The organism is Methanosarcina sp., assembly GCF_028693135.1.
Lineage (GTDB): Archaea > Halobacteriota > Methanosarcinia > Methanosarcinales > Methanosarcinaceae > Methanosarcina.
On record NZ_JAQUVZ010000007.1, the window covers coordinates 56,844 to 140,150 of the forward strand.

Consider the following 83,307-nt stretch of genomic DNA (forward strand, 5'->3'; position numbering starts at 1 on the left):
ATTTTGATAGGTTTTATTTTTATCCGGCTCTGGTAGGGCCAGCCCGGAAAATTAAACCGGGAATTGCCGTATACCACTTTTTAGCCATTTACACAACCAGCGTGAGATATAAGAGTTTTAAGATTTTTTTCAAACTCTGAATATCTGAGCATGTGGTACACCTTCGATCATGATTACAGAATCAGGATCGATAAGCCCGCACTTTATGGCGCATTTGATTGTTTTTTCCCCGAAGAGATTTGCAGTCATAGCTTCTTCCAGTACTTGCTGAAGTTCTTCCTCAGAGGCAAGCTCCCCTCCATAGAAAGCACTGCTAATCTCTACTACGGCGTTGCCATGTTTCAGGGTTTTTCCGAGCACTTCCTTATCACAGGCTGCAACAAGCCTGCGCCCTTCATTTTTATAAATCTTTAGATACATATTTTCCCTTTTTAAGTAATACTTCGCCCTTTTAGTATTTACAGGTTAACCATTTCGCTCTTTTAGTATTTACAGCTTAACCACCATTATTTTGTTTATGGGTAGTTTGCTCCTGCCTGAGGGACTTATGGTACGCAGCAACTTTTTCAGGCTATATGTCCTCTGTTTTTTAACTTAATTAATTAACCTGATATGGCTCTGGTCAGGAGAAAGAATATCCCCTCTTTGTTTCATTTTCTTTATATATTCCTCTGCGTGTCCTCTGTCTATCCCGTGTTCGTTTTCAGCTTCTGCATAAACTTCTTCGAGAGGGGCTTTGGCACCGGTATGTCTCTCTGAGACCTTTTTTATTATGTCTTTAAGGAGTTTTATTTTATTTCTCTGGCTCATGCTTGTGCCTGAAGCAAGTACGTCTGCATCAAGAGCTCCAGTTTCAGGGTCAACACCCACGTTTTTAAGGCAATTCATGGTGATTCTTATAGTCCGTTTTGCATCTCCCAGAGTGACTATATTGCTCAGGCGTACTCTTGCGCTGGCTTCAGAGAGGCGAACCAGCGCCTCAAGTTGTCTTGCTGTCACGGGTACAGGCGTATTCTTGCCTTCTCCACTCTTCCGGATGTCTGTATAGAAGTTGATAAGGTACTGTCGTGCGTCTACTTCCATTACAGGGTACACATTTTTTCGTGCATATGCAACGTACTTCCGCATAATTTCCGCGTCTATCACAGGCTCGATTATTTCCAGTTCTGCATCAACAAAACTTTCTGTGATCTTAGATCCGGGAAGTTTCTGCCTCTGTTCGGAGAGTTCTCCTGCATAATGCGCTTGAAGGATGTGGTTTGCAATCCTGCTGTCCAGGGCATGGTTTGGAGTGTCGAGCAAAACAAAGATGAGGTCAAAACGGGAAAGCAGTGCTGGAGGCATATTTATCTGTTCTGCGAGTCCCTCATATCGGTCAAAACGTCCGTATTTTGGGTTTGCAGCTCCGAGGAGAGCACAGCGAGACTTAAGAGTAGCAATAATCCCGGCTTTTGCAATACTTATAGTCTGCTGTTCCATTGCCTCGTGCAAGGCGCTCTTATCCTCTGTCTTCATTTTGTCCATTTCGTCAACCGCAGCAATCCCCATGTCAGCCATGACAAGGGCACCGCCTTCGATTGTCCATCTTCCGTCGTTCATATCGTCTTTAACGGCAGCAGCAGTCAAACCGCTAGCAGATGCACTTCTCCCTGATGTAAACACGCCTCTTGGCGAGAGTTTAACCACATAACGCAGCAGCTGGCTTTTTGCAATTCCAGGGTCGCCTACAAGCATCATATGGATATCGCCTCTTATCCTCGCCCCGTCAGGAAGGTTTTTCACAACTCCTGAAAAAAGCTGAAGGGCAAGGGCTTCTTTGATGTCTTCATATCCATAGATAGAGGGCGCAATGGACGCTATGATTTTTTCATAGATTGCAGGGTCACGGGAAAGTTCTAGGATCTGTTCCTCGTCTTCGGGAGTTATTTCAAGTTCGTCATAATCTTTGTCCAGGCGCTCGATAGAATTTGCTTCCAGCACCAGGTCATAGAATGTGGATTTCCCGTCTTTGAGGGTGCGCTGCCTTGATTTCAGGACTCCGTTAATGATAACGCGGTCTCCAGGGGTAACATTACCGGTAAGGTCGTCTTCGGCGTCCACTTCCAGGCTCTGCGGCTGCGACCCTCCTTTAAGGTTTTCCGGAGATTCCTGGATCTGAAGTTTCTGGGCATCTATAAAGGTGGAATCTTCAATCGCAACCTTAAAAGGCCCTTTTTTTCCGCAGGTCTCATTTTCACAGCCTGCAAAGGGCTCCTCGAACTTGAAACTGTTCTGTTCGACAATGGTAAGGTGCCCACATCTCATACACTGAAAGGCGGCTTGAGTAATCCTTGGCCTTACCTCTGTGGCTTTCCTTATCATGCCTTCGATTGCAATAAACCGTGAGAGGTGTTTGCTTCTCAGTTCCCTTATAGGGACCCTGTTCGGGATTTTTATAATCCTTACATGAGCCTGCTCAAGGCTCTTTTCTACAGGAAGGTCAATTTCTTTCAGGGCAGCTTCAGCTGCAAATACAAGTTCTCCGGGGTGCTCAAGAAACTCTTTCGAAAGCTCCCTGTCAAACTTCTCGATATCTGTAAAGTCCACTCCAAGACTTCGCTGGTCCGGATATTCGTTTGCAAGCTGAAGGATCTCATTCCAGTAGTAATCTTTAAAAAATCTTTTTAGTTTTTCGTCCCACTTGCTTTCTGTCTCGGTCATGGCGTTCTCAAAAATACCTGGCTTTTATGTAAAATTTTTCCATCTTTATCCGGTCTCTGCTTAAAAACGGGCCTAAAAAAAGTTAAAAAACGTACAATAGATTCTGATGTAAAACAGATTTATTATCATATGAACTTTTCTATGCTTTCCGAATCTTCTGCTTTCTGCAGGTTTTCAGCCTCTGCTGCAAATCCCATCATTCTCTCTGTTTTCCTCATTATACCCCTCAGAGTCTGGACCTCTCTTGGGGTCAGCCCGGCTCTTCCGAATATCCTCCTCAGCATCAGGGAAGTTTTGTCTTTTTTGTGAGCCGGATAGTCTATCTCCTCAAGCAGTTCATCTATATGCCCGTACATAAGCTGCAAGTCAAAGCCTTCAGCAAGCGGATTGCTTCCTCCCTCCAGTTCCGAAAGCTCGTAAAGCACAATTGCAATCGCATGAGAAAGATTCATTATTGGATAGATTTCTGAGGTCGGAACCGTAATGAGCATATCAAAGCCTTTGAGCTCGTCGTTTCTGAAGCCGCTATCTTCACGCCCGAAAAGGACCGCAATGGTGCCGCTATATTCTTTAATTTTTTCTTTGAATTCCCTTATAGTATAAAGAGGAAGGCGGATATGCTCTCCTCCCTTCAGGCTTGAGACTCCTGTGGTCCCTACGAGCAGGTCTGCACCTCTTACGGCTTCTTCAAGGGTCGAGGTGATTCTGGCTCCTTCGAGTACATCCCTTGCGTGAGAAGACATTGCTCTTGCCTGCCCCTCGAGCTCACAGGGGTTTACCAGAACCATATCAGAATATCCAAAGTTTTTCATTGCTCTAGCAACCGATCCCACATTTCCCTGGTAAATGGGTTCCACAAGCACTACGCGAATTTCAAGTGACAAATTTCTCAATCCTGACTGTGTTTTTTAAAATTAGTTTTCGAGGGTAATTGCATCTGCCATACAGACAGTCACACACATTCTGCACCCCAGACAGTAAGAAGGGTCTTTCAGAACACAAATCTTTTTACCATTTTTTTCTTCTATGGAATAAATCCTCGGACCTTTAGGGCAGGCAGCCTTACATGCCCCGCAACCTGTACATTTCTCTTCATCAATATATATTTTCATATTGAATGTTTTCCAATTTTTATTATTATCATTATTATTATCATTATTATTATCATTATTATTATTATCATTATTATTATTATTTTTATTGTTATATTTTTGTAATCACTCTTTACTTCTTATTTTTCTCTTTACATGTTGTAATCTTTTTTGTCTTTATGTATATGCAGAACTCTTATTTATTCCCCTTAATATATTAGTGTTGAAGCTTGTATTCACATAAAAAAGTCGAATGTAGGGATTTAATACAGCCAGAAATTTCTATTTTCCTGATCATAAGGAATCTTTAGTTTAAAATCCTATAATACGGTTAATTTATATGTATGATTATTTTAAAGGAGAAATGGTGATTTTATGGATCTTGAAAAGATTCTGAAAGATACTTTTGAAGGAGAGACCACGGAAGTTGGATGGTATCTGGCAATGTCTAAGGTTGCTGAACAGGAAGGGTTTGCAGATGTTGCAGTTTACCTTCGCCAGATAGCAATGGACGAAGCCTGGCATGCCACAGAAGTGGCTGAAATTATGGGACTGGTAAAAAGCTCGACGATTGAAAATCTTGAAATGATGCTTGAAGGGGAAAGCAAAGCCGAGGTCGAAAAAGCCAAAGCTGCAGAAATTGCCCGAAAGGAAGGCAATACCAGAGCTGCCCTTTTCTTTGAGAGGGCGTCCCTTGACGAAGCCAGGCATAAAGCAGGTCTCAGGGGCTTTCTGGAAAGGATAAAAAAGCAGCAGTAAAAACTATAAAACGGATCTCTTGATCCGTTCTTTTCCATTGTTTTGAAACCTTATTTGATTTCTGCTCTTATAGGTCCGGTACTGCTATTTACAATCTGCCAGATTCTTTTTGATAACTCTGAATACTGGGTTTTTGAGTCCCCCGTTTTCTGGAGGAAAGAATTTGCACCATTTTCTATTGCTCGGTACATAATTTCTTCTCCGAATCCCGTAAATAGAATGAAAGGAATGTTGATTCTCTTATCACGGATAGTTCTTAGGAACGTGATACCATTCATAAAAGGCATATCATAGTCCGAGACTATTACATCATAGGAATCTTTCTCTAACATCTTGAGAGCTTCTTTTGCAGAGTCCACAGTATCTGAAGGTATATCGTGGAAAACTTCTAAGAATGTCTTAGACAGCTCTAAACACGAGGGGTTGTCATCTACAATCAATACTTTCATTGGGGGATTCTCCATGCGGTTAAAACTCAATATTCTATGTACTGACCTCAATTCTGAGATAATGTTCAAAAGTTTGTGACCGATCCTTAAATTCAATACTTTTTCACACTTATATTAAATTACTTAACCGAAAAATTGTCTCAAAGCAAAAAAGATGTTCAGATTAAAAATTTCAAAATTAGTATAGGGTTCTATGTTTATCCATTTTGTCGGATCAACCTTTAAAACTCTATTTTAGTTATTCACTTAACAAATTAAATTCCAAACTGATAGAGTCTGTTCAATAGAGTCTGTTCAACATTGTTTAACATTATGTTTTGGATTCTACCAATGTCTGTTAATGTCCCCAGGCGATCCAGCCAAGACCTGCCAAACGCCTACTAAAAGCCCCTACAGAACGAGACTACAAAAATCTGATTACAGATACTTCAAAAATCTGATTACAGATACTTCAAAAATCTGATTATCGAGACTTCGAGCTTAAAGAAAACCCTGTCCCGGACTTCTAATCTGTCTTTTAGCTGTCAGCCATGTATATACTCTCCTGCCCTGTAAGCTCAAAAGAAGAACAGGTAATAGATAAAGCTGCAAGATTGAATTAAATCCATTAGCAGATACTAAATCTGTATTGCGGTTAGTGGAATGGTTGATTGCCCCTTATATGGGTTTTTTCAGTCTCTTCTATAGGCACAGTAACTCAGTAATCACGCCGAATGTGCTTGATTTTGTATTTCAAGTGCGTAAGTCCTACTTAAAAAAAGAGCTATAGTAAGTTTGAAATTATAGTAAGCTTGAAATATTTTACTTCAAACTATTTTTTGCTTGAAAACAATTTTTTGTATAATTAATTTAATATAATTTCTTCTATTAGTATGTGCTGGAGTTGGGAAATAAAATTGGGGATACAGTAGATTCAGCGCCTTTGGGCTTCTTCTTGCATTACATGCTCTGAAGATTCGTTATCAAGTTTAAAAATAAAAATTAAAGGGGTTTTATAAATGGAACATCTAAAAACATGTCCAAAATGCAATGCTAAACTTAAATTGAGTGCAGATGGTGAGACTCAGTACTGTGTCATTTGTAAATACTGGACAAAACTAGGTACTGCAAGACTCGATTCAATAATGATTTACGCATGAGGAATCTGCAAGAAGAAGAGCGGGATTTTTTTTAATTTCCTGCCCTGCAAGCTCAAATGAAATAAAAGTGGTTTTCAGTCGAATACCCCTAGCTTGCTGCGGGGTGCGCCAGCGCAACTTTGATTTATGAACCACACTTTTCGTCCCTCTTTAATGGGTTTAAAATTAGCTCGATATCTAATAACTTACTTATCTTAACTTACTTATCTTAACTTACTTATCTTAACTTACTTATCTTAACTTACTTATCTTATTTTTCAATATCAATAGGTTTGAAACGAAAAAAAATTGTATTGAGTTATGCAATGATACAATTTATCTCCCGAAGTGGGAAGACTCCTTCCTCGGACAATCCGGTAGAACCGGATCGGACAGGTGGGAGATGAGAGCGTCAACCTCTAATCTTATCGTTTTTTAATTCTGAAAATCTATTTCAACTTTGCGGATAATATAATATTAGATTTTGCTGTCACCACTAACCTACCGCTTTCTAAGGTTCCCTTCATAACTTATGCGAAAACCAAGCGAAGGGAACTTAAGCATCAGGCAGTTGGATACCAGAGGCAAGAATCATCCTGAAGGGATCGGGATTAAGCCGTGGAAAGACGGTAGTCACAGAACATCTCAAGTATATCACACTCATGTTTTCACCGTAGGGACAACGGGTAGAGCCTGTGGACTTGGAAAAAACGGCAACCACCAAGCATGAAGCAGGAAGCTCCGTCCTCAAAAACTTGAGCTATTAAGCGAAAGTTTTAGGGAGGGGTAGTTCACATTGTTTCGAGCAATATATAATCTGGTCTGGCACTCTCTTTTACGGGTCCAGACGTTTAATCCCTCTAATCCGGAAGGGTGCCGGGTTATCGAGGTTCTGTAGTTATGGAGGGGGTCTAATTTCATGGGGCTAAAACGGGTTTACATATCCGTTTCTTTACGGGTCAAAGATATTGCTGGAAAATTTCAGCCTGTTCATTAATCTCAGTTTTTGCTCCGATGTCTGGACATTAGCTCAGGCTAACTGATAATTAGGTCCTGAAACAAACCTGAAACTATTAAATTAGGAGAATGTGAAAATATGGTAAGCAAAGAATACGACAAGGGAGACCTTCCTGAGAAAGCTGCAATCCTGCAAAGAGATGGAGAAACCTATGCAATTGCTCCACACATTCCTGGAGGGATCGTCTATCCAAAAACCCTCAGAAAGATAGCAGATATTGCAGACAAATATGGAGCTGCGGCTCTGAAACTTACCTCGGCACAGAGAATTGCGATTGTAGGGCTTAAGGAGGAAGATCTGGATGCAGCATGGGCTGAACTGAATATGAAACCCGGGGCTGCCATCGGGCTCTGTGTCAGGAGTGTTAAAATCTGCCCCGGAACTACATTTTGCAAGAGGGGCAAGCAGGATGCCGTCGGGCTTGGCTTGAAACTTGATGAAAAATATCACGGTATGCAGCTTCCTTCTAAATTCAAAATGGCTGTTTCCGGCTGTCAGAACTCCTGTTCCGAACCGATAATAAAAGATCTGGGAATCATGGGCACGGCAAAAGGCTATACTTTGACTGTCGGAGGAAGCGCAGGTCCGAGTCCGAGGCTTGGGGATGTGGTGGCGAAGGACCTTTCCGAAGATCAGGTGCTGGACCTCGTTGAAAAGATAATTAATTTTTACAAAGGTTATGGGAAGCCGAAAAGGCTCGGAAAAGTACTGGATGAGATCGGGATTGAGAAATTCAAAGAAGAGGTAGGGCTGTAAGCAGATCTCTAATTGTGAGTTAATCTCAGTCGAGCTAGTTTCAAATGGACAAGTTTCAAATGGACAAGTTTCAAATGGACAAGTTTCAAATGGACAAGTTTCAAATGGGCAAGTTTCAAATGGGCAAGTTTCAGATGAACTTATTTCAAATAAACTGATCCAGATATGCTAGTTTCAAACGGGTTAAGCTAAGGAAGAATGCTGGGTAGTTTTACTTCAGAGTAAAAAGTACTTTCAAACGTCTTATAACTATTTTAATCTAGATGTCCCTCTTTCCCCAGCTTTTTCCATACTATTATTTTTCGCTTTTTCGGAGTCAGTCTTATCTTTTTTTAGTTGTTTATCATTCTATATAGATAAGACGATTCTCAATTCAAGACTGCGTTGGTTCTTATGAGGGTATACACACAAAACAACGAAGTGCCTCTTTTTTCAGCACCTTTTTCTTATTTCCTTAAACTCAGTTTTTTTTCATTTTCAGCTAGAATGAATTTTAGTTGGGTTCTTTATAATTCACATATTATAATTTTACCCTTATTTTCCCAGTTTCTCTTTTTTTTATCTGTTAGACCCCTTTAATGTTTCCCTATTTTCGCGCCTCTTGCGAGCTTTTCGATGTATTGTATGTTAAAGATAACGTTTAAATATAATAGATACAAAGACTAACAGACTATTCAAACCTTATACAGACAGTTGCTACGGTTCTTGCTCTGTCTTTACTGTTATTGATATCCTGTAACATCAATGATATTTATAAAGCAGTATCAGTTCTCAGTTTTTACCCATATATAGGAGGAATAAACTATTAGCATTGAGATGGAATACTTCTCTGGGCTCTCGGATGCACTCAGACTTACGTTTGTCCAGATAATGATATTCAGCACAATAGCCATTGTGATTTTCTTATACGGCATGATCCTTAACTTCCAGAAATGGGGTGCTGGCGTCACAGGCTATGCCCTTGAGCCTCAGGCAGGAAGCAAGGGAAGCGCGATCAGATTTTTAAAGACCTGGTGGAAACAGGTAGTAGAAGAGTCTCACCATGGACACGGAAAACCGATTCTTGAGGTTCTGATTCTCGACATTATGTTCCAGAGGAGAATTCTCAAGAGAAGCCCATTGCGCTGGTTCATGCACTTCACGATTTTTGCAGGCTGGATGTCCCTTTTTGCTCTCTCGGGGCTCATGTTCGCGGTGGAAATGACTGAAAAGTTCGGAATCGAGCTTCCATTCACCCCCGCCGAGTTCAGAGACTTCCTCTCGCTCCCGAACTACATCTTCGGATACGTCCTGCTTCTTGGAGTCATTATTGCAGTGGTCAGAAGACTCGTTGTCTCGAATGCAAGGGAAGCTACCATCATGTATGACTGGATTCTGCTCGGAGGAGTTTTCATAGTCACGATTTCCGGTTTCATTGCCGATGGTATCAGAACCGGATTTATCTGGAGCTTTGGGCTTGACCCCGCAACTGCACCCCCTGCAGCTCTCTTCCACTCCATAATTTCCCTGCTCTTCTGTATTGCATACATCCCGTACAGCAAGTACATACACGTAATCGCCACCCCTCTTGCAATCCTTGCAAATAAGGGAGGAGAATAAAAATGGCAAAAAAAACTCCATCAATAGACACCAAGAACCTTACAGCAGTCCAGCTCATGGAGCTTGACTCCTGCACCCGCTGCGGTGAATGTGTAAAATGGTGTCCAACTTACGCCGCTTCTGGCCAGAAGCCCGGGTTAGCTCCCAGGGACAAGATCCTGCGCTGGAAGCAGTACATGGACAAGTCCTACGGGCTTAAAGCAAAGCTTTTCGGCCCTAAGGAAATCCCCCAGTCCGAACTTGAAGAATTCAAGGATGATTTACACGGCTGTAGCACCTGCGGTATCTGTGCAACCGTCTGTGAATCCGGGATCAACACCGTTGAACTCTGGGAAGCTCTGAGGACAAACCTTGTTAAGAAAGGAATTGGTCCCTTCGGAAAGCAGAGCATGTTCCCAAAACTTATTGGGCAGTACCACAATCCCTACCTGCTTGACCAGAAAGACAGGCTTGCCTGGGTGCCCCCAGACGTGAAGATCGCAGACAAGGCAAACATTGTCTACTTCACCGGCTGTACTGCCGGGTACAAGCAGCTCGCTCTGGCTTTTGCAACTTCCCGTGTGCTGAACAAGCTGGGCATCGAGTTCACAATGCTCGGGGAAGAGGAATGGTGCTGCGGCTCCGCCCTTATCAGGACCGGACAGGTTCATGTCGATGATGTGGCCCGGAATCTTGCAAAGCACAATGTGGAAGCCATTAAGGCAAAGGGTGCCACAAAGGTTCTCTACGCCTGTGCAGGCTGCTTCCGTGCCTCCAAGGTTGACTGGCCGAGGCTTCTCGGAGAAGAGCTGCCCTTTGAGGTAGTCCACATCACCGAGTTCCTTGAAGACCTGATCAAGAAAGACAAGATTAAATGGGAAAAGACCATCGACAAGACCGTTACATACCACGACCCCTGCCACCTTGGCCGCCACGTAGGAGTCTACGATGCTCCCAGGTTTGTGCTTGAACACATCCCGGGTGTTAAGTTTGTAGAAATGGACAGGGTCAGGGAATTCCAGCGCTGCTGTGGAGCCGGTGGTGGTGTGAAGGCCGGTCTTCCGGATCTCGCCCTCGGCGTTGCCGAATCCCGTGTCAAGGATGCCCTCGATACCAATGCAGATATCCTCTCAAGTGCATGTCCTTTCTGTAAGAGGAACCTCATGGACGGCCGTGACTCCCTCAAAGCCGACATCGAGGTTGAGGATATAATTGTACTGGTTGCACAGGCACTCGGTCTTAGTGTAGAAGAACCCAAAAAGGCAGAACCCAAAAAGGCTTGAAGGCTGGTTTTTTCCAGCTTTCTTTATTTCTATTTTTCTTGATCCTGTATCTTATTGTTTCATAGTAAAACTTAAATACCGATACCTACCTCCCCTTGAATATGCAGATCCCTTACGAATTTCTAGGAAGAGTATTCATATCCCTGATGCTTCTTGCTCTTGTAGGTACCGGGCTTGCCCTGCTTATAGGGGCTTATTCGTTTAAAAAGCACAGGATTATTTTTCCGGGGTTCGTATTATTCATGCTCTATCTTTTCTATTCTCCCTCCAAGTGGATATGTAAGGTCTTTCGAATCCGGGAAACCCTTGTTGACGATATTCTTATCGATGTCCGGAATGCTATGATGCTGGATGATTTCGTACATACGAAGGAGAAGCGCATCGTTCTTCTGCCGCAGTGTATGCGCCATCCTAATTGTAAGGCAAGATGTGACCCCGTTCACGGGTATGAATGCAAGCGCTGCGGGCTCTGTGATATTTCAACGATTTGTGAGGCCGGCGACAAGTACGGGTTTCAGATATTCGTGATTCCGGGGGGCAGTTTTGTCAAAAAGATCTTCAAGGAATACGGGCCCCGGGCCTGCCTAGGTGTTGCCTGCTACAATGAGCTTGCAGAAGATATGCAGGAAGTATCTTTTGTTCCTGTGCAGGGGGTTCTTCTCCTTCGTGATGGCTGCTTCAATACCGAAGCTAACGTTGAAGAAATTATTAGAAAAATGGAGATGTGCAATGTATAATCTTATAGGAAAAGTCCTGTTCTTTACAGTAATCTTTTCGGTTTTTATCGCGTCGACTGCTCTTCTGGTAAGTCGGATAAGCCTGAACAGATATGTCTGGCTGGCCGGCTTTTTTGCAAATGTGCTTGACTTTTTCTATATGCCACTCAGGCATCTCTTTGTTAAGTTTTCGGATTCCAGAATATTGGACAAATGGATGGCTTCCCTAAAAAACATGGCTCATAAATCAGCTTTTGTAAAAACCAGGAAACGGATCATTCTTGCTCCCCACTGCATGCGGGCCCTTGACTGTCCTGCCCATTCCACGAGGGAAGGCATCCAGTGCAAGTCCTGTGGAAAATGTGTGTTTGCTCAGCTAAAAAAAGATTCGGAAAAATACGGGTACAAGCTTTTTATCCTGACCGGGTCTTCTTTTGTCAAGCGCATCCTGCAGATGGAAAAAGCTGATGGAGTGCTCCTTATCGCCTGTGATTACGAGCTCAATAAGGTTATGCGTGCCATCAAAAGTAAAAAAATCGTGACCTACGGTGTTCCGATGGAAAGGGACGGTTGCTTCGGAACTGAAGTGGATTATCAAAAGGTTCTGGATGCTTTCGAAACTTTCAAATACTGAACCTGATTTCCTTCTTCCGGGTAAAAAGCAACTTTTTTCCCTGCAAATCTATATTTTAAATACGTGCCTCTCCAAATTAATCTGTGATTTTGAATTTATTTCAGGATACTTTTGAAGGTGTTGCTTTCATGTATGACTTAATCATCGTAGGTGGTGGCCCTTCCGGAGCCTCGGCCGGAAGAAGGGCGGGAAAGCTCGGTTTGAATACTCTGCTGCTTGAAAAAGAAGAATTTCCCAGATACAAGCCCTGCGGAGGAGGGCTTTCGGACCATGCTCTCTCTTATCTTGATTTTGAACTTCCCGAGGAGTTTATTGAGTGGGAAGTCACAGGTGCAAAAGTCTTTTTCAAAAGCCAGTTGATTGAGGCACATAAAGATTACCGTTTGTCAGTGATTGTCTCCCGGTATATGTTTGATAATCTCCTGCTTGAAAAGGCAAAGGAAACCGAAATTGAAGTTCATACAGGGGAAAAGGCTCTTTGTTGCAGGGAAATGCCCGAATGTGTCGAAGTCGAGACTAATAGGGGCACATACAGAGCAAAATTTGCAATCGTTGCCGAGGGGGCACAGGGGCTCGTCAAAACCTGTGTGAGGCCTGCGGATACTAAAGAGGAGTACGGGATCTGCATGGTCACTGAAGTTCCTGCCGATGAAAAAGAAATTGAAGAACGACTGGGAAAAACCATCGAACTGCATTTCGGGATTGCAGGCGGGGGGTACGGCTGGATTTTTCCTCACAGGACTTATTATTCAGTTGGAATCGGAGGGGTTGTTAAAGACCTTCCCCACCCAAAAGAAACAATGCTTGAGTTCCTGAAAGACAACGGTTTTACAGGCGAATACAAACTGCATGGGCATAAGATCCCGTGGGGGGGGTTTAAGCGCAGAGTTGCAGGTTCAAGGGTCCTCTTGAGCGGGGATGCCGCAGGTTTTGTTGACTCCTTTTCTGGAGAAGGGCTGGCCTATGCCATCAGTTCCGGGCAATTTGCTGCAGAAGTAATTGCCGGAATTTGCATGTGCGGTGGAAAAATCAAAGACCTGAATAAATACGAGTCTCTCTGCCAGGCTGAGTTTGGGACTCACCTTAAGTATTCCCTTCTGTTTTCAAAGGTGATGCACCGTTTCCCGGACAGGACGTTTAAGATTTTCACTTCAAGTGAAAAAATGATTGATAAATATCTTGAAGTTGTGGATTTCAAGATCAATTATAAAGATTACCTGCGCTGGGCATTTTTGAATTTCAAGCTAAGGTAATGAAATGTCTCTTTGCTCAGGATGGAACGTTTTCCCGGGTAAATACCTAAAAAAAACCAGAGAAAAGGAATAAAGAACAGATTAGAGTAATTGTATGCGAGTGAGGCATGTAAGCTCCCTTCTGTTCATGCAAAAATTCCTGCCACTTCATCAGTGGAAGAAATAGTCCCTGAGGACTCTTGCATCGACGGCATTCGGCTAAGCGTTACCAAAACCAATCGGGCGATTCCAGACTGCTCGTTATTCCCGATTTCCAACTTGCACCCACGAGGATTCGCCGTTTCATCCACTCTCCCTGCGACCTCAGCTTATGGCATCATCGCATTTGCAGGGGATGGTTATCGTTTCTGTGCCAGGGCCCGGGCTCTCGCCCGACATCCTTTACAGATGTTCGTGTGTCTGGAGCGGTGGGGAGACTTTCCTCAGACCAGAAGGTCCGGCAGCCGTCCAGCCTCTCTCGCATGTTACTGATTAACTTGCTCTATATATTTTTTGATCGTATATATATTTATGGGATAATATTTCTGCAAAAGGAGATTGGCTAAAGAAGGAGCTTGAATCAAATTGTTTTCAGCTACCACTTGCTGATTTTTCGGGCTGATTTTAACTCTTTCCCTGTCCGGATAAACAGGTGCATTCCTTACGTGTAATCTATATAACTTTTGTGTGTTAGGGAAATGCCCAAATATTAATATATATGTATTGTAATCGATAAAATAAAATGGATTTTCCATTTCATAAATCTCTTAGTAATATTCTCTTAAGATTAAAAAAATTCGTTAGCTTAATATGTGACTATAACTATCATTTTTGTGTTTAGTTTCCAGTCTTATTTTTTAGAGGTAAAACATGAGTGATTATCTATTTGATTTGCATATTGGATATGTCCGTTTTAGAAATCCCATTGCATTGGCGCCGATGGCAGGAATTGTCGACAGCGCTTTTGCCAACCAGTATGCATGTGATGCCGGACTGGTAGTGCTTGGAGCCTTCAATCTTGATGAAGGATCTATTGCAGTTGCATCAAAGCTCGTAGCCAGGGGTAGAAAAGAGTTCATTTCCGATGAACCTATGGAGCTTATAAAAACGGAAATCCGGGCAGTAAACTCGGGCAGTGCTGTTGCCGTAAACGTAAGAAGCACCACCCTTGAGCCGTTAATTGAAGCTGCAAAAATTGTAAAGGAAGAAGGGGCAATCCTTGAGTTAAACGCTCACTGCAAGCAGCCTGAAATGCTTGAAGCAGGCATAGGAGTAGCCCTTCTGCACGACCTCCCCAGGCTTTCTGCCTGGATAAAGGCAATTAAGGAAACAGGAGTCGTGCTTTCTGTAAAGGTACGGGCAAATGTAGTGAATGATGTCGAACTTGCCAGGCTTATTGATAAGGCTGGGGCGGATATCATCCATGTAGATGCCATGCTGGAAGGTTTTGGAGCCGACCTTGATGCGATCATAAGTTACAGGGATGCTACAAGGCTCTTCCTTATAGGCAACAACTCGGTTACTGACTTTGCCACGGCAAAGGAGATGTTTTCCCGAGGAGCTGACATGGTTTCTGTTGCAAGGGGAGCTATGGAAAACCCCACACTGATAAATGAACTTGTAGAGAGTGTCAGTTCGTATCAGGAGTCTATAGGCTGGTATAATGCTCCCAAACACGTTTGCAGTGAAGGGGATTTCAGGGGTTTGGCTTTCTGCTGCCTCCCGGTAAAAGCCTGTCCCGTGCACGGGAAATCCCGAAAACTGGGATACACTGCCGAAGAGTTCGCCCGGACAAAAATGGATTTTGCCAAAGGCACAATGCTGGAATTCGGGGAGGATACCTGTTTCGGCAGCCTTGTCTGGTGCTGTAAAATTACAAAACCTTGCTGGATCAGGGACGGTGTCCTGAACACACTTGACCTCTCTGATGCAGAGTATATGAAGCTTAAGGAGCAGCTGGCAAAATACATTCTTGACCATGCCAGGATTCCGGTAAATGAATCTCAATAACCCTGCTTTCTCCTGTCATATTCCCGAATGGGCAGAGGAATCCCGAACCTCGAGTCTTATTGCACGCTGTGCACAGCTTGCCATGCTGCTCGAGGTCTCAGCCTCTCCAAAGCCGGGGAACGTTGATAGGGAACATAATTATCCTGATACCTGTTTTGAGCATTTTATAGCTTCTTCAGTTGCCGTCTATCCTGTCCTGGAGCTTGCTGCAAGGAGCAGAGACGGGATAGGAACACTTCTCAGGAGTGCGGTTTACGAAAGTTCTGCCTGGCAGCAGGGAGGAAATACCCACTTTGGCGCTTTTTTACTCCTGATTCCTCTGGCAATGGCTGCAGGCGAAATCTCCAGGGAACAGGGAGAACAAACTTGCTGTGGAAAAGCAGGTTTCCGGCTTGATGCCGGGGAATTTGAGAGTCTTGCTGCCCGAGCCCATGCTTTTGTCCGCGTAACTAACTGCGAAGACGCGGTTGAGTTCTACAGGGCTTTCGGGCACGCGGGAGTCAGGGTAAATAGCGTGGAAGAATTTGATCTTGAAGACCCTGAAGCAACTGCTGATCTCAGGACACAGAATATTACCCTTTACGGCCTTATGGACATTGCCAGAGGGTATGACCTGATCGCAAATGAGTGGACCTCTGGGTTCGGGCGTTGCCTTGAGGGAGCAAAAAGCATTCTTGAGTTTATGCAGGCACGAAACTGTAAAGCAGAAGCTTTCACCGGGGGCTCGGTTTCCAGCTGTTCGGGCACAGGAATCAACGAGGCTATAGTTTATACTTTCCTTAAACTGCTTTCCAGGCACAGAGATACCTTCATCCAGACCAAGTTCGATATTGAAACTGCAGATTATGTTTCTTTCAGAGCAGGCGAGATCCTCTCAAGCTGGGAAACTTCAGGGAAAACAGCAAGGGACTTTGCATCCATCCTTCCTGCAGTACAGGATTTTGACTCCGAGCTTCTGGATAAAAGGATCAATCCGGGTTCTACGGCAGATATCATTATTGCAGGGCTTTTTATTTCTCTTCTTGGAGGCTTACGCTTTTGACCGGGCTTTCTTCTGATTGCAGGGAATCTGAAAAATTCTCTCCGGAAATCTCCCTCTCTTCTTTAGGGATCCGGGAGGGAATCTCTGAAGTAATAGTGACCACAGGCTTTGAGAGCCCGAACGCTGCTCCTATAGGTATCATTACAAAGGGTGGGAAGCCTTTTGTCCGGCTCTTCAAAGGCAGCCATACCTGGGCAAATGTCTTTAAAGAAAGGTATCTTGCTTCAAATGTAGTTTATGACCCTCTCCTTTTTGTGCGTTCCACCTTTTTCGACCTTGAACCCTCCGAGTTTGAATATGTAACGGCTGGCGGGCTTAAGTTTCCGATCCTAAAAGAAGCCGCTGCCTGGATCGTTTTCGAATGCGTTAATGTTAAGAATACAGAGCAGGCTCTTGTTGCCGATCTTGTTCCTGTGGATGCGGGCTTTAATGAAGAAAACCTGAAAGACCTTCCCGTACCTAACAGGGGATTCAATGCTGTGCTTGAGGCTACAGTCCATGCAACCCGCTATCAGCTTTCGGGGGATGAAAAATATCTTGAATGGATCCGACACTATGAAGCCCTTGCTTTCAAATGCGGGGGAGATGGTGAAAAGAAAGCTATGAAACTGCTTTATGAAGTGCTGGGGATTTGAGTTTCTTTCTAACTCCAGATTCTTTTCTGAATTTCTTTCTAACTCCAAATACTTTTCTGATTCATTCAAATTCCCTATCCTTTTCTGATTCTTTCTGGTTTCATTTCCCTATCTAAGTTACTCTTTTTTTAGAAAATTATATTATCCTCTACGGCATGACTTCTGTCCATGAATTTTCAGAGAATTGCATGGGGAATTACCGGAGCCGGACATTTTCTGGATCGCAGTTACCAGGTCTTTAAGGAACTCAAAATCAGAGACCACGGGCTTTCCGTAAACACGTATATTTCCAGGGCAGCTGAAGAGGTGCTCCGGATGTACGGGCTTGAGCAGAAGCTTGTGAAAATCTCGGGAGGAGACTACCTTGAAGAAATCTTCCGGGAAAGTGAGCAGGGTTCAAGTTCTCCCAAAGTCGGGCGCTTTCTCCTTGACAGGTACGATGCCCTCTTCGTTACGCCTGCAACCTCAAACACAGTTTCGAAAATCGCTTATGGAATTGCCGATTCCCTTGTAACCAATGCCGTTGCCCAGGCTGTTAAGGGAAGGGTCCCGGTCTATATCGTGCCCGTAGACATTGAAGGTTCGATAGTGTCGGAAATGCCCTACAACATTGACAGGAAACAGTGCCAGCACTGCGAGGACTGCCCCCCGAGGGATAACTGCCCCCACGAAGCAATAACTGTGAAAAATGGTGTTACAGACCAGATAGACCTCCTGAAATGCAAAGGCTGCGGGATTTGCAAGGAATTGTGCCCGTATAATGCCATCAAAGGCGGGCCTGTTGAAGTCCTGGTCAGGGATGTGGACATGCGCAATGTTGAGATTGTAAAAGAGCTACAGGGAATCACTGTACTTGAAAGCCCGGAAGCCATTCTGGATCTGTTCTAAGTTTGTCCACTTTTCCGGTCAAAAAACGTCCAGGCAATGAAAAATTTGAAAAAATAAAAAAGGAAATGGATTATCTGGATAATCCATTTTTCCGTGGAAATTGTGGAGATTTCCATTGGCAAAAGATTCTAATATCAACTTAAATTGTTTTGTTAATTTTTATATTCTTTACATATATATAAATATTCTGTTAACACTGTTATTCTATGTAGTCTTCCGATCTTCTTTTCTTTCTTCCTCTTCAGTGGTCACCCGGGCTCTTATTTCCAACTCAAATCTCCTTTCTGTTTGCCAATTTTTTTTGTCAGTTTTTCTCCCTTTCTCTTTGTAAGCTTACATCGGGGTGCAAATTCAAATAGGCCTTTAATTTTCCTTATTTAGTTTTTTTATTCCGTTTTTATTCAGTTTTTCCTTATAATCTGCCTGTTTCGGGACCTGCCCCCGTATCACACTTCAATCAAGTCCATCTGCCCGTTTTCAAGCTCCCCGCAGCTATCGGACATAAAACGGATCACAGCCTCATCATGGGAGATAAGGAGGTAACTTATTCCCTGCTCAGCCTGCACATTTTTCAGCAGGTGGAGGATCTGGGCCTGGACCGAAACATCAAGAGCAGAGGTCGGTTCGTCAAGGACAATGTATTCTGGGTCTAGCAGGAGAATCCGGCCCAGGGCAAGGCGCTGTAACTGGCCGCCTGAGAGCTGGGAAGGGTAGCGTAAAAGAACTTCTTCCGGGAGGCCTGTGGTCTTTAGTATTTCTTTTGTACATCGGATACGCTCGGTTCCGGAGATCTCGAGCAGGTTCAGGACTTCAAAAATCGAATGCTTGATCCGCTTTCTGGGGTTAAAGGCATCTGTCGGGTCCTGGAACATCATCTGGACCTTTCGGCGGAAAGTTGTATATTCGGCTTTTTTCATCCTGGAAAGTGGATTCCCGTTAAAAAAGACTGCACCATCTGTGGGACTCTCAAGTCCTGAAATTATTCTTCCAAGTGTGCTTTTCCCTTCTCCTGAGGGGCCCATCAGCCCGAAGGTTTTCCCGGGTTCAAGTTCAAAAGATACGTCCCGGAAAATGCATTTTCCCCTTCCCAGCAGGCCGGACCCGTACTTCCTGGAGAGGTTTTCGGCTTTCAGAGACACAAAAAACACCTCACAGCCCTTCCATTGCTTTCTTTGAGTTCGGGATGTTCCTGCATGCAGAGTTTTTCCTTAAAAGGGCATCTCGGATGGAACCTGCAGCCTTCAGGCGGGCTGCTGAGAGGTGGGGATGAACCGGGTATGGGCACAAACCCCCTTTCAGGCAGGCTGTTCAGGAGTCCCTGGGTGTAGGGGTGTAGTGGTCTTTCAAAAAGGCTTGAAGGGTCAGCAATCTCAACGATTTCTCCGGCATACATTACGGCAACCCTATCTGCAAGCCGCCGCACAAATCCGAGGTCGTGACTTATGAGAAGAATGGCAGTTTCACTTTTTTCTTTCAGTCGTTTCAGTTCTATTTCCAGTTCGGCTACGCGGTTCCTGTCGAGCCCTTTGCTGGGTTCGTCTGCTATAATAAGGACTGGGTCAAGCATTGTTGAAGCCGCAATCAAAAAGCGCTGGTTCATCCCTCCGGAACACCAGGAGGGGTAGTATCCCATATATTCATGGGGATTTGAAAAACCCATACGTTTAAGGACTCTTGCGACGTTTGAGAAATTGTTCTTCCTCATCTTCAACCCTTTCTCATTTTTCTCCTCCTTTTCTCTCCATACCTTTTCCTTTCTCTCCTCTTTTTCCTTCCATTCCTTCCCTTTTCTTTTTTCCTGTCCGTGAATTCGGAGGGGTTCTGCAAGCTGGTGCCCTATGGAATATACAGGATTTAAAGCAAGAGAAGGGTTCTGGAAAATTATAGATATTTCTTTTCCCCTGAGCTTTGTCATCTCTTTTTCGCTCAGTTCGAGGAGGTTTTTGCCTCCGAATTCTATTGTTCCTTTAACTCTGGATTCCGGGGGAAGCAGACGCATAATCGCATGTGCAACGACGGATTTCCCACAACCCGTTTCCCCTACGAGGGCCAGGGTTTCTTTTTCCCTAATCGAAAATGAAACGTAGAAAACAGCTGTCCCGCTTTCTTTTTCGTTTTCATTTCCTTTTTCGTTTTCATTTCCCTGGAAAGAAACGTTGAGGTCTTTTACTTCCAGCAGGGCATTCATTCCGAATCCACTCCCCTTTTTCCGTTTTCTTTTTCTCTTCCTTCGAACCCGAACCCCATCAGTGCGATGAACATTACACAGAGTGTGATGCATATTCCCGGGGGCAGGTACCACCACCACATGTCTCTTATAAAGCCTCCTCGAGAAAAGGCAAAGGAAAGCATGATTCCCCAACTTTTCATGCTTATGTCCCCCAGTCCCAGGAAAGAGAGTGAAGCTTCTGAAATCATTGCTGAAGCCGTTGCCAGCATGAACTTGGGCAGCAGGACGTGGATGAGGTTCGGGAAGATGTCCGAGACCATGATATGAAATGAGGAAAAACCCATGCATCGGGCACTTTTGACATAGCCTGTTTCCCTTATCTGCAGGGTTTTTGAGCGGACAACTCTGGCAATGGACTCCCAGGAAAGAAGCCCAAGAACAAGGATCAGGATCCAGATGCTCGGGTGCAGGAAAGCTCCCAGGATTATGATCAGGGGGATTTTCGGGATTATGAGGACAACGTCGGTAAAGCCCATAAGCAACTCGTCCGGCGTCCCCCTGAAGTAGCCTGAAAAGAGTCCTATCATGAGGCCTATTAAGGTTGAGATGGAGGCTGAGGCAAAGCCTACCATCAGCGAGATTCTGGCCCCGTAAACCAGTTCCGAGAGTATGTCATTTCCTATATCATTTGTCCCTAGAAGGTGAGCAGTTGATGGGGCTTCATAAGGAATGAAACGCTCGGTTGGAGAGTAAGGGGCAAAAAGGGACGGAAACAGGGCAAGGATAAGGAAAAATGTAAAGAGAAAAAGTCCTCCTCGGTTTAATTTTTTCAGGTTTCTTTTGTATTTCCGGATATCAAGGTTTAAATTATGGGCTAGAAAATCTTTCCATTTCCTGGGGCGTTCCCTTATGTACGCTTCCTCTTGCATCATGCCGGCCTCCTGACTCTCGGGTCGGCAACTGCATACAGCAGGTCTGCAAGCATGTTTGCAAGCAGGACTGCAAGGGCTATTACCAGAAACGACCCCTGGAGGACAGGGTAATCCTTTCCAATTATTGCATCATAGATGAGGGTTCCCATGCCGTTTAAGGAAAAAACGATCTCTGTAAAAAGGGCTCCGCTAAAGAGAAATCCTACATCAAGGGCCAGTAGGGTAATGATCGGAAGAGAAGCATTCTTCATTACGTGCCTGAAAAGAATGGCTGTATCGTAAAGGCCCTTTGCTCGGGCATAGAGGGCATAAAGTTGCCCTTTTTCCTGTATGACGCTTCCTCGCATTATCAGGAAGTTCCTGGAAGCGGAAAAGAGGGTCATCACAGTTACCGGTAAAAACATGTGGTACATAATATTTTCCGGGGTCGGGATGTCATAAAAGCCTTTAAAAGGAAAAAGCCCGAGCTTGAAGGCAAAGATTTCCAGGAAAAGAAGGGCAAGGAAATAGGGAGGTGTGCAGGAGAGCGCAATAAACCCGTAGCATACGAGGCGGTTTGCCTTTGTTTCAGGTTTCCAGCCTGAGTATGCCCCGAGCAGGGTTCCAAGGACTGTCCCCAGGAGTACGGAAACCCCCACAAAAAGGATGGTCCAGCCAATCCTCTCCCTCAAAACCTCGGCAACGGGGCTGTGAAGGTGATATGAGTAACCCAGGTCAAACCGGAGGAGATCTCCGATGTAAGCTGTAAACTGGTTGTAAAGCGGCATGTTCAGCCCCATCTCGGCCCTCAACTCCTCCATTACGGTCTCCGAAACGTAGACATCCTCCCCTATGAGATTCTTTACGGGGTCCCCTGGCATAAGCCTCGGAAACGCAAAGTTGAGGGTAACTATGAGGAAAAAGGAGGCCGCGTACCTGAGTGTTTTTTTAATCACTTCACTCATTGTATCACCTTGCCGTTTTCAAATCTTTTTGTCGTTTTCAACCGCCTGAGCAGTATTCACCTTCCTCGACAGGTTGGATTTATCCGATCTGGCAGGTGGGGGAGGAATGTGTAACCTCTCTCGATTTTCGTTATCATTAAACATTAAAATCAGTATTCGCTTCTGCATTCGGAGTTTCAATTCCTGAAGCTTCTTCATTTTCCGAAGGCAACATTGCTAGGGGAATCTCCCGAAAAATAGTAAAGAGAGGGCCACAACGCAGAACAGCTTGCTTTTTGTCCTCTCCATACATCGCCTTCTCCTTAAGCAGATTTTTTCTTTACATTTACAAAGGTATCCAGGTTGTAAATTCCGTAAAGGGGATCAGTGTACCAGCCTTCGAAGTGCCTGTTATACGGAGTAACCACGTTGCTCCAGTAGAGGGGAATTGCAGGCAGGTTCTCTGCATAGTAGTCCTGAAGCTCGTATGCATAATCCTGAAGTTCTGCAGGGTCTGTGGTTGCGAGGATATTGTCGCAGAGCTGAAGGAATTCGGGATCATCCAGGTTATGCATAACCCCCTGTCCTGTTCTCCTTGAATCAAAATAGCCGCTTCCCCAGCTTGCGTGCATGAGCATGCCCCAGGGGGTGGAACGGGTTACTGTCAGGTCATATTCATAACTGTCCTTAAGGGTAAACCAGGTATCTGAATCTACAGTCCTCAAGTCTGCGGCAAGGCCCACCTGTTCCAGATATTCTTTGAGAAGCTCGCCTGTGCGGGCGTACTCCGGCCGGATAAGGATTTCAAGCTTGAAATCTTTCCCGTCTTTTCCTTCCAGGACTCCGTTCCCATTGCTGTCCGAATATCCTGCTTTTTCCAGGAGTTCTCTGGCTTTTTCGGGGTTGTACTCAAGTTTTTCAGTTTCCTTGAATGCTTCCATTGAAGGCGGCACAAAACCGCGGTTTGGGACTTCCCCGTACCCCTGGGTCTCGAGTCTGGCAATTTCTTCATAATTTATAGTATAGGCCAGAGTTTCCCTGAATTCCGGATCCGAAAAAGGAGCTCTCTTCAAGTTCGGGGCAAGGAAGATAAGCCCGATGTCTGTTTTTTCAAGAAAGTCGAAATCTCCGGTTTTTTCAAGCTGCTCAATGCTGGAATAAGGGTATGACCCGGCATATTTATAATAAGTGTCAACATCCCCGTTTTTAAGGGCCAGAGTGGCAACGTCCACGTTTGAATAAAAATGGACCTCCACAGTTTCAGATTCCGGAGCCTTTCCTTTCCAGTAAGGGTTTATCTCAAAAACGAGTTTTCCGGCATTAAAGTCTATCTGCTTGAGGTAATAGGGTCCGCAGCCCACGTATGGGCCTTCGTTTAAGTATTCCATGGGGTTATCGATTGATTTCCATACATGGGCAGGAAGGATATTGTAGGTCGCAAACTCCAGGTCAATGCGGGTGTAAGGCTTGTTAAATCTGAAGGTTACGGAATTGTTTGCATCCGAAACAGCCGAACTTTCCAGTGTATCGTTTATCCATCTGGCCGAGGGCGTTTCTTTCCCATAGTAGCGGATCGAAAACTCAATATCTTCGGGGGTTACCGGCTCTCCGTCGCTCCAGTAGAGGTCGTCTTTCAGGTAGAAGGTCCAGCATGTATTATTTTCCGATACCTCATAGCTTTCAGCAAGCTGGCCTGCAAGGTGCCCCTCAGAGTCTATTTTCATGAGGGGTGGGTTTGAGAGATGGGCAAAAACTCCAAGACTTGAATCCCCGAGAAATGATGCAGATTTTATTACGCTTGGGGTTGCGATTTTCAGGGCCACTCCTTCGGTATCTGTTGACTGCTCCATATCTGAGGCTGATTCTTCGGATCTGGTTCTCGAGTCTTGCAGTTTTTCTTCTTCTCCAAGCAGGACTTTTATATATGTAATAACCCGGTCAAAAATCCCCTCTTTCGAGGGCGTAAGATTTTCTCCGGAAGCCTCATGTTCTGCCGCTCCTGCGGGATACATGTTTGCGCAAAAAATAAAAATGAGTACTGCAAAGGTCAGCCACCGTTTCAACCCTCTGTTAAATCCTGATTCCGTGAAATGTTTCCCCTGTTTCATCCTGCTGCCTCCTCCTGTTCTAAGTTCTTTTCTCCTGGATTACAGAAATGGCACCAAAGGTTCCGGTTATTTCGAAAAACTAATTATTATCCTGCTCTCCTTTGCATCAATAGAGGGCGTGGGCAGTGCTATGCGTGAATTATGAGTAAGAAGGATAATGGTAACCTTAATGTGCTCTATTTTTTAATTTTATTTGCATCTTTTATTAAGATTAAATATTTACATAATTAAAAATCATACGAATTTATTCTTTTTTATGTTCTATTATCTAAACAATTTTGTAATATAAACCTTTTGATTTTTTAATATTTCTTTGAAAAATAGATTCCTGTGCAGCCTGTCTTTTAACTCTGGGAGCGCGGAGGAACAGCGGGAAGTACCCTTTCTCGGAGGACATCAGTCCGACAGGTGGGGGTAGTTCACGTGCCAGACTTCAATTAAACTGGAAAACTTCAATCAAACTGGAAAAATAGAAAAAATGCGTTTTTATTTCCGATTTTCAATCTCAATCTTTTTTTCAATTTCTCTTGCAAAGCTTTCTTTCGAGTGAATATAGAGGGAAGCCGGAAGCCCGGTATTTGAGATCATGTAAAGCAAGCTCATGGTTGTCCGGTTCAACATGGGGGAGCAGTTTAAAAGTGCGCTCCTGGAGATCCTTACTATTGTATCCAGGGACTTTATTCCTGTAAGGTAATTTTTTATATCCCGGCTCTTCTGACTTTTTTCAAATATCAGGTCTATCCATGTATTCATTTCTTCTATCAGAATTTCCCTTGTAAGGTCTTCAGGAACAATGTAACTTTTTCCTTTCTCTATATTCTTGAAAAACTCCCTGAAACTGTCTCCTTTTGCAAGAGTATATATCTTCCCCAGCCCCCCTGAGTGGGTGTCTGTTGTTGCAGCGATACCTTTGCCAAATCTTTCCGCAAGGGCGATCGTAAGCTCATTTTTCTGCTTAAGCTCATGCATATTATATTCAAGTACGGGAAAGAGCTTTGCCAGTTTAAGTATTGCAGAGGGCTTAGGCTCCTGGTGGTCCTCAAACCAGAAGGGATGATTGTAGATAAAAGGTAGTTTATGGCGCTTGAGATATCTTATAAAACTCTTAAGGTCATGTTCGATTTCTGCAATCTCAGTAAGTGCTAGAAAGTCCTCCTGATAAAGGTCGAAAACGTTCACGTGCAGGGTGTGCCCCGCGAACTCCGGGTCATATATGGTCATTTCAACGCCAGATACCAGTTTTTCCCTATCCCATCCGAGAATATCATATGCATCGACTGTATCGTGGTCCGTAAATGTGACAAAATCCATCCCCATACCGAGGGCTTTTTCATAGAGGCTCTCGGGACGCAAATCTTTTACCGGGAGCACGTCATAAGAACAGGTTGTATGCACATGCAGGTCTGCCCGTTTCCAGCCCTCCTCCATAAGCTCAGCTGCTCGTTCCGGTGTTATCAATTTTTCCTGATAATTCTTCGACCTTCTCCCCATAGGTGTAGAATCCAGTGATTGTTATTTTTTCCTGATTATTTTAATTAAGTTTTATATTTCTCCTACTATAATATAATCCTTTTTTTAGATTAAGTTTTTCTGAGAAACTCATCTCAGAATCTATAAGTTTTTTTACTCCTAGTTTTTTTACTCCTGAAAAAACTCTTTCATGGCTTTTTTCCGGTTTCAACACTTGATACACTTTTTTTTTCAATTCATACCACCACATTTATAAAAATATACTGTAATATCCCGATATTTTCACAAAAACAATAGTGGTATAACTATGGGTCTATTTAGAAAGCTAAGGACGATTTTAAGCGTAATTTTTGAAAACGAATCCGAGCAAAAAGGGGATGATTTTGAAAGGTATGTGGTGGATCTCTTCGATGAAAAATACTTCTCCATCGTGCAGTGGACTACAGATATGGCAAGAAAACATACGCGATTCGTAGAATCCGACTGCGGTCCTGACCTTGTCTTCCGCTACAAGCCTACCAATGAAATCTTCTGTGTAGAATGCAAGTTCAGGTCAAAACTCTTTAAAGGCAAACTCCAGTGGTCAAGTCCCAGGCAGCTGGGGCGTTACAGGTGTTTTGAAGGGGACAATGAGATTCCGTTTTACGTCGTCATAGGCCTCGGTGGCAAGGCCGGAAAGCCAAAAAGAATGTTCTGTATCCCTCTTGATGAAACGAAGTCTCCTGCGCTTTCTCCGGAGCTTTTTGAAAAGTTTGAACGAAGCCCGAAGAAGAAGTTTTTCTGGAAAAACGGAATGTTGAAATAAATTTCCCAAATTAATTTTTTCTACTGCGTTAAAGGTCGAGGGTTGGAAGCAGTGATGTAGATGCAGACAACGGCACACAAGCCAGCTCACTGACCGAGGAAAGCAAGTCCCTTAATAACGATCTGCTCGTATCACAGGCTTTAGGGGAAAGAATAGAAGACCCAAGAAAGCAGATAGACTTAATGAGTGATCAACTAGGCAGGAAGGATGACCAAAGCGAAAAGTTAAATGAAAATGTGCATAACCAAGCTGTTCATATTCAAACTCTTATTCAGGAAAATAGCAAATTGAATCTGAAACTCTTACCCAAAATCACCGAGAATAAACCATGGTGGCGCTTTTGGTAATATTTGAAATATTTTGAAATATGTTGATATTTAAGCAAAATAGAAAGAGTTATTTATACTATCTCTTGATATAATTTTAAAAATTAAGGCTCTAAAGTGTGATAAATATGGATAGATTGAACTATGATCACGAAGAACTGGGATGTATTCATAAGTCACGCAAGTGAAGATAAAGAATCATTCGTGAAGCCTCTTGCAGAGACTCTAAATAGTTTTGGTATAAGAGTTTGGTATGATGATTTCACTTTAAGTATTGGAGATAGTTTATCAAGATCTATAGACAAAGGATTGATAAACTCAAATTATGGCATCGTTGTCCTTTCTCCAAGTTTTGTTCAAAAAGATTGGCCAGAGTATGAATTAAGAGGTTTGTTCGCCAAAGAAATAGGAAATAATAAGCTAATTTTACCCATATGGCATCAAATTGATAGAGAACAACTTTTAAATTATAGTGCTATTCTTGCGGATAAGTTTGCTCTTTCTTCTTCAAAATTAAATATATATGAAATTGCTATAAAAATAATAGAAGTTGTAAGGCCGGATCTATTTAAAAGAATAAATAGAAAGTTAGCATTTTATGATGCATTGAAGAAAGGCAAAAGATCTTTCGTTCCGATTGAATCAATTGTACCAGGTCCTATAAGACATAAAAATTTGAGCTCTTTGTATGTAAACAGTATAAGGTTAATCAGAATCAGTTTATGGGATGTTTATCCCAATTCAATGGAATTTTGGTTGGATGGTTTTAAGAGAGACTTAAATCCAGAAAGGGAAATAGCCATTTGGGAACGAATTGCAACTGTTTTTCTCGAGTACAGTAATTTTCAAGAATTAAGCATCGAACAAAAAAATGTTGCCTTTAACGTTATCATAAAAATATCTATGGGATTTACGGATGAAGAATTCAAAACTGACCAAAAGGAACTTCCTCCTGGTGGATTCAAGATCATTAATCATCTTATGCGTAATGACATACCTTCTATAAACTTTGATGAAGATTTTGAATAATAATATTCAGTCCTCTTAGAGTAGAGTTGATTGACTTTCTCTATTGATATTTTTTTAGTTTATATTCGACATTCTTACTCTCTTATTTTTCTCCCATGTTTCATACTATGCTTTTCTGAAATCCATTATTCTGTATCCTGTAGAAATACGTAGTAATTGACCGATTAACCCGCCATCAAATTTAAAAAAGAGGATGAGATTCCGATTTATTTTAATTGAAATATTGGGTAACTTATCGAGAACGAGCTTTTAATTTCTGTTGCGAGTTTTACACTTTGATTAATAAGCATCTTTGTGATGGGCTAATTTCACTAATGTCACGGTTTGCGCTTTTTCATCAACAGAAAAACATAGTATAAAGTTAGAATCAATGTGTACTCGCTTATATTTATGTAGAGGATAATTGAGGTTTTTGTAATGCTGAGGATTGATACAAATTTCATTAGCTTTCTTGAAAATTGCCTCAAACAGTACATGATTCTTCTTGTTTAACTTTCTCAGCTCTTTTGAAAGTTTTCCTCTGATCAACAATTTGTACAAGCTTACTCATCCTCATCAGGCAAGCTTTTGATGTATGCTTTTAATTCATCGGCATTTTTGAATGGTCCAATTACTTCATCATTCTCCGAATCAAGCATTTCCTTTATGAACTCAGGACTGTATCGAGGCTCAAGTATTTTCTCTTCATATTGAGCTACAACTAAGTCGAGCGCGGCACTCTTATCCTTTAAATTATATTTGGCTTTAACAATATTCAGAACTTGATTCGTTTTGTCTGACATTTTAACTCTAGCTTGTATCATGTGCATTCCGTATGCACATTATATGCACACACCGCATATAATACTATCTTATCAATGAGATTATGTCACCTGTAACATATTCCATGCAGCAAGTTGTTCTTTTATCATAATAATAACCATAGAAAGCCCAAAAATAAGCCGTTTGATTTCTCGAATTCATCTAATATTTTTCCAAGGGCATATATTCCACCCAATTTAACCAGAGGAACAAGAAAAAACTGGGAAAGAATAAGAGGACTTCAAACACTTTCCGTGAGTTTGGCGTTTGTAGAGTCATCATGTTGCAAAGGCATCAATACGCAATCAAAAGTCGCGTTTGGTATTCTATCCTGAAAACACCAATCCTGTATAAGTGGACGACCAGAGCACTGGTTTGCTTTGATTGTAACTGTAACAAAAAGATAAGTATTTTTATAAGAAACCGTAACCAACTGTAACAAAGTTACGAACGATTATCAAACAATCTTAGAGCCTATCCGAAAAGGCAGTAATGCATGTTCAAAAGTTACAATAAATCTATAATATCCGAGCATCCTTCCCGTTTGTGAATATTGCTTATCGTGAAAGTTACAGCAGGTCACAACACTTTTCGGATAGGCTCTTGGCCGATTTCCATTATTATACGACAAGTGGGTACAAAGGTTCTAAAGAGTTAAATTCTAAACAAATTGGGTTTCAATCAAGATGACACTTTGAAAAGTAACGTAAAACCCAAACTTAAGTTGAAAAAAGGATAATTAAGGGGTGTAGTGATTGAAGAAAAAATCAGGGATGTGTAAAGGAATATCTGGTAGAAAATGGAGAGTAACCTGGATTTTATTAATTCTTGTTTTTTCAATAATTTCAGTATCAGCTACAGGAGCAGATAACAGCACAAAAAGCCACGCAAGTGATGTAGTAGATATCTCCGAACAAAACATAAATGCAAGTAACGTAGTAGATGTAACCTACCAAAACACAAATTCAAGTGACGTAGTAGATGATCCGGAACAACACACAAATTCAAGTGACGTAGTAGATGATCCTAATCAAAAAACAGATTCAAGTGACGTAGTAGATGACTCAAAACAACACACAAATTCAAGTGACGTAGTAGATGATCCGGAACAAAACACAAATTCAGGTGCCGTAGTAGATGATCCGGAACAAAACACAAATTCAAGTGACGTAGTAGATGATCCGGAACAAAACACAAATTCAAGTGACGTAGTAGATGATCCGGAACAAAACACAAATTCAGGTGCCGTAGTAGATGATCCGGAACAAAACACAGATGCTAGTAACGGAGCAGATGATCAGAAGCCAAACACAAATTCAAGTGACGTAGTAGATGATCCGGAACAAAACACAGATGCTAGTAACGTAGTAGATGATCCGGAACAAAACACAAATTCAAGTGACGTAGTAGATGATCCGGAACAAAACACAGATGCTAGTACCGGAGCAGATGATCAGAAGCCAAACACAAATTCAAGTGACGTAGTAGATGACCAGAACCAAAACACAAATTCAAGTTCTAGAGTAGATGATCAGAAGCCAAACACAGATGCAAGTAATGTAGTAGATGATCCGGAACAAAAAACAGATGCAAGTAATGTAGTAGATGATCCGGAACAAAACACAAATTCAAGTGACGTAGTAGATGATCAGAAGCCAAACACAGATGCAAATTCCGGAGTAGATTCTAAGCAAAAAACAGATGCATGTACCTGCGTAGATGATCCGGAACAAAAAACAGACGTATGTACCTGTGTAGATGATCAGGGTCAAAAAACAGATGCAAGTCCCGGAGTAAATTGTCCGGAAAGTTCCAAAGTTAACTCTGAACAAAAAACAGATGTAAGTAATGAAATAAGTATCGGGGCGAAAACTGAATCAAAAACTGAAACATACAACGGCACAAAATCCCTCGAAAATGGGGAAGCGAATCCTGAAATAAAAGTATACAACTGGAATGACAGCGCAGGAAACGAGTCGGTAATACCTGAGATAAAATCAGAGGGTAGTAGCTGGAACAATCTGAAACTCATACAATCATATCCCTATTCTCTTCGTTCTTTTTATACTGTAAACGAGAGCGTGAAGATAATCTATAGAGGGCCTGAAACTCTCGGACAGCAGAAAATTGACATATATCTTGTCAAGGAAAAAAGCTCGAATTTTCCTGAAAATGCTATTTCAAACGGCATAAACGAAAGCACGATTCCTCTTGAAGATGTCTTCAATAATAATACAGAATCTTACATCCAGATACCTGCGACTTTGAACAAATACGGAGACTTATCTCCCCTGACTGTTGGTCCTCTTCCTGCTGGCAGTTACTGGGTCCTTATAACCCTCGCAGGAAACGAAACCAAAAAGCCTGAATCCGAAAAAGAGATTCTTTTAGCGAACTATTTCGAAGTTCTCAAATACGAACTGGTAGCCGGAGTTCCGTATACCCTCGAAGAAGGCGAAAGTTTTGAAGTCAATCTGAACCTGAAGAATGCACCTGCTCTGAAGAATTATACGTACTGGGCTGTACTGATAAGGGAAGATGCCTATACAACATCTGAAGGTACAAATCCAGGTTCGATGAATTCCGGAATCAGGCCTATTGTAAACGGAATCGATATTATCAGAAGTTTAGAAACCAGCTTGATAAAATCTGAGTCCGAAACCGGAAAAGGAGAACTTGAAAGCAATATCCAGGCCCTTATCGGAAAAGGCAACGGCATGATAAGTATAGGCGAAAAAAACCAGAGCACCCTTTCCCTAAAAAGCTTCGAACTTCCTCCCGGAGACTACCTCCTCCTTGCAGGTGCCTATGAAAATGACGAGGGCCTTGCAGGTATAAACCAGAAAAAACTGAGAATCTCCGCCGAAAACTCATACGGGTCAGGCTTGAAAGCCAGCTCAGAAAATCAGATCTTCGGCAATATCTCTCCAAGAAAATACACAGTCTCTTCCTTGTTGGGAATTAACCCCCCTCTTGAAACTCCAGAAGTATTCATATCCAAAGATATCAAACCCTACATTCAGGCAAGAGCATCAGTAGAAGTCGTAAGAAATCCTCTCAAAATCCCCTCCTTCCTGCTAGGTTTTACAGGAACCCTGATCGGGCTTGCTATACTGAGGAAATATAGATAAAACCGAAAAATCAAATCGCGGGCGGCCACCTCACCCCAATCAGGCCGTCCGACAATTACTGATAGAGTTTTTTCCAGGCAATCTGCCGCCAATTCCCCTTTTCCACTCAACAAATTTATATCACTCCTAAAGTATCTTTTATCTATGACCCTTGAGCCTGTGCATATGCATAAGATCTCGGAGCTTGCAGAGAGAATTGATCGTTCATTTGAGCTTGATGAGTCGAAAACGGCGTCAGACATTTATTCTCTGCTTGACGAATTGAAGATTGACGGGAAGGTAATCCTGAAGGCTGTGGGCAGGCTCTTTAGGGGGATTGTCAGGACCGAGCTGATGGCACAGGGCGATGACCCGTATCCGGTTACTTATGCCTGTGACAGCGGGAGCACAAACCCCAAGACCTATGATAGTGGGCTTTTTGTGGATTTTTGCCATTGCGGGCTGGGAGCAACACCTACCGATCTTGATATCCAGAGGTGCCGGACAATTGTTTGTGCTGCTTATTCTTCTTCGCAGAAGATAGCAATGCGTGCAACTTCAGGCTGGGAAACTTTTGATGAAGGGCTTGGAAGGGCAAAGCTTGTTACAATTGCTCCGGACGAGTTGAAAAGAAAGGCTCCTGATATGGTGCATAGTTTTGCCATGTACCTGGCAGAATCCGAACACATGCTTTTCATGAAGGATCTGTTAGAACCGGAGAGCTTTTTCATAATGGACGGGCCTCTTTATCCAAAACAGCTCATGTACTGGATGGTGCTGGACGACGAGGAAGTGCAAATCCGGCAGAATAATGACGCCCGAAAAATCCTCCAGAATTACATTGATATTATGGATCATTTTCTGGAAAAGCAGAAACCTGTGATAGGATTTGTAAAAAATCCGATTGATAAGCAGATCATGGACGGGGTCCGGAAGAAAAGGGAAGGTTTTGACCTGCCCTGGATGCTTGATGCTCAGTTTTTCCGAAACCTTCTCTCCCCGAACAAAGTTGATGGCACATCCGGGCAGGGACAGGATGGACGGAATTCGATAAATAACGGGAAAAACGGTAAGTATAATGGTTCCAGAAATACTTACATTACTTACACCAGCTGGTTTTTACAGCCCAACAGGTTTTACGAGAAGCTGCTCAACGGGACTTCCCCTCTTGCAGCCGGGGATGCGCTCTCGCAAAAGCTCAGGCATAAGTTTTCGCCTGAGGATTATGCCCTCTGTTTTTTCATGCTTTACGTGCCTTCCACAGATGTGGTTTTTAAGGTTGAAGCTCCTTATGGGCTTATTAAGGATGATTCCCTGCGCATGCAAATTACCAAAAAAGTGCTCTTTGACCTTTCTCTGAATGGGTTTCCCCTTACCCTCACAAAGGCAGACCACCTCGCAAAAATCAGGGCAGTGGAGAGGCAGGAAATCGATAAATTCTTTGAAAATATGAGTCCTGATACCTCTTATAATGACACTCGGTGGGGTAATATCAATGAAATATGAAGATTCCGATATTCTGGCTTTTATTTCCAAAAAGTCAAAACCGACTTCTGCTCCTGAAAAGGATGCAGGATCATACGAAAATACAGGACCAAAGGAAAGTCCCGAGAATGAGGCGAAGGGTCCCGAGGCGAAGGTTCCGGAAACGAAATACCTGGAAAAGGATCTGCTTACGGAAGCCTCCGGACAGGACTCGCTGCCGGATTTTGAAACATTTCCTGTTTCCTCATCTGAAGTTCCAATGGAAGCCGATCTACAGGACTCTTTTAATGGTGGTTCAAATACAGGTTCTACCATAGGCTCAACTACAGCCCCCCACACTCTTTCCGAAAAAGATGAACTTCCCTTTGAAGCATTTGACGGCTATGATTTCGAAACCAGCAGAGTTACTCCCTCTCTGGATGAAGCTTTCGGGATTGTCACAACTGGCATAGAACCTCTGGAAATAACCCACTCGGGAGCTACAATTACAGGATATATTTCTTCTGCCCGCAGGAGCGAGATAAGGCTCGGGACATATGTTGTCGTGCCTTATGAGGGCGGAGAAAAGCTCTTTGCAAGGGTCGGAAAACTTCAGTACAGGCAGGAGTTTGCAGTAGATGATGCAACTGAAATCCACTCAAGACGCATGCTGAATGCCCGGGCAAGCCCTATGAATGAGGCAGATTATAAGTTCCTTGCCTGCCTTGACCCCCTTTGCATCCTGTACCGGAAAAAAGCAGATAGTGCGCTCACGCGCAGGATGGCAGACAGAATTCCCCGCCCGAACACTCCTATACTGCCTGTTACGGACCGGCTTGAAGTCCAGACAGGGCTGAACATTCCGGAAGAGGGGGTTTTCCTGGGGCACCTCAGTGTTGGGGGAGAACTTGTAAAGACTCACTCAGAGCCCGAAACAGTTGCTTATTACCTGAGAAACGACTATTTTCTGGGCGACCCCCTCATTTTCAGGCATATGCTTATCTGCGGGAGCACGGGAACAGGAAAGACGTTTCTATCGAAAAACATCCTCCGCCAGTTCATGACTGAAACCAACAGGTATCGACTGCGGAATTCTCCCGGCAAAGCCCAGAAAAACCCCTGCCTGGTAATCATGGACCCTCAGGATGAATATTCTCAGCTTTTCGAGGATAACGAAACCCTGGCCGAAGAGGACAAATTCAGGTTTGAGTCCGAAAATGTCACTTACGGCAGGGTTCAGTCCACAAAGGCTTTTGTGGCAAAGGTCGACGGGCAGAGATATCCCGGGGATAAGTCAAGGGCAGAACAGATCGAGTTTACAATTCCTTTTTCCCTTGTGAAGCACAACTCCTGGCTGATATCGGCAACCGGGATGTCCGAACTTCAGTACATAGGGCTTGAAGTGCTCCTGGGGGACTTTTTCAAATCAAGCGTTCCCCATACATACCTGAACTTCATTAACCATGTTGAAAATGAAGGTACTCGTTCCTACTATGTTGACAGCGGAAAACTGCATGAGGCTTCTTATGATGGAATTGTAAGGAGAGTAAGTAGTCGGTTTTTCCCGAAGGTTTTTGACCAGGATGCAACTCCCATTACCGAAATCCTTGATAAAATTTTCAAGCCTGGGCAGATTTCGGTTTTCCCAACCGAGTACATAAGTTCTCCCAGAATCAGGGACCTCATAGTGCTCACAATCATGAACCTGATTGTTGACAACAAGCTCAATACTACAGGGATTGATGCCATCAAAGAAACTCCAATTATTCTGGCGCTGGATGAAGCTCACCGCTATCTTTCCCATGCTAACGGGGAACATGCCCGCCTTATCATCTCCCGTTTCGCAGATGCAGCTCGCCAGGGAAGAAAAGAAGCGTTGGGGCTCTTTTTGATCACGCAGGACCCTCAGGATATCGATGACACTGTTTTCAAGCAGGTTAACACAAAGCTGATCCTTAACCTCAATAATGATGCTGCAATCTCAGCCTTAAAAGTCCCCAAAGAGTACGAACGCAGGATTCCCTATCTCAAAAAAGGGCAGATGATAATCCACAGCCCTGACAACAGTGATATTGTGGAAATCCTCGGGCTTTCAAGCTGCGTTGTAAGGCACCGCTAAGAGAATATATACCACAAAAAAGGAAATTCAAAAATGTTTAAAACCTGATCCTGAAAGGGAATCTCCGCACATGCCCTTACTGGACAGGCATGTACTTTTTTCTCTCTGCCGGGCAATTTTTATTCCCGGCATTTCCTTTCAGGTCTTGTCTTCTTCAGGTCTATCTTTTTTTTGCCGTTTCAGAGTTTTTCGAAAAGAATCATGTTATCCAGAACAGCCTGGATATTCCAGTATACATAAGTTCTATAGGCTTCGTTGTTGACGATGTCGTAAATTGCCATGCCTCCAACATTCCAGGAAACGCTTTTGATAAGCTCACTCTCTTGCAGTTTGTCTACGAACGCTTTGAGTTTGCTGAAGTCATTGATACTTTCTCTCCAGTCCGCAGCCCTCAGTCCACTGTCCCTGTCCGCGTTTGCCATCTCCAGCTTCTGCAGGGCAAATGCATATATCTCGATCAGGTCGATGTTTGCAGGCGAGACGTTCTTGACAATCGGAGCTCCTTCTCGCATACTTTCTTTCAGCCTTTCCGTAAATGCAAAGATGTCGTCGGATGTCAGGGTTTTTTCGGCTATCTTTCCTTTTAATGTTTCAAGAGTCTGTTTCATAATATTTTACCCCTACATAAAATGGCTCACATAGTCTAATTTTTATGGGTGAGTTCCAGGGAGTAGTTTATTCACACCTAAAATAAGTAATAAGTTTTCTATATTAAAATGATTCTAAATCAGTTTTTTTCTATATTAAAATGATTCTAAATCAGTTCGTTCTGCGGAGTTATTCACTCACACCTAAAACAGGATTATCTGTTTTCTGCCTTAAAATTACCCGTCATTTATAAAGATATTACTTAAAAATTAATATTTTTTTATTGTAATTATTAAAAATAATATCTTTTACGCTGTAAACCGAAGTAATAAAACTATTAAACAGTCATTTCCTGTTCAGGATTTTATCTAAAAGATGAAAACTTTTATAAAAAAGATAAAAAATGATGGGATAGCGCGGATTTGAACCGCGGTCCAAGCGTCCCAAACGCTCGAGGATGGACCAAGCTACCCTACTATCCCAAGGGTACTTCCTCTCAAATGCGATTCTCCTTTATATAGCTTTCGTTAGAACATGCACCTGTACTCTGACTTTACTTGTGACAGGCAGAAAGCTCCAAGGCTTCAGCGTGGGGTAGTTCACTTACTCCAATTCTGGACTTTGTGCTGGGATCCTCCTGATCCTCAGCCTTTTTTCTCACTCCCAACGCTGGTAGATGTCGTTTTCTACTCCTAAAAGGTCAAGCGCCCTGCCAGCCATGGTGTCTATGAGGTCATCCAGGGTTTTCGGTCTGGAATAGAAGCCCGGACATGCCGGGAGAATGCTTGCCCCTGCTTTTTTAGCCTTCAGCATGTTCTCGAGGTGTATGAGATTAAGAGGGGTTTCGCGAGTCATCAGGATAAGTTTCCTCTCCTCTTTCAGGCAGACATCTGCAGCCCTTGTAAGAAGGGTGTCAGATATCCCATTTGCAACTGCCCCGAGAGTTTTCATACTACAGGGAGCAATAATCATTCCCGCTGTCCTGTAAGAGCCGCTGGCTATAGGCGCTGAAAAGTCTTTCTGGGAATAATTCCAGGTTGCAAGTTTTTCCACTTCAATGGGTAAGTAATCAGTTTCGATCTCGATTATCTGTTTTGCAGCTTCGGTCAGTACAAGGTGAGTCTTAATCCCGGTTTTCGCCAGTACTTCAAGAAGGCGGATCCCATACTGTACCCCTGAAGCCCCGCTGATTCCTACAATTACTTCCATTATTCGCTTCTCCTTGCTGTCATGTCACTTTTTTCGCAGGAGGCAATGAAGCTTCCAACCATCTCCTCTGCGGCTGAGACTATTTCCCCTATCTCTTCCTGGCTGATATTGTCCACATGGATTCCGGCAACAAATACCGATGTCTTTCCTGTTGCCTTGCTTATCCGCCGTGCGCTGTCCAGGGCAAGTTGCTCTTCCCTGTGTCCGGGCAGGGTGATCACAGAAGAGCTTGCTCTCCTGCTTTTTTCATCAAATAGCCCGACTGCAACTGCACCTGCATGCTCTTTTCCGCCGGTAAGGGTCAGCAGGTAGTCTTCTCCGAGCTTTTTTGCTTCGAGTACGATTTCTACACTGCCGACTTTCCTTGTGGTTTTAAACAAAAGTTTTACTCCTGTATTTTAAGTTTTTTCCAGGTCACTCAGCTTAAATTGTTTTGTGGCTTTTTTTACGTTAAAGTATTCCTTTGCAGCTTTTCCCACGGCTTCGCAGTGCTCTTTCGGGCTATATACTCCCATTCTCCAGTTATCCATATGGGCTTCCTGCAGGATTGATACGAAATGTGAAGCTTCATTAAGCGGGATCATCCTGTGATCTGCTTTTATCATTGCTTTCATTTCCAGCATTTCAGGAGTCTTTGGGATATCCACAATCACACATTGTGGGTCTACTCCTGCAAGTTCTGCAATCTCCTTCTCAGTTCTCTCAATTTTATCACGGTGCTTAAGCACACCTTTTCCTGCATCTTCAAGTCCAGTATAAAGCGCCCGCTTATAGAGTTTGCGTGTATCCAGTCGCCTGGCAAGTTCTCCTGCATATCCGCTTGCGTTTCGCATGGCTGCTGTCAGGTCTGTGTCATCCATTTGCCTGAGCCCGGAGGGGTCAAGTTCCCCATTTGTGATCATATACTCCACGGCTTTTGAGCACATTGCTTCCGAGATTCTGGTCACGTGATGATAGTAAACCGAGGTATTCATCCAGAAACGGGAAACCAGAAGAGATTCGGCAGCTTTCAACCCTCCATAGTCGACAACAAGCCTGTCTTCGTAAAAGTGCATCTGGTTGATCAGGCGGTTGTAGTCCACGATCCCGAAAGCAACGCCTGTGTAATGAGCGTCCCGGACAAGGTAGTCCATCCTGTCCACATCGATCTCACTGCTGAGAATCTGCCCTAAAGAGGTCTCGCCTTTGACATGTTTTGCAAGGTCCCCGGGGGAAATCCCGTGCTTTTTCAGTACTTCTTTTATTTCCCCTTTCCCTACAATTTCCTTTACATCGTCATGCCTGTGCCGGGTATACTTGTCGATAACATTCTCGGTTACGTGGGAAAAAGGTCCATGCCCCACATCGTGCAAAAGAGCGGCAGCCCTGATCTCCTTTTTTTTATCTTCTCCAATGGAGTCGAGATTTTTCATCAGCATGGAGGCAAGGTGCATGGCTCCGAGGGAGTGTTCAAAACGGGTGTGGTTTGCTCCCGGATATACGAGGTTTGAAAAGCCAAGCTGCTTGATCCTTCTGAGGCGCTGCATCTGTGGGGTAGCCAGAAGTTCCTGGACTATTTCATCCATTTCGATGTAACCGTGTACGGGATCAAGGACGACTTTCATTATTCTTTAGACAGATGTCATTATATATTGTTGTATCTATTACTTTGATGCTATTACTTTGATACTGCATAAGCTGCAGAAGCACCTGCCACCCGAAGGCGGAATAAATCCGGGAAAGGTTATTATCATGATCATATTATCAGGCGGTACCGGAACTCCCAAACTCCTTGACGGGCTCAAGGAAATCCTCCCGCCGGAGGAACTGACTGTTGTTGTAAACACTGCCGAAGACCTGTGGGTTTCAGGGAACCTGATCTCTCCAGACCTTGATACAGTGCTCTATCTCTTCTCAGACCAGATTGACCGAAAGAAATGGTGGGGCATAGAAAACGATACCTTCAGGACTTATGAGCGCATGCAGGAGCTTGGGGTCGAAGAAAGCATGAAGCTCGGGGACAGGGATCGGGCAACCCATATTATCCGCTCAAACCTCATCCGGGACGGGGCATCCATTACGGAAGCGACAGTAAAGCTTGCAGCCCTTTTCGGGATCGAGGCAAACATTCTTCCTATGTCCGATGACCCGGTTTCTACCTGTATCGAGACTCTGAACGGGGTTATGCATTTTCAGGACTTCTGGATCGGAAAACATGGAGAGCCCGATGTGCTTGGAGTTGACATAAGAGGCGTTTCCGAAGCTTCAGTTGCTAAAAAGGTCATGGAAGCCCTTGAGAAGGACGACAAAGTCCTCATCGGCCCGAGCAACCCCATAACCAGCATAGGTCCCATCATTTCCCTACCAGGGATGAGGGAACTGCTGAAACAGAAAAAAGTGATTGCAGTTAGCCCCATAATCGGGAATGCTCCTGTCAGTGGCCCCGCCGGGAAGCTGATGAAGGCATGCGGGCTTGAAGTCTCTTCTATGGGAGTTGCGGAGTACTATCAGGAATTCCTTGACGTCTTTGTTTTCGATGAAAGGGATAGGGCAGACGAATTTGCATTTGAGAGGCTTGGTTGCCGTGCCTGTCGTGCAGATACCTTGATGACCTCAACGGAGAAAAGCAGGGAACTGGCAGAGTTCGTAGTCGGACTTTTCGACACCATATTATGATTTTTCCCTTTTTCCTTTTCCTTTTTAATTTTTTTCCTTTTTAATTTTTTTCCTTTTCTCTTTTTCCCTTTTTCTGTTCTTTTTTCTTCATTCTCTCTTTTCTTTCCTGTAAATTTCTTTTTCCTTCTTTTTTCTCATGATATGGGTTTTTCTGCGGATCTGATTTTTTTCCCTGCTGATATGGTCTTCAACGTTAACAAAATTCGAAAGATTTATGTATTATTTTTTTCTTCTTTTGTAACATTAAAAAACATAAAATTGAAATTTTGTCTTATTTGTTAAGCTATATCTCCTTGCAAATGCTATTTTGTTGTAAGATTAAAGAAATGATTAACGGGTAGTAGAGGATAAAGCATGATTGGAATAGGTTTAATTGCTAATAGAAAAATAAAAACAAAAATCATAGATTTTGTTTTACTGACAATACTTGTTTTCTCCCTTGGTTCCATACCGGGGATGGCACATGAAGCTGATAACCAGGAGTTGATGGCTCAGGTTTTTACTGCAGCCGAAGCAAGCCTTGGAGATATTGGAGCTGAAGATACTCTCATTATCACAGACATTGGTTCTCCTGCAGAATCTTATGTTTTCCTGGACGACTTCTATTCGGAGTTTTACGGAAGGGAGTTATTGTATACAGAGAACCTGCTTGTAGTCCAGAACGCCAGGAATGCTCCTCTCTGGTTTGCTTTCTTTAACAAATCCAGTGAGAACTGTACTTATATCGAAGTTTCATACGGAGATGAGAATGAGGTCAGCTACCAGGTAACAGAAAATATAGACTTTGATACCCTTTCCGAAAGCTCGGAGTCCGTAGCAGCCTGGAATGAAAAAGTAAGCTCAAAGGTGTTTGACGGGCGTGAATTTGCCATCCTTACAATTTCCAATGCTTGGGCTACAGGAAATCTTGATTATGACCTGATGCAATGCCTGGAACTTCACAACCACTTCTGTCCAGGAGTTTCCAGCGGCTTTGTGCTTGCGAACTGGATGGAAGAAAATTACCCGCTTGAGGAAGGGGTAAGTTATACGGTTTTCTCTTGCCCTAACTGGTGCAAAGAAGACGTTTTTGTAAAGCGCTGGGATGCCACCCCTGGAAAAGGAGGGATCTGGGTTTCTGCGCTCACGGATGAAGAGATAGAAGCAATCGGGAACTCTCCTGCCGGAATCTTTGTGGTTACGGATAAGAAAGCCGGAACAATGAAGGCAGTAGTCCTCGGATTTGACTTTGATGTCGTGAATGCGAAGTGCGGGGCAAAAGAAGACGATCCTGCCTGGCTTTCGAAATACTTGATGGACCTCTGGCTTATGGACAGGGAAAACTGGGATGAGGAAGGACTTGTTACGGAAATCGCAGTCATTGACATTGATGAGGATACCCTGAGTGAAATGAAAATGTCGGGTGTTAATCCTTATGTTGTCCTTGGGCTGCTCAACCCGGCAGGAAATGGCAATCCCTCAGTTGATAACTCGGAGTTGATGGATCAGGTTTTTGCCGAGGCCGAAGAAAGCCTTGGAGACCTTAACCCTGAAAACACTCTTATTATCACGGATATCGGCTCTCCGGCAGAATCTGATTTTTTTCTGAATGACTTCTATTCGGAGTTTTACGGAAGGGAGTTACAATACACACAGAACCTGCTTGCAGTGCAGAACGCAAGAAATGCCCCTCTCTGGTTTGCCTTCTTTGACAAATCCAGCGGGAACTGTACTTATATCGAAGTTTCATACGAAGATGATACTGAGATTAGCTATCAGGTAACGGAAAATATAGACTTTGACACCCTTTCCAAAAACCAGAAGTCCATAGATGCCTGGAGTGAAAAAGTAAACTCTTCGGTTTTTGATGGGCGTGAATTTGCTATCCTTACAATTTCCAATGCCTGGGCTACCGGAGATCTTGATTATGAACTTATGCAGTGCCTGGAACTGCACAACCACTTCTGTCCTGGGGTTTCAAGTGGCTATGTACTTGCAAACTGGATGGAAGATAATTACCCGCTTGAGGATGGGGTAAGTTATACGGTCTTTTCCTCCCCTCAGTGGTGTAAAGATGATGTTTTCTTAAAGCGCTGGGATGCCACCCCAGGAACAGGAGGAATCTGGGTCTCTGAATTGACCGACGAACAAATAGAAGCAATTGATAACTCTCTTGCCGGAATTTTCGTTGTTAAGGATAAAAATGCCGGAACTCTTAAGGCAGTGGTGCTTGGATATGATTCTGATCTTGTGAGTGCACAGTGCGGGGCAAAAGAGAATGATCCTGCATGGGTCTCAAAATATCTAAAGGACCTCTGGCTTATGGACCCGGATAACTGGGAAGGTCTTGTTACGGAAATCGCAGTTATTGACATTAATGGGGATACCCTGAGCGAAATGGAACTGGCAGATACAAATCCCTATGAAGTTCTTGGACTGCTCAACTCGCCAGGGAATGTGAGTGCCTGAAAATGGATTTTCTGAAATCGGGAGCTGGATGAATATGTCTAAAACAGGGCAAAATGTCCGTTGCTGACTATTGAAGGCAAGTTCCTGACTATTGGAGGATTTTGATGGGTTTTTTAACCCCTTTTCTTTTTTACCCTGTTTTCTTTTTTATTTTTTATTTTTCACGATTTTTTACATATCCCTTTACCTTTATTATCCTTAAATTTATTAACACTGACATAACTATTTATTACAAATTCTCCTGCACCCCCGGATGCATGCACTCAAGGGTGTAAATAGAAATAGCATCTGGAAAACCAAAGTTATATCAAGTACTTCAATGTTTCCTGAACTCGATTTATCTTTCTCGGTAGCGTGTTGTATATCCGTATCCGCTTCGAGATGCAGTATTCTCGAGGGAACAGGATCTAATTTCAGGGTTTTTACTTCCCGGAATATTGAGACAGCCAAAAAAGGTTAGAACCATGCTTGAAAGACTGAAAAATTCACTAATTAATTCTCCTGTGATGAAGCGAGGGGAGTATAACTATTTTATCCATCCTATTTCTGATGGTGTACCTTCCCTTGATCCCCATATGGTAGAGGAGATTGCCGATTACATCGCAGAGATAGCAGATATGAACGTTGACACTATCCTGACTGTGGAAGCTATGGGCATTCCGGTTGCAAACGCCCTCTCCCTGAAAACCGGACTTCCTCTTACCATCGTCCGGAAGCGCCCTTACTTCCTTGAAGGAGAAGTGGAACTCTCCCAGAGCACAGGCTATTCGAAAGGTGTCCTCTATATAAACGGGCTCAAAAAGGGAGACAGAGTAATTATCGTTGACGACGTTATCAGTACGGGTGGAACGCTTCTTGCCCTTGTAAGGGCGTTAAAAAATATGGGCGTCGAGGTAACGGATGTAATTTCCGTTATAGGGCGCGGAGACGGTTATCTTAAGCTAAAGGAACTCGGATTTAAACCCAAGGTTCTCGTCACAATTGATGTGAGTGAGAAAGGTGTGGAGATTAAGGATGTCTTTGGGGATCAGTGAAGCATTCGATTTAAGGCCTGACTATATTATCAGCGTAATAAAGGATACGAAAGCAAAGCTTGTGGGCTTTCAGTTTCCTGAAGGGCTGAAACGGAAAGGCCCGAAGCTTGCGAAAGTTGTTGAGGAAGCTACCGGAGCTGAGATTCTCATCTCAGGAGATCCCTGTTTTGGGGCGTGTGACCTTGATCGGACTCTCCTTGACCATGTTGATATTCTTTTCCACTTTGGGCATGCGGAACTGGAAGACGTTAAGCTTTCAGATAAAGTGTACTTTATCGAAACCCGCTCCTCAATTGATGTCCGGCCTGTTGTTGAGAAGGCTGTCCCGGAATTGAAAGGACAGAGAATAGGGCTGATCACCACTGTCCAGCATGTCCATAAGCTTTCGGATGCATGCAGTGTGCTCGAGAAACTTGGGAAAACCTGCGTTATCGGACGTGGGGACTCCAGGATTGCTTATGCAGGGCAGGTGCTCGGCTGCAATTTCTCGGCAGCGCGGGATGAAGATTGTGATGAGTACCTTTATATCGGAAGCGGGGACTTCCATCCCCTTGGGGTATCCCTTTCCACAAAAAAACGTGTCCTTGCAGCTGATCCCTTTTCCGGGGAAGTCCGTGAGGTTAACCCTTCAAAGGTTCTCCGTCAGCGGAGTGCGGTAATTGCAAAGTCTCTGGATGCGCAGGTTTTCGGGATCATTGTCTCAAGCAAAAACGGGCAGAAAAGGATGGAACTAGCTTCTTCTCTCAAAAAACTTGCAAGAAAACATGGAAAGGAAGCACACCTGATCCTTATCGATCTCGTAACTCCTGACCAGCTCCTTCAGTTCAAGGTGGATGCTTTCGTAAACACTGCCTGTCCGCGGCTTGCTGTGGATGAAGTAGGACGTTTTCCTTCCCCTATGCTGACCCCACAGGAGTTTGAGATCGTGCTTGGAGAACGTGAATGGGAAAAGCTTGTGCTGGACGAAATTACCGAGGAACCTGTATAACCTTTTATCAGATGCCTGTATAACCTTTTACCAAATGCTTGTATAACCTTTTACCAAATGCTTGTATAACCTTTTACCAAATGCTTGTATAACCTTTTACCAAATGCTTGTATAACCTTTTGCCAGATCTAAAACAGAGAAGAAAACAAAAGATATGAAACAGAGAAAACTTGAAATTCTGCTTGAAGAAGTCGAAGGTTTTTCCAATCCCGAACTTGAGCTGGAGCAATACCAGACCCCTTCTCCCCTTGCTGCGGAAATACTCCATTTCGCTTATATGCAGGGAGACCTTAACGAATCGGTCCAGGACCTGGGCTGCGGTACCGGTATTCTTGCAATCGGAGCAAAATTTCTGGGAGCCAGGGAGGTCGTGGGTTATGATACTGACCCGAAGGCGCTTGAGGTTGCAAAAAAAAATTCAGAGAAGCTTGGAGTGGATGTGGAGTTCATTTGCTCCGATATTTCGGAAGTCTCAGGGCATGTAAAAACCACACTTATGAACCCTCCATTCGGGGCAAGAGTTAAAGGCAGGGACAGACCTTTTCTTTCATCAGCATTAAGAACAAGTGAGATAATATATTCCATCCACAACCGCGGAAGCCTTGCTTTTATCCAAAAGTTCATTAAGCCTGCGGTCATTACACACTCTTACGTTGCGAAATTCCCCCTAAAAAAGACTTTCGATTTCCATCAAAAAGAAAGAGAAATTATTGAGGTAGAGATTTACAGGGTCGCTGTTCATGAATAAAGCCTGTGTTCAGGAGCCATTTAAGGCATCATGTTTGACAGCTTTACATCTCATATTTCATTTTAAAAGGCGGAATTAATAACTCTATTGTATAGAGAACAGGTCATAGTATAGAGGATAAATACGTAACACATAGAATAAACCCATGGCGTAAACAGATACTTCGGGATAAATAATCTGAAAGAAATAAGCTGGATGGATGCTTTACAAGATATACTGTATGCATTGAAACTTACGCCATGCTGCAAGGGAAGAATTAACTTGAAGATACTAAGGAAGGAAATTTTACTCCTATTCCTTCCGAAGATGAGTTATCTATGAGTTCGATTGCCGCCAAAAACTCTATAAAGACTAATTAAAAATTATTAAAACGACTTATCTATATCCACTAATAGCGATAATTCGAATGAGGGATCATGATTAGAATCCGAAAAAATAAAACTACTAGGAAAAAATTAACAGGTCCTGGTGAAGGAAAGTCGATTGCTGATAAATCGGTCCCAGCAGCTGCAGACAGCAGGGGCTCCCAAAGGGATCCGCCACGGGATCAATCTCGGGATCAGTCGCGGGAACCAAGGCCCCAGTTTAAAAGCCAGCCCCGAACTCAGTCCAGAGATCAGTCCAGAGATCAGTCCAGAGATCAGTTCAAGGGTCCGGCAAGGGACAAGTTTAGGGCTCAACCCAGGGGTCAACCTAGAGGTCAGCCCAGAGATCAGTTCAAGGGCCCGTCTAGAGACCAGCCCACAGATCATTTCAAAGGTGATCCTAACAAAAAGAGAAGGTTCCCATATCCTAAGAAAACTTCCCGGGATGGGAAGGAAATGCCAGGTTCCAGGCCTTCTGCCGGAGAAGCCGTGAGATCTGAAGAAGACCTTGAAAAAGGAGGCTTTGTCCTTCCGGGAGAACTTGTCGGAACTACAGAGGAATTCAAATCTGGCTCCGGAACAGCAGTAATTGCTGGAGACATTTATTCTACTGCCACAGGCAATGTATTCATTGACCAAAAAGCCCGAGTGGTCCTGGTTAAGCCAAATACTCTTACTCCAAATCTTCTTAAAGTAGGGGACATAGTCTACGGCAGGATCACTGACGTCCGCGAGTCCGGGGCAATGGTGGAAGTTGCAGGAATTGAAGGAAAAGAAAACAGGGAAATTGTTAGCTTAAGGCCCGGGGATATCCACGTTTCAAATGTAAGGGACTCCTATGTTAAGAGGCTGTTAGATGAGTTCAGACCCTTTGATATTATAAGAGCCAGAGTCATTGAAGTTGACAGAATGCGCCTTACCACAGCCGAAGACTCCCTCGGAGTTGTAAAAGCTTACTGCTCAAACTGTAGAGGAGATCTTGTTCTGGAAGGGAAAAAGCTTAAATGCCCTGTCTGCAATATGACTGAAACCCGTAAGATTTCAACCGAGTACGGGAAAGGAATCCAATAAATTTCTCTTTCCCTTTCTTACCTTATACAGGCATCAGCATTTTATGACGAATTATACATTCTATGGCAGGCTTGTTGTAGCCGGCTATATTATTCACCATTTACAGGTGGTCACCAATGGAACTGAACATCATTAACAAAACAAATAATGAGCTCGAAGTCGAGTTCAGAGGCGAATCTCACACCCTTCTCAATCTTCTCAAGGACCTCCTGATTAAAGATGACAGGGTTGAAGTAGCTTTTTACGACATGAAACACGTGAGCATCAGCGAACCCATCCTTTACCTCAAAACCGATGGTACTGACCCGATTCTGATCTTAAAGGAAACGGCAGCAATCATTGTTACTCAGTGCGACGAGTTTATCGAGGTCTTCAGCAAGGCAGTAAATGCCTGAAGCCGATGCCTGCAGGACGTCTCTTAAACAGACGTTTTGCTCATTTTTCTTCGATCGGAGATTTTTTCCTGCTCTGTACTTTCAGGTAACGGCTTCTGGATAGTATTTTCTTTTCACTTTGCCTTTTTTACGTTATGCTTTTAAATAAATGAAATTCAGTTATCCCTCTTCTACGGTAGTCTTTTTCTACGGTAGTCTTCTTCTACAGTATTTTGCTGTCTTTTTTATAGCTATTTCTGGAATACATTTTTATGAATTCTTGATAATATCACTGGATACATAGAGCCTTAAGAAAGTTAATTTTCATAAGAAATGCTAAATCAATCCACAGTAAATGGTTTTTATAGCCTTATGAACAGTAGACCAGAAACTTATATCCTGGATTCATAACATTTACAACTATACCGGAAGTCTTACACAGGATATAATTGTACAGTCTAAGCCAGAAATTTATAAGTTTAAATCACAAATTTACATTTATAATGAGGTATAATTAAAATGACACTCGACGATTCATATTTACAGAAGTTTGGTTTCATAAAGAGAGAAACCCTCGGCAGCATAAATATTGACCCTCTCCAGACAGGCGGGCTTTTGACCGAGGCAGCAAGGCAGACTCTTGTGGAATGGGGAGATGGTTACTCAGTCTGCGACTTCTGTGGAGGGGTTCTGGACCAGATCAAAAAACCCCCTATACATGATTTTGTACACCAGGCACTTCCTGAATTCCTGGGTTGTGATGAGGCAAGGGTCACAAACGGGGCAAGAGAGTCCAAGTTTGCGGTTATGCACTCCATGGGAAAGCCCGGGGACTGGATTGTGCTTGATGGGCTTGCCCACTATTCCTCTTATGTTGCAGCTGAGAGATCCGGCCTGAATATCAAAGTGGTGCCTCATGCAGGCAGTCCCGAATACCGCCTGGACCCGGAAGGTTACGGAACCGCAATTGAAGAGGTCACAAAAGAAAGCGGAAAACCTCCAGTTCTTGCTCTTGTAACATATCCTGACGGGAGTTACGGAAATGTTCCGGATGCCGGTAAGATAGCGTCCATCTGCCACGAATACGATGTTCCCCTTCTCCTGAACGGGGCTTACTGTGTTGGAAGGATGCCTGTTTCCGCAAAAGAAATCGGAGCCGATTTTATCGTGGGCAGCGGGCACAAATCAATGGCTGCATCCGGGCCTGTCGGGGTGCTCGGGGTAAGTGAAGAGTATGCTCCAATCGTTTTCAGAAAATCCGTGTACAACAAGGCAAAGGAAGTCGAATTTCTGGGATGCACTGCCCGCGGGGCCACGGTTATGACTCTGATGGCTTCTTTCCCTGAAGTGGTAAAGCGCGTCAGGAATTGGGACGAGGAAATTGAAAACGCCCGCTGGTTATCTGCAAAGCTTGAGGACCTGGGCTTTATCCAGCGCGGACAGAAACCCCATTCTCATGACCTTATTTTCTTCGAAGCCCCGGGTTTCTACGAGATATCCCAGAAGGTAAAGAACGGCAGGTACTTCCTCTACAAGGAATTGAAGAGCCGCAATATTCACGGCATCAAAGCCGGGCTTACAAAGTATTTCAAGCTCAGCACCTTCGGGGTCGGCAAGGAAAAGCTCGGTGTTGTTGCGGAAGCCTTCGAGGATATCCTGAAAAAATACGAGAATGTTTAAAATCTGTCAGGAAGTCTTTTGCTCTTTCCTGAGTAAATTGTGTTTTTGAAGTCCCGGTCTACTTCTCAGTTGAAGTTTTAAATTCCGGGCGACTTTATTTTTTGATTCCAGGCTACTTTATTTCTGATTTTTGGTTTGCTTCCTGTTATTTTTGCTCATTTTATCTTTTTCCTTTCCCGCTTATCCGGTGAGGGTAGAAAGCTATTTCATTTAGAATGAGCTAATATATGTCTAAAACATCATTCTAAATGAGAGTTTCTATAAATTAGTTCTCGTTTTAAATGAGGATATCCTCAATTAAAGTTTCATTTGAAATGAAATATCTTCTAGGTTACCTCTCTAAATGAATTCTTTAGAGTTTTATCCTCACTGGAATGGAACATACCTTAAATCAGTAGTCTCTGATCAGCAGTCTCTGCAGGACTGGTTTTCCCATGGATGTACAGGTATTAAAAGAAATCATACGTGAACAAAAAGCATTTTTCGAGGCAGAAGGACCTGAAGGGCTGGTTGAGCGGGAGGCCCTCAAAAAGGTTTCTGAATTCTTGAAACTCCCTCATGCTCTTGTGATCTCGGGTTTGAGGCGTTCCGGAAAGAGCACCCTTCTGAAGCAGATCCGTAAAAATTTCTACGGGGACGAGTCGGTTTACTACTTCAATTTCGAGGATGAACGTCTGATTGGTTTTGAGGTAGGGGACTTCAATTTCCTGTATGAGACGTTTATTGAGCTGTTTGGAAAAAGCCGGGTTTTTTTCTTTGATGAAATCCAGAACGTTGAAGGCTGGGAGCATTTCGTCCGGCGGATGTACGACAGGGAGTTCAAGTTCATTATTACGGGTTCGAACTCCTCTTTGCTGAGCCGGGAACTCGGGACCAAATTAACAGGGCGTTACGTGGGGCTGGAACTTTACCCCTTTTCTTTCTTGGAGTTCCTTAAATTCAAAGGCATCCCTTCCCCGAAAGAACCTCTTACTGAAGAAAGGGGCCTTATCAAAGGCGCTTTCAATGAATTCCTGGAAAAAGGGGGTATCCCCGAGTACCTGCGTTTTGAGAGCGCAGAACTCCTGAAGACCCTTTATGAAAACATCCTTTACAAAGACATCCTTGTCCGCTATGGGCTTGGAGATGAAAAAGCCCTGAGGGAACTTTCCCTCTACCTTTTTTCAAATTACACCTCCGAGGTCAATTACAGCAAATTGCAGAAACTTCTGGGTTTGGGCAGTGCAAATACGGTCAAGAACTACATCGGCTACCTAGAAAACTCCTACATGGTCTTTACCATCCCGAAGTATGATTTTTCCCTCAAAAAACAAATTTATGCCCCTAAAAAGGTTTATGCGATCGATTCAGCCTTCATAAACCTCATATCCTTCAAGTTTTCCCGGGACCGGGGCAAACTGCTGGAAAATCTTGTTTTCCTGGAACTCAAAAGGAGAAACATGGAGCTTTACTACCACAAGGGCCGGCAGGAATGTGATTTCATCGTTACTGAAAATGAACGGCCTGTGGAAGCTATCCAGGTGACTGTGGCTCTGAATGGCAACAGGGAGCGGGAATACGGGGGGCTCCTTGAAGCCCTGGAAGCCTACGGACTTGATAGAGGTTTGATCCTTACTGAGGGAGAAGAGTTTGAAGAGACGGTTCAGGGTAAAAAGATAGTAGTCAGACCTATCTGGAAGTGGCTTCTGGAATAAATACAAAATTAGTGGAAAAAGTTACTTTACATGTAATAGCCAGAAAGCCCCAAGGTTCAGCGTGGGGATGAATGGCGTAAACTTATCTCATTTTCGCTATCTTCTAACCTTGAAATACTTTCCAGTCCCATATTATGGACTGAATTCCTAAGCGATAACCAAGCAAAGGAAACCAGAAATGTTTGTATTAAATAATTTTTCACCTCTGGGACAGAGGGTAGAGCCTGTGGACTTGTGAACGGTAGTTCGAGGTATGAAGCAGGAAGTCTCACAGCTTTAGCTTGAGGTAGTTCACTTCTTCATTTCCACGTTTTCCACATACCCTTCTCCCCGCGGCGTTGGGACATAAAATACTTTTCCTTCCTCTTCTATTTTTTCTATGTAAAGTGCATCTTCCAGCATGTTGAGGTGGAAATTTGCCATGCTGTCGTTCAGGTTGAATTTTTCCTTTATTTCCTCAAAGGATTTTCTCTCACTTCCGAGCGAGATAAGGATCTCTCTTCTCATGGTATTCTGAAGAACCTTGAGTCCGAATTTATGGTCTTCGGTCGGGTTCCTTGTCAGTTTACCTTCACGTTTCATTCGCTCGAGCCATTCTTCTTTTCTTTTTGTAGCTTCCTCGGGGGTCATGGTAATCATTAATATACTGTCCTGAATATATAAATAAGTTGGGGGGGGGTTTGCCACCTCCCGGATTCATTTATAAATAGCATAGTTTCCAATTTCTTTTCCATGAAACTGAATCCCGAACTCGAATCCCTGGATATCCTTGCAAAAGTCATCCTCACCGCCGCCCGTACCGCCCCTAAAGGCAAGGGTATCGACGACATCGTTACCTGCCTCCTCTCCCCTGAAGAAAAAACCGAACTTGCCTTCAGGATGGAAGAGCTAAGCGAAATCAAAGACCTCAAATTCCTTATCCGGGACGCCCAGAACGTCAGGGACGCAGATGCCGTTATCCTTATCGGGCTCAAAGCTTCGGGTGTGAGCAACCTGGACTGCGGAGCCTGCGGCTTTGCGACCTGCAAAGAGATGCTCGAACACGAAAAGGTGCAGAAAGAGTTTCTCGGTCCCCAGTGCATGATCAAGTACCTGGACCTCGGAATTGCGGTGGGCTCGGCTGTTGCTAAAGCAAAAGACCTCTGCATTGATAACCGGATCATGTATTCGGCAGGGGCGGCAGCCTGTTATTTTGAGATGATTGATGCGGATGTAGCAATGGGAATTCCATTGAGCGTCACAGGGAAAAATCTCTTTTTTGACAGGGAATCTACGAGAAAAAGTTAAGCTTGTAAAAAAAGGAAAGATGAGTAAAATTCCTTTTTACCAGATTAAATGTCAGCAGGAGTTGAATATGTACTGAAATCCGAATTTTCCGGGCTCCTGCTTCAGATTGACTTTCCAATTTAATGTCATGTATTGGACATTTCATTTAAATGAAATCTTTTTTGTTATTTATTCCCACGGGAAACGGGCAGCAGAGAATTCTGGCTCTACTGCAGTTATTGGAGATATATATTTTTTCTCTCATTTAACTCCGTGGTTCTTTACCCTGTGATTCTGAGGTTTCTTCTTTCACAATCACCGGTTTCTTTCAGTACTTGCTTTTTCCGTTTGAACTTCCTTTTCCAGGAGCTACCTGTTCGTCATTCTGTCTTGCTCCTGATCCTTTTCCTTTTCCAGGTGAAATTACCGGTCCCTTATCAGCAGGTTTTTTTGACTTGTCGCTTCCTCCTTTTAACATTGTTTTGGCAAGGCAATTTGCCGTGAAGGTATTTGTTCCGACTGATCCCTCTGCTGCAAAATTCAAGCCTTTGTTATCAAGCTCTAGCTCCTTTGTGTTTAGCAAATCTGATGCCAGATAGATCAAAACAAGTTCTTGGTCGAGACCATCGCCATCCGCATCTGTTATCTCAAACCGATCATACTGCTCTGTAGCGATGAAATTCTGATTATCTTTGCTGTCCGTGATCATAAGGGTGATGGATGTAGGATCGATATTCGCCGCTGTATAGGGACACCCATCATATGCATCTTCCACATGGAAAACTACTGATGCCCATCTGGCATTAGTTCCTATCACCAGATTTTCCGGTGAAACCGAAAGACCCAGTTGTACATTCTCGGCTGCTGCAGTAGAAGCAAATGCACCCATCAAAATAAGTAAAGCCCCAAAACAAATTGCTATATTTCTTTTAGTTTTCATTTTAGTTTCCCCAATCTATTTTTTCCCACTCAATGGTGTTTCCGTTATTTTCATTTTTAAATCAGTCGCACCAATAATATACTTTTGGAATTTCTATTAAGTAAATTGCCTCCTTATAATACGTCTCTTGATGTCTTTTTTTGTGTAATTTTCAGTTTCTTATTCCAATATTATTTTTAATTTAACCGTGAGAACTTTCACTAAAGTTCAAGTTAACAGCGACATCGTTTTTCTTTTATTAAATAAGATAACGCTGCATATTCCGATGAATAAATTGAAGAAGAAGAGGGGAGTTATCCAGCTCCACATTTTCATATTATTTCACCTCAATGTAACAAATTTTTGTGAATAATGCTCAGACGATTCTGAATCTTTAAATTTTTGAGCATTAACTCTATTACCCTCCGCAGCATTCGGTTTTTGGATCATGAGGAACTTTTAAACCACAAACTAAATACAAAGGGAATTTATCGGTTACATGCGACTGATTATATCTTGCGGTATTGGGGCCTCTCCAAGCTCCGCTGCGGCAGGAAAAAATACCTCTGCATAGACATATTGGTCTAAAAAATCAAATCTGTACTTAGAAGATAGTCTTAGAAAGTTGACTTAGAAGATAGTCTCAGAAAGCTGACTTAGAAGATAGGCTTAGAAGGTAAAATTAGAGGTAAATAGGTTAAAGATCGAATTAAAAAAGGAAAAAATAGAAAGTTTTAGGCATCTGAATGGAATTATCTGGGCTGTTTTTAATCTTTTAAGCTTTCACCTGAAACCTTTCAGCTCCTCGAAATCAAGGGTTGCAAAATAGTCCTCGATGGTCTCTGCCCTGCGGATCTGCACAACGCTTCCGTCTTCTCTCAGCAGGAGTTCGGCAGAGCGGAGTTTTCCGTTGTAGTTGAATCCCATGGCATGCCCGTGGGCTCCGGTGTCGTGGATTGCCAGGACGTCACCGATTTCGATTTCGGGGAGCATCCTGTCGATTGCGAACTTGTCGTTGTTTTCGCAGAGGGAGCCGGTCACGTCGTATTTGTGGGAAGGAGCTGCCTTTTCTTTTCCGAGAACGGTTATATGGTGGTATGCCCCATAAATTCCAGGGCGCATGAGGTTTGCCATGCAGGAGTCCATGCCCACGTAGTCCTTATACGTGCTTTTGAGGTGCCTGACCTGAGATATGAGGTAGCCGTAGGGGCCTGTGATAACCCTGCCGCATTCCAGGTAGACCTTGAGCGGAGCGAGCCCGTTGGCTGTAATGGTGGCTTCGTAGGCTTCTTTTACGCCTTTTGCCACGGCTTCTAAGGAGACTGGCTCCTGTTCCGGCTTGTAGGGGATGCCTATTCCTCCTCCGAGATTTACGAACTCGAATCTTATTCCGAGTTCCTTTGAGATCTCAACTATGAGTTCGAAGAGGATCCTTGCGGTTTCCGCGAAATAATCTGGATTAAGTTCGTTCGAGGCAACCATTGTGTGCATCCCGAAGCGCTTTACGCCTTTATCTCTGAGGATCCTGTACCCTTCAAACATCTGTTCCTTCGTAAAACCGTACTTTGCCTCTTCCGGCTTTCCGATGATTTCGTTTCCTTCCTTGAGGGGGCCGGGGTTGTACCTGAAGCAGACGATTTCCGGAAGCCCGGCATACTTTTCCAGGTAGGGAATGTGGCTGATGTCATCAAGGTTGATGTAGCCTCCCATTTCCTTTGCCTTTACGAACTCCTCGGCCGGGGTGTCGTTTGAGCTGAACATGATGTCGTCCCCTATCATTCCTGCCTTTTCCGCAAGGATCAGTTCCGGCAGGGAACTGCAGTCAGCCCCAAAACCTTCCTCTTTGAGGACCTTAAGGATGAAGGGGTTAGGGAGGGCCTTTACGGCAAAAAACTCCTTGAAGCCGGGAACGTCTTTAAAGACAGATTTCATTCTTCTGGCGTTTTCCCTAATGGCTTTTTCATCGTAAATATGAAAAGGGGTGGGATATTTTTCCATTATTTTCAGGATCTGTTCTCTGGTGAAGGGGAGGTCCTTTGAAACCATTATTGTAACCTTTTGCCTGATTTTTGTTTAAATCGATTTTATACCAATTTGAACTTTTATTCCTTTATTAGTTTTTCCACGATCTCGAGTACTGAATGAAAAAGTATCGATTTACCGAAATAGAACTTTGTTTCAAAAAGATGTTCAATTTCCGTTATTTAATACCAGTTTCAAGCATTTAATGCCAGTTTCAAACTCTGCAATTTTCCTTACGGTCTTCTTGTGGGGTGTGATCTTCTCAAGCTCCTCAAAAAGCTCTGCAAGCTTTTTATACTGTGCCATTGCCCCCTCTCCGAAAAAGCGTTTGAAGTTTTCTACAATAACTATTCCCTACCCCTGCCTTTATCGCTTTGCACCTTCAAGTTTCTGACACAGATATTCATTTCCAGTAGGGGGTAAACCAGCGCTTTCCGGTATTTAATCCCTTTTACCGAAACCTTTAATATCTAAAAGATGCATGAGAAGAGTACACAGCAGTTCCTTAAGACAGTCTGCGACCGTGGTTTAGTGGCTATGACCTGAGCTTCCCAAGCTTAGAACCCGGGTTCGAATCCCGGCGGTCGCATTTCAGGCTTTTTTCAGATTCCTTCATTTACGGTGCCCATTTTTTAATTCTATCTCTCTCACATGAAGTGCTTGTAAGCTCTTGAATTACTACTTCTCTAAATAATATTACTACTTCTCCTAATTATGTTGCTACTTCTCCGAATAATTATATATTCACCTGCACAATATATTTATAATATTACTAATATAATTATTTATGGATGTTTCATATGAATAAAATTATCGTAATTGCAATGGTGCTTATGTTTGCTATCACCCTGTTTTCCGGAAATGTTTCGGCAAATGGTGATGAAAACTATAACGATCACAGCAGTGATGATTCACAACCAGGCTCCGGCGACATCGGACCCGGGGGACCATCTGACAATGAATATGCCAATCCGGCAGAAGACCGGACAAGACACAAAGACGCCTGATATAAAAAATCTGGCATTTTTTTCTTTTCAAATTTGATTTCCGTTTTCTCCATTGGATCTTTATTAACGGTAAAATCCTCTTTTTTATTCAATCCTCAGAAAAATCAAGTGAAAACTTTTTTCTGTAGACCATTCCCTGAAATATTGCCACCAGGTCTCCTTCGTCATCAGTGATATTCACAGTATATGTGGCAATTTTAGGGTTTATTGAAGTCTCCTTTGCTTCGGCTGTGAGAGTCCCTTTTGTTCCGGCTTTTACAAAGGAGATGTTTGCATTGATCCCAACTGCAGCAATCCCGTATGCGTTTGAAGCTGCTGCAAAAGCAAGGTCTGCAAGGGTAAATAATGCCCCTCCCTGCACTGCCCTTAAAGCGTTAAGATGTTTTTCTTCAATTTCCATCCTGGCTTTTGCATAGCCCGGGGAAACTTCCAGCAGTTCTATTCCTGCATGTGCAGCGAATTTGTCTTTTTTAAACAACTTTTTGAGATCTTCCATGTAGTAACTCCGGTAATTGTCAGTAATGTCGTGGTTCACTTTAACATTTTAACAATTAAAGTTATTCCTCCCAAATTGTACCTGGCAAATTTCACTTCTCTCTAATTGCTCATCGCCTTAATTGCACTACTGGAGTGCTTTCCTTCTCGCGGATTACTCCGATTTTTCAAATTCAAAGCCCTGATGCCGGCTCAATTGCGTCATAGGGGCAATTTTCATAACACCTGCCGCATTCCAGGCATATTGACCCGTCAATTTTGTAAATTTTTCCTTTGCTGATCGCTCCCGTGGGGCATAAATCTTCACATATTCCGCAGGCTGTACATTTTTCCGTAATTTTATAGCCCGGTTCTTCTACTGTCGCTCCTCCAAAGGCGAACCTCTCACGTTTCGGTGGGGCAACAGATAAGTCAAATATCTCCCCTGCCCCGGCTGATAGACAAAAAACCTCAAGAATATCTTTTGTATCTTCCGGGTATATGTCATCAAGAACAGGATTTATTTCAAATATTTTTTCCAGAAAACTGTTATCAACAAATTCTATCTTCCCTCTAACCCTGACCATAACGTAGTTTTTATTCATCCCAACGATTGCAATTTCTGGATTTTTCTTCAATTGTTTATAGTACGGTTTTCCCCTTGCAGTGAGAAAGTATAATTTCCCATTTTCATAAAGCATTATATCGCTCATTCTAACTGCCGGTTTTCCACCCTCAATTGTTGCAAAGGCTACGGATTTGATATTTCTTAACAATTCCAGTGGATCTTCCATTTTCTCCCTCTTCTTTACTTTTATGTTTTTTTCAACTTTATGATGGAGTAGATAATTAATATCAACTTTTACAAATCTCTGGTGAAGTATTGGATGCTCTCCCCGGAGGTGAAAGGTCGTCGTATATCCTTACTGCGAACAGCTTTCCGGTCTTGCTTATTTCATACACTGCCATGCCTGCCTGGGGTGGGAGTTTCGTCTTCCCCCATTCGTCACAGATGAATTCCACAATGAAGCGGGTCCCGTCAAAGGTTGTAGTGCAGTGCTTGAGTGAAATGCCCCCTTCAGCAAGGGCTGCATCATAAAACTCCTTACGTCCGGTCGGTCCGCTGTGTTTGTAGTTTGAGCCGCTGGGCTCCCGCACGTATCCTTCTTCTTCAAAAAGCTCAAGTATTGCTGCTTTGTCCGGTTTGGCAAGCCCTGTCATGTATTTCTCGATTATCAGGGGTTCGTCCAGGTGCCTGGCAGGGCTCATGAGAGGTTGTCTTAATGCATGTTTTCCGGTTAGCGGCCAGGTGCTGTGGTATACCCGGATTTCGGGTGTGGTGTTCCCGGAACGGTCTGCTACAATGGAGACCGGCAGCTCAATATTCTTGCTTTCATGCTTCAGGTAGAGCACAAACTCAACAACGATGCGCTGGTCTGTATCCGTGAGGGCGAAAAGTTCGGCTTTTGCCTCATGTTCCTGTAAAAAAGCTCGCTGGTCACTCAAATACCGTATAAAATTGGCTTTACCTCTGATTTCACCCTGAAGTGGGGTATTGATCAGCGGTTCATCGGAAAATAGGGAAAGTAATGTTTCAATTTCTCCCCCGAGAATGCCTGCATAGAAATTCTTTAATGTCTCCCGTAACAATAAAGTCCCTCCTTTATATCTCCCTTTTATATCTCCCTTTTATATCTTCCTTTTATATCTCCCTTTTATATCTCCCTTTTATATCTCCCTTTTATATCTCCCTTTTATATCTCCCTTTTATATCTCCCTTTTATATCTCCCTTTTATATCTCCCTTTTATAATAATTCCCTCTTTAATTTCGCTGTCAAAAGTGATATATATTGGTATTCTGGGGGACAGTAGGAAGTGATGTGTGAATTACTGTTTATGGAATGTCGGTAAACAATTTTGAATGAAAGGTGGTCATTTTTATGAATTAAAAAAGTTATTACTTTGGGAGTACGGAGGGCTACAAATACCCCCGCCTCAGGATCGTTCTGCCAAAATAGTTAATACTGGTTATTTTTCTTCCTGGCGCGGTGTAAAGGATAAGTGTCTGGTTAAAGTAATTTAGCTAAGATAGCTATAAATGCTCTCAAAAGGCTAATTACATTTGTCGATTATTTCTTTTAGTTATAAACCGTACCTTCAATTAATGGCGGGTCAAAAACTCACCTGTAACTCAATAATAAACTTGGGTGAAATATAAAGACATGGATAAAGAAGAATTACAAAAGGAACGAATAGATTTACTTTCCCAGATTAACGAGCTTTTAGATTTCCCTCTTATTCTGTTGTCAATCTTATGGTTGATCCTTATTGTTGTTGAGTTTGTTTACGGGCTTTCACTGCGTTTGCAAACAGCAGTTACTGTTATCTGGGGTATATTTATAGTTGATTTTTTTATTGAGCTGTATATTGCTCCGAAAAAAAAGGTTTATTTAAAGGAAAACTGGCTTGTTGCTCTGGCTCTATTTTTGCCTGCGTTGCGTATTCTAAGGTTATTCAGTGGATTCAGAGTACTTAGAGTTACGATTTTTGTTCGGTCTTTTAATCTTGCCCGGATTCTCTCTTCTTTTAACAGGAGTATAAGGACCGTTAGGCAGGCAATGAGGCAGAGAGGCCTGGAATATGTCCTGCTCCTCACGACTTTAATAACTGTTATCGGGGCAGCAGGCATGTATAGTTTTGAACGCCCGGGTCTTAGCTCCTATGGAGATGCTTTCTGGTGGACAGCTATGATTATGACGACAATAGGAAGCGACTACTGGCCAAAAACCGCCGAAGGGAGGATACTGACTTTTTTATTATCGGTTTATGCTTTTGCAATTTTCGGATACATAACTGCAGCCCTTGCAAGTCTTCTTATAGGAAAAGAAAAGGAAGCATCTTCAAAAGAAATTGCAGAACTGCGTGGGGAAGTACAGCGGCTTTCCAGTGAGATTCGCACGTTTTTGGACCGAGAAAAAAAGTAACTTTAAGTGAAGTTCCCTGAACAATTTCTTTAACTACTCCTACTCACTATCCTTATTTTCCTTCCATTATTATTTTCCTGTCCCGGATTTGAAATATTGAATTTTGCATCACTCCTTTTTATTATCATCAGGGACTTTAAACAGCCTTACCAGTCCTATAAAGGCTACGAGTGCCCATGTCCCTTCAAGAATCACGAAAGGCATGTAGTCAATAAGTACCGAGGCATAACATGAAAGCCCTGCTCCGACTACATTTAGCATTGCATAGGTCTTTGTATCCTGCATCAATATCTTGAAGAGATTCAGGAGAAAAGCTAGTAACAGCAGGAGTACTCCTATTGAGCCTAATATCACTGATAATTCAACCATATGCGGGCAATATATCTTTATTTATATATCTTTTTTCCGAGCTTAGTTTAATAGAATATACGGCTTCGCATTTTCAAATTTAACTATTTCTGTCCTGCCTAGTTTTCATAAATCTTCAGCAGGAAACCCCTGAGTCTTTAGAGGCTGTCCGACAATTCAATTTCAAGGTGAAAACATTTAATAAATAATGTATCTAGAACCAATAAATAAGGTATCTAGAACCTTTAAATCGAAAAAAAAGAAATTCTGTTATTACTGATAGTAGTTGTCGAACAGCCTGTTCAGGGTGGGGTGGCCGCACGCAGTTTGATTTCCATTAGCGCAGGCGAATCCTGACGGGTAACCAGGGTTTACGAAATAATCAAAATTATCAATCACACCATCCCTGTATTTCCCGTCATTACCGTTGGTTAGTTCTCCTTCTGTCAATTCCGTTGGCAAATCTACGGCTGCAGAATCGGAATTTTCCATACACTTTATCCAATCTATGTTTGTAGCCGGAAGTACAAGGAATAAAATGAATACGAATGGCAGCAAAGCTCTCTTAAACCTCAAATTAACTTTCCCCCACCTTTTATATTTCGATTATTCTATTTTAATTTTCCCTGTTTTTCTAAAAGTATGTTAAATAATCCTGTATTCCTCTCTATTTTTAGTTAAATTCGGGTATTGAAAACAAGAGGTTAATAACTATTGTTATGCAAAAAACAACTTCCTAACATATGAGTTAATTTTATATAACTGTACCATTTTTACATAGTAATTATATTTCAAATATTAGGTGCCCCGGATTCAAAAATTGTTCTTATATCTATGAGATAAGTGAGGCAGCCGTATTAATAAATTGGATAATAATAAATTCTAAAAGTTTTCAGTCAGTACCTGGTTTTATTTCAGGTCTTTAGCTCAAAGACCTTTCTAAAATTTGAAGTTTACAGGTAAATCAGCCTCATTATCCTGACAGGACTATTTTTCCGGTATTTTATGTCACCTGTAGCGCTTTAGATTCGATCTCTCCCGTACACCTCTGAGATCTGACTATTAATTCAGATAATTGTCCGAAAAATCGGTTTCGTTACAGAATTCAAGAATTTTGTTACGGAGTTTACTATGTGTCAAACAAAAAGAAAAAGCATAATCGTTTTCATAGCAATTCTCACGTTTAATCTCGTGATTACAGGAAATGCAGCAGCTATCGCAATTACGGTAAATAACAATACAGGGCAGGCTGCTGATTTTACATCCATCCAGGCTGCAGTAAATGCTGCAAATCCAGGTGATGAAATACTTGTCAAACCAGGCATTTATGAGGAAAATATTGAGATTACCAAAGCTCTGACTATTCTTTCCGAATCCGGCAACCCTTCGGATACAATCATTCAGGCCGCTGATAGTTCTAAAGACGTTCTCGGCATCTGGGCAAATGAAGTGAGCATTAAGGGCTTTAGTATAAGAGGGTCGGACTCCGGTGCCGGGATTCACTTTATTGGAGCTTCTGACTGCCGCATTGAGCAAAATATACTCTCGAATAATAGCTGTGGTATCGATCTTTATATGTTTAGCTCAGGTAATACTCTGATTGATAATGATGTTTCATATAGCTTTACAGGCGTCAGCCTTGGGGACAGCCAGAAAAATACTCTGAGAAACAACTCTATTTCATACTGTAGCAGTGGAATTTCACTTTTTGATTCTCCTGACAACACACTGGAAAATAACGCGGTTTCGGAAAACAATGAAGGTATTTCTCTTACTGGTGAGTCAAACGGAAATATTCTGGTTAGCAATACAATAAAATCCAACAAAAAAGTGGGCATGCACATCTACGAAACTTCCAATAACCTGATTTATAACAACTATCTCAATAATGCAGCAAACGTGGAATCTGAACTGGGCGCAGGGAAAAATATCTGGAATACAACGAGGTCCGAAGGCACTAATATTGTAGGCGGCTCTTACCTTGGTGGCAACTTCTGGGGAAAACCCGATGGGACGGTCTATCCCAGGGGTGTCAGGGATACTGACCTTGACGGCATCTTTGATTCCATGTATGATATTGAAGGCAGTGGGTTCATTGATTATCTCCCGCTCAAAGAATCGAAGTCCACGGTAATTACTGTAAGCAACAGTGAAGACCAGGCTGCCGATTTCACCTCCATCCAGGCTGCGGTATACAGTGCATATCCAGGGGATACGATTCTTGTTTATCCGAGCATCTATGTGGAAAACGTAGAAATAAATGTTAAAGATCTGGTTGTTGTTTCGGCATCCGGAAACACTTCAGATACTATCGTTCAGGCAGCCAGCAGCTTAAAGGATGTTTTTTCTGTCACAGCTGACGGAGTGGCGATTAGCGGGTTCAATGTTACAGGAAATATAAGTTCTCTCCATTCTGGAATTCACCTTTATGGTGTTGAAGATTGCCGCATTGAAAACAACGAATTATTTAACTATCAGGGTACTCTTCAGAACTCTGTCGGAAACTATACTCCAGCTTCCGGAAGCAACTCTATCTTAAATCCAGGGTTCGGGATCCGTTTTGATTTCTCAAGCAACAACACGCTTAGCAACAACACAGTCTCATATAGCAATGTCGGTATCCTTTTGCGCAGCTCAAACGAAAATATACTTCTTAATAACAGGGTATCTAACAGCACTTACGGTATCTGGGTTGATTCTTCTCTCGATAATGTACTGGACAATAATACTGCAGCAAACAATAAGATCGGTATATATCTGAAAGCTTCCAGCAGAAATACAGTTGCCAGCAGTATGGCGTTTAATAACTCCGAGTCCGGCATCAATTTGTGGGATTCCAGCGAAAACACGGTAAGTAACAATACAGCCTCAAACAGCAGCAATGTCTGTATTATTTTACATAATTCAAGCGGAAACATCCTTGGCAATAACACGGTATTTAACAGCAACTATGGTATCTGGCTGGACTCGTCAAGTAACAGTAATACTCTGAATGAGAACAGGGCATCATATAATAATAAAGTGGGTATTTACCTGAAAGCGTCAAACGAAAATATACTTGACAACAATACAGCATTAAACAACGATAAGTACGGCATCAGTCTGTGGAATTCTATTGCAAATGAACTGGAAAACAACACCGTTTCTTACAGTGAGGTCTCCATCCTTCTGCATAACGCCAGCAAAAATGTGCTTGCAAGCAATACAGCATCTGACAGCAGTTATGGTTTCTGGCTTGATTCTTTCAGCAGTGAAAACACACTGAGTGACAGCCGGGCACCAAACAATAGAATTGGCATATACCTGAAAGCCTCCAGCAAAAATGTTCTAACAGGCAACAGTGCGAATTTGAATTCTAAGTATGGCATCTGTCTGAGCTCTTCCAGCAATAACCTGCTTAACAGTAATACAGTGGATTCGAATTCAGGATATGGCATTTGTATTCTGGACTCAAATAACAATACCATCTATAACAACTATCTTAACAACACGAAAAATATCTATGCCGAAGGCAAAAGCACAGGCAATGTCTGGAATGTGAGTAAAAACTCAGGCACCAACATTGTTGGAAAATCTTTCATGGGTGGGAACTTCTGGGCTTCACCTGAAGGAAATGGTTTCAGTCAGATACATCCGGATGCGGATGGCGATGGCATTTGTGAGGCAGCTTACGATATGGGTAAAGGAAACATTGATTACCTGCCCCTTGCAGGTTCTTTTTAATGTTCCTTTTTCCTATTATCTTTTTTCCTTTTCTTTGGCATGAAAGTACTGTGATTTGAAAATTACTTTCATTTCTTTGTGCCTGTAATCTGAAGAATTTCATGTTTGTTTTCCTATTCTCTTTTTTACTCTTGATTTTACTCTTGATTTTACTCCTGATCTTCCTCAAGGAACTTATGCAGCCATACAATGTCAAAATATTTCCCAAATTTGGTTCCGACTTTCCGGAACTTTCCGCATTCAATAAAACCATGTTTCAGATGAAAGTTCAGGCTGGCTTCATTTTTTGAGGATACATTTGCAAGGAGGCTTTTCATCTTTTTCTTGCTTGCTTCCGTACAGAGTTTGTCCAGCATCCCGGATCCAAGGCCTTTTCTTGTGTGCCCGGGCAGGATAAAATAGGAAACCACACCTGTGTGCCGGAAATTCGGGAATGGAAAATATGGTCGGAGGGTTCCGATTCCTATTATTTTGCCCATTTCTTCTATAACGTAATAAGGAAAATACTTATGTTCATCCTGCTCTTTTTCACTCTGAACAGATTGAAAAAACTCGGGTCCAATCGGAGTTTCGATATAGGCTGCAAAACTATTTTCAACGTAATAGTTAAAGACCTCAAGCATTCCGGAGATGTCTTCGGCTGTAGCTTCTCTTATTAAGTACTTTTCGGAATATTTACTTCCTTGCATATACAAGAAGTCTTGAAATTAGTATTTAAATTTTTTTGATCAGTGCTACTTTTCCCTTGAATAACATACTTATATACCTGAAACTTTGCAGTAAACAGAGATTTATTTCTCCGCTTCTTTACTTTTTATTATACTCAGGGCTACTTCTGATAGTTCTCCTTTGAATCCTGCAGAGGGCAGCTTCACGTTTTTTATTCGTCTTTATTCGTTTTTATTTACAGCTGCTATTTGTCATAATTTATATTTATAATTATTTTTCAGTGCGAATATATTTATATACCTATGTTATTCTACTACTTCCTGCAGGTAAGTATACAAACCCTATCCTGTGTTTAAGGCCGGATTTTGATGTTTTTAATGGGGCATCAGAGTCCAGATTGCTGAGATAAAATTATTTTTTAACAACTCAGGCAAGATCCAGCCCTGAGAATAAAAACAAGAGAAATGGAATTTTCTCAATATATTTCTAAGAAGTGAAAAATAGATGTTCCTGAATGAAACCCAAATTGTAGAAAAGATCTGTGAATTTCCGACTAAACTTGGAGACATCTCCAAAAGCATCTTTGGAGGCATTAGTACCAAAAATGGTTTGATGCACAGGCTTTTCGTTCCCGAAGGAAGCGATTCTGACTCGCTTTATCTTTGTGAAGGTCTCTGTAAACCCGTAATTTTAGAACCTGAACTAATTTATCCCTATGTCTCAGGCACATTTTCCGAAAAATTTGCATTTAACTCCTCACCTTACCGTTTTATGCTGCCTTATGAACTGTCAGACAAAGGCAACAGGAAAGATGGCAGAATAATCCCTCCTGAAGAGCTGAAAGTCAGGTTCCCTATGGCATATGGGAGAATCCTGGAATTCAAAAATCAGTTCGGTCACGACAACTCTCCTCTTGAATCTGCAGACTACTATAGTGTAAGGGGCAAGAAACTCCTGGAGTACCTTGGCACTCCAAAAATCATTGCTACTGAAGGCTACCGTTTGCAGGCCGCATTTGATGCTTCCGGAAATCATGTCTTTGAGGGTGGCTGTGGTATTGTTCTTAATGACCCGGAAAAATACCCTTATGTAACTGCAGTCCTTAATAGCCAGATTGCCAGATTTTATCCAGCAGTCTGCGAGTCTGAGATGATGTACTCAAGCTCTGTAACCCCTGCAGCAATCAAACGCTTCCCAATTGTATTTCCCGAAGACAGGCTGACTGAGGATCTGATCACCAATATTTCCGGCTATCTTATGTTCCTTAGCCGGCAGAAGTATGTAGCAGGAAACGATGTTTCGGGGTGGCTCGAGGAGCTTACAGGCTTTTATGAGCAGATTTCAAACCTTCTCGTTATGGATGCTTACTTTGGAGAAGGTATTGACTCGAAACTTCTGTACGCCCTTGAAGATAATATCCACCCATATGCAGGAGATATGGAATCCGAAAACAGTGAAAGCCTTCTGAGTGTACTCTACTACATTAAGCAGAAGATTTTCGAAACCTCTTCCTTTAAAAATGATAGTTTTGACACGGAATTTTCTGGAATTCTCAGTCTCCTTTAAAAAGTGGAAAATCTGAATAACTTCTATTTGAGGTCTATTCAGAATCTCACTTTTTACTTTTTTCTCTCGAGCATTTCTAATATTTGACTTACTAGTTTTTAATCCAGAGGAAATCTCCGAGAATGCACATTTCGAACCCCTGCCAATATGGGCAAATAATGCGCGATTTCAGGTCGTTTTATTGACTCCATGTCAGAAAAATAATTTTTTTGTGCAGTATATTGGTACAAGAATGTTAGGGTTCGAAATGTGGGTGAGAAGGCTATTTTTGAATTATGCTAAGCTCAGATCCGGGCTTAAACTGTTCCTGACAGCAGTTGCGTGGTGACTACAACAGGAACTTAGATAAATTACTTTTGCTGTACATACAATTTTTTTTCATCACTTCTTTTTACTACAAAACAAACATTTTTATAGACATCATTATCTATATTAAACCACAGTTTGTTAGTTCCTGGCCTGGCAGCTACTTAATATAAAAACTAATGTGTATTTGGGGCACACACGACTGCACATGTGGGGAGCTTGAACGCAAATCTCAATAATCATTAGGAAGAGTGGGGCAAATGGAGATGTCATATAAAATAAAAATATTTTTGTTTATGTTCTTGATATTAAATTACTCATGTGCCGGAGAACTCGGAGTTTCCCGGGACACAAACAGTTCAAAAACCATCACCAATATTAATCAAGGTAATATTCTTCTTTTCGCGGGCAACTATTCTGAGAACAACGGTGTTCCGGAAAATGCCTTTGTCGCAAAGCTTCAGAAGAATGGGACTTCTGACATACTGTATTCAACAATTTACGGGACCCATGAATCAAAAGTCATTTTTGATGATTCTTCGATGGGGTTAAAATATACAACTACAAGAGACTGTTCTCCCGTTTCTTACTTCATACTTCCGGTTGTGGATCCCATCACTAATTTTGGAATAGATACATATTTAGGATATTTCAAGAAATCTTCAAAGACATACAATTTCTGTAAATGTGCTTCCATTCCTCTGATTCACTATCTTGAACAATCTAAACAGGCAGGGTCACTTTATATCTGTGGTTTTACTCCGATGGCCAAATGCACTTATCAAATTTCAATGGATATAAATACGGACGACCCTGAAAGTTTCGTTGAACTCAATAGTCCGGGTTCAAGGATGATTATTACAGAAACAGGTGACAAATCAATCTTAAAAAGCTATTATAAAGGCCCTTCCGGCGAACTTAAACATGAAACCATATCCCTGGAAAATGCCGGTGAAATATCTTATTTCAAAATAATATTTGACGGATTCAACAAAACAAATACTATTGCTGTAAATGATGGCACATGCATAGTTACTCCATTTTATGATCTTGAAAGGCAAAAATTGCCTTATGTGGATTTCTCAAACGGGTACATCAAGTTCACGGGTTTTGTCATCGGAAAAGGAACATTTCTTGATGTGAATATATATAGCATAGACCAGTATGCGGACCGAAAGTTCATAACAGCAATTGGAGATAGCAGAATGCTTGCCTTCGGGCTTGATGGGCCGCATCCGAAAAATACGACGGAACAGGGCATCAACTACCTTAAAAGCAAAGGGGATAAAGGCACAATATGGTTCGATGTAGGACATCTCAAGACGTGCAATGAAACGGATCTTGAATACCTGCGGGGTCTGGTGGAAAATGACTCATGGGATACGGGCATACACTATTCAAAAGAATTGACCCTCCTTCCCCTCGAAGAAGCATACAGATTAATGGATGAGGAGTATTGGTATGTTTATGAGACAATAGGGGAGAAGCCGACAAACTGGTGTTCTCTTAGAAATAGTGATAACATTACACACGCAATTTATGCATATGAAAACCTGGGCATGGTCTGGAGGAATGGAAACTCGGGGGTTCATGCTGAACAAAGTGTCGGAAACCTGGACGACGATACCTGGGGATGGTGGGAAACAGCGTCGTCGGCAGGGATGGCATATCCGGTTTTTACCCACCAAACCGATAAAGATCCCTCTATAGAGTACTCTATAAGCTACCCAAAATTCCAGACATGGGCTGACAACTACGATTCAAAGAATGTATCCATAGTGTCGTTTTACGAATATTACATGGTAAATAGCAATACATACGATGCATTTTTTGATTCCCTGGAATATAAGGATGATTATTTCACTTTCAAGGCAAACACAAATGGTGTCGATGCACTAATAAATGTAAATATAATTGCCGGGAACAATACGCAGGTTTACGACAATACCTCGGGTGAATTCCTCGGTTACAGGGTTGAAGGGGATAGATCAATCGCATTCCAGGTTGAAAACAACCACACTTACAACATATATCCAGGGGGCACGGAACAGTGATCATTCCACTAAATATAGAAATGCCGATATATGTTGTTTTTTTACAATAAGGCGGGAAGTCCCCTTCCTTAAATATCTGAGTTTACGAAGATTTTTGGGGGGAGTAATTGACAACATAATATTGTGATTTATCCCACAATTATTTCCCTTTTTTAATTATTTTTTTGCGGTTGTATATTGGATATAGTTGTATATTGGATATAGTTGTATATCGGGTACATAAGACTCACTATTTCCCCGGATCATTTCGTAGTATCATGAAGGAATTGCAATTTCTTCAACTCTTAACCATTTACGTCTCATGCCATTGTGTCCATGCCATTGTGTCATGCACTGAACTGTATATTTATTTTACATATATTGACTCATTTTTCGATACAACACATTTAGATTTTTGTGAAATATTTATATATATTGACCTTTTCTAACCCCTGGGGTAAAAGTGCTCTCAGGGCATAATGCTAAGTTTTCCACCTGGAATCATTGATACCGTAAAAGGTTCAGATCTTTGCTGTGCAAAAGGATTTATTTCTATGGCTCCGAATGCTGCGGGAGCCCGGGGGTCAATCCAGGCAGTTTATTCCCCTCCTTAATGCTCGAAAATTTTAACGAAAAACGATAGCTTTGAGAGAATTTTTAGCCTTTATAGAGCCGGATTAAAGGGGCTGTTTATTAGAAATTAATACGTAAGGTCCAGTTCCTTTCAGATTTTTTCTCTATGGGAACTGCATTTCCGTTTCCCTTTTTGTTTCTGGGAGCGGTTTTTAATGCTTTAAACTGGCCGGAATAAATACGTTGATGAAAAATGAAAAAGTCCGTTCATATCTAAATCCCGGACTTATAAAGAAGTGAAACCGATCATGTTCTGGAGTAAAAACAGTATTATAGATAAAGTAAGCAAGATTTTGAACACATTGGATGATATTTCAGCAGATATTTTTTGCGGGATAAATACTGATAGCGAATATCTACACAAGTTAAGCCTTTCTGATGAAAATTCTCCTGAAACCCCTTATAAATGTATGGGCCTGAACAGGGAGATAAATCTCGAACGAGAACTTGTATATCCATTTATAGACAGTGCCTTTTCTAATGAATATGCGGTCCATCCCTCCTCTTATTGTTTCATGCTACCTTACGAAATTAAAGCCGATGGCCTGAGGAAAGAATGTAGGCTCCTCGAACCTGAAGAATTGAAGGCAAGGTACCCTCTAACATATTCCAGGATTACAGATTTTAAAAACAATTTTAAACACGATTCCACTCCTCTTTCATCTACAGATTACAGTGTTGGAGGCTGCAAACTGCTGCAGTACATCAATACCCCGAAAATTGTCGTTTCGGATCATTACAGTTTGCAGGCTTCTTTTGATGCAGCAGGAAACAGTATCTTTGAAAAAGGCTGTGGAATCGTGCTTCAAGACCCTTCCAGATCTTTTTACGTTCTTGCTGCACTTAATAGTTCAATTTCAAGGGTCTTTTCCGAGATCTGCCAGAAGGACCGGCTTTGCAATGGGAGCCTTACTCCGGGAGTTTTAAGGCGTTTCCCTATTGTTTTTCCTGAAGAAAAAAACCTTGAATCTCTGATAAGCACACTTTCCAGCTATTTGACCTATATTCATGGACAGATTTACCGGACTGCTCCTCCTTACACTCCCGGAAGTGAAGACTACGAGCTTCTAAAATTCTATGAAAGACTCGTAAATCTCCTTGTGCTGGACACTTATTTTACAAAAGATCTTGATCCAAGATTCCTGGAAATTCTGGAGGGAAATATCGTGCCTTTCGGAGAGTATTCAGGGTGTGAAAACTTTGAAGTCTCCGGTTTTGAAGATTCCAGATGTTTTATGAATGAGCTGCAGGCTGTAAAGCAGAAAATCCTGGACACGCCAGATTTTGGAAAGTGCAGGTTTAACAGTGAATTTACCAATATCCTTGCAACTCTTAAAAACAATGGGGTCTGGTAAGCAAATAAATCTCAATTCCTGGAGCTTTCCTTCCAGGACTTCCACCTTTTCGGCCAGGGGGCGGGCAATGCAAAGTTTGCATTGAATCCCCTAAATATTTGTATGATAGATAAAGGGGGGATTGATTTCCGAGGTTACTGTTGTCAAACCCAAGCAACAGCCTGTGTCTTTTATCTGTAGAACGGAGCCTGCAGGTAAATAGCAGGTTAAAATGTTTAGCCTCGTATTTTTTCTTCTTTTTTCAAATCTTCATTTAGAACCAACTTTATGCGGGTTAACTCTCAGGAAAGCACATAATATAATAAGAAGAAAGATTATAATGTATGTCTAATAAGAAGAAAGGTTCTAATGTATGGAGAAATCTCACACAAAATTTAAAGATTGGGACTCCGTTAAAAGGAATGTTCGCAGGTGATGGAAAGTAAGAATACTCTGGGAAACTTAAGGATTTTCAATGTTCAGTTAATCTCTCGGTAATAAATGCTCTGAATATGCCTCTAAATAATCTGAGTACATGATCTGAAAACTCTCTAAATTATATGGATACTTAATCTGAGTGAAAACATTGTTTATTTTTGGCAGAGCAAATTTTCTGGCTCTTTATTTGGTTTTTTATTTTTATGTTTAGGATATCTATATCGTGGAAAGTATGATCTGAAACTTATTTTCGATATGCATTTCTCTCTGCATTTAATACATAAATTTATATGATAGTATTTGTTTAACTATTAAAACATCTGGTGTTTTTTTACTTCTATTTCCTGATTTCCCCCTCACATAATAATAATAATAATAATAATAATAATTGAATAAAGGAAGGTCGTAATTGAATAAAGGAAGGTCGTAATTGAATAAAGGAAGGTCGTAATTGAATAAAGGAAGGTCGTCTTATTAGCCTGCAAATCGAAACCGCTGCGTTACCCTATATGGGGGTATTAATTCTTTCAGGGCTTATATCCACCTTGCTTGCAATCAAAGCATATAATTCCTTTAATTCCCGCAGTTCGCCTTTTGCAAAGCATTTTATATTAATTATGCTCTGCATGGCTCTCTGGTCTGTGAATTATGCTTTTGAAATCGGGTTCGTGGATATTGAATATAAGTATATATTTGCCCGTCTCCAGTACCTGGGGATTGCTTTCGTTCCTGTAGCGTGGTTTTTATTTGCAGCCGAATACTCTGGAGTATGCAGGCAGTTTGCACGAAAGTATGAGAAACTGCTTTTTCTTTTTCCCTGCCTTACAATTCTGATGATGCTTACAAACAGCATCCACGGACTGTACTTTGAAGGTTTTGTTCTTGATTACTCAGGGGAATTTCCTCTCCTTGTAATTGATCATGGGCCATTTTTCTGGACTTTTTATATCTACTCCTTTGTTTTGCTAATGCTGGGAATCATTTCATTTTTCAAGCAGTTTGTCAACCTTACCGCACCTCACGGTACCCACGCAGCCATTGCCCTTACTGCAGCCTGCTTTCCAGTGCTTGCAAATATACTTCACATAGCAGATATCGGGCCCTTTGAATTTATTGATCCGACTCCCTTTTCCTTTACAATAACTGGTTTTATTCTCTTCTGGGGCACAATCCAGCATAAGTTCCTTAACATTATCCCAGTTGCCAGAGAAAGTGTGATAGAATCCATGAATGATGGGTACATTGTTGTGGACCTTTCAAACTCTATAGTGGATATTAATAAGGCCGCACTTGAACTCGCCGGAAAAGTAAGAAAAGAGGCTCTAGGGAAAAACTTAAATGGTCTTTTCGGAGAGGGAGTAGAGATTTTAGGTGATTCGTCTGAAGGAGGTTTTGGCAGGGAAATCTCACTCAAGAGCGGTTTGGAAACAAAGTTCTTCACTGTCAGTGTCAGTTCCCTTACGGCAAGGGACGATGAAGAGGGCAAGCTGGTAATGCTTCACGATATCACAGAAATATATCGGTATCAGGAAGCTTTGAAACAGGCAAACACGAAGATAAACCTCATGAGCAATATTACCAGGCACGATATTCTCAATCAGGTGAATGTAATTTCAGGGTATACCGAGTTGATCTCGGAAGTGCTTCCTCCGGATGTAAAAGAAGACCGCAGAATTTCAAAATACCTCCGAAATCTTAACAAAGGGATTGAAATAATCCATAGCCAGATCATTTTCACAAAGGATTACCAGGAACTCGGAGTTGTTTTCCCTACCTGGCAGTCTATAAGCAATATTGCAAAAGAAGCGGCATTTGCCTTTTCCGGGCAGGGATTGAAGTTTTCCATAGAGGATAACGGCCTTGAAATATATGGCGACCCCCTGCTCAAAAAAGTTTTCTACAACCTGTTTGACAATGCAAGAAACCATGGAGAGCACGTCAGCGAGATTGATGTAAGCTCTCATATAGAAGGAGAATGTGTTGTAATCGAAGTAAAGGATAACGGCATAGGGGTTCCTCCTGTCATGAAAGAGCATATTTTTGAGAAATCCGTTGGTAGAAATACCGGGCTTGGTCTTTTCCTCGTAAGAGGTATACTTTCCATTACAGGCATGGAAATTACTGAAACAGGAATCGAAGGGGAAGGCGCAAGATTTGAAATTCGCGTACCGCCGGAAAACTGGCGCAGAGCCTCTTCTCAATAATGGGTCTTGAACCTTAAACGAGAGTTTTTCAGACTGAAAACTAAAATTAAAAAAAGTTTTTGCTGCAAATGCAATGCCTATAGCTGTCCCTTCCATTATACTATCCAGTGCAGGCCCAAGAATAAAAGTCCCATAAAGGCTTCCAAGGGCGGCACCTATGGAAAAAGTAAGTGCCAGCCACTATTTCTCCTGCTTATGTTCATCGTGTTTTCCCAGTTAATTTTTTCTTCAGTTAATCTTTTCTCCCAGCCAATTTTTTTCTTCAGTTAATCTTTTCTTCCAGCTAATTTTTTTTCTTCAGTTAATTTCTACTCACCTTCTGTGAGGGTTTTTAATTTATATCTTTTTATATTCACGTTTTGTATATTATACAATAACAAATATCCTCTGAATCATTCTTTGAGTTGACATCTGAATTTCAACAATCATAACATCTCTGCATTATATCTGGTGAACAAAATGAGTGAATTTACTCTGAATACAAGATTTGGAAAGGCACTGAATGGCGAATCCCTGGATATGGTCCCTGTTTGTTCGGTAACCCAGACCGGTACTGTAGAACTTATGGAAATGACAGGAGCTTACTGGCCCCAGGCTAACTACGACTCCCACAAGATGGCGGCACTTGCCCTGGCAGGCCATGAGATTGCAGGGTTTGAGAACGTACGCTGCCCTTTTTGCACTACAGTGCTTGCAGAAACTCTGGGCTGTACGGTAGACGAAGGTAGTGTAGATATACAGCCTTATGTGACTGATTTCCCCTGTAAGAAAAAAAGTGATGTTAAGGAGATTTCAGTCCCCGGTTCGCTTCTTGAAAGCAGGCGAATAGCGACAGTTCTGGATGTGGTTGAAATTATGAAGACTAAAGTCGGGAAAGATGTTCCTGTTGTTGCGGGGCTCGTGGGTCCCGCTGGACTTGCCTCTATGCTTGCGGGCATGAAAAATTACCTTATGTGGTTTGTGACAAATCCGGAAGTTGTTGAGGAACTGATGGGAACTCTGACCGAAGTCTGCATTGAATATGCAAATGGTTTGCTGGAGAGGGGTGCAGATGCAATAGTGCTTATAGACTCAGAAGCCGGGCCGGATATTATTGCTCCTCAGATGTTTGAAACGTCTGTTTTTTCACTCCATAAGAAATTCTGCAGAGAGGTCCCAGGTTTAAAAATCCTCCATATGTGTGGGGACGCCACAGCCGTTCTTGACCCTGTGGCAAACGCCGGGTTTGAAGGAATCAGTATTGAAGAAAAGGTGGATGTAAGTTTTGCAAAGAGAATTGTGGGCAACCGGGTACGCCTGATCGGAAATGTATCTCCCTCTGATACCCTGCTGACAAAAGGGCCTGAAGAGGTTATAATTGAAGCCCGGGCATGCCTTGAAGACGGAATCGATATTCTTGCTCCGGGCTGTGGGCTTGCTCCCCATACTCCACTCGAGAATCTAAAAGCGCTTTTCAGGGCAAGAGATGAGTTTCACTCATTGTGAATCTTCCGGAGGGACTCGCGGAAAGGGACTGGGTTTTTGTTCTTTTAGAAGGCTCGGGGGAGTTCCTCCATTTCTTTTTCTGGAAGTTTCTCCGAGTCATTAAGACTTATTATCACTGCAGAGCCCATAATTAAAGCACAACCTGCAAGAGTTTTCAAAGACAGTGCAATTCCAAGCACAGCTATATCAAAAAATACTCCGCTGACAGGTTCTATCAGGGAAAGAAGGCTTCCTGTCTGGGCTTTAAGACTAGCGAGCCCGAGAACTGTAAAGATCTCCCCGAAACCGATGGATACTATCCCGAAAGCAGCAAGCACTTTCAGGTTGCTGTACAGGACAGCCGGAGATACTTCGAATGCGAAGGGGCTTAGCAGCAAAAAAGCAATTCCCATGGGCCAGAAGACGATTGCAATTTCCGGGTATTCTGTTTTTAAAACTTTTACGTTCAGGATCAGAGCCGCAAAGACAACTCCCGAAAGCAGTCCCGCTATTATGCCCAGCATATAGGAGCCGGTAAGTTCGATGCCTGAAAGCCCACCTTCGGGCCTGACTATAAGAAATACTCCTGTGATTGCGATGAAGAGGGCAGCTATACTTTCCTTTCCTATTTTCTCATTCAGGAGAAAAGGGGAAGCCAGCATTACATATATTGGGGCTGTATACTGGAGTAGAATTGCAATGGATACGCAGGTAATCTTCAGGCAGGCAAAATAGAGCAGCATGCACATAACCACGAGTACTCCCTGCAAGAACAGGCTTCCTTTCTTTTTCTTTAACCTGAGGTCCGAGGTTTTCCCTCTCACAATTATATATATAGAAAGAAACAGAAGCCCGAAGAACAATCTGTAAAAGATTACTGGAGAAATAGCCATATCATGGATACGGGAAAGAAAAAGCCCGTTCATGCTGTAGAACACACAGCCTAAAATCACGGCCATATGCGCTTTTTTGCTCTCCAGAAACATTCTGCATCATATACTTATAGAATTTATATATCTATTGGATATGCATCTGTTGAAAAATATGCATAAGAAGTTAAGACCGGGTAAAGGTGGCTAATTCAAATGACGTCTTCCTCCGAAAATGGTCCTAAAGTGGTCAGGGATAGAATCCCGGAAATTATCCGGAATTCAGGCAGAGAATGTGCCGTAAAAGAGCTTTCAGATCCTGAATTTCTTGTTGAGCTGGAAAGTAAGCTTGGAGAAGAACTGACTGAGTATCTTGAGAGCAAAGAGCTTGAGGAGCTTGCCGACCTGCTTGAAATTATCTCTCGAATAGCAGAACTCCGGGGTTCTTCAAAAGAGAACCTTGAGGCTCTCAGGCTGCAGAAAAAACTGGAAAAGGGAGGGTTTGAAAAGAACCTGCTCCTGCTCAACCCGCCTGAATAAAAATGCCTTCCTCCTGAGTTCCCTGCTGCTTCAGGAGAATTTTCTCGTGTGGTTTTCAGACCTGAAAGTGCCGAAGTAATTGAGAAACACGGTGTCCAGATGCTTTCTTCCTGCATCTTTTTTTCTGCTTTTTTTCTTTCGCGTTATCCGAGTTCGAAACTCGTTACCCCATAAACCCCGTCAAGCTCTATATCAGGTTCTTTTCGGCTGTACATGCGGATAGTTTTGAACATCACATTCATGTGGTATCTTTTTGCTATTTCCATTGCTTTTTTATTAGGTTCGGGGACATCAAGATAAATGGTTTCCTCAGGAACTGAAGCTCTAAGAGCCCTGAATATTTTCTCTGCCGCAGCCTGGTCGTCTGCGAAAAGAGGGCCTATCTTATATCCTGTCCTGCACTTCCTGATAACGCCGTACCCTTTCAGGTCACCTTTTTCCAGGGCCGCAAAGGCGGAAGAGTCGGGTTGATTTACCCATTTCTCAAGAAAGCCGGGCCTTGGGGCAGGAAACATCTTCCTGTCGTAGGCAAGCAGTTTTTCAAAGGGGACTTTCGAGATCTTTACAAGTCCATCCGGGACTTTTCCTCCTCCCCTGCCTTCAAAACGCAGGTTGCTGTAAGAAGATCTGAATTTCATAACCTGCTGGTATTTCTTTTCGTTTTCCACAACCCCATCTAGCCCGATGTTCCTGTCTTCCAGATATTCCAGGCATTTTTCGGTCAGTTTCATTCCGATGCCTTTTTTCCTGAATTCGGGTTTGACTACATAGAGCCCGAAAAACCCGAAAGAATCATCATAAGCGACAGCAGAAGCACAGCCTATGGGCTTGCCTTCCACCTCTGCAATAAAAAAGCCTTCGTGATCTGCTTCGTAAAAAAGTTCTCCGTCATGGATGCCAGGGTTCCAGCCTTCCGCATTTGCCATCCTAATTGCGAATTCGGCTTCTCCCCGGCTCATTTTTCGGATTTCAAGTTCTTTTTCTTTTTCCGAATCTTTATCCATGACAGTTTATATTCTCACTTTCTATTTATTTTTTAAGTATCTACCATTTATCTATTTTTCTGCCGAATATCAGAGTTTGCAGAGGTTAAAGTTTTCTTCTCCTGTTCTTCCCTGAAGTTGCTATAAGGTAAGCCGCTATAACCGCACCTGATGCGGGATAGATGCCCAGAGGGGATTCTTTTGCTCCGGCGTCGCCTCCCGTTTCTGCTCCGCCGGTCTCGGAAGCGTCTTCTGTGAACATGAAGATGTCCATGGTGCCTTTGCGCTTGTCCTGCCAGACTATCCGGTTGCCATCTATTGCAGGGTTGCTCTCATATTCAGATACAGTGGAAACTGTCTTTTCCTTCCCCGTGGCTATGTCGTATATAATGATGTTTGTTCCCTTAATCCTCCCGTCAGCCCATACTATTCTTCCGTCTGCGATAGCAGGGGTTTTCTGTGGGGAGGGGTCAATACAAACAGGTATTTCTTTTTTGTTTGAAAGGTCATACATGTAGATATCAAGGTTTCCGGCGCGCCTGTCCTCCCAGACAATGTAGTTTCCTTCAATGACAGGGTTTGCCTGATCTGCGGATTCCGTAACCACGGGGCTTTCTTTGCCTGTACTGATATCGTACATGTAGATATTGTCATAATCGTTGCGTGTATCTTTCCAGACAATGATATTCCCCGAGATCGCAGGCTGGCTCTGATCTGCCTTATCTGTTGTTATCCGGGTTTCCTTTTTGGTGGTGATGTCATACATGTAAATGTCAGTATCCTGATTCCTGCGGTCTGTCCAGACAATTATGTCACCTGAAATTGCCGGCTCTTTCTGGTCTGTCCTGTCCGAAGTAATCTGGGTTTTGGTCTTGGAGTCAATATCGTACAGATAAATATCATAGTTGCCCCTATTCTCGTCTGAGAACACAATGCGGTTGCCTGAGATTGCCGGTTCGATTTCGTCTTTTGATCCCGCGAACAGGGCAGATTCGGTCCTTCCTACGGACATGTCGTACATATAAATATCCCAGTTTCCGTCCCGTTCATCCTGCCAGATAATGTAATCCCCTGAGATCACAGGGCTGATCTGGTGACTAATAGCCGAGTTTACTTCCTGCTCGGTCCCTTTCAAAGCCTCGCTGGCAGCTGAACCTACGAATGCGCTCAGTACTATGAATAAAACAACCGAAATAAGTATAATTGAAAATTTTTTGTGCTTCAATATCTCACTTCCAATATTCCCGCTTGAGTTTCAGTATGGGTTTTTTGAGTATAGATACTTTCAACTTTGAATTAAATTTCTGTTTAACTCTCTTATTTTTTCCAGCTAAAGTATTTTCCAGCATAGAATATTTCCAATAGCTGGGTAATCTCTAAAGAATATATATCTCCCATAGTTTTTAGTGGTTTCCTGTAATTTAGTGTTTTCTTTATTTGAGGGGGAACTTCTTTAAAGTTCAATTCAAGATCTTGCGCTAATTTCAAAATCTTGCGCTAATTTCAAAATCTTGCGCTCAATTCAAGGTTCAGTCCTACTTCTTAAAGTTAAATCTTCTCAAGCTCAACTTTATTTCTTGTCAGTTTTGCCAGGTTTTCAATAAATTTATCTTCAAAAATCTTTCTTATGTTAAAAATAAATTCGACGGTATCAGAATATTTTTCGTCCTCTACTTTTCCGTGTTCCTCAATGAGATTCTTAATCTTTTGAATCTCCGGATATCCGAAACGTATCCTGAACCTTACCTCTTCAAAGACCTCTACAGTACCTGCCTCTTCAATAGCTGAAATTGCTGTTTCCCTGTACGCTCTGGAAAGCCCCCCAAAGCCCAGCTTTATTCCCCCAAAGTACCGGGTCACAACCACAGCTGTATTATAGAGCCCTTTTGATTCGATAACCTTAAAAACGGGCTTTCCGGAGCTGCCTGCAGGTTCTCCGTCGTCATCGTATTTGAGGGCAAAGGAACCCTCTTTTTTTATAAAATAGGCTGAAACATTATGATTTGCATCTCTATGCATCTCTTTTATTTCATTTATGAAAGCTTTTGCTTCGGTTTCATCTTTTACATGCCTGGCATATCCTATAAATCTGGAGTTTTTGAATTCTCTTTGAGCCCTGCCAGAGCTTCTCAGGGTTTTATAGTTATTCAGGGTCTTATCCTCAGCACTTCTTTTTTAACTAGTTTTACACTTGAGGCTTTTAAGTTTTGCATCTGCGCGCCGGATGAACATTGTGATGTCTTTAAATTATTTTGTGCTGCTAGCTGGCTCGTTTTTTATCCCACACTGCACATATTTCATCACATCACATTATCTGTATACATACATTCATAATCATTCTAAAACAACACCTGTGTAAATTCATTGTTTATAATAAATTGTCAATATGGGCGATAAATTTCTGAACCTCGTATACTTTTGCTCTCTTATTTTTTCACCAAATAGAAAAGTTTTAATGCCATTGGTGTTTCAAACATAAATATCTCATATAAAGTCTCATCAATTATTATGAGATGGGTGTAAAAAAGGAAGAGAACTATTAGAGGTAATATTAATGAAAAAAATGTTTAAGATTATTGCAATGCTCCTTGTAATTACTACTGTTGTCTTTGCAGCCGGCTGTGCTGACAAGACTGCAGAAGAAGGAGCTTCAGAAGAAGTGACCGATGAAACCGTAGTAGCAGACGATGGTGGGAATGTAGAAGAAGGGGCAGCTGACGTCCTTGCTGACGAAAATGTCACTGTTGACGAAAACGTTACTGATGACGAAAATGTCACTGTTGACGAAAATGTCACCTTTGACGAAAATGTCACTGTTGACGAGAATGTCACTGTTGACGAAAACGTCACTGATGACGAAAACGTCACTGATGACGAACCTGTAGTTGAATAAGCTACAGGAAACTAAATAAATATTACAAATTACAATCCGCCAATGTAGCCTTTGGGGCTACACATTTCTTTTTTTGAAATACCGGTATTATCAGTTTATAGCCGTGTAAAATTACAATAAGGTATTTTTATAAAATCCCCGCACCAGAGCTTTTCTTCTGTTTTTCGGTCTCAAACCCGGAAGTACCAGATATAATCATGCAAAAACTGGGATTACGTGGTAAATATTGAGCTCATTGAAATCTTTTGAAGATATCAGTTTTTCAGATGAAATACAGTTTTTCAGATGAAATATCTACTAATAGTTCTCTGGGCAAATCCAAATCAATATCAACATCTGTCTTATTCGAACCCAGGCGATTATTATAAATTTCTTTTACTTGTTTCCGGCGTGCGCTCAAACTTTTTTGCCCTTTCCTGAATTTATACCTGAACTTTCCACTCATATGGAGGATTCACACAGAGTTTTTCAAGAGCATTAAGCAGGATTCCCCCTACTTCAGTGGGTGGATGAATGCGTAATCTCTCTTTATTTTCTTTTTCAGTAATCATTATTATGCCCCCGCTGCGTATATTGTATCAGATAGCCTCAACACTTCCATAGCGGAGTAGGGCACTGCAATAAGTAGATAACAGCTTAAGTTGAGTCTACTGTCATTGGAAACGGTTCTATCTGGTAGAGGTTGGCAACAACCCCGCCGAAAGTAACCTTTGAAGCGTCTCGATAGAACTGGGCTGCTATTCTGGCAAGAGAATCCAGGAGTGGTTCTTTCCCGGTCAACCAGCCATACGTATAAATGATCCATAACAGCGGGGATATACAAGCCCGTTACTTTAGTGATGGGTAGTTAACTGGCGAACTCAGTTTTATTAACTTTCAGGCTTTTCTATTTAAGTTCTTTTTTCATTTTATAAGACTCCTCTTTACGATCTGAAGAAATTAATTTAAACTCCAAAACTATTAATCTTTTGTTTTACTATTTATAAAAGTTTAATTATTTTACATACTCAATATTAAGGAAGAGTTCTCAGAGGTACTGATATGCAGAAACTGTTAAAGACCATTGCACTGCTCCTTGTTATTACGACTGTTGTCTTTGCAGCCGGTTGTGCCGGGCAGAGTAAAGAAAATGCAACAGAAGGGGCCGTCGAAGAAGCCACCGAAGAAAGTGTTTCAGCTGAAAACGGATCTGATGCTGTTTTCCGCTCTTCTGACGGAGAAATGCCCACCTACGTTGTAGGCACTGAAGCCCAGTTCCCACCCTTTGAAATCGTGGATTCTAAGGGAAAGGTGATCGGTTTTGACGTTGATCTCATGAACGCGATTGCTGAAGACCAGGGCTTTAAAGTTGAGTATCTTGACCAGGACTTTGCCGGCCTGATCCCGGCTCTCCAGACCGGAAATGTTGACATTATTGCCTCAGGCATGACAATCACCGAGGAACGTGAAGAAGAGGTTGACTTCAGTGAACCTTATATCAACGCAGGCCTGGCTCTTGCCGTGCTCACTGGCAATGAAGACATTCAGAGTGTTGACGACCTGAAGGGCAAGACGGTTTCTGTCCAGACCGGATCCACCGGGTTCCTGAAGGCAGAAGAGCTCCAGAAAGCCGGAATCATTGCTGAGATCAAGGACTTCCCCCATGTAAATGAAGCCATTGAAGAACTCAAGATCGGTGGTGCCGATGTAATGATAAATGACCTGCCTGTCACCGACGCTTTCATCGCAGCCCAGCCCGGTGTAATCAAGATTGTTGGCGAGCCCCTTAACAGTGAAGACTATGGCTTTGCCGTCCGCACTGGCAACACTGAACTTCTGACCAAAATCAATGCCGGCCTTGAGAACGTCAAAGCCAGTGGCAAGTACGATGAACTTCTGGCAGACCTGCCCAACTACATGGAAGAATAAATCTAAGAGTAAATCTAACTGTAACTCGAGAGCCTGGCACATTTTGTGCTGCTCTCCTATCTTTTTTCTTTTTACTTCTACTCTTTTTATCTTATTTCTTCAATAATCGTTCAAATCTTTTGATTTTCGGTTTGCTTGAATTATCTGGGCTCTCAGTTCCAAAATATGCCCACTGATATCTTTGTTGCAAATGATTGGTTTTATATAATGGAAAAGTGTTTTCAATTATATATTTCTGTAAAACGCGTATTTGCACTGGATGCAGCTTTATATACCCATGCTCTAAAGGTATTGCTGCAGTCCATTTGCAGAGATATTTGTTGAAGAGGAACCCCCATTCCGGTTGCATCTGGATGGTTGTATACTGAGATCCAAAGTCTGAGCTAACCATCTTCCACAGATTAATTATTTAAATTAAGTAATCTGCCTTATATATCATAAATAATTGAGGTTATAGTTTGTCTCTTTTAGCGTCCTACCTTGAACACGCTATTAATGTGTTTCCGAGTTTGTTGCGGGGTGCGGTAATCACCATAGAGGTCACTACCTTTGCGATATTTTTCGGGTTAATTTTGGGGACAATTGCAGCTTTCGGAAAGCTCTCTAAAAGATCGGTATTCAAAATTCCGAGTACAATGTATGTCGATTTTATCCGGGGCACCCCTCTTTTCGTACAGATCCTGCTTTTTTACTACGGAATCCCGGGCCTTATTATCGGGATTACAGGAGATCCTTTCAGGATCGACCCGATTATCGCGGGTATTGCCGTATGCAGTATCAACAGTGGGGCTTACAATGCTGAGATTGTACGCGCAGGCATCAAATCCGTTGACAGAGGTCAGATGGAAGCCGCCCGTTCTCTGGGTATGACCGAAGGGCAGGCAATGAGGGAAGTTATTATGCCGCAGGCTGTAAGGCTGATTATCCCTCCCCTCGGAAACGAGTTTATCGCCCTTTTGAAAGATTCGTCCCTGCTTGCAGTCATCAGCGTTCACGAGCTTTCCAAGAACGGAATGCTTTATGTCTCAAAGACCTTTGCTGCTTTCCCGACATACATTTCAGTTGCCCTTGTGTACTTTGCCCTGACCATGGGAATTTCCCGCGTGCTTAATTACATTGAGAGGAGGCTTGGCGTAAGTGATAGAAGTGAATAACCTCCACAAAAGTTTCGGAAGCCTGAAAGTCCTTAAAGGAATTACAGAAAAAGTTGAAGAGAGCGAAGTGGTCTGCGTGATAGGCCCCTCAGGTTCCGGAAAAAGTACCTTCCTCCGCTGCCTGAATCTTCTTGAAACCCCTACCTCGGGAGACATCTGGATCGAGGGGAAAAAGGTCACTGACCCTAAAGTGGACATCAATAAGATCCGCGAAGAAGTTGGAATGGTCTTCCAGCGCTTCAACCTCTTCCCCCACATGACGGCTCTTAAAAACGTAGCCATTGCCCCTATGAAGGTCCGTGGCCTTCCGGAAAAAGAAGCTTACGACCGCGCCCATGACCTTCTGAAAAAAGTAGGGCTCGAAGACAAGGCAAATGTGTACCCTAGTTCCCTTTCCGGAGGCCAGCAGCAGAGGGTTGCAATCGCACGGGCCCTTGCCATGCGCCCTAAGGTAATGCTCTTTGACGAGCCCACCTCCGCGCTTGACCCCGAGATGGTCGGAGAAGTCTTAAACGTCATGAAAGACCTGGCAAAAGAAGGCATGACAATGATAGTTGTGACCCACGAAATGGGCTTTGCCAGAGAAGTTGGGGACCGCGTTCTCTTTATGGATGACGGCATCATAGTCGAAAAAGGCACACCCGAAGAAATCTTCCATAATGCCCGGAACGAGAGGACAAAGTCATTTTTGAGTAAGATTCTGTAATGAAATTTTGTAATAAGATTTTGTATCTCATTAATTTCCTGAGTGGGTTTTGATTAATTGATTTCTTGATCTATCAGGGATTCAGGAGTGCGTTTTTCCGTTTTTTCTCTCCGCCGCGCGGGCTCTTTGCCAACCTGCCAGCCAGATAAATAATAAATTAAAATCCAGTGCCGCAATTAAGAGAGATAAAAGGAGATACGAGATAAAGCAGAAAGGAAGTAAAAAAGAAGCAGAAAGTTATTTGTTTCCCGGGTAACTATTATGTATTAGTTTCTTGCAGGTGTAATCAAGTTTCTTGCAGGTGTCGTCATTCGTTTTTGCTTTAGGGTTTTTTCTCATCTTTTCTCTTTTCTGTCTTTTTGGGAAAGACCAGTTGAGGCTAATAAGGTTTCATTGGGACAAAGATCTATACTTTCACCCTTTAAACAATGGTTTTAGCTTATACTCATTATTTTTATGGAATGGTTTCCCTTATTCAGCATTATTGTTACTGAGGCCAAAAAATGAAAGAAACCCTGAAAGCCTACCTCGATCTCACCCGTGCTCATTTCCTTCCTGCCTGGCCCCTTATTTTCTGCTCCGGGCTTGTGCTTGCTTTTGCTAATTACGGTGGCTTTTCCTGGACGCTAATTATCAAGGCTGCCCTGATCGGTCTGCTGGGGTTCGAAGCCGGTTTTGTGCTCAACGATTATGTGGACCGGAACCGGGATAAGCTGGATGTGGAAAATACCATGACAAGGTACTGGAGACCTTTTAAAGAGAGGCCTCTTCCTTCAGGCAAGATCTCTTCAAAAAATGCCTTCTGGCTGTTTATCCTGCTTGCAGGGATTACTTCTGCCCTTA

78 protein-coding genes, 2 tRNA genes and 1 other RNA gene are annotated in these 83,307 nt (G+C 42.5%); 42 read left to right on the top strand and 39 right to left on the bottom strand.

The features are described from left to right. Window positions 1-129: 129 nt before the first annotated feature. The 4 genes from PHF18_RS05175 to PHF18_RS05190 form a co-directional block, all read right to left on the bottom strand. A complete protein-coding gene (locus PHF18_RS05175) occupies window positions 130-420 on the bottom strand; it encodes a DUF424 family protein (RefSeq protein WP_300099284.1) in 291 nt (96 codons plus the stop codon). A gap of 174 nt (window positions 421-594) precedes the next feature. After that, window positions 595-2,700: a minichromosome maintenance protein MCM gene (locus PHF18_RS05180; RefSeq protein ID WP_300099286.1), complete on the bottom strand. Its 2,106-nt coding sequence runs from the start codon at window positions 2,698-2,700 to the stop codon at window positions 595-597. Window positions 2,701-2,825: 125 nt separating this feature from the next. After that, entirely contained in the window at window positions 2,826-3,584 is a 759-nt protein-coding gene (locus PHF18_RS05185; RefSeq protein ID WP_300099288.1) for an RNA methyltransferase, read from the bottom strand. Window positions 3,585-3,614: 30 nt separating this feature from the next. After that, complete coding sequence (locus tag PHF18_RS05190) at window positions 3,615-3,812, bottom strand: ATP-binding protein (protein ID WP_367279143.1); 198 nt, start codon at window positions 3,810-3,812, stop codon at window positions 3,615-3,617. A gap of 354 nt (window positions 3,813-4,166) precedes the next feature. Between PHF18_RS05190 and PHF18_RS05195 the strand changes: the two genes are divergently transcribed. Continuing rightward, the gene (locus PHF18_RS05195) at window positions 4,167-4,550 is read left to right on the top strand and encodes a ferritin family protein (RefSeq protein WP_300099290.1); all 384 of its coding nucleotides are present in this window, start codon (window positions 4,167-4,169) and stop codon (window positions 4,548-4,550) included. Window positions 4,551-4,600: 50 nt separating this feature from the next. Here PHF18_RS05195 and PHF18_RS05200 read toward each other — a convergent pair whose 3' ends face one another. Further along, the gene (locus tag PHF18_RS05200; RefSeq protein WP_300099292.1) at window positions 4,601-4,999 is read right to left on the bottom strand and encodes a response regulator; all 399 of its coding nucleotides are present in this window, start codon (window positions 4,997-4,999) and stop codon (window positions 4,601-4,603) included. A gap of 2,214 nt (window positions 5,000-7,213) precedes the next feature. Here PHF18_RS05200 and PHF18_RS05205 point away from each other — a divergent pair. The 6 genes from PHF18_RS05205 to PHF18_RS05230 all read left to right on the top strand — a co-directional run bounded on the left by PHF18_RS05205 (window position 7,214) and on the right by PHF18_RS05230 (window position 13,355). Next, entirely contained in the window at window positions 7,214-7,891 is a 678-nt protein-coding gene (locus PHF18_RS05205; RefSeq protein ID WP_300099294.1) for an NAD(P)/FAD-dependent oxidoreductase, read from the top strand. An 816-nt stretch (window positions 7,892-8,707) separates the two neighbouring features. Beyond that, window positions 8,708-9,490 carry a dihydromethanophenazine:CoB--CoM heterodisulfide reductase subunit HdrE gene (gene hdrE / locus PHF18_RS05210; protein ID WP_300099296.1) on the top strand — a complete coding sequence of 261 codons (783 nt, stop codon included), beginning with the start codon at window positions 8,708-8,710 and terminating at the stop codon, window positions 9,488-9,490. 2 nt (window positions 9,491-9,492) lie between these two features. Then, window positions 9,493-10,752 (top strand): dihydromethanophenazine:CoB--CoM heterodisulfide reductase subunit HdrD, encoded by a 1,260-nt coding sequence (gene hdrD / locus PHF18_RS05215; protein WP_300099298.1) that lies wholly within the window; start codon window positions 9,493-9,495, stop codon window positions 10,750-10,752. A 101-nt stretch (window positions 10,753-10,853) separates the two neighbouring features. Continuing rightward, window positions 10,854-11,489 carry a DUF116 domain-containing protein gene (locus PHF18_RS05220; RefSeq protein ID WP_300099300.1) on the top strand — a complete coding sequence of 212 codons (636 nt, stop codon included), beginning with the start codon at window positions 10,854-10,856 and terminating at the stop codon, window positions 11,487-11,489. After that, window positions 11,482-12,102: a DUF116 domain-containing protein gene (locus PHF18_RS05225; RefSeq protein WP_300099302.1), complete on the top strand. Its 621-nt coding sequence runs from the start codon at window positions 11,482-11,484 to the stop codon at window positions 12,100-12,102. Before PHF18_RS05220 ends, PHF18_RS05225 begins: the two co-directional genes overlap by 8 nt. Before the next feature lie 128 nt (window positions 12,103-12,230). Beyond that, on the top strand, window positions 12,231-13,355 hold the full coding sequence (locus PHF18_RS05230; protein ID WP_300099304.1) for a geranylgeranyl reductase family protein: 1,125 nt from the start codon (window positions 12,231-12,233) through the stop codon (window positions 13,353-13,355). 98 nt (window positions 13,356-13,453) lie between these two features. Here the strand turns inward: PHF18_RS05230 and rnpB are convergent. Then, window positions 13,454-13,814: RNase P RNA component (gene rnpB / locus PHF18_RS05235), an RNA gene on the bottom strand. A gap of 5 nt (window positions 13,815-13,819) precedes the next feature. Further along, window positions 13,820-14,089 (bottom strand): hypothetical protein, encoded by a 270-nt coding sequence (locus PHF18_RS05240; protein WP_300099306.1) that lies wholly within the window; start codon window positions 14,087-14,089, stop codon window positions 13,820-13,822. Between the two features lie 115 nt (window positions 14,090-14,204). Between PHF18_RS05240 and PHF18_RS05245 the strand changes: the two genes are divergently transcribed. The 4 genes from PHF18_RS05245 to PHF18_RS05260 all read left to right on the top strand — a co-directional run bounded on the left by PHF18_RS05245 (window position 14,205) and on the right by PHF18_RS05260 (window position 17,909). Beyond that, window positions 14,205-15,344 (top strand): methanogenesis marker 9 domain-containing protein, encoded by a 1,140-nt coding sequence (locus tag PHF18_RS05245; protein ID WP_300099308.1) that lies wholly within the window; start codon window positions 14,205-14,207, stop codon window positions 15,342-15,344. After that, the gene (locus tag PHF18_RS05250) at window positions 15,331-16,386 is read left to right on the top strand and encodes a triphosphoribosyl-dephospho-CoA synthase (protein WP_300099310.1); all 1,056 of its coding nucleotides are present in this window, start codon (window positions 15,331-15,333) and stop codon (window positions 16,384-16,386) included. The genes PHF18_RS05245 and PHF18_RS05250 overlap by 14 nt, the downstream gene beginning before the upstream one ends. After that, complete coding sequence (locus tag PHF18_RS05255; RefSeq protein ID WP_300099313.1) at window positions 16,383-17,021, top strand: DUF447 domain-containing protein; 639 nt, start codon at window positions 16,383-16,385, stop codon at window positions 17,019-17,021. The genes PHF18_RS05250 and PHF18_RS05255 overlap by 4 nt, the downstream gene beginning before the upstream one ends. A gap of 168 nt (window positions 17,022-17,189) precedes the next feature. After that, complete coding sequence (locus PHF18_RS05260) at window positions 17,190-17,909, top strand: dihydromethanopterin reductase (acceptor) (RefSeq protein ID WP_300099315.1); 720 nt, start codon at window positions 17,190-17,192, stop codon at window positions 17,907-17,909. Window positions 17,910-18,355: 446 nt separating this feature from the next. On the opposite strand, the gene PHF18_RS05265 is transcribed toward PHF18_RS05260, so the two are convergent. The 8 genes from PHF18_RS05265 to PHF18_RS05300 all read right to left on the bottom strand — a co-directional run bounded on the left by PHF18_RS05265 (window position 18,356) and on the right by PHF18_RS05300 (window position 25,747). Further along, window positions 18,356-19,048: an ABC transporter ATP-binding protein gene (locus tag PHF18_RS05265; protein ID WP_300099317.1), complete on the bottom strand. Its 693-nt coding sequence runs from the start codon at window positions 19,046-19,048 to the stop codon at window positions 18,356-18,358. Next, entirely contained in the window at window positions 19,039-20,097 is a 1,059-nt protein-coding gene (locus tag PHF18_RS05270) for an ABC transporter ATP-binding protein (RefSeq protein WP_300099320.1), read from the bottom strand. Before PHF18_RS05270 ends, PHF18_RS05265 begins: the two co-directional genes overlap by 10 nt. Next, complete coding sequence (locus PHF18_RS05275) at window positions 20,094-21,011, bottom strand: ABC transporter permease (protein WP_300099323.1); 918 nt, start codon at window positions 21,009-21,011, stop codon at window positions 20,094-20,096. The genes PHF18_RS05270 and PHF18_RS05275 overlap by 4 nt, the downstream gene beginning before the upstream one ends. Beyond that, window positions 21,008-21,955 carry an ABC transporter permease gene (locus tag PHF18_RS05280; RefSeq protein WP_300099326.1) on the bottom strand — a complete coding sequence of 316 codons (948 nt, stop codon included), beginning with the start codon at window positions 21,953-21,955 and terminating at the stop codon, window positions 21,008-21,010. Before PHF18_RS05280 ends, PHF18_RS05275 begins: the two co-directional genes overlap by 4 nt. A 136-nt stretch (window positions 21,956-22,091) precedes the next feature. Further along, on the bottom strand, window positions 22,092-22,247 hold the full coding sequence (locus PHF18_RS05285; protein WP_300099329.1) for a hypothetical protein: 156 nt from the start codon (window positions 22,245-22,247) through the stop codon (window positions 22,092-22,094). Window positions 22,248-22,257: 10 nt separating this feature from the next. Then, window positions 22,258-24,042, bottom strand: coding sequence for an ABC transporter substrate-binding protein (locus PHF18_RS05290; RefSeq protein WP_300099332.1), 1,785 nt, complete (start codon window positions 24,040-24,042; stop codon window positions 22,258-22,260). Window positions 24,043-24,528: 486 nt separating this feature from the next. Continuing rightward, window positions 24,529-25,470: a PHP domain-containing protein gene (locus tag PHF18_RS05295; RefSeq protein ID WP_300099335.1), complete on the bottom strand. Its 942-nt coding sequence runs from the start codon at window positions 25,468-25,470 to the stop codon at window positions 24,529-24,531. Between the two features lie 103 nt (window positions 25,471-25,573). Continuing rightward, window positions 25,574-25,747: a hypothetical protein gene (locus PHF18_RS05300; protein WP_300099338.1), complete on the bottom strand. Its 174-nt coding sequence runs from the start codon at window positions 25,745-25,747 to the stop codon at window positions 25,574-25,576. A gap of 72 nt (window positions 25,748-25,819) precedes the next feature. Between PHF18_RS05300 and PHF18_RS05305 the strand changes: the two genes are divergently transcribed. Next, the gene (locus tag PHF18_RS05305; protein ID WP_300099341.1) at window positions 25,820-26,317 is read left to right on the top strand and encodes a hypothetical protein; all 498 of its coding nucleotides are present in this window, start codon (window positions 25,820-25,822) and stop codon (window positions 26,315-26,317) included. 470 nt (window positions 26,318-26,787) lie between these two features. Beyond that, complete coding sequence (locus PHF18_RS05310) at window positions 26,788-27,672, top strand: toll/interleukin-1 receptor domain-containing protein (protein WP_300099344.1); 885 nt, start codon at window positions 26,788-26,790, stop codon at window positions 27,670-27,672. A gap of 279 nt (window positions 27,673-27,951) precedes the next feature. On the opposite strand, the gene PHF18_RS05315 is transcribed toward PHF18_RS05310, so the two are convergent. Beyond that, a complete protein-coding gene (locus PHF18_RS05315; protein ID WP_367279145.1) occupies window positions 27,952-28,212 on the bottom strand; it encodes a type II toxin-antitoxin system RelE/ParE family toxin in 261 nt (86 codons plus the stop codon). A gap of 2 nt (window positions 28,213-28,214) precedes the next feature. Then, window positions 28,215-28,454, bottom strand: coding sequence for a DUF2683 family protein (locus PHF18_RS05320; RefSeq protein WP_367279146.1), 240 nt, complete (start codon window positions 28,452-28,454; stop codon window positions 28,215-28,217). A 774-nt stretch (window positions 28,455-29,228) separates the two neighbouring features. Between PHF18_RS05320 and PHF18_RS05325 the strand changes: the two genes are divergently transcribed. The 3 genes from PHF18_RS05325 (at window position 29,229) to PHF18_RS05335 (ending at window position 35,166) form a co-directional block, all read left to right on the top strand. Further along, window positions 29,229-31,604 carry a TIGR04279 domain-containing protein gene (locus PHF18_RS05325; RefSeq protein ID WP_300099350.1) on the top strand — a complete coding sequence of 792 codons (2,376 nt, stop codon included), beginning with the start codon at window positions 29,229-29,231 and terminating at the stop codon, window positions 31,602-31,604. 144 nt (window positions 31,605-31,748) lie between these two features. Continuing rightward, complete coding sequence (locus PHF18_RS05330; protein ID WP_300099353.1) at window positions 31,749-33,089, top strand: DNA double-strand break repair nuclease NurA; 1,341 nt, start codon at window positions 31,749-31,751, stop codon at window positions 33,087-33,089. Next, window positions 33,079-35,166, top strand: a complete 2,088-nt coding sequence (locus PHF18_RS05335; protein ID WP_300099356.1) for an ATP-binding protein — start codon at window positions 33,079-33,081, stop codon at window positions 35,164-35,166. Before PHF18_RS05330 ends, PHF18_RS05335 begins: the two co-directional genes overlap by 11 nt. Window positions 35,167-35,345: 179 nt before the next feature. On the opposite strand, the gene PHF18_RS05340 is transcribed toward PHF18_RS05335, so the two are convergent. The 5 genes from PHF18_RS05340 to PHF18_RS05360 all read right to left on the bottom strand — a co-directional run bounded on the left by PHF18_RS05340 (window position 35,346) and on the right by PHF18_RS05360 (window position 38,567). After that, window positions 35,346-35,774 (bottom strand): hypothetical protein, encoded by a 429-nt coding sequence (locus tag PHF18_RS05340; protein ID WP_300099359.1) that lies wholly within the window; start codon window positions 35,772-35,774, stop codon window positions 35,346-35,348. Between the two features lie 387 nt (window positions 35,775-36,161). Continuing rightward, window positions 36,162-36,236 (bottom strand) — tRNA-Pro (locus PHF18_RS05345). A 175-nt stretch (window positions 36,237-36,411) separates the two neighbouring features. Beyond that, window positions 36,412-36,963, bottom strand: coding sequence for a UbiX family flavin prenyltransferase (locus tag PHF18_RS05350; protein ID WP_300099362.1), 552 nt, complete (start codon window positions 36,961-36,963; stop codon window positions 36,412-36,414). Further along, entirely contained in the window at window positions 36,963-37,343 is a 381-nt protein-coding gene (locus PHF18_RS05355; RefSeq protein ID WP_300099364.1) for a hypothetical protein, read from the bottom strand. The genes PHF18_RS05350 and PHF18_RS05355 overlap by 1 nt, the downstream gene beginning before the upstream one ends. Before the next feature lie 18 nt (window positions 37,344-37,361). Next, window positions 37,362-38,567: an HD domain-containing protein gene (locus tag PHF18_RS05360; RefSeq protein WP_300099367.1), complete on the bottom strand. Its 1,206-nt coding sequence runs from the start codon at window positions 38,565-38,567 to the stop codon at window positions 37,362-37,364. A 127-nt stretch (window positions 38,568-38,694) separates the two neighbouring features. Here PHF18_RS05360 and cofD point away from each other — a divergent pair, with 127 nt between their 5' ends. From cofD to PHF18_RS05410, 10 genes are all read left to right on the top strand, one after another. Beyond that, window positions 38,695-39,618 (top strand): 2-phospho-L-lactate transferase, encoded by a 924-nt coding sequence (gene cofD, locus PHF18_RS05365; protein ID WP_300099370.1) that lies wholly within the window; start codon window positions 38,695-38,697, stop codon window positions 39,616-39,618. 354 nt (window positions 39,619-39,972) lie between these two features. After that, a complete protein-coding gene (locus PHF18_RS05370; protein ID WP_300099374.1) occupies window positions 39,973-42,066 on the top strand; it encodes an FmdE family protein in 2,094 nt (697 codons plus the stop codon). Window positions 42,067-42,530: 464 nt separating this feature from the next. Then, a complete protein-coding gene (gene hpt / locus PHF18_RS05375) occupies window positions 42,531-43,100 on the top strand; it encodes a hypoxanthine/guanine phosphoribosyltransferase (protein ID WP_300099377.1) in 570 nt (189 codons plus the stop codon). Further along, window positions 43,081-44,088 (top strand): diphthamide biosynthesis enzyme Dph2, encoded by a 1,008-nt coding sequence (gene dph2 / locus PHF18_RS05380; RefSeq protein ID WP_300099380.1) that lies wholly within the window; start codon window positions 43,081-43,083, stop codon window positions 44,086-44,088. Before hpt ends, dph2 begins: the two co-directional genes overlap by 20 nt. 154 nt (window positions 44,089-44,242) lie before the next feature. Further along, entirely contained in the window at window positions 44,243-44,836 is a 594-nt protein-coding gene (locus tag PHF18_RS05385; RefSeq protein ID WP_300099383.1) for an METTL5 family protein, read from the top strand. 468 nt (window positions 44,837-45,304) lie between these two features. Then, window positions 45,305-45,694, top strand: coding sequence for a hypothetical protein (locus PHF18_RS05390; RefSeq protein ID WP_300099384.1), 390 nt, complete (start codon window positions 45,305-45,307; stop codon window positions 45,692-45,694). Beyond that, a complete protein-coding gene (locus tag PHF18_RS05395) occupies window positions 45,658-46,272 on the top strand; it encodes an exosome complex RNA-binding protein Csl4 (protein WP_300099387.1) in 615 nt (204 codons plus the stop codon). Before PHF18_RS05390 ends, PHF18_RS05395 begins: the two co-directional genes overlap by 37 nt. Window positions 46,273-46,388: 116 nt before the next feature. Then, complete coding sequence (locus PHF18_RS05400; protein WP_300099390.1) at window positions 46,389-46,667, top strand: DNA-directed RNA polymerase subunit L; 279 nt, start codon at window positions 46,389-46,391, stop codon at window positions 46,665-46,667. A gap of 498 nt (window positions 46,668-47,165) precedes the next feature. Then, on the top strand, window positions 47,166-48,326 hold the full coding sequence (pscS, locus tag PHF18_RS05405; RefSeq protein ID WP_300099393.1) for an O-phospho-L-seryl-tRNA:Cys-tRNA synthase: 1,161 nt from the start codon (window positions 47,166-47,168) through the stop codon (window positions 48,324-48,326). Between the two features lie 434 nt (window positions 48,327-48,760). Then, window positions 48,761-50,020 (top strand): ATP-binding protein, encoded by a 1,260-nt coding sequence (locus PHF18_RS05410; protein ID WP_300099396.1) that lies wholly within the window; start codon window positions 48,761-48,763, stop codon window positions 50,018-50,020. Between the two features lie 291 nt (window positions 50,021-50,311). On the opposite strand, the gene PHF18_RS05415 is transcribed toward PHF18_RS05410, so the two are convergent. After that, complete coding sequence (locus PHF18_RS05415) at window positions 50,312-50,650, bottom strand: winged helix-turn-helix domain-containing protein (RefSeq protein WP_367279147.1); 339 nt, start codon at window positions 50,648-50,650, stop codon at window positions 50,312-50,314. 102 nt (window positions 50,651-50,752) lie between these two features. Between PHF18_RS05415 and PHF18_RS05420 the strand changes: the two genes are divergently transcribed. After that, window positions 50,753-51,307: a ferredoxin domain-containing protein gene (locus PHF18_RS05420; protein ID WP_300099402.1), complete on the top strand. Its 555-nt coding sequence runs from the start codon at window positions 50,753-50,755 to the stop codon at window positions 51,305-51,307. A 307-nt stretch (window positions 51,308-51,614) separates the two neighbouring features. Here the strand turns inward: PHF18_RS05420 and PHF18_RS05425 are convergent, their stop codons facing one another. The 3 genes from PHF18_RS05425 to PHF18_RS05435 form a co-directional block, all read right to left on the bottom strand. After that, window positions 51,615-52,226 carry a hypothetical protein gene (locus tag PHF18_RS05425; RefSeq protein WP_300099405.1) on the bottom strand — a complete coding sequence of 204 codons (612 nt, stop codon included), beginning with the start codon at window positions 52,224-52,226 and terminating at the stop codon, window positions 51,615-51,617. A 762-nt stretch (window positions 52,227-52,988) separates the two neighbouring features. Beyond that, a complete protein-coding gene (locus tag PHF18_RS05430; RefSeq protein WP_300099407.1) occupies window positions 52,989-54,251 on the bottom strand; it encodes a diaminopimelate decarboxylase in 1,263 nt (420 codons plus the stop codon). 144 nt (window positions 54,252-54,395) lie between these two features. Next, a complete protein-coding gene (locus tag PHF18_RS05435) occupies window positions 54,396-54,533 on the bottom strand; it encodes a hypothetical protein (protein ID WP_300099410.1) in 138 nt (45 codons plus the stop codon). Between the two features lie 211 nt (window positions 54,534-54,744). Here PHF18_RS05435 and PHF18_RS05440 point away from each other — a divergent pair. Together PHF18_RS05440 and PHF18_RS05445 are read left to right on the top strand one after the other, a co-directional pair. Beyond that, window positions 54,745-54,816: transfer RNA gene (locus tag PHF18_RS05440), tRNA-Gly, on the top strand. A 211-nt stretch (window positions 54,817-55,027) separates the two neighbouring features. After that, entirely contained in the window at window positions 55,028-55,234 is a 207-nt protein-coding gene (locus PHF18_RS05445) for a hypothetical protein (protein WP_300099412.1), read from the top strand. Between the two features lie 88 nt (window positions 55,235-55,322). Here the strand turns inward: PHF18_RS05445 and PHF18_RS05450 are convergent, their stop codons facing one another. From PHF18_RS05450 to PHF18_RS05460, 3 genes are all read right to left on the bottom strand, one after another. Then, a complete protein-coding gene (locus tag PHF18_RS05450; protein WP_300099414.1) occupies window positions 55,323-55,730 on the bottom strand; it encodes a PaaI family thioesterase in 408 nt (135 codons plus the stop codon). A gap of 172 nt (window positions 55,731-55,902) precedes the next feature. Continuing rightward, a complete protein-coding gene (locus PHF18_RS05455) occupies window positions 55,903-56,502 on the bottom strand; it encodes a 4Fe-4S binding protein (protein ID WP_300099416.1) in 600 nt (199 codons plus the stop codon). Window positions 56,503-56,563: 61 nt separating this feature from the next. Next, window positions 56,564-57,358, bottom strand: a complete 795-nt coding sequence (locus PHF18_RS05460) for a hypothetical protein (RefSeq protein ID WP_300099418.1) — start codon at window positions 57,356-57,358, stop codon at window positions 56,564-56,566. A gap of 573 nt (window positions 57,359-57,931) precedes the next feature. Here PHF18_RS05460 and PHF18_RS05465 point away from each other — a divergent pair. Further along, window positions 57,932-58,693, top strand: a complete 762-nt coding sequence (locus tag PHF18_RS05465) for a potassium channel family protein (RefSeq protein WP_300099420.1) — start codon at window positions 57,932-57,934, stop codon at window positions 58,691-58,693. 108 nt (window positions 58,694-58,801) lie between these two features. On the opposite strand, the gene PHF18_RS05470 is transcribed toward PHF18_RS05465, so the two are convergent. Further along, on the bottom strand, window positions 58,802-59,062 hold the full coding sequence (locus tag PHF18_RS05470; RefSeq protein WP_300099422.1) for a hypothetical protein: 261 nt from the start codon (window positions 59,060-59,062) through the stop codon (window positions 58,802-58,804). A 252-nt stretch (window positions 59,063-59,314) separates the two neighbouring features. Further along, window positions 59,315-59,617, bottom strand: coding sequence for a hypothetical protein (locus tag PHF18_RS05475; protein WP_300099423.1), 303 nt, complete (start codon window positions 59,615-59,617; stop codon window positions 59,315-59,317). A gap of 555 nt (window positions 59,618-60,172) precedes the next feature. On the opposite strand from PHF18_RS05475, the gene PHF18_RS05480 reads away from it, so the two are divergent. Next, a complete protein-coding gene (locus PHF18_RS05480; RefSeq protein ID WP_300099425.1) occupies window positions 60,173-62,764 on the top strand; it encodes a nitrous oxide reductase family maturation protein NosD in 2,592 nt (863 codons plus the stop codon). A 149-nt stretch (window positions 62,765-62,913) separates the two neighbouring features. Here PHF18_RS05480 and PHF18_RS05485 read toward each other — a convergent pair whose 3' ends face one another. Beyond that, window positions 62,914-63,453 carry a GNAT family N-acetyltransferase gene (locus tag PHF18_RS05485; protein WP_300099427.1) on the bottom strand — a complete coding sequence of 180 codons (540 nt, stop codon included), beginning with the start codon at window positions 63,451-63,453 and terminating at the stop codon, window positions 62,914-62,916. A 484-nt stretch (window positions 63,454-63,937) separates the two neighbouring features. Between PHF18_RS05485 and PHF18_RS05490 the strand changes: the two genes are divergently transcribed. The 5 genes from PHF18_RS05490 to mtaA all read left to right on the top strand — a co-directional run bounded on the left by PHF18_RS05490 (window position 63,938) and on the right by mtaA (window position 73,432). Beyond that, window positions 63,938-64,999: a hypothetical protein gene (locus PHF18_RS05490; RefSeq protein ID WP_300099430.1), complete on the top strand. Its 1,062-nt coding sequence runs from the start codon at window positions 63,938-63,940 to the stop codon at window positions 64,997-64,999. Window positions 65,000-65,601: 602 nt separating this feature from the next. Continuing rightward, window positions 65,602-67,359 (top strand): hypothetical protein, encoded by a 1,758-nt coding sequence (locus PHF18_RS05495; protein ID WP_300099432.1) that lies wholly within the window; start codon window positions 65,602-65,604, stop codon window positions 67,357-67,359. 905 nt (window positions 67,360-68,264) lie between these two features. Next, window positions 68,265-69,326 carry a hypothetical protein gene (locus PHF18_RS05500; RefSeq protein ID WP_300099435.1) on the top strand — a complete coding sequence of 354 codons (1,062 nt, stop codon included), beginning with the start codon at window positions 68,265-68,267 and terminating at the stop codon, window positions 69,324-69,326. A gap of 926 nt (window positions 69,327-70,252) precedes the next feature. Beyond that, complete coding sequence (locus PHF18_RS05505; RefSeq protein WP_300099440.1) at window positions 70,253-71,947, top strand: histidine kinase N-terminal 7TM domain-containing protein; 1,695 nt, start codon at window positions 70,253-70,255, stop codon at window positions 71,945-71,947. Between the two features lie 459 nt (window positions 71,948-72,406). Next, entirely contained in the window at window positions 72,407-73,432 is a 1,026-nt protein-coding gene (gene mtaA / locus PHF18_RS05510; RefSeq protein WP_300099443.1) for a methylcobamide:CoM methyltransferase MtaA, read from the top strand. A 44-nt stretch (window positions 73,433-73,476) separates the two neighbouring features. On the opposite strand, the gene PHF18_RS05515 is transcribed toward mtaA, so the two are convergent. Next, entirely contained in the window at window positions 73,477-74,397 is a 921-nt protein-coding gene (locus tag PHF18_RS05515; protein ID WP_300099446.1) for an EamA family transporter, read from the bottom strand. A 99-nt stretch (window positions 74,398-74,496) separates the two neighbouring features. On the opposite strand from PHF18_RS05515, the gene PHF18_RS05520 reads away from it, so the two are divergent. Then, on the top strand, window positions 74,497-74,820 hold the full coding sequence (locus tag PHF18_RS05520) for a nucleoside triphosphate pyrophosphohydrolase (protein WP_300099450.1): 324 nt from the start codon (window positions 74,497-74,499) through the stop codon (window positions 74,818-74,820). A gap of 143 nt (window positions 74,821-74,963) precedes the next feature. Here PHF18_RS05520 and PHF18_RS05525 read toward each other — a convergent pair whose 3' ends face one another. The 4 genes from PHF18_RS05525 to PHF18_RS05540 all read right to left on the bottom strand — a co-directional run bounded on the left by PHF18_RS05525 (window position 74,964) and on the right by PHF18_RS05540 (window position 77,954). Then, a complete protein-coding gene (locus PHF18_RS05525) occupies window positions 74,964-75,824 on the bottom strand; it encodes a GNAT family N-acetyltransferase (protein ID WP_300099454.1) in 861 nt (286 codons plus the stop codon). Window positions 75,825-75,909: 85 nt separating this feature from the next. After that, on the bottom strand, window positions 75,910-77,028 hold the full coding sequence (locus PHF18_RS05530; RefSeq protein WP_300099457.1) for a hypothetical protein: 1,119 nt from the start codon (window positions 77,026-77,028) through the stop codon (window positions 75,910-75,912). A gap of 92 nt (window positions 77,029-77,120) precedes the next feature. Further along, entirely contained in the window at window positions 77,121-77,267 is a 147-nt protein-coding gene (locus tag PHF18_RS05535) for a hypothetical protein (protein ID WP_300099459.1), read from the bottom strand. An 84-nt stretch (window positions 77,268-77,351) separates the two neighbouring features. Next, window positions 77,352-77,954 carry a YigZ family protein gene (locus PHF18_RS05540; RefSeq protein WP_367279148.1) on the bottom strand — a complete coding sequence of 201 codons (603 nt, stop codon included), beginning with the start codon at window positions 77,952-77,954 and terminating at the stop codon, window positions 77,352-77,354. Window positions 77,955-78,357: 403 nt separating this feature from the next. On the opposite strand from PHF18_RS05540, the gene PHF18_RS05545 reads away from it, so the two are divergent. Next, a complete protein-coding gene (locus PHF18_RS05545; protein ID WP_300099462.1) occupies window positions 78,358-78,696 on the top strand; it encodes a hypothetical protein in 339 nt (112 codons plus the stop codon). Window positions 78,697-79,118: 422 nt separating this feature from the next. Here the strand turns inward: PHF18_RS05545 and PHF18_RS05550 are convergent, their stop codons facing one another. Then, window positions 79,119-79,247, bottom strand: a complete 129-nt coding sequence (locus PHF18_RS05550) for a hypothetical protein (protein ID WP_300099464.1) — start codon at window positions 79,245-79,247, stop codon at window positions 79,119-79,121. Between the two features lie 85 nt (window positions 79,248-79,332). After that, window positions 79,333-79,476, bottom strand: coding sequence for a hypothetical protein (locus PHF18_RS05555; RefSeq protein ID WP_300099467.1), 144 nt, complete (start codon window positions 79,474-79,476; stop codon window positions 79,333-79,335). Between the two features lie 261 nt (window positions 79,477-79,737). On the opposite strand from PHF18_RS05555, the gene PHF18_RS05560 reads away from it, so the two are divergent. The 4 genes from PHF18_RS05560 to PHF18_RS05575 form a co-directional block, all read left to right on the top strand. Further along, on the top strand, window positions 79,738-80,604 hold the full coding sequence (locus PHF18_RS05560; RefSeq protein WP_300099470.1) for a basic amino acid ABC transporter substrate-binding protein: 867 nt from the start codon (window positions 79,738-79,740) through the stop codon (window positions 80,602-80,604). A 458-nt stretch (window positions 80,605-81,062) separates the two neighbouring features. Next, window positions 81,063-81,758 (top strand): amino acid ABC transporter permease, encoded by a 696-nt coding sequence (locus PHF18_RS05565; RefSeq protein WP_300099473.1) that lies wholly within the window; start codon window positions 81,063-81,065, stop codon window positions 81,756-81,758. Continuing rightward, window positions 81,742-82,464 carry an amino acid ABC transporter ATP-binding protein gene (locus tag PHF18_RS05570; protein WP_300099476.1) on the top strand — a complete coding sequence of 241 codons (723 nt, stop codon included), beginning with the start codon at window positions 81,742-81,744 and terminating at the stop codon, window positions 82,462-82,464. The genes PHF18_RS05565 and PHF18_RS05570 overlap by 17 nt, the downstream gene beginning before the upstream one ends. Window positions 82,465-82,967: 503 nt before the next feature. After that, a partial coding sequence (locus tag PHF18_RS05575; RefSeq protein ID WP_300099479.1) for a UbiA family prenyltransferase occupies window positions 82,968-83,307 on the top strand: 340 nt, incomplete at its 3' end.

What these genes read in the sequence shown, in the direction of transcription:
- PHF18_RS05415 (WP_367279147.1), bottom strand. Translation starts at nt 50,650, where the DNA reads ATGACCCCCGAGGAAGCTACAAAAAGAAAAGAAGAATGGCTCGAGCGA.
- PHF18_RS05490 (WP_300099430.1), top strand. Translation starts at nt 63,938, where the DNA reads ATGTTCCTGAATGAAACCCAAATTGTAGAAAAGATCTGTGAATTTCCG.
- hdrE (WP_300099296.1), top strand. Translation starts at nt 8,708, where the DNA reads ATGGAATACTTCTCTGGGCTCTCGGATGCACTCAGACTTACGTTTGTC.
- PHF18_RS05450 (WP_300099414.1), bottom strand. Translation starts at nt 55,730, where the DNA reads ATGGAAGATCTCAAAAAGTTGTTTAAAAAAGACAAATTCGCTGCACAT.
- PHF18_RS05250 (WP_300099310.1), top strand. Translation starts at nt 15,331, where the DNA reads ATGAATCTCAATAACCCTGCTTTCTCCTGTCATATTCCCGAATGGGCA.
- PHF18_RS05335 (WP_300099356.1), top strand. Translation starts at nt 33,079, where the DNA reads ATGAAATATGAAGATTCCGATATTCTGGCTTTTATTTCCAAAAAGTCA.
- PHF18_RS05520 (WP_300099450.1), top strand. Translation starts at nt 74,497, where the DNA reads ATGACGTCTTCCTCCGAAAATGGTCCTAAAGTGGTCAGGGATAGAATC.
- PHF18_RS05525 (WP_300099454.1), bottom strand. Translation starts at nt 75,824, where the DNA reads ATGGATAAAGATTCGGAAAAAGAAAAAGAACTTGAAATCCGAAAAATG.
- PHF18_RS05430 (WP_300099407.1), bottom strand. Translation starts at nt 54,251, where the DNA reads ATGGTTTCAAAGGACCTCCCCTTCACCAGAGAACAGATCCTGAAAATA.
- PHF18_RS05220 (WP_300099300.1), top strand. Translation starts at nt 10,854, where the DNA reads ATGCAGATCCCTTACGAATTTCTAGGAAGAGTATTCATATCCCTGATG.
- PHF18_RS05190 (WP_367279143.1), bottom strand. Translation starts at nt 3,812, where the DNA reads ATGAAAATATATATTGATGAAGAGAAATGTACAGGTTGCGGGGCATGT.
- PHF18_RS05505 (WP_300099440.1), top strand. Translation starts at nt 70,253, where the DNA reads ATGGGGGTATTAATTCTTTCAGGGCTTATATCCACCTTGCTTGCAATC.
- PHF18_RS05495 (WP_300099432.1), top strand. Translation starts at nt 65,602, where the DNA reads ATGTTCTTGATATTAAATTACTCATGTGCCGGAGAACTCGGAGTTTCC.
- cofD (WP_300099370.1), top strand. Translation starts at nt 38,695, where the DNA reads ATGATCATATTATCAGGCGGTACCGGAACTCCCAAACTCCTTGACGGG.
- pscS (WP_300099393.1), top strand. Translation starts at nt 47,166, where the DNA reads ATGACACTCGACGATTCATATTTACAGAAGTTTGGTTTCATAAAGAGA.
- hpt (WP_300099377.1), top strand. Translation starts at nt 42,531, where the DNA reads ATGCTTGAAAGACTGAAAAATTCACTAATTAATTCTCCTGTGATGAAG.
- PHF18_RS05340 (WP_300099359.1), bottom strand. Translation starts at nt 35,774, where the DNA reads ATGAAACAGACTCTTGAAACATTAAAAGGAAAGATAGCCGAAAAAACC.
- dph2 (WP_300099380.1), top strand. Translation starts at nt 43,081, where the DNA reads ATGTCTTTGGGGATCAGTGAAGCATTCGATTTAAGGCCTGACTATATT.
- PHF18_RS05230 (WP_300099304.1), top strand. Translation starts at nt 12,231, where the DNA reads ATGTATGACTTAATCATCGTAGGTGGTGGCCCTTCCGGAGCCTCGGCC.
- PHF18_RS05435 (WP_300099410.1), bottom strand. Translation starts at nt 54,533, where the DNA reads ATGGCACAGTATAAAAAGCTTGCAGAGCTTTTTGAGGAGCTTGAGAAG.
- PHF18_RS05270 (WP_300099320.1), bottom strand. Translation starts at nt 20,097, where the DNA reads ATGAATGCCCTGCTGGAAGTAAAAGACCTCAACGTTTCTTTCCAGGGA.
- PHF18_RS05455 (WP_300099416.1), bottom strand. Translation starts at nt 56,502, where the DNA reads ATGGAAGATCCACTGGAATTGTTAAGAAATATCAAATCCGTAGCCTTT.
- PHF18_RS05360 (WP_300099367.1), bottom strand. Translation starts at nt 38,567, where the DNA reads ATGAAAGTCGTCCTTGATCCCGTACACGGTTACATCGAAATGGATGAA.
- mtaA (WP_300099443.1), top strand. Translation starts at nt 72,407, where the DNA reads ATGAGTGAATTTACTCTGAATACAAGATTTGGAAAGGCACTGAATGGC.
- PHF18_RS05480 (WP_300099425.1), top strand. Translation starts at nt 60,173, where the DNA reads ATGTGTCAAACAAAAAGAAAAAGCATAATCGTTTTCATAGCAATTCTC.
- PHF18_RS05445 (WP_300099412.1), top strand. Translation starts at nt 55,028, where the DNA reads ATGAATAAAATTATCGTAATTGCAATGGTGCTTATGTTTGCTATCACC.
- PHF18_RS05290 (WP_300099332.1), bottom strand. Translation starts at nt 24,042, where the DNA reads ATGAAACAGGGGAAACATTTCACGGAATCAGGATTTAACAGAGGGTTG.
- PHF18_RS05280 (WP_300099326.1), bottom strand. Translation starts at nt 21,955, where the DNA reads ATGAGTGAAGTGATTAAAAAAACACTCAGGTACGCGGCCTCCTTTTTC.
- PHF18_RS05420 (WP_300099402.1), top strand. Translation starts at nt 50,753, where the DNA reads ATGAAACTGAATCCCGAACTCGAATCCCTGGATATCCTTGCAAAAGTC.
- PHF18_RS05205 (WP_300099294.1), top strand. Translation starts at nt 7,214, where the DNA reads ATGGTAAGCAAAGAATACGACAAGGGAGACCTTCCTGAGAAAGCTGCA.
- PHF18_RS05285 (WP_300099329.1), bottom strand. Translation starts at nt 22,247, where the DNA reads ATGTATGGAGAGGACAAAAAGCAAGCTGTTCTGCGTTGTGGCCCTCTC.
- PHF18_RS05410 (WP_300099396.1), top strand. Translation starts at nt 48,761, where the DNA reads ATGGATGTACAGGTATTAAAAGAAATCATACGTGAACAAAAAGCATTT.
- PHF18_RS05305 (WP_300099341.1), top strand. Translation starts at nt 25,820, where the DNA reads ATGGGTCTATTTAGAAAGCTAAGGACGATTTTAAGCGTAATTTTTGAA.
- PHF18_RS05330 (WP_300099353.1), top strand. Translation starts at nt 31,749, where the DNA reads ATGACCCTTGAGCCTGTGCATATGCATAAGATCTCGGAGCTTGCAGAG.
- PHF18_RS05245 (WP_300099308.1), top strand. Translation starts at nt 14,205, where the DNA reads ATGAGTGATTATCTATTTGATTTGCATATTGGATATGTCCGTTTTAGA.
- PHF18_RS05560 (WP_300099470.1), top strand. Translation starts at nt 79,738, where the DNA reads ATGCAGAAACTGTTAAAGACCATTGCACTGCTCCTTGTTATTACGACT.
- PHF18_RS05395 (WP_300099387.1), top strand. Translation starts at nt 45,658, where the DNA reads ATGCCAGGTTCCAGGCCTTCTGCCGGAGAAGCCGTGAGATCTGAAGAA.
- PHF18_RS05370 (WP_300099374.1), top strand. Translation starts at nt 39,973, where the DNA reads ATGATTGGAATAGGTTTAATTGCTAATAGAAAAATAAAAACAAAAATC.
- PHF18_RS05320 (WP_367279146.1), bottom strand. Translation starts at nt 28,454, where the DNA reads ATGTCAGACAAAACGAATCAAGTTCTGAATATTGTTAAAGCCAAATAT.
- PHF18_RS05310 (WP_300099344.1), top strand. Translation starts at nt 26,788, where the DNA reads ATGATCACGAAGAACTGGGATGTATTCATAAGTCACGCAAGTGAAGAT.
- hdrD (WP_300099298.1), top strand. Translation starts at nt 9,493, where the DNA reads ATGGCAAAAAAAACTCCATCAATAGACACCAAGAACCTTACAGCAGTC.
- PHF18_RS05470 (WP_300099422.1), bottom strand. Translation starts at nt 59,062, where the DNA reads ATGGTTGAATTATCAGTGATATTAGGCTCAATAGGAGTACTCCTGCTG.
- PHF18_RS05225 (WP_300099302.1), top strand. Translation starts at nt 11,482, where the DNA reads ATGTATAATCTTATAGGAAAAGTCCTGTTCTTTACAGTAATCTTTTCG.
- PHF18_RS05240 (WP_300099306.1), bottom strand. Translation starts at nt 14,089, where the DNA reads ATGGAAAATCCATTTTATTTTATCGATTACAATACATATATATTAATA.
- PHF18_RS05515 (WP_300099446.1), bottom strand. Translation starts at nt 74,397, where the DNA reads ATGTTTCTGGAGAGCAAAAAAGCGCATATGGCCGTGATTTTAGGCTGT.
- PHF18_RS05275 (WP_300099323.1), bottom strand. Translation starts at nt 21,011, where the DNA reads ATGATGCAAGAGGAAGCGTACATAAGGGAACGCCCCAGGAAATGGAAA.
- PHF18_RS05295 (WP_300099335.1), bottom strand. Translation starts at nt 25,470, where the DNA reads ATGGAGGAGGGCTGGAAACGGGCAGACCTGCATGTGCATACAACCTGT.
- PHF18_RS05485 (WP_300099427.1), bottom strand. Translation starts at nt 63,453, where the DNA reads ATGCAAGGAAGTAAATATTCCGAAAAGTACTTAATAAGAGAAGCTACA.
- PHF18_RS05195 (WP_300099290.1), top strand. Translation starts at nt 4,167, where the DNA reads ATGGATCTTGAAAAGATTCTGAAAGATACTTTTGAAGGAGAGACCACG.
- PHF18_RS05200 (WP_300099292.1), bottom strand. Translation starts at nt 4,999, where the DNA reads ATGAAAGTATTGATTGTAGATGACAACCCCTCGTGTTTAGAGCTGTCT.
- PHF18_RS05350 (WP_300099362.1), bottom strand. Translation starts at nt 36,963, where the DNA reads ATGGAAGTAATTGTAGGAATCAGCGGGGCTTCAGGGGTACAGTATGGG.
- PHF18_RS05545 (WP_300099462.1), top strand. Translation starts at nt 78,358, where the DNA reads ATGAAAAAAATGTTTAAGATTATTGCAATGCTCCTTGTAATTACTACT.
- PHF18_RS05260 (WP_300099315.1), top strand. Translation starts at nt 17,190, where the DNA reads ATGAATTTTCAGAGAATTGCATGGGGAATTACCGGAGCCGGACATTTT.
- PHF18_RS05400 (WP_300099390.1), top strand. Translation starts at nt 46,389, where the DNA reads ATGGAACTGAACATCATTAACAAAACAAATAATGAGCTCGAAGTCGAG.
- PHF18_RS05550 (WP_300099464.1), bottom strand. Translation starts at nt 79,247, where the DNA reads ATGATTACTGAAAAAGAAAATAAAGAGAGATTACGCATTCATCCACCC.
- PHF18_RS05425 (WP_300099405.1), bottom strand. Translation starts at nt 52,226, where the DNA reads ATGAAAACTAAAAGAAATATAGCAATTTGTTTTGGGGCTTTACTTATT.
- PHF18_RS05385 (WP_300099383.1), top strand. Translation starts at nt 44,243, where the DNA reads ATGAAACAGAGAAAACTTGAAATTCTGCTTGAAGAAGTCGAAGGTTTT.
- PHF18_RS05180 (WP_300099286.1), bottom strand. Translation starts at nt 2,700, where the DNA reads ATGACCGAGACAGAAAGCAAGTGGGACGAAAAACTAAAAAGATTTTTT.
- PHF18_RS05175 (WP_300099284.1), bottom strand. Translation starts at nt 420, where the DNA reads ATGTATCTAAAGATTTATAAAAATGAAGGGCGCAGGCTTGTTGCAGCC.
- PHF18_RS05465 (WP_300099420.1), top strand. Translation starts at nt 57,932, where the DNA reads ATGGATAAAGAAGAATTACAAAAGGAACGAATAGATTTACTTTCCCAG.